The organism is Afifella sp. YEN Y35, assembly GCF_047553465.1.
GTDB lineage: Bacteria > Pseudomonadota > Alphaproteobacteria > Rhizobiales > Afifellaceae > Afifella > Afifella aestuarii.
Genome location: NZ_CP180203.1, coordinates 3,103,664 through 3,218,549, shown reverse-complemented (window position 1 = coordinate 3,218,549; position 114,886 = coordinate 3,103,664). Strand labels below are relative to the sequence as shown.

Annotated in this window: 101 protein-coding genes and 1 pseudogene (2 of these 102 cut by a window edge); 44 read left to right on the top strand and 58 right to left on the bottom strand. The window is 64.3% G+C overall.

What is annotated here, in order from left to right:
• Together ACK8CP_RS15290 and ACK8CP_RS15285 are read left to right on the top strand one after the other, a co-directional pair.
• Positions 1–429, top strand: the final stretch of a protein-coding gene (locus ACK8CP_RS15290; protein WP_414832390.1) for a carbohydrate ABC transporter permease. It extends 567 nt beyond the left edge of the window; 429 of the gene's 996 nt are visible here — the last part of the coding sequence; its start codon lies beyond the left edge, outside the window; the stop codon is at positions 427–429.
• A gap of 1 nt (position 430) precedes the next feature.
• The gene (locus tag ACK8CP_RS15285) at positions 431–1,258 is read left to right on the top strand and encodes a carbohydrate ABC transporter permease (RefSeq protein ID WP_414832389.1); all 828 of its coding nucleotides are present in this window, start codon (positions 431–433) and stop codon (positions 1,256–1,258) included.
• A 39-nt stretch (positions 1,259–1,297) separates the two neighbouring features.
• On the opposite strand, the gene ACK8CP_RS15280 is transcribed toward ACK8CP_RS15285, so the two are convergent.
• A complete protein-coding gene (locus ACK8CP_RS15280) occupies positions 1,298–1,699 on the bottom strand; it encodes an SH3 domain-containing protein (protein WP_234630018.1) in 402 nt (133 codons plus the stop codon).
• A 298-nt stretch (positions 1,700–1,997) separates the two neighbouring features.
• On the opposite strand from ACK8CP_RS15280, the gene ACK8CP_RS15275 reads away from it, so the two are divergent.
• Positions 1,998–2,996 carry a 2-hydroxyacid dehydrogenase gene (locus ACK8CP_RS15275; RefSeq protein WP_414832388.1) on the top strand — a complete coding sequence of 333 codons (999 nt, stop codon included), beginning with the start codon at positions 1,998–2,000 and terminating at the stop codon, positions 2,994–2,996.
• A gap of 36 nt (positions 2,997–3,032) precedes the next feature.
• Here the strand turns inward: ACK8CP_RS15275 and ACK8CP_RS15270 are convergent, their stop codons facing one another.
• The 11 genes from ACK8CP_RS15270 to hisB form a co-directional block, all read right to left on the bottom strand.
• Positions 3,033–3,815 carry a molybdopterin-synthase adenylyltransferase MoeB gene (locus ACK8CP_RS15270; protein WP_414832387.1) on the bottom strand — a complete coding sequence of 261 codons (783 nt, stop codon included), beginning with the start codon at positions 3,813–3,815 and terminating at the stop codon, positions 3,033–3,035.
• Positions 3,816–3,819: 4 nt separating this feature from the next.
• The gene (locus ACK8CP_RS15265; protein ID WP_128290448.1) at positions 3,820–4,131 is read right to left on the bottom strand and encodes a DUF1330 domain-containing protein; all 312 of its coding nucleotides are present in this window, start codon (positions 4,129–4,131) and stop codon (positions 3,820–3,822) included.
• Positions 4,132–4,142: 11 nt separating this feature from the next.
• Positions 4,143–4,880 carry an orotidine-5'-phosphate decarboxylase gene (gene pyrF / locus ACK8CP_RS15260; RefSeq protein WP_414832386.1) on the bottom strand — a complete coding sequence of 246 codons (738 nt, stop codon included), beginning with the start codon at positions 4,878–4,880 and terminating at the stop codon, positions 4,143–4,145.
• 2 nt (positions 4,881–4,882) lie between these two features.
• Positions 4,883–5,848 carry a type I pantothenate kinase gene (coaA, locus tag ACK8CP_RS15255; protein ID WP_234630380.1) on the bottom strand — a complete coding sequence of 322 codons (966 nt, stop codon included), beginning with the start codon at positions 5,846–5,848 and terminating at the stop codon, positions 4,883–4,885.
• Complete coding sequence (locus ACK8CP_RS15250; protein WP_414832385.1) at positions 5,836–6,174, bottom strand: phosphoribosyl-ATP diphosphatase; 339 nt, start codon at positions 6,172–6,174, stop codon at positions 5,836–5,838. Before ACK8CP_RS15250 ends, coaA begins: the two co-directional genes overlap by 13 nt.
• Complete coding sequence (hisF, locus tag ACK8CP_RS15245; protein WP_234630013.1) at positions 6,171–6,962, bottom strand: imidazole glycerol phosphate synthase subunit HisF; 792 nt, start codon at positions 6,960–6,962, stop codon at positions 6,171–6,173. The genes ACK8CP_RS15250 and hisF overlap by 4 nt, the downstream gene beginning before the upstream one ends.
• A 186-nt stretch (positions 6,963–7,148) precedes the next feature.
• Entirely contained in the window at positions 7,149–9,116 is a 1,968-nt protein-coding gene (locus tag ACK8CP_RS15240; protein WP_414832384.1) for a putative bifunctional diguanylate cyclase/phosphodiesterase, read from the bottom strand.
• Between the two features lie 97 nt (positions 9,117–9,213).
• Positions 9,214–9,948 (bottom strand): 1-(5-phosphoribosyl)-5-[(5-phosphoribosylamino)methylideneamino]imidazole-4-carboxamide isomerase, encoded by a 735-nt coding sequence (gene hisA, locus ACK8CP_RS15235; protein WP_234630011.1) that lies wholly within the window; start codon positions 9,946–9,948, stop codon positions 9,214–9,216.
• Positions 9,949–9,955: 7 nt separating this feature from the next.
• The gene (hisH, locus tag ACK8CP_RS15230; protein ID WP_414832383.1) at positions 9,956–10,597 is read right to left on the bottom strand and encodes an imidazole glycerol phosphate synthase subunit HisH; all 642 of its coding nucleotides are present in this window, start codon (positions 10,595–10,597) and stop codon (positions 9,956–9,958) included.
• Positions 10,594–11,118, bottom strand: a complete 525-nt coding sequence (locus ACK8CP_RS15225; RefSeq protein WP_414832382.1) for a DUF2628 domain-containing protein — start codon at positions 11,116–11,118, stop codon at positions 10,594–10,596. The genes hisH and ACK8CP_RS15225 overlap by 4 nt, the downstream gene beginning before the upstream one ends.
• Before the next feature lie 2 nt (positions 11,119–11,120).
• Positions 11,121–11,714 (bottom strand): imidazoleglycerol-phosphate dehydratase HisB, encoded by a 594-nt coding sequence (hisB, locus tag ACK8CP_RS15220; RefSeq protein ID WP_414832381.1) that lies wholly within the window; start codon positions 11,712–11,714, stop codon positions 11,121–11,123.
• A gap of 189 nt (positions 11,715–11,903) precedes the next feature.
• Here hisB and hslV point away from each other — a divergent pair, with 189 nt between their 5' ends.
• Both hslV and hslU read left to right on the top strand, forming a co-directional pair.
• Complete coding sequence (gene hslV, locus ACK8CP_RS15215) at positions 11,904–12,470, top strand: ATP-dependent protease subunit HslV (RefSeq protein ID WP_234630007.1); 567 nt, start codon at positions 11,904–11,906, stop codon at positions 12,468–12,470.
• The gene (hslU, locus tag ACK8CP_RS15210; protein WP_128290437.1) at positions 12,467–13,777 is read left to right on the top strand and encodes an ATP-dependent protease ATPase subunit HslU; all 1,311 of its coding nucleotides are present in this window, start codon (positions 12,467–12,469) and stop codon (positions 13,775–13,777) included. Before hslV ends, hslU begins: the two co-directional genes overlap by 4 nt.
• A gap of 155 nt (positions 13,778–13,932) precedes the next feature.
• On the opposite strand, the gene ACK8CP_RS15205 is transcribed toward hslU, so the two are convergent.
• Entirely contained in the window at positions 13,933–14,946 is a 1,014-nt protein-coding gene (locus ACK8CP_RS15205; RefSeq protein ID WP_414832380.1) for an adenosine kinase, read from the bottom strand.
• 48 nt (positions 14,947–14,994) lie between these two features.
• Here ACK8CP_RS15205 and ACK8CP_RS15200 point away from each other — a divergent pair, with 48 nt between their 5' ends.
• On the top strand, positions 14,995–15,741 hold the full coding sequence (locus ACK8CP_RS15200; protein WP_414832379.1) for a sulfate transporter family protein: 747 nt from the start codon (positions 14,995–14,997) through the stop codon (positions 15,739–15,741).
• Between the two features lie 3 nt (positions 15,742–15,744).
• Here ACK8CP_RS15200 and ACK8CP_RS15195 read toward each other — a convergent pair whose 3' ends face one another.
• A complete protein-coding gene (locus ACK8CP_RS15195; RefSeq protein WP_414832378.1) occupies positions 15,745–16,386 on the bottom strand; it encodes a hypothetical protein in 642 nt (213 codons plus the stop codon).
• Positions 16,387–16,647: 261 nt separating this feature from the next.
• Between ACK8CP_RS15195 and ACK8CP_RS15190 the strand changes: the two genes are divergently transcribed.
• Positions 16,648–16,968 (top strand): hypothetical protein, encoded by a 321-nt coding sequence (locus ACK8CP_RS15190; RefSeq protein WP_234630003.1) that lies wholly within the window; start codon positions 16,648–16,650, stop codon positions 16,966–16,968.
• Between the two features lie 179 nt (positions 16,969–17,147).
• On the opposite strand, the gene polA is transcribed toward ACK8CP_RS15190, so the two are convergent.
• From polA to ACK8CP_RS15175, 3 genes are all read right to left on the bottom strand, one after another.
• Positions 17,148–20,183 carry a DNA polymerase I gene (gene polA, locus ACK8CP_RS15185; RefSeq protein WP_414834277.1) on the bottom strand — a complete coding sequence of 1,012 codons (3,036 nt, stop codon included), beginning with the start codon at positions 20,181–20,183 and terminating at the stop codon, positions 17,148–17,150.
• A 117-nt stretch (positions 20,184–20,300) separates the two neighbouring features.
• Positions 20,301–21,371, bottom strand: a complete 1,071-nt coding sequence (locus tag ACK8CP_RS15180) for an acyltransferase family protein (RefSeq protein WP_414832377.1) — start codon at positions 21,369–21,371, stop codon at positions 20,301–20,303.
• 155 nt (positions 21,372–21,526) lie between these two features.
• Positions 21,527–22,699 carry a penicillin-binding protein activator gene (locus ACK8CP_RS15175; protein ID WP_414832376.1) on the bottom strand — a complete coding sequence of 391 codons (1,173 nt, stop codon included), beginning with the start codon at positions 22,697–22,699 and terminating at the stop codon, positions 21,527–21,529.
• Positions 22,700–22,849: 150 nt separating this feature from the next.
• Between ACK8CP_RS15175 and rsmI the strand changes: the two genes are divergently transcribed.
• From rsmI to gshB, 3 genes are all read left to right on the top strand, one after another.
• Positions 22,850–23,713, top strand: a complete 864-nt coding sequence (gene rsmI / locus ACK8CP_RS15170) for a 16S rRNA (cytidine(1402)-2'-O)-methyltransferase (protein ID WP_414832375.1) — start codon at positions 22,850–22,852, stop codon at positions 23,711–23,713.
• A 17-nt stretch (positions 23,714–23,730) separates the two neighbouring features.
• A complete protein-coding gene (locus ACK8CP_RS15165; protein ID WP_234629999.1) occupies positions 23,731–24,096 on the top strand; it encodes a YraN family protein in 366 nt (121 codons plus the stop codon).
• A gap of 90 nt (positions 24,097–24,186) precedes the next feature.
• On the top strand, positions 24,187–25,134 hold the full coding sequence (gene gshB, locus ACK8CP_RS15160; protein WP_234629998.1) for a glutathione synthase: 948 nt from the start codon (positions 24,187–24,189) through the stop codon (positions 25,132–25,134).
• Positions 25,135–25,168: 34 nt separating this feature from the next.
• Here gshB and ACK8CP_RS15155 read toward each other — a convergent pair whose 3' ends face one another.
• On the bottom strand, positions 25,169–25,864 hold the full coding sequence (locus tag ACK8CP_RS15155) for a YrbL family protein (protein ID WP_414832374.1): 696 nt from the start codon (positions 25,862–25,864) through the stop codon (positions 25,169–25,171).
• 334 nt (positions 25,865–26,198) lie between these two features.
• Here ACK8CP_RS15155 and ACK8CP_RS15150 point away from each other — a divergent pair, with 334 nt between their 5' ends.
• Positions 26,199–27,731, top strand: a complete 1,533-nt coding sequence (locus tag ACK8CP_RS15150) for a YifB family Mg chelatase-like AAA ATPase (protein ID WP_414832373.1) — start codon at positions 26,199–26,201, stop codon at positions 27,729–27,731.
• A gap of 160 nt (positions 27,732–27,891) precedes the next feature.
• On the opposite strand, the gene ACK8CP_RS15145 is transcribed toward ACK8CP_RS15150, so the two are convergent.
• Entirely contained in the window at positions 27,892–29,007 is a 1,116-nt protein-coding gene (locus tag ACK8CP_RS15145) for an ABC transporter ATP-binding protein (protein WP_414832372.1), read from the bottom strand.
• A gap of 168 nt (positions 29,008–29,175) precedes the next feature.
• A complete protein-coding gene (gene irrA, locus ACK8CP_RS15140) occupies positions 29,176–29,607 on the bottom strand; it encodes an iron response transcriptional regulator IrrA (protein WP_234629994.1) in 432 nt (143 codons plus the stop codon).
• A 196-nt stretch (positions 29,608–29,803) separates the two neighbouring features.
• Here irrA and fabA point away from each other — a divergent pair, with 196 nt between their 5' ends.
• The 4 genes from fabA to ACK8CP_RS15120 all read left to right on the top strand — a co-directional run bounded on the left by fabA (position 29,804) and on the right by ACK8CP_RS15120 (position 34,607).
• Complete coding sequence (gene fabA / locus ACK8CP_RS15135) at positions 29,804–30,331, top strand: 3-hydroxyacyl-[acyl-carrier-protein] dehydratase FabA (protein ID WP_128290424.1); 528 nt, start codon at positions 29,804–29,806, stop codon at positions 30,329–30,331.
• 36 nt (positions 30,332–30,367) lie between these two features.
• A complete protein-coding gene (gene fabB, locus ACK8CP_RS15130) occupies positions 30,368–31,594 on the top strand; it encodes a beta-ketoacyl-ACP synthase I (protein WP_128290423.1) in 1,227 nt (408 codons plus the stop codon).
• Between the two features lie 8 nt (positions 31,595–31,602).
• The gene (gene fabI, locus ACK8CP_RS15125) at positions 31,603–32,433 is read left to right on the top strand and encodes an enoyl-ACP reductase FabI (RefSeq protein ID WP_234630378.1); all 831 of its coding nucleotides are present in this window, start codon (positions 31,603–31,605) and stop codon (positions 32,431–32,433) included.
• 161 nt (positions 32,434–32,594) lie between these two features.
• Entirely contained in the window at positions 32,595–34,607 is a 2,013-nt protein-coding gene (locus tag ACK8CP_RS15120; RefSeq protein ID WP_414832371.1) for a putative bifunctional diguanylate cyclase/phosphodiesterase, read from the top strand.
• A gap of 116 nt (positions 34,608–34,723) precedes the next feature.
• Here the strand turns inward: ACK8CP_RS15120 and pnp are convergent, their stop codons facing one another.
• The 12 genes from pnp to sppA form a co-directional block, all read right to left on the bottom strand.
• The gene (pnp, locus tag ACK8CP_RS15115) at positions 34,724–36,844 is read right to left on the bottom strand and encodes a polyribonucleotide nucleotidyltransferase (protein WP_414832370.1); all 2,121 of its coding nucleotides are present in this window, start codon (positions 36,842–36,844) and stop codon (positions 34,724–34,726) included.
• Positions 36,845–37,014: 170 nt separating this feature from the next.
• Positions 37,015–37,284: a 30S ribosomal protein S15 gene (rpsO, locus tag ACK8CP_RS15110; protein WP_092812128.1), complete on the bottom strand. Its 270-nt coding sequence runs from the start codon at positions 37,282–37,284 to the stop codon at positions 37,015–37,017.
• Positions 37,285–37,448: 164 nt separating this feature from the next.
• Entirely contained in the window at positions 37,449–38,351 is a 903-nt protein-coding gene (gene truB, locus ACK8CP_RS15105; RefSeq protein ID WP_414832369.1) for a tRNA pseudouridine(55) synthase TruB, read from the bottom strand.
• A gap of 2 nt (positions 38,352–38,353) precedes the next feature.
• The gene (gene rbfA, locus ACK8CP_RS15100) at positions 38,354–38,773 is read right to left on the bottom strand and encodes a 30S ribosome-binding factor RbfA (protein ID WP_414832368.1); all 420 of its coding nucleotides are present in this window, start codon (positions 38,771–38,773) and stop codon (positions 38,354–38,356) included.
• Between the two features lie 154 nt (positions 38,774–38,927).
• On the bottom strand, positions 38,928–41,558 hold the full coding sequence (infB, locus tag ACK8CP_RS15095; RefSeq protein ID WP_414832367.1) for a translation initiation factor IF-2: 2,631 nt from the start codon (positions 41,556–41,558) through the stop codon (positions 38,928–38,930).
• Between the two features lie 12 nt (positions 41,559–41,570).
• Complete coding sequence (locus ACK8CP_RS15090) at positions 41,571–42,200, bottom strand: RNA-binding protein (RefSeq protein ID WP_234629987.1); 630 nt, start codon at positions 42,198–42,200, stop codon at positions 41,571–41,573.
• 59 nt (positions 42,201–42,259) lie between these two features.
• The gene (nusA, locus tag ACK8CP_RS15085) at positions 42,260–43,870 is read right to left on the bottom strand and encodes a transcription termination factor NusA (protein ID WP_234629986.1); all 1,611 of its coding nucleotides are present in this window, start codon (positions 43,868–43,870) and stop codon (positions 42,260–42,262) included.
• A gap of 95 nt (positions 43,871–43,965) precedes the next feature.
• Positions 43,966–44,520 carry a ribosome maturation factor RimP gene (rimP, locus tag ACK8CP_RS15080; protein WP_414832366.1) on the bottom strand — a complete coding sequence of 185 codons (555 nt, stop codon included), beginning with the start codon at positions 44,518–44,520 and terminating at the stop codon, positions 43,966–43,968.
• Positions 44,521–44,700: 180 nt separating this feature from the next.
• A complete protein-coding gene (locus ACK8CP_RS15075; RefSeq protein WP_414832365.1) occupies positions 44,701–45,660 on the bottom strand; it encodes an ornithine cyclodeaminase family protein in 960 nt (319 codons plus the stop codon).
• A 14-nt stretch (positions 45,661–45,674) separates the two neighbouring features.
• Positions 45,675–46,025: a lipopolysaccharide assembly protein LapA domain-containing protein gene (locus ACK8CP_RS15070; protein ID WP_234629983.1), complete on the bottom strand. Its 351-nt coding sequence runs from the start codon at positions 46,023–46,025 to the stop codon at positions 45,675–45,677.
• Between the two features lie 4 nt (positions 46,026–46,029).
• Positions 46,030–46,317, bottom strand: a complete 288-nt coding sequence (gene ihfB, locus ACK8CP_RS15065) for an integration host factor subunit beta (RefSeq protein WP_234629982.1) — start codon at positions 46,315–46,317, stop codon at positions 46,030–46,032.
• 10 nt (positions 46,318–46,327) lie between these two features.
• Positions 46,328–47,290 carry a signal peptide peptidase SppA gene (gene sppA, locus ACK8CP_RS15060; RefSeq protein WP_414832364.1) on the bottom strand — a complete coding sequence of 321 codons (963 nt, stop codon included), beginning with the start codon at positions 47,288–47,290 and terminating at the stop codon, positions 46,328–46,330.
• Positions 47,291–47,460: 170 nt separating this feature from the next.
• Here sppA and mutS point away from each other — a divergent pair, with 170 nt between their 5' ends.
• The 5 genes from mutS to ACK8CP_RS15035 all read left to right on the top strand — a co-directional run bounded on the left by mutS (position 47,461) and on the right by ACK8CP_RS15035 (position 56,335).
• A complete protein-coding gene (gene mutS, locus ACK8CP_RS15055) occupies positions 47,461–50,214 on the top strand; it encodes a DNA mismatch repair protein MutS (protein ID WP_414832363.1) in 2,754 nt (917 codons plus the stop codon).
• Positions 50,211–53,030: a [protein-PII] uridylyltransferase gene (locus tag ACK8CP_RS15050; RefSeq protein WP_414832362.1), complete on the top strand. Its 2,820-nt coding sequence runs from the start codon at positions 50,211–50,213 to the stop codon at positions 53,028–53,030. The genes mutS and ACK8CP_RS15050 overlap by 4 nt, the downstream gene beginning before the upstream one ends.
• A gap of 60 nt (positions 53,031–53,090) precedes the next feature.
• Positions 53,091–54,653 carry a murein biosynthesis integral membrane protein MurJ gene (gene murJ / locus ACK8CP_RS15045; protein WP_414832361.1) on the top strand — a complete coding sequence of 521 codons (1,563 nt, stop codon included), beginning with the start codon at positions 53,091–53,093 and terminating at the stop codon, positions 54,651–54,653.
• A 76-nt stretch (positions 54,654–54,729) separates the two neighbouring features.
• Positions 54,730–55,791, top strand: a complete 1,062-nt coding sequence (gene trpS / locus ACK8CP_RS15040; RefSeq protein WP_414832360.1) for a tryptophan--tRNA ligase — start codon at positions 54,730–54,732, stop codon at positions 55,789–55,791.
• A 49-nt stretch (positions 55,792–55,840) separates the two neighbouring features.
• Positions 55,841–56,335, top strand: a complete 495-nt coding sequence (locus tag ACK8CP_RS15035) for a universal stress protein (RefSeq protein WP_261215807.1) — start codon at positions 55,841–55,843, stop codon at positions 56,333–56,335.
• Positions 56,336–56,484: 149 nt separating this feature from the next.
• Here the strand turns inward: ACK8CP_RS15035 and pheT are convergent, their stop codons facing one another.
• From pheT to ACK8CP_RS15000, 7 genes and pseudogenes are all read right to left on the bottom strand, one after another.
• Complete coding sequence (gene pheT, locus ACK8CP_RS15030) at positions 56,485–58,890, bottom strand: phenylalanine--tRNA ligase subunit beta (protein ID WP_414832359.1); 2,406 nt, start codon at positions 58,888–58,890, stop codon at positions 56,485–56,487.
• Positions 58,891–59,212: 322 nt separating this feature from the next.
• Positions 59,213–60,547, bottom strand: a complete 1,335-nt coding sequence (locus ACK8CP_RS15025) for a protoglobin domain-containing protein (RefSeq protein WP_414832358.1) — start codon at positions 60,545–60,547, stop codon at positions 59,213–59,215.
• 274 nt (positions 60,548–60,821) lie between these two features.
• Complete coding sequence (gene pheS / locus ACK8CP_RS15020; protein ID WP_414832357.1) at positions 60,822–61,904, bottom strand: phenylalanine--tRNA ligase subunit alpha; 1,083 nt, start codon at positions 61,902–61,904, stop codon at positions 60,822–60,824.
• A gap of 141 nt (positions 61,905–62,045) precedes the next feature.
• Positions 62,046–62,447 (bottom strand): 50S ribosomal protein L20, encoded by a 402-nt coding sequence (gene rplT / locus ACK8CP_RS15015; protein WP_234629973.1) that lies wholly within the window; start codon positions 62,445–62,447, stop codon positions 62,046–62,048.
• Between the two features lie 12 nt (positions 62,448–62,459).
• Entirely contained in the window at positions 62,460–62,660 is a 201-nt protein-coding gene (gene rpmI / locus ACK8CP_RS15010; protein ID WP_234629972.1) for a 50S ribosomal protein L35, read from the bottom strand.
• A gap of 648 nt (positions 62,661–63,308) precedes the next feature.
• A pseudogene (infC, locus tag ACK8CP_RS15005) lies at positions 63,309–63,839 on the bottom strand (translation initiation factor IF-3); the annotation flags it as partial.
• 159 nt (positions 63,840–63,998) lie between these two features.
• Positions 63,999–65,162 carry a glycosyltransferase gene (locus ACK8CP_RS15000; protein ID WP_414832356.1) on the bottom strand — a complete coding sequence of 388 codons (1,164 nt, stop codon included), beginning with the start codon at positions 65,160–65,162 and terminating at the stop codon, positions 63,999–64,001.
• 96 nt (positions 65,163–65,258) lie between these two features.
• Here ACK8CP_RS15000 and ACK8CP_RS14995 point away from each other — a divergent pair, with 96 nt between their 5' ends.
• The 7 genes from ACK8CP_RS14995 to ACK8CP_RS14965 are packed head-to-tail and all read left to right on the top strand — an operon-like array spanning position 65,259 to position 71,527.
• A complete protein-coding gene (locus ACK8CP_RS14995) occupies positions 65,259–66,074 on the top strand; it encodes an alpha/beta hydrolase (protein ID WP_414832355.1) in 816 nt (271 codons plus the stop codon).
• A gap of 33 nt (positions 66,075–66,107) precedes the next feature.
• Entirely contained in the window at positions 66,108–66,854 is a 747-nt protein-coding gene (locus ACK8CP_RS14990) for a phosphoribosylanthranilate isomerase (RefSeq protein WP_414832354.1), read from the top strand.
• A 30-nt stretch (positions 66,855–66,884) separates the two neighbouring features.
• Positions 66,885–68,132: a tryptophan synthase subunit beta gene (gene trpB / locus ACK8CP_RS14985; protein ID WP_234629968.1), complete on the top strand. Its 1,248-nt coding sequence runs from the start codon at positions 66,885–66,887 to the stop codon at positions 68,130–68,132.
• A 10-nt stretch (positions 68,133–68,142) separates the two neighbouring features.
• Positions 68,143–68,388 carry a hypothetical protein gene (locus ACK8CP_RS14980; RefSeq protein ID WP_234629967.1) on the top strand — a complete coding sequence of 82 codons (246 nt, stop codon included), beginning with the start codon at positions 68,143–68,145 and terminating at the stop codon, positions 68,386–68,388.
• Positions 68,378–69,235: a tryptophan synthase subunit alpha gene (gene trpA, locus ACK8CP_RS14975; RefSeq protein ID WP_414832353.1), complete on the top strand. Its 858-nt coding sequence runs from the start codon at positions 68,378–68,380 to the stop codon at positions 69,233–69,235. Before ACK8CP_RS14980 ends, trpA begins: the two co-directional genes overlap by 11 nt.
• A gap of 9 nt (positions 69,236–69,244) precedes the next feature.
• The gene (accD, locus tag ACK8CP_RS14970) at positions 69,245–70,213 is read left to right on the top strand and encodes an acetyl-CoA carboxylase, carboxyltransferase subunit beta (RefSeq protein ID WP_234629965.1); all 969 of its coding nucleotides are present in this window, start codon (positions 69,245–69,247) and stop codon (positions 70,211–70,213) included.
• Between the two features lie 3 nt (positions 70,214–70,216).
• Positions 70,217–71,527, top strand: a complete 1,311-nt coding sequence (locus tag ACK8CP_RS14965; protein ID WP_414832352.1) for a bifunctional folylpolyglutamate synthase/dihydrofolate synthase — start codon at positions 70,217–70,219, stop codon at positions 71,525–71,527.
• 63 nt (positions 71,528–71,590) lie between these two features.
• Here the strand turns inward: ACK8CP_RS14965 and trxA are convergent, their stop codons facing one another.
• The 11 genes from trxA to dnaK all read right to left on the bottom strand — a co-directional run bounded on the left by trxA (position 71,591) and on the right by dnaK (position 89,841).
• On the bottom strand, positions 71,591–71,911 hold the full coding sequence (gene trxA / locus ACK8CP_RS14960; protein ID WP_128290393.1) for a thioredoxin: 321 nt from the start codon (positions 71,909–71,911) through the stop codon (positions 71,591–71,593).
• Positions 71,912–71,962: 51 nt separating this feature from the next.
• On the bottom strand, positions 71,963–75,502 hold the full coding sequence (gene addA, locus ACK8CP_RS14955) for a double-strand break repair helicase AddA (protein ID WP_414832351.1): 3,540 nt from the start codon (positions 75,500–75,502) through the stop codon (positions 71,963–71,965).
• Positions 75,499–78,612, bottom strand: coding sequence for a double-strand break repair protein AddB (addB, locus tag ACK8CP_RS14950; protein WP_414832350.1), 3,114 nt, complete (start codon positions 78,610–78,612; stop codon positions 75,499–75,501). The genes addA and addB overlap by 4 nt, the downstream gene beginning before the upstream one ends.
• A 4-nt stretch (positions 78,613–78,616) precedes the next feature.
• Positions 78,617–79,315: a nucleotidyltransferase family protein gene (locus ACK8CP_RS14945; RefSeq protein WP_205649846.1), complete on the bottom strand. Its 699-nt coding sequence runs from the start codon at positions 79,313–79,315 to the stop codon at positions 78,617–78,619.
• Between the two features lie 41 nt (positions 79,316–79,356).
• Positions 79,357–80,880, bottom strand: a complete 1,524-nt coding sequence (tsaE, locus tag ACK8CP_RS14940) for a tRNA (adenosine(37)-N6)-threonylcarbamoyltransferase complex ATPase subunit type 1 TsaE (RefSeq protein ID WP_414832349.1) — start codon at positions 80,878–80,880, stop codon at positions 79,357–79,359.
• Entirely contained in the window at positions 80,877–83,348 is a 2,472-nt protein-coding gene (locus ACK8CP_RS14935) for an ATP-binding protein (protein WP_414832348.1), read from the bottom strand. The genes tsaE and ACK8CP_RS14935 overlap by 4 nt, the downstream gene beginning before the upstream one ends.
• Before the next feature lie 168 nt (positions 83,349–83,516).
• Complete coding sequence (ahcY, locus tag ACK8CP_RS14930; protein ID WP_234629959.1) at positions 83,517–84,917, bottom strand: adenosylhomocysteinase; 1,401 nt, start codon at positions 84,915–84,917, stop codon at positions 83,517–83,519.
• 254 nt (positions 84,918–85,171) lie between these two features.
• Entirely contained in the window at positions 85,172–85,750 is a 579-nt protein-coding gene (locus ACK8CP_RS14925; RefSeq protein ID WP_414832347.1) for an NADPH-dependent FMN reductase, read from the bottom strand.
• On the bottom strand, positions 85,750–86,253 hold the full coding sequence (locus tag ACK8CP_RS14920; protein ID WP_234629957.1) for a class I SAM-dependent methyltransferase: 504 nt from the start codon (positions 86,251–86,253) through the stop codon (positions 85,750–85,752). The genes ACK8CP_RS14925 and ACK8CP_RS14920 overlap by 1 nt, the downstream gene beginning before the upstream one ends.
• A 172-nt stretch (positions 86,254–86,425) precedes the next feature.
• Entirely contained in the window at positions 86,426–87,565 is a 1,140-nt protein-coding gene (dnaJ, locus tag ACK8CP_RS14915) for a molecular chaperone DnaJ (RefSeq protein WP_234629956.1), read from the bottom strand.
• A 350-nt stretch (positions 87,566–87,915) separates the two neighbouring features.
• Positions 87,916–89,841, bottom strand: coding sequence for a molecular chaperone DnaK (gene dnaK / locus ACK8CP_RS14910; protein WP_414832346.1), 1,926 nt, complete (start codon positions 89,839–89,841; stop codon positions 87,916–87,918).
• 290 nt (positions 89,842–90,131) lie between these two features.
• Here dnaK and ACK8CP_RS14905 point away from each other — a divergent pair, with 290 nt between their 5' ends.
• A complete protein-coding gene (locus ACK8CP_RS14905) occupies positions 90,132–90,743 on the top strand; it encodes an alpha-ketoglutarate-dependent dioxygenase AlkB family protein (RefSeq protein WP_414832345.1) in 612 nt (203 codons plus the stop codon).
• A gap of 18 nt (positions 90,744–90,761) precedes the next feature.
• Here the strand turns inward: ACK8CP_RS14905 and pyrE are convergent, their stop codons facing one another.
• The 3 genes from pyrE to hrcA form a co-directional block, all read right to left on the bottom strand.
• Positions 90,762–91,325, bottom strand: a complete 564-nt coding sequence (gene pyrE / locus ACK8CP_RS14900) for an orotate phosphoribosyltransferase (protein ID WP_414832344.1) — start codon at positions 91,323–91,325, stop codon at positions 90,762–90,764.
• 189 nt (positions 91,326–91,514) lie between these two features.
• Positions 91,515–92,189 (bottom strand): nucleotide exchange factor GrpE, encoded by a 675-nt coding sequence (gene grpE, locus ACK8CP_RS14895; protein WP_234629952.1) that lies wholly within the window; start codon positions 92,187–92,189, stop codon positions 91,515–91,517.
• 107 nt (positions 92,190–92,296) lie between these two features.
• Entirely contained in the window at positions 92,297–93,358 is a 1,062-nt protein-coding gene (gene hrcA, locus ACK8CP_RS14890; RefSeq protein WP_234629951.1) for a heat-inducible transcriptional repressor HrcA, read from the bottom strand.
• A 131-nt stretch (positions 93,359–93,489) separates the two neighbouring features.
• Between hrcA and rph the strand changes: the two genes are divergently transcribed.
• From rph to trmB, 6 genes are all read left to right on the top strand, one after another.
• Positions 93,490–94,203, top strand: coding sequence for a ribonuclease PH (rph, locus tag ACK8CP_RS14885; RefSeq protein ID WP_234629950.1), 714 nt, complete (start codon positions 93,490–93,492; stop codon positions 94,201–94,203).
• Positions 94,203–94,853, top strand: a complete 651-nt coding sequence (rdgB, locus tag ACK8CP_RS14880; protein WP_414832343.1) for an RdgB/HAM1 family non-canonical purine NTP pyrophosphatase — start codon at positions 94,203–94,205, stop codon at positions 94,851–94,853. The genes rph and rdgB overlap by 1 nt, the downstream gene beginning before the upstream one ends.
• Positions 94,854–94,859: 6 nt before the next feature.
• Positions 94,860–96,017: a radical SAM family heme chaperone HemW gene (gene hemW / locus ACK8CP_RS14875; RefSeq protein WP_414832342.1), complete on the top strand. Its 1,158-nt coding sequence runs from the start codon at positions 94,860–94,862 to the stop codon at positions 96,015–96,017.
• Between the two features lie 86 nt (positions 96,018–96,103).
• Positions 96,104–98,260: a transglycosylase domain-containing protein gene (locus tag ACK8CP_RS14870; protein WP_414832341.1), complete on the top strand. Its 2,157-nt coding sequence runs from the start codon at positions 96,104–96,106 to the stop codon at positions 98,258–98,260.
• A 153-nt stretch (positions 98,261–98,413) separates the two neighbouring features.
• Positions 98,414–99,583, top strand: coding sequence for a methionine adenosyltransferase (metK, locus tag ACK8CP_RS14865; protein WP_414832340.1), 1,170 nt, complete (start codon positions 98,414–98,416; stop codon positions 99,581–99,583).
• Positions 99,584–99,671: 88 nt separating this feature from the next.
• Positions 99,672–100,283: a tRNA (guanine(46)-N(7))-methyltransferase TrmB gene (trmB, locus tag ACK8CP_RS14860; protein ID WP_414832339.1), complete on the top strand. Its 612-nt coding sequence runs from the start codon at positions 99,672–99,674 to the stop codon at positions 100,281–100,283.
• Positions 100,284–100,287: 4 nt separating this feature from the next.
• Here the strand turns inward: trmB and ACK8CP_RS14855 are convergent, their stop codons facing one another.
• Together ACK8CP_RS14855 and ACK8CP_RS14850 are read right to left on the bottom strand one after the other, a co-directional pair.
• Positions 100,288–101,760 carry a gamma-glutamyltransferase gene (locus ACK8CP_RS14855; RefSeq protein WP_414832338.1) on the bottom strand — a complete coding sequence of 491 codons (1,473 nt, stop codon included), beginning with the start codon at positions 101,758–101,760 and terminating at the stop codon, positions 100,288–100,290.
• Positions 101,761–101,900: 140 nt separating this feature from the next.
• A complete protein-coding gene (locus ACK8CP_RS14850; RefSeq protein WP_414834276.1) occupies positions 101,901–103,514 on the bottom strand; it encodes a phosphoenolpyruvate carboxykinase in 1,614 nt (537 codons plus the stop codon).
• A 293-nt stretch (positions 103,515–103,807) separates the two neighbouring features.
• Between ACK8CP_RS14850 and ACK8CP_RS14845 the strand changes: the two genes are divergently transcribed.
• From ACK8CP_RS14845 to ACK8CP_RS14820, 6 genes are all read left to right on the top strand, one after another.
• Positions 103,808–104,509 carry a response regulator transcription factor gene (locus ACK8CP_RS14845; RefSeq protein ID WP_414832337.1) on the top strand — a complete coding sequence of 234 codons (702 nt, stop codon included), beginning with the start codon at positions 103,808–103,810 and terminating at the stop codon, positions 104,507–104,509.
• Between the two features lie 14 nt (positions 104,510–104,523).
• Entirely contained in the window at positions 104,524–106,320 is a 1,797-nt protein-coding gene (locus tag ACK8CP_RS14840; RefSeq protein ID WP_414832336.1) for a stimulus-sensing domain-containing protein, read from the top strand.
• Between the two features lie 7 nt (positions 106,321–106,327).
• Entirely contained in the window at positions 106,328–106,774 is a 447-nt protein-coding gene (locus ACK8CP_RS14835; RefSeq protein WP_414832335.1) for an HPr kinase/phosphorylase, read from the top strand.
• Between the two features lie 54 nt (positions 106,775–106,828).
• Positions 106,829–107,230, top strand: coding sequence for a PTS sugar transporter subunit IIA (locus ACK8CP_RS14830; protein WP_092811793.1), 402 nt, complete (start codon positions 106,829–106,831; stop codon positions 107,228–107,230).
• On the top strand, positions 107,227–107,538 hold the full coding sequence (locus tag ACK8CP_RS14825; RefSeq protein WP_128290368.1) for an HPr family phosphocarrier protein: 312 nt from the start codon (positions 107,227–107,229) through the stop codon (positions 107,536–107,538). Before ACK8CP_RS14830 ends, ACK8CP_RS14825 begins: the two co-directional genes overlap by 4 nt.
• Before the next feature lie 116 nt (positions 107,539–107,654).
• Positions 107,655–108,410, top strand: coding sequence for an ABC transporter ATP-binding protein (locus ACK8CP_RS14820; protein ID WP_128290367.1), 756 nt, complete (start codon positions 107,655–107,657; stop codon positions 108,408–108,410).
• A 15-nt stretch (positions 108,411–108,425) separates the two neighbouring features.
• On the opposite strand, the gene ACK8CP_RS14815 is transcribed toward ACK8CP_RS14820, so the two are convergent.
• Positions 108,426–109,193, bottom strand: coding sequence for an NAD(P)-binding domain-containing protein (locus ACK8CP_RS14815; RefSeq protein ID WP_414832334.1), 768 nt, complete (start codon positions 109,191–109,193; stop codon positions 108,426–108,428).
• 237 nt (positions 109,194–109,430) lie between these two features.
• On the opposite strand from ACK8CP_RS14815, the gene ACK8CP_RS14810 reads away from it, so the two are divergent.
• From ACK8CP_RS14810 to ACK8CP_RS14795, 4 genes are all read left to right on the top strand, one after another.
• Positions 109,431–110,231 carry an ABC transporter permease gene (locus ACK8CP_RS14810; RefSeq protein WP_414832333.1) on the top strand — a complete coding sequence of 267 codons (801 nt, stop codon included), beginning with the start codon at positions 109,431–109,433 and terminating at the stop codon, positions 110,229–110,231.
• Positions 110,232–110,320: 89 nt separating this feature from the next.
• Positions 110,321–111,952, top strand: coding sequence for a polyhydroxyalkanoate depolymerase (phaZ, locus tag ACK8CP_RS14805; protein ID WP_414832332.1), 1,632 nt, complete (start codon positions 110,321–110,323; stop codon positions 111,950–111,952).
• A 173-nt stretch (positions 111,953–112,125) separates the two neighbouring features.
• A complete protein-coding gene (locus ACK8CP_RS14800) occupies positions 112,126–112,557 on the top strand; it encodes a DUF2852 domain-containing protein (protein ID WP_414832331.1) in 432 nt (143 codons plus the stop codon).
• Between the two features lie 165 nt (positions 112,558–112,722).
• Positions 112,723–113,469: a M48 family metallopeptidase gene (locus ACK8CP_RS14795; RefSeq protein ID WP_414832330.1), complete on the top strand. Its 747-nt coding sequence runs from the start codon at positions 112,723–112,725 to the stop codon at positions 113,467–113,469.
• 76 nt (positions 113,470–113,545) lie between these two features.
• Here ACK8CP_RS14795 and ACK8CP_RS14790 read toward each other — a convergent pair whose 3' ends face one another.
• Entirely contained in the window at positions 113,546–113,974 is a 429-nt protein-coding gene (locus ACK8CP_RS14790) for a helix-turn-helix domain-containing protein (RefSeq protein ID WP_234629938.1), read from the bottom strand.
• Between the two features lie 93 nt (positions 113,975–114,067).
• Positions 114,068–114,886, bottom strand: the 3' portion of a protein-coding gene (gene lnt / locus ACK8CP_RS14785) for an apolipoprotein N-acyltransferase (protein WP_414832329.1). The gene runs 804 nt beyond the window's last position; the window shows 819 of its 1,623 coding nt (coding positions 805–1,623); the start codon falls outside the window, past its right edge — the gene reads right to left on this strand; the stop codon is at positions 114,068–114,070.

Below are 114,886 nucleotides of genomic sequence, written 5' to 3'. Positions count from 1 at the left end.
GCCTCGCCGGAGACGGCGATGTGGGCCGTCATCATCGTCGATGTGTGGAAGACGACGCCTTTCATGGCGCTTCTCATCCTCGCCGGGCTGCAGATGGTGCCGTCCGATGTTTACGAAGCGGCGAAGATCGACGGCGTCCATCCGGTCAAGGTGTTCTTCAAGGTGACGCTGCCGCTTATTCGCCCGGCGATCCTGGTCGCCGTCATCTTCCGGGCGCTCGATGCCCTGCGCGTCTTCGACCTCATCTACGTGCTGACCCCCAACAACACCGAGACGAAGACGATGTCGGTCTTCGCGCAGGAAAACCTCTTCCAGTTCGATCAGTTCGCCTACGGTTCGGCCGCCTCGACGCTCCTCTTCCTGGTGATCGCGGCGATCACGCTCGTCTACATCAAGGCGGCGCGGCTCAATCTCGGGGGAGGGCGCTGAGATGTCGGTCCTCGTCAAGCGCGCGGCCTTCTATGCCCTCGTCGTCCTGATCGTGCTTCTCTCGGTCTTTCCGTTCTATTACGCCATTCTGACGAGCTTCAAATCGGGTACGGCGCTCTTTCGCGTCGACTATCTGCCGACGGATTTTTCGCTCGCCAATTATCGCGACGTGCTCGTCAACGGTGTCTTCCCGCTCAACATCTTGAATTCCGTCATCGTCGCCTTCGTGGTGGTGGCGATCTCGCTCTTTCTGGCGGTCACGGCGGCTTACGCTCTGTCGCGAATCGAGTTTTGTGGCCGCAGCATCCTGCTTTTGACGATTCTCGCCGTCTCGATGTTTCCCCAGATCGCGGTGCTCGCCGGGCTTTTCGAGCTGGTGCGCCTCTTCGGCCTCTACAATTCGCTCTTCTCACTGATCCTCGCCTATATGATCTTCACCCTGCCCTTCACGGTCTGGGTGCTGACGACTTTCATGCGGGATCTGCCGGTGGAGATCGAAGAGGCGGCGATCGTCGACGGCGCAAAGCCGATGACCATCGTCATGAAGGTGTTCCTGCCCCTGATGTGGCCGGCGCTGGTGACGACGGGGCTTCTCGCCTTCATTGCCGCCTGGAACGAATTTCTCTTCGCGCTCACCTTTGTCTCGAGCAACGACACGCGCACCGTACCTGTCGCGATCGCGCTTCTGTCGGGGGCGTCCGAGCAGGAGATTCCCTGGGGCACGATCATGGCGGCGTCCGTCGTCGTGACCGTGCCGCTCATCGTTCTCGTGCTGATTTTCCAGCGCAAGATCGTCTCGGGCCTGACGGCCGGAGGTGTGAAAGGGTGAATGGAAGCGTCCCCGCTGATGTCGCGGATGGCTGTGTGATCAGCCGTCGGAGACGTTTTCGTTGGGATAGACGCCCCAGAGCGAATTCTGCTCCACCCAGCCTTCGTAATTGTCGCCGCGCACGTCGCACCAGCCCTCGCGGCAGCGCACCACGTCGGTCACCACGCCCGATTCGAGAATCGCCGTCACCCGGGCCGTCTCGCTTGCGTCCGCATGGGCATTGAAGCGCTCACCCTTGGCCCAGGGGGCCACGATTGCCGTGCGCCGCCCGGACAGGAGGCTCTGGTGGATCCACCCTTCCGCGCCATCCGAATCACGCACCTTCCGCCAGGTTTCGAATTCCTGGATGATCTCGACCGGCAAACCGGCCCGGACGAAGCGCCAGGCAATGCCGTAGTTTTTGCCGGGCCCCTTGCGGACGTTGACGGCATTTGATTTCAAGCTGACGAAGCGTGGTAATGGATAGCCGCTCGGGCCCACTTTGGGGGCCTGCGCCCATCCAGGCTCGCCCGGGCACGCCACGGCGAGCAGGGCCAAGACAAGAAGAAGGCTGAGACGAGAACGAAGGAAGAGGAGAGGGCGCATCATCTGCGGTCGGAAAATCACACCGGGAGGTGTTAGCGCCATTCCGCCGCGAGGCCAAGCGCCGCTTCGTTCCTTGTTTTTGAGCAGCCCTTTGCTAGAGAGATGTTAAAGGCAGCCGGTCGCTCCCGCGGGGGCCGCCAAGGAGAGGTGGTGCATGACCAAGGCGAAACCGCACGTCATCGTAACGCGCAAACTCCCCGATCCGGTGGAGACGCGCATGCGAGAGCTGTTTCGCGCTGACCTCAATCTGGATGACCGACCGCTGTCGCAGGCGGAGCTGGTGGAGGCGTTGCGCACCGCGGACGTGCTCGTGCCGACGGTCACCGATCGGTTGGACGCCGCAGCGCTTTCCCAATCCGGACCGAACTTGAAGCTCATCGCCAATTTCGGCAACGGCATCGACAACATCGATATCGGGGCCGCCTATGAGCGCGGTATCACCGTCACCAACACGCCGAACGTTTTGACGGGCGACACGGCCGATATGACCATGGCGCTCATCCTCGCCGTTCCAAGGCGGCTGGCGGAGGGAGCCCAGATCCTGCCGAACGGCCTGCCCTGGCCCGGCTGGTCGCCGACCTGGATGCTCGGCCACCGCATCTGGGGAAAACGGCTCGGCATCGTCGGCATGGGGCGGATCGGCACGGCGGTCGCGCGCCGGGCCCAGGCCTTCGGCCTGTCGATCCACTATCACAACCGCCGGCCCGTCGATCCGAAGACCGAGGAAGAGCTGGAAGCGACCTATTGGGATTCGCTCGACCAGATGCTGGCGCGCATGGACATCATCTCCGTCAATTGCCCGCACACCCCGGCCACCTTCCACCTTCTTTCCCGCCGGCGTCTGAAGCTGATGCGCCCGGATGCCTATCTGGTGAACACCGCGCGCGGCGAGGTCATCGACGAGGCGGCGTTGATCGAATGCCTGGAGACGAACTCGCTTGCCGGCGCCGGCCTCGACGTTTTCGAAGGCGAGCCCGCAATCGATCCGAAGCTCATCAAGCTTGCCCAGGAAGGCAAGGCGGTGCTTCTGCCGCATATGGGCTCGGCCACGATCGAAGGCCGCATCGAGATGGGCGAGAAGGTGATCATCAACATCCGCACCTGGATGGATGGCCACAAGCCGCCGGACCGCGTTCTGCCGCTTTCGGTCTGATCTTCGCGGGCCGATGCCGCTCCGGCTCAATGAGGCTCAGCGCTTGCGGCGCTTGTAGGTGATCGTCTCGAAGCGCTGGGAAAGGGCGTCGTAGAGGAGAAGCCGCCCGATCAAAGGCTCGCCGAAGCCTGCCGCGAGTTTCATGACCTCGAGGGCCTGGATCGACCCGACGACGCCGGTGAGCGCACCCAGAATTCCCGCTTCCGCGCAGCTCGGTAAGAGCCCCTCAGGCGGGGGCTTCGGAAAGAGATCGCGGTAACGCGGATTGTCGTCCTTGAAGGGCAAAAGCGTCGTCACCGAGCCGTCGAAGCGGCCGACCGCGCCTGTCACCAGCGGTTTTTGGGCTGCCTCGCAGATGTCCGGAAGAAGGAAGCGCGTGGCGGAATTGTCGGAGCCATCGACGACGATGTCGTAGCCGGCGACGAGATCGGACGCGTTCTCCTGCGTCAGCCGTGTTCCGTGCGTGTCGACGGCGACATGCGGATTGATCCGGGAAAGCGCTCTTTGCGCGCTCTCCACCTTCGCCATGCCGAGATCGGCGCTCGCATGAATGATCTGCCGCTGCAGATTGGAGAGCGAGACGACGTCGTCATCGACGAGGCCGAGCCGGCCGATGCCGGCGGCCGCAAGATAAAGGGCGACGGGTGAGCCGAGGCCCCCGGCTCCGACGATGAGGACGCGCGTGCGCTTGAAGCGTTTCTGGCCGGGGCCTCCGACCTCGGGCAGGACGATATGGCGCGCGTAGCGCGCGATTTCCTCCGCACTCAGATCCGGTTCCGCCGATTGGGGCGCACCGTCGGGGAGGGGCGTCTCCGGCATCGGATCAGGACGCGCCGGGCTGCGGCCCCGAATAGCCTTCCACGATCACGAGCTCCGCATCCGCCACCGCCACGCGGTGCTCGCGCGCGGCCTGGTATTCGGGCGAATGGTAGCAGGCGAGCGCATCGTCGACGGAGGCAAATTCGATGACCACGTTGCGGGCGCGCGAATTTCCTTCCAGCGAATGCATCGGGCCGCCGCGGACGAGAAACTTGCCCTTGAAGCGGGCAAAGGCGGGGGCAGCGCCGGCGACATAATCCTTGTAGCGCTCGGGGTCGCGCACATCGACGCGGGCGATCCAATAGCCCTTCGGCATTCTTCCCTCCTTCAGCAATTCGCTTCGATTTCGTCCACAATCGCCTGGGCTGAGGCTTTCGGATCGGCGGCCTTGACCACCGGTCTGGCAACGACGAGGTAATCGGCGCCGGCTCGCAGGGCGTCGGCCGGCGTCATCACGCGTTTCTGGTCGTCGCTCGTTGCGGATGTCGGGCGCACGCCGGGGGTCACGATCAGCATGTCGGGACCGAGAAGCGCACGCATCGCCTCGGCCTCGAGTGGCGAACAGACGATGCCGTCGACGCCGCTGGCTCTGGCCTGTGCGGCGCGGCGGCGAACGAGCTCGGCGGCACTTTCCGCATAACCCGCCTCGCCGAGATCGGCGTCATCCATGGATGTGAGAACGGTGACGGCAAGAAGTCCGAGATTGGTGTCAGCGCGCGCCGCGGCGGCCGCGCGCATCGCTTTCGGATAGGCGTGAACGGTGGTGAGCGTCGCCCCGAGCCGGGCAAGATTGGCGATGCCTCCGGCGACGGTATTGTCGATATCGAGCAGCTTCATATCGAGAAAGACGCGCTTTCCCTCCGCCCGAAGCGGCTCGATCAGGCTGAGACCGCCCGCAAAGACCAGCTCCATGCCGATCTTGTAGAACGTCACCGTATCGCCGAGCGTCTCCACCATGGCGCGAGCGGTTGCAAGATCGGGAAGATCGAGACCGACGATCAGCCGATCGCGCGCGTTGCGCGGGCGAATATCGCGGCCTGCCGCAGAATTCTGGGTGTCGAGCATCGTCACAATTTCCTCAGCGCCACTTCATTCACCGAATGGTCGCCCGCCTTGCCGATGATGAGATCGGCCCGCGGTCGCGTCGGGCGGATGTTCTCGTCGAGATTGACGAGGTTGATGCGCTCCCAGAGACCCTCGGCGACGCGGCGCGCTTCGTCGTCTTCGATATTGGCGTAGCGGTGAAAATACGACCTCGGATCGGTAAACCGCGTTCCCTTGAGGCTCATGAAGCGGTCAATATACCAGCGCCGGATGACGTTATCGTCCGCGTCGATATAGATGGAAAAGTTGAAGAAGTCGGAGACGAAGGGGACTTCCTTTCCGTCCCGTGGCAGGTCCCGTGTCTGCAGCACGTTGAGGCCTTCGAGGATCAGAATGTCCGGCTGATCGACGGTCAAAGTCTCGCCCGGCACGATATCGTAGGTGAGATGGGAGTAGACCGGGGCTGTGACCTCGCGCTTGCCGGCCTTGATGTCGGAGAGAAAGCGCAGAAGCGTCGTGACGTCGTAGCTCTCGGGAAATCCCTTGCGCTCCATCATGCCCTGCTTCGCCAGAACCGCGTTCGGATAGAGAAAGCCGTCGGTCGTGACGAGGGAGACGCGCGGATGGCCCGGCCAGCGTGCCATCAGCTCCTTCAGGATGCGGGCGGTGGTCGATTTGCCGACGGCCACGGAGCCGGCGATGCCGATGATGAACGGCATCTTGCCTTCTTTTGCGCCGAGGAATTTCGAGCGCACGGCATAAAGCTTGTCCTTGGCTTCCACGTGGAAGGACAGAAGCCGCGACAAAGGAAGATAGATCGCCTCCGCCTCGCTGATGGAGATCGGGTCGTTCATCGACTTGAGCGCATGGACCTCTTCCGCCGACAAGGTCATCGGCGTGTCGGCGCGCAGTTTCGACCATTCCTCGACGCTGAAATACCGGTAGGGCGAGAGCGAGCGCGGCGACACTTGATCCATCAGCTCTTCCAGTCGGCGGTGGGGCCGCGCGAGCGCTTCTCATCGAGACCGCTCTGCCCGGTGCGGCTCTGAAGCTCGGCCTTGACCTCGTCGAAGGAGACACCGGCGGCGTGCAGGAGGACGAGGAGATGATAGAGAACGTCGGCCGCCTCTTTGGTGAGCGCCTGGTTGTCGCGCTCCACAGCCGCGATCGCGGCTTCGACGGCTTCTTCGCCGAGCTTCTGGGCGCATTTTGCGACGCCTTTGCCGAGAAGCCTTGCAGTATAGGAATTGTCGTCGCCCGAGGCGGCGCGCGCGCCGATCGTGGCGGCGAGCTCTTCCAGCGTGAAATCGGTCATGACATGCCCATCCGGGCTTTCTCCTGCGGAAGCGAGCGCACGGGAATGCCCGCGCGCGCCATATGGGCCTTGGCTTCAGCGACGCTAAAGGTGCCGAAATGGAAGATGGAGGCCGCGAGCACCGCCGTTGCATGGCCGTCGCGGATGCCTTCCACCAGATGATCGAGCGTCCCGACACCGCCGGAGGCGATGACCGGAACGCGGACCGCATCGGCGACCGCCCGCGTCAATGCGAGGTCGAAGCCCGTCTTCGTTCCATCGCGGTCCATGGAGGTGAGAAGGATCTCGCCTGCGCCCAGAGACACGACTTCGCGGGCAAATTCGATGGCGTCGATGCCGGTTGGCTTGCGGCCGCCATGGGTGAAGATCTCCCACCGGCCTGGAGTCACCGTCTTGGCGTCGATGGCGACGACGATGCATTGATCGCCGAACTTGTCGGCGGCCCGGCCGACGAAGCTCGGATCGTTGACGGCGGCGGTGTTGACGGAAACCTTGTCGGCGCCGGCAAGGAGAAGCTGGCGGACATCGTCAACGGTCCGCACGCCGCCGCCCACAGTGACCGGCATGAAGCATTGCTCCGCCGTTTTGGCGACAACGTCGAGGAGCGTGTCGCGCTCCTCGTGGCTGGCGGTGATGTCGAGGAAGCAAAGTTCGTCGGCGCCGGCCGCGTCGTAAGCCTTGGCGGCTTCCACCGGATCTCCGGCGTCGATGAGATCTACGAAATTGACGCCTTTGACGACACGGCCGTCCTTGACGTCGAGACACGGGATGACACGGGCTTTGAGCAAGGAGTGCTCCGAAGGCTTTTCAGCTTCAGCGCGGATGCGCAACGGCGGCCCTTATAGCGGCGGCATAAGGTGCGTTACAACAAGCCATCGCGCATGGATTTTTTGAAGAAGACGAAGAGTCGGGAGCTTGCGGGCTCATCGGTGGCTCGCGCGTCGCGCGGGTGCGAAACTGCGGCCGGGACGCGGTCAGGAAGCCACGGCGCCGTGCTCGCGGGCCCGCGCGGCATTTTGGCCGTCGCGCTCCTCCGCGGCTTTGCGGGCAAGGCTCGCAGCAGCTTCCGCCGATGCCGGCCGTCCAAGATGGTAGCCCTGCAGGAAATCGCAGCCGATCTCCTCGAGGAAATCGAGCTGTTCGGATGTTTCCACACCTTCCGCCGTCACGGCCAGTCCGAGCGAATGGCCGAGGACGACGATGGAGCGGATGATTGCCGCAGCTCCATCGTCTTGCGATTCCATCGCGCGCAGGAAGGATTGATCGATCTTCACCTTATCGACCGGGAGCTTCCAGAGATAAGCGAGGGAGGAGAAACCCGTGCCGAAATCGTCGAGCGCCAGTTTCACGCCGAGCTCGCGGAGTTGGCTCAGCTGCTGCACGGCGTCGAGAGAATCGATCAACAGAACGCCCTCGGTAATCTCGAGCTCGAGCCTTTCGTGTGGAAGTTCGCTCTTGGCGAGGGCCTGGCGCACGATTTCCACGATGTTGCGGGCATCGAATTGCACCGGTGAAAGATTGACTGCGACCTTGTATCCGTCGGGCCAGGTCTTCGCGGCCTCGCAGGCGCGGTTGAGCGCCAGGCGGCCGATACGGTGGATGAGGCCGAGCTGTTCGGCAAGCGGGATGAACCGTGCCGGCGAGACGAAACCGCCTTCCCCGTTCGGCATACGCAACAGGGCTTCGAAACCGGTGAGCGAGCGATCCTTTGCCGTGAAGATCGGCTGATAATAGAGCTCGAAACGCTCGTGCTCCACGGCGGCCCGCAGCACGGTTTCCAGGTCCCGTCCCGCTTCGAGTTCCGCGCCCATGCGCCGATCGAAGATCGTGAGACGGTCGCCGCCCTTCGCCCGTGAGCGGCACATGGCGACATTGGCGCGCGACAAGGGGCTGCCGGGGTGCTCGCCCTTCTCGGCGAGGGTGAGCCCGGCGCTTGCCGTGAGATTGATCACGTGGCCGTCGGCCACGAAGCCGCGCCGGATGAGCTTCAGGGCACGTTCGGCAAGGCGAGCGCCGTCCTTCAAATCGTTGACGTTCATGGCGAAGGCGAATTCCGTACCGCTGACGCGGCCGACGATCGCTTCGGGCTCGGCGAGGCTTTTCAATCTCTCCGCCGCTTCCAAGAGAATGTAGTCGCTTCGCTCCGGTCCGAAGGCGGTGTTGACGGCGCCGAAGCGATCGATCCCGAGCGAGACGACGACGACGGGCTTCGCCTTGGCAAGGAGCCCACGCTTGCGGGCGATGAAGCCGCTGCGATTGAGAAGGCCCGTCAGGCCGTCATGCTCAGCCGCGTACGCCGCCCGCGCATCGGCTCGTCGCTTCGCGTTGTAGCGCTGGACGAAGCCGAAGACCGGGACGCCTGAGGCGATCAGAATGATGATGGACAGAAGGATGGCGCTGCGGGCCACGGTCGCCTGAATGGCCTCGAATTCGTCCGTCTGGTCGACGTAGATCTCGGCGATGGCGATGGTTTTGCCATCCTTGCGCAGAGGCACGTAGGCTTCCGAATAATAGGCAGGGCGCTCGGGCGGTGTGCCATGCGCGACTTCGATCTGCATCGCGCCGCCTGCCGCCGCGACAGCGGCTTCAGGGTTGTGTTGCGCTAAAGATGCCTTGTCGACGTCCGAAAGCTCGTGGTCGTCGAGGATCATGCGGAGATTGCCGTTCGGCCCGAACAGCTTGACGCGAAAGACCTCGGCCGATTCTCGGATTTTGTTGAGGGTCGCCAGCGTTTCCGGAGACGGTTCTGCCCCCGCCGCGATCTCCTCCAGATCGGCGATGCTGGCAGTCATATACTTCGCCCAGGCCGAGGTGGTGTTGGCCGCGTTGAGCTGCAGGCCGCGTTCGATTGTGTCCGACCCGACCCAGATCGCCGCGGCAATCGCCACGACGGGCAGGATCAGGAGCACGAAACCAGGCAGGAAACCACGGCCAGATGACATTCTGGCAACCTTACATTGCGCAGACGAAAATGTCATACGCGCAGGGTGTATTTATCTCAAATTACCCGATCTGGCGTGGTGAATGAAAGACTACGTTTCAGAGCGCGTTGAGCAGTTGGAGCGCGGCGTCAGCATCGATGCGGCCATCGTAGAGCGCCCGCCCGGTGATCGCGCCTTCGAGGCTCGCAGCATCGGGCATGGTGAGGCGCACGATATCGGCCATCGAGGCGAGACCGCCGGAGGCGATGACCGGAATCGAGACGTGCTCCGCAAGGGCGATCGTCGCCTCCCAATTGATCCCGGCAAGAACGCCGTCGCGGTCGATGTCGGTATAGATGATGGCCGCGACCCCGGCGTCTTCGAAGCTCTTGGCGAGGTCCTGCGCCTCCATGTCGGAGGTTTCCGCCCAGCCTTCCACCGCGACCTTTCCGTCGCGCGCATCGATACCGACGGCGATGCGCCCTGGAAATTGCCCCGCCGCGTCCTTCACCAGGTCCGGATCGCGCAAGGCTGCCGTGCCCAGAATCACCCGCGTCACACCCTTTTCGAGCCAGGCCTCGATCTGCGCCATGGAACGGATGCCGCCGCCGAGCTCCACCTTGAGACGGTCGCCGGTGGCCGCCAGCACCGCTTCGACGGCTGCACCGTTGCGGCTTTCGCCGGCGAAGGCTCCATCGAGATCGACCATGTGCAGCCAGGTGAAACCCATATCGGCGAAGGCGCGCGCCTGCGCCGCAGGATCGGCGTTGTAGGTCGTCGCCTCGCCCATCTCGCCACGCTTCAGGCGCACGCATTCGCCGCTCTTCAGGTCGATCGCGGGAAACAGGATCATTGCGGCCTCACGGACGCCAGTTGAGGAAATTGGCGATCAGCGCCAGGCCGAGCGCCTGGCTCTTTTCGGGATGAAACTGCGTGCCGGCAATGTTGTCGCGACCGATCATCGCCGTGACCGGCCCACCGTAATCGGCCGTCGCGAGCACATGTTCGGGAACGGCCGCGACGACGTGATAGGAATGGACGAAATAGGCGTCGAGTGCCTCGTCGATGCCGGCGAGAAGCGGATGGGAATGGCGCCCGACGAGCTCGTTCCAGCCCATATGCGGGATCTTGAGTTCGGGATCTTTCGGGCTGATCTCGACCACGTCGCCCGGAATCCAGCCAAAGCCCGCCGTTGTTTCCTTCTCAAGCCCTCGTGTCGCCATCAGCTGGCAGCCGACGCAGATGCCGAGAAAAGGACGGCCGACCTTCATGACGGTCTCTTCGAGCGCCGCCACCATGCCAGGAACGCCGTCGAGCCCGCGGCGGCAATCGGCAAAGGCGCCGACGCCCGGCAGAACGATGTGGTCGGCGCGCCGCACGACCTCCGGGTCGGAGGTGACGGCGACCTCACCGGCATAGCCGCTTTCGCGCGCAGACCGCTGAAACGCCTTGGCGGCCGAGCGTAGATTGCCCGAGCCGTAATCGATAATCGCAACGCTCATCCGCCCCTCTCCGGAAAGAGCCCCATGACCTCCGGCGTGTCGCGATCGCCGGCGGGCGACCACGGACGCCCGCGCGGGCGGGCCGGCGCAACTTCGGGAACGACGGGCCGCGAGGCGATCGGCCTCGGCGCGGTGAATTCGTCTTCCCGACCGCCGAAGAAGCGGATCGCAGCCTCGTCCTCGGAGCGGCCGGAGGCCGCCCCGGCCTCGCGCCAGCCGCGGCGCGACAGGGACCAACGGCGGAGATTGTTGGCCTCGAGCGCGAAGAGGATCGCAAAGAGAAGGCCGCACCATTGCGCTGCGGCTTCCCCGAAGCGGAAGCCGAGTGCCGCAACCGCCCCGCTTGCCACGAGGTAGAACAGGAGCGGCAGCCACATGCGCCGGTAGAGAAGCCACAGGAACGGGATGACAAGTGCCGGCCAGTTCATCCCGTCCTTAACGAAAACGGCGCGCAGGGCCCCGTCGACGCCCTCTTTTTCGGGCGGCAGATGCACCGTGTAATGGGTCGTCCTGGAAAACATGCTCAAGCCGTCAGCGTGCCCTTGGTGGAGGGAATCTCGTCGGCAATCCGCGGATCGAGCGCAAGCGCCTGCCGCAGCACGCGTGCCACCGCCTTGAAGCAGGTCTCGGCGACGTGGTGGGCGTTCTCGCCGTAAAGGTTCTCGATATGGAGCGTGATGCGGGCGTTCTGGGCAAACGCCTGGAAGAATTCCTTGAACAGCTCCGTGTCGAAATCGCCCACTTTGTGGCGCGCAAAGCCGACGCGCCAGACGAGATAGGGCCGGCCCGACACGTCGACGGCCGCGCGCGTCAGCGTTTCGTCCATGGCGAGATCGAGCGAGGCATAGCGGGTGATGCCGCGGCGGTCGCCGAGCGCGCGGTCGAGCGCCTGGCCGAGTGCGATGCCGACGTCTTCGACCGTGTGGTGCTGGTCGATGTGGAGATCGCCATCGGCCTTCAGCTTCAGGTCGATCAGGGAGTGGCGCGAGAGCTGCTCCAGCATGTGATCGAAGAATCCGATGCCCGTCTCGACATCGTACCGCCCGCCGCCATCGACATTGATGGCGAGGCTGATCTTGGTTTCGCTGGTGTCGCGGCTCAGCTCGGCCTTGCGCATCACGGCTCTCCTTCGCCGCCCGTCTTACCAGCGGGCGGGACCATTGCAAATGCGCTGTACGCACCCGACATGCCGCAGCGCGTTTGCAGGCCGGCCGCGCATGCCTAAATAGGGGTCAACCTGCACAGAAAGAGGGGGTGCCGGCGAGGCCTCCACGGCTCACCCGCATCCGCTGACAAGGAGCAATCAGTGACAGAATTCGATCCCGCCGCCCCCTGGCACGGCACGACCATCGTGACCGTTCGCAAGGGCGGCAAAGTCGTGATCGCGGGCGACGGCCAGGTGACCATGGGACAGACCGTGATGAAGGCCAATGCCCGCAAGGTCCGCCCGCTCGCCAAAGGCGATGTGATCGCCGGCTTTGCCGGTGCGACCGCGGACGCCTTCACGCTTCTGGAGCGGCTTGAAGCCAAGCTTGAACAATATCCGGGCCAGCTCATGCGCGCCTGCGTGGAGCTCGCCAAGGACTGGCGCACCGACCGCTATTTGCGCCGCCTGGAGGCGATGATGATCGTCGCCGACAAGCAGACGACGCTGGTTCTGACCGGCACCGGCGACGTTCTGGAGCCGCAGGAAGGCGTGGCCGCCATCGGTTCCGGGGGCAATTACGCTCTCGCCGCCGCTCGGGCGCTCGGCGATTCCGATCTCGACGCGGAGGACATTGCCCGCCGCGCCATGCAGATCGCAGCCGAGATCTGCGTCTACACCAATCACAACATCATCGTCGAAAGCCTCACGGCGGAGTCCGCCTCATGACAACCTTTTCCCCCCGCGAGACCGTTTCGGAGCTCGATCGCTACATCATCGGCCAGAAAGAGGCGAAGCGTGCCGTCGCCATCGCCCTTCGCAATCGCTGGCGCCGCCAGCAGCTGGAAGGCCCGCTGCGCGAAGAGGTTCTGCCGAAGAACATCCTGATGATTGGCCCGACGGGTGTCGGCAAGACCGAGATTTCCCGCCGCCTCGCCAAGCTCGTCAATGCGCCTTTCATCAAGGTGGAAGCGACGAAATTCACCGAGGTCGGCTATGTCGGCCGCGACGTCGAACAGATCATCCGCGATCTCGTCGAGGCCGGTATCGCCATGGTGCGCGAGATGAAGCGCAAGGAAGTGCAGGCGAAGGCGCATCTGCAGGCGGAGGAGCGGGTTCTCGACGCGCTCGTCGGCCAGCATGCGAGCCCGACGACCCGGGACAGCTTCCGCCACAAGCTGCGCGAAGGTCTCCTCGACGACAAGGAGATCGAGATCGAGGTGCGCGACGTCTCCAACCCGATGGGCGCCTTCGAGGTGCCGGGCATGCCGGGTGCCTCCGTCGGCGTCATGAATGTCGGCGAGATGCTGGGCAAAGCCTTCGGCCAGGGCCGCACCAAGACGCGCAAGACGCTCGTCAAGGATTCCTACGATCTCTTGATCGCCGAGGAATCCGACAATCTCCTCGACGACGACCAGATCGTGCAGGAGGCCATCCGCGCGGTGGAAGACGACGGCATCGTCTTCCTCGATGAGATCGACAAGATCTGCGCTCGCGATGGGCGTGCCGGCGGCGATGTCTCCCGCGAGGGCGTGCAGCGCGATCTCCTGCCGCTCGTCGAAGGCACGACGGTTGCGACCAAGCACGGGCCGGTGAAGACGGACCACATCCTCTTCGTGGCCTCAGGCGCTTTCCATGTGTCGAAGCCGTCGGACCTTCTGCCGGAGCTGCAGGGCCGCCTGCCGATCCGCGTGGAGCTCAGGGCGCTGACGGAGGAAGATTTCCGCCGCATCCTGACGGAGACGGAAGCAAGCCTCGTGAAGCAGTACGTGGCGCTTCTTTCGACCGAAGGCGTGACGCTGGAATTCACCGACGATGCCATCGACGCGATCGCGCGGCTCGGTGTGGAGATCAATTCCAGCGTGGAGAATATCGGCGCAAGGCGGCTGCAGACCGTGATGGAGCGGATCCTCGACGAGATCTCGTTCACCGCGCCGGATCGGCATGGCGAGACGGTCACGATCGACGCCGCCTATGTGGAGGAACATGTCGGCGATCTGGCCCGAAACGCCGATCTCAGCCGCTTCATTCTCTAGGCTTTTGTCCTGAGCTTCGCACCGGGCGGCCGGACGAGGCTTCGGGTTGCAATACGAGCGGGGCACGACATCAGTTCGCGCCCCGCTTTTTTAGTCAGTCGATTGACTGGTATTCTAAATGTCTGAGCATAAGCGCGTTTATCGGCTTTGGAGGCTTAGGCTGCGAGCCCTGCCAACAAACGCTCTTGTTCCGCGAGGCTCCGAAGCGAGGCCTGCGGTCTCGCGCCGAGATGGGAAATGATCTCGCCCGCGGCGAGCGAGCCGAGCTCCGCGCAGCGGCCGAGCGGCGCGCTGCGGGCAAGGCCGAAGAGAAAGCCCGAAGCGTAAAGGTCGCCGGCGCCCGTCTTGTCGAGGATCGTCTCGACATCGGGTGCCGGAACGGTGATGCGTTCGGCTCCGCGCACCACGAGCGAGCCTTCCGCGCCGAGCGTGACGGCGGCGAGATCGACATCCGCCGCGAGCGATTCGATGCCGGTCGCGAGGTCGCTCGTCTCGTAGAGCGCCAGAACCTCATGGTTGTTGGCAAAGACGATGTCGACGACGCGGCTGCGCATCAGCTCCAGGAATTCCGCCCGGAAGCGATCGACGCAGAAGGAATCCGACAAGGTGAGTGCCACCTTGCGTCCGGCGCCATGGGCGATCTCGGAGGCCGCGCGGAACGCTTCCTTCGCTTTCGGCGGGTCCCAGAGATAGCCTTCGAGATAGGTGATTTCCGCGGCCTCCACCGTCGCCTTGTCGATGTCGGCTGGGGTGAGCTCCTGGCAGGCACCGAGATAGGTGTTCATGGTGCGCTCGGAATCCGGCGTGATCAGAATGAGGCAGCGCGCCGTCGGTGCTCCTTCCGCCAGCGGCTTCGCGGGGAAGGCGATACCGACCGATTGCATGTCGTGACGGTAGAAATGGCCGAGCTCGTCGTCCGCCACCTTGCCGATGAAGGCTGCCGCACCGCCCAGAGACGCCACACCCGCCGCCGTATTGCCGGCGCAGCCGCCGGAGATGAGCTGGCCCGGACCCATCGTGTCGTAAAGCGTCTCGGCGCGATCGGCCTCGATGAGATGCATGGAGCCTTTGACGAGTTTTTCGCTGACGAGAAAGGCATCGTCGGCCTGTGCCAGCACATCGACGATGGCATTGCCGATCGCCAGGACATCATATTTCCGTTCGGCCATTCGCTCCCCTCCAAAAGGTTTTTGCGCGGTAGCCGATCGGGCGGTGCTTTGCAAATCTCGGCGCTTGCCCGGTCGTCGCGCTTTTCCTATCTCTTCGCCGCCATGTTCGACGATGCCCAACGTTCTTTGGAAGAAATCCTCTCGCCGCCGTTCCGCAACGTGTTGTGGAAGTCGGTCGGCCTGACGCTCGGGCTCTTGCTCGTCTTGTGGCTGGTCCTCGAAGGGCTCGTCGTGCACTTTCTGGCGCTGCCCTATCCCTGGCTCGAAACCGGTCTGACGATCGTCTCCGGCATCGGTCTCGTCGTCGGGCTTGCCTTCCTGGCGGCGCCGGCAACCTCGCTTTTCGCCGGCATTTTCCTCGACGAGATCGCCGAGGTGGTGGAGAAGAACCATTACCCGAGCGAGCCGGTGGGAAGGGCGCTCCCCTTGATGGAGGGCATTCTCACCACGTTGCAGTTCACGCTCGTGGTCGTCGGCGTCAATCTCGTCGCCTTGCCTCTCGTCCTCTTCGTCGGCTTCGGTGTCGTCATCTTCTTTGTCGCCAACGGCTATCTTCTCGGCCGGGAATATTTCGATCTCGCGGCGCGGCGTTTTCACGATCGGCGCGTGGCGAAGATCCTCAGGCTCCGGCATTCCGGCCGCATCTTCCTGGCGGGCCTCGTGATCGCGGGCTTCACCGCCGTGCCTCTCGTCAATCTCCTGGCGCCGCTTTTCGCCACCGCCTTCATGGTGCATGTGCACAAGCGCATCCAAAAATCTGAGCGCAGACCCGGCGGGTTGCTCGCTCCCGCCTGACAATCAACCGGAGATGTCGCCGAGATCGCGCGCAAGGTCGGCGCGGACGAGCGCCGCGACAAGGCGCGGAAAATCCTTGTGGGACACCTGTTTCGCGAGCTCCTCGGCATCCTCGCCGAGACCGAGTTTTTTCGCCGCAGACAAAGCCTTCTTGTCGGCGAAGGGGAAAAGCTCGTCCCAGGCCGGCTGTACCTCGCGGAAGAAGATGTCGACGCCGACATCGCCAAGACCCTTGAACTCTTTCAGGAGCTTGCGTTCGCGGGCCGGCTCCTCGTCGGCCGCCTCGCGCAATTTCCTGAGATCGCCACGATATTTCTCGAGAAGCAGCTCCGAGGTCTCACCGAGCATCCGCGACGTGCTCTCGTCGTAGCGGGCATAGCCATGCGAGGTGAGGACGTCGACGCGGTCCTGCCAGCTCGCGGCAGCCATTTTATCGGGTGTCGTGTAGCCGGCGTCCGCCAAGGCTTTTGCCGCACGAAAGGCATTGTCGGCGTTGATGCGCGCGGAAAACAGGATCGAAGCGGTCAGCCAGCGAAACAGGGGGGAGGGCGTGTTTTTCGCGATCGGGATGCCAAGTTCGTCGCAATAAGTGGTCCCGTGACGCTCCAGGAGCGTCTTGATGCGCGCCGATTTCGATGCGGCCATCGTTATCTCCTCGGAATTGGCTCATGGACGAAACCCGAGCTTCCTCTCGCTGTTCCCCACAATGTGAAGCCTCCGGAACAACGTCAAACTGCAAAAATACACGAAATGGCTGCATAAAAACGCGCCGGGCGCGCTTTCCGCCCCTTGCGGAGCCAGGTGGGGCGCCTACCTGCGAGGAATGGCGCCGCCTATTCGCCCAACAGATGGACCCGCAGACGTTCGGTGGCGTCGGGTCCGAACCCCGAACTTTGGGGGCTATGCTTGAAACTCAGCGACAACCAGATTGCCGCGGTCCGTGAGACCGTGGGTGCCGAACCCATTCCGGAAGACAACCCGGCTATGGAGCCGCTGAAGCAGAACTTCGGCGACCATACGTTTTACGTCGACAACACCGGCCTTCTCGTCCTGGAACCGGTGAATGATCCGAGCCAGCCCGGCGAGCCGGCGGCCGTGATCCATATCGCCACGTGGACCGACGAGGAACGCAAGCAGCTGCAGCCGATCGAGCCGAAGGCGTCGGGCGCTGTTCTGGATCTGGCCCCGGCCGGTCCTGCGAACGGTGCGGGCGGCAGCGCCGCGTAACGGAAGCTTCGTTGTCGATTGCGGTCGACGCATGCCGGCCGCAGGATTGCATCGCGCCCGGTCTCGCCGGTGAGGAGAGGCCGGGCGCGCGCATGTCCGCCTGACGATTGTCCGCCTAACGCTGCGCCATGTCGGCGCTCGTCCGGTCTGCCATGACCGCGGGCAACTCGATCAGCTGCTTAATGCGCTGCTTCCCAATTGTCGGCAGCGCGCGCATCGACCTGCAGCGGGACCCGGAGCGCCACGGCCGGCTCCGCCGCCTTTTCCATCACCTCGCGGATGACGGGAAGGCTCGCCTCCACCTCTTCTTCCGGCACTTCGAAGATCAATTCGTCATGCACCTGCAGGAGCATGCGCGCGGAAAGCTGTGCCTTGGCGAGCGCATCTTCCATGCGGATCATGGCGCGACGGATGATATCGGCCGCCGATCCCTGGATCGGCGCGTTGATCGCTGCGCGTTCCGCCCCTGACCTGATCGAATGGTTGGAGTGCTTGATGTTCGGGAAATGCGCGCGGCGCCCGAAGAGCGTCTCGACATAGCCCTTGTCGCGCGCCTTCTCCTTCGTCTCCTCCATATAATCGCGGATGCCCGGGAAGCGCTTGAAATAGGTCTTGATGTAGTCGCCCGCTTCCTCGCGGCCGATGCCGAGCTGGGCGGCGAGCCCGAAGGCGGAAATGCCGTAGATGATGCCGAAATTGATCGCCTTGGCGCGGCGTCGGATCATCGGGTCCATGCCTTCGATCGGCGTTGCAAACATCTCAGAGGCCGTCATCGCGTGGATGTCGAGCCCGTCCTCGAAGGCGCGGCGAAGCGCCGGGATTTCCGCGATATGGGCGAGAATCCGGAGTTCGATCTGCGAATAATCGGCCGAGACGAGGCGGGTGCCTTCCTCCGCCACGAAGGCGGTGCGGATTTCGCGTCCCTCCTCGGTGCGGACAGGAATGTTCTGCAGGTTCGGCTCGGAAGAGGAGAGCCGGCCCGTCGTCGTGGAGGCGAGGGAATAAGACGTGTGCACGCGCCCGCGTGTGTCGAGATAGGAGGGGATGGCGTCGGTATAGGTGCCCTTGAGCTTGGTGAGCTGGCGCCAGGCGACGATCTTCATCGGCAGGGGATGGCCCTCGGCCGCGAGATCCTCCAGCACCTTGACGTCCGTCGACCATTGCCCGCCCTTGGTCTTGCGGCCGCCCGGCAGGCCGAGCTTGCCGAAGAGAACCTCCCCGAGCTGCTTTGGCGAGCCGATGTTGAAGCTCTCGCCCGCCATGTCGACGATCTCCGCTTCGAGCCCGGCCGCTTTCTGGGCAAAGCGTCCGGAAAGGCGCGAGAGGATGTCGCGATCGACCTTGATGCCGCGCTCTTCCATGCGGGCGAGCACCGGCAGAAGCGGCCGTTCCAGCCGCTCGTAGACATTGGTGAGCCCCTCGGCAGCAAGACGCGGCTTCAAGACCAGCCAAAGCCGCAGTGTGACGTCGGCGTCCTCGGCGGCATAAGAGGTGGCGCGGTCGATCGGCGCGAAGTCGAAGGTGACCTTGTCGCGACCCGTGCCGCAGACGTCCTTATAGGCGATCGGCTTGTGGCCGAGATGGCGCTCCGAGAGAATGTCCATGCCGTGCTGTTGACCGAAACCGGCATCGAGCGCGTAGGAAATCAGCATCGTGTCGTCGTAACTTGCGATCTCGATGCCGCGCGCTTTCAAAAGCAGCCAATCGTATTTGAGGTTTTGGCCGATCTTGAGGATCGTCGGATCTTCCAGGAGCGGCTTCAGGAGTTCGAGAGCCCTGGCTTCCCCGATCTGCGTATAGTCACTATCGCTTAAATCGGAAGAAGAGAGAGAGTCGGTACCGCCTTCCGCCCCGGCTTCACGGGCCTTTTCCGTCTCCGCACCCCCGCCAAACAGGTCGGAATGGGGGGCAGCATCGGGGCGGCGGTGCCCGAGAGGCACGTAACACGCCTCGCCCGGTGCCACGGCGAGCGAGACGCCGCACAGCGTCGCCTGCAAGGGATTGAGGCTCGTCGTCTCCGTATCGAAGGCGAGACGCCCCGCCGCATAGGCACGTTCGATCCAGGCCTCCAGCGCCTCGATCGTGCGCACGCATGCGTAAGAGCTCGGATCGATCTTCGGCTCAGTCGCCGTCTCGGCGCGCTGGCGCGCAAGATCGGCCGGGGCCGCCAGGAAGCCGCGTTCGTCGGCGAAGGCGCCATCGACAGGCGCTGCGACACTGCCCGTGCCGTCCCCCTTCGTCTCGGCAAGGTCCGGGCCGTGCGCGTCGGGGCCTGCGCCCCACCCCGCGATCTCGAGTGTCGGTGCTGAGATCGCCGCCGCATCGGCCTCCATCTTTTCGGCGATGCGGCGCGTCAGCGTGTTGAACTCCATCGCCTTGCAGAAACCGATCGCTTTCGCCGCGTCGAGGCTTTCTACGGCGAGATCGCCGAGCGGGACCTCGAGCGGCACGCTCGTGGAAAGTTCGACGAGCTTTTTGGAGATGCGCGCCTGCTCGGCGAACTCGATGAGGTTCTCGCGGCGCTTGTTCTGCTTGATCTCCGATGCGCGGGAGAGAAGCGTTTCGAGATCCCCGTACTCGCGCAGGAGCTGTGCGGCGGTCTTCGGCCCGATGCCCGGCACCCCCGGCACATTGTCGGTCGGATCGCCGGTCAGCGCCTGCAGATCGATCATCTTGTCGGGGAAGACGCCGAATTTCTGCATGACGAATTCGGCATCGATCAGCTGGTCGCGCATCGTGTCGAACATGATCACGGAGGGCCCGATCAGCTGCATCAGATCCTTGTCGGAGGAGATGATGGTCGTGCGCGCCCCGGCCTCACGGGCGAGCTTCGCATAGGTGGCGATGAGGTCGTCCGCCTCCCATCCCTGCTGTTCGACACAGGCGAGGTTGAAGGCGCGCGTGGCGTCGCGGATCAGGCTGAACTGCGGAACGAGATCCTCCGGCGGTTCGGGCCGATGCGCCTTGTACTCGGGGTAGATGTCGTTGCGGAACGTCTTCGCCGAATAATCGAAGATGACGGCAAAATGGGTGGGTTCGTCGCCCTTTTCCGGCGTCGGCCCCTCCTGCAGGAGCTTCCAGATCATGTTGCAGAAGCCGGAGACGGCGCCGACGGGCAGGCCGTCGGATTTGCGCGTCAAAGGCGGCAGCGCATGGAAGGCGCGGAAGATGAAGGCCGAGCCGTCGACGAGGACGAGATGATCGCCGGATGTCATGCCGGCGCCGGAGGCGGATTTTTCGGAGGAGCTCATGGCGCGGAGATTTGACTGCCGCGCCTCCGATTTCAAGCAGAACCGATCCGGCCCAGGCGGCATCCCCTGCGAAGAGGAGATTTACTCCGCCGGGGCGATCGCCGCCTTCTGCCCGGGTTTGCTACGCCAGGGCTGGTCGATCCGGGCCCAGGCGGGCCGCACGAAGAGGAAGGTGCCCCAGCCGGTGCGTCGGGTGAATTCATACAAGATCACCGGGCCGATGACGCCCGCCGCGGTGACGAGAAGCGAGATCGTGCCGATATCGGTGATGAGGCCGAGCTTCAAAAGGATGCTGCGGGTCACCACCATCGGCAGGAAGAAGGCGAGATAGACGACGATCGAATTGGCGCCGAGATAGGTGAGGGGACGCGAAACGAGCGTCTTCGCCAGCAAGACGGAGAAGGTGCAGACCGCGACCGCCCCCGCAAAACCAAGGCCGAGCGAAACGACGGGAAGCTTCGAGATGCCGCCGAAAACACAGGCCGCGTTGAGGACACCCCAGGCCGCGAGATACCCGACACCGAAAAGGAGATGTCGGTCGGCCCGATCCGCAAAACGGAAGATCGCATCCGCCAGGATGAAGCCCGTGTAGAAATAGACGAAGCGCGAGGCGAACTCGTCGATCAGCATCGAGCCGGTGTCGATATGCGCAATCTCGAGCCCGGCCGCCACCAGCCAGACGAGCCAGGCCGGCACGCGGCCATGAACGAGGCGCGTCACGGCAAAAAAGATCGCCAGATGGTAGATGAACCAGAGCGTGCCGAAAGGCTCTACGAAGCTCTTCAGGTAGAACAGCAAAGCGCCGTCCCAGCCATAATCTGAGGCGAATTCGGGCGCCTTCAGAACGAACTGGATGGTGAGCCAGAGCACGTAAAAATAGGCGAAATGCAGGATCTTGCGGTCGACATAGAGGCGCAGGGGCGCGGTGATGCGGGCGGACAGAAAAAGCCCTGCAATCATGAAGAAGTCGGGCATCCGGAAGGGGCGGGCGAATTCGACGACGTAATTCATCCAGCCGTTGGCGCCGACCGCCTTTTCCACCCCCAGCGTCGAATGCATCATCACCACCATGATGATGCAAAACCCCTTGGCGACGTCGACCCATGCGACGCGCGTTCGTGCTGAGGTGGTCGCTGTGCCGGCCGCATCCATGGCGCGATCCTTCTTTCGGAAGAAACCCCGTCTACTATGCGAAGCTTGCTCCGCGGCGTCGCGACATATTCTAAAAGACAGTTAAAATTGCAGGGATTGTTGCCGGAAGGCTGCTCCGCCGGATCGGGCGGGCCGCATGCCGCAATCTTCGGCTATCAGAAACCGCCGGCGCCGGAGAAGGAACGGGGGGCTTCGTCGATCAGACGGGCGCCCGAGCCGGTGACCTCGTAGACGGCGAGCTGGCGCTGATTGGTGCCGTCCGACTTGAGCCGGAAGACGCCATCGACACCGTTGAAGCCGTTCGTATTGGTGAGAAGGCTCGCGGCGAACGCGTCGTCGGGATTCTGCCGCACCAGACCGGCCGCCAGAACCGTGGCATCGTAGGCAAGCGTCGCGTTGCGCGGCGGCTCCGAGCCATAGGCCGCCCGGTAGCGTGCGGCAAATCCGTCGAAGGTGCGCCGCGTCGGTGCCGGAAACCAGCCGCCGGCGAGCGCGCCATTGTTGAGGACGGCCGGATCGTTCCACTGGCCGCTGCCGAGAAGCTTGATATTGCTGCCGGCGGAGCCGAGCGCCTGCGAGATGAGGGCTGGCGCCTGACCGGCGTCGGGAATGAAAAGCGCATCGATGCGCGAGGAAATGGCTGCAATATCGGCGGTCTTCGCCCGGATATCGGTGTCGTTGAGGTCGTAATGCTCGATCGCGACGACCCGTCCGCCCGCATTGGCGACCGCCTGGCGGAAGGCCGCGTCGACGACGGTGCCATAGGCGTTGTTGGGCAGGAGCGCTGCGAAGGATTCCCGCCCTTCGCTCGCCGCATAGGAGACGATGCGTTCAGCATCGGAGCCCGGCAGGAAGCTCAGGAGATAAACGCCCGGGCCGGCAACCGCGGTGTCGGACGAGAAGGCCACCATCGGTGCGTTGGCGCGGCGCGCCACGGGTGCTGCGGCGCTGACCGATGAGGCGAAAAGCGGTCCGAGAACGATCTTGGTTCCCTCTGAGACCGCCTTCTGGGCGGCCGCCTGCGCCCCGGCCGGGGTGCCGCCGGTGTCATAGACGATGAGCGAGATCGGCACGTTGGGAAAGTCACTCATCGCCATCTCGGCGGAATTGCGGAAGGCCCGCGCGGCGGTGCCGGCATTGCCCGTCGCCGTCAGCGGCAAGAGCATGGCGACCCGCGTGGTGCCGCTGCCGATGACCTCTCCGGTCGGCGCGGCAGGCCCCTGATTGACCGGCAGGTTGCCGCCGCCGTTCCCCGACATCGAGGTGCATCCCGCCAGAAACAGGAAAACGAGAGCTGTCGCGAACCAGCCGAAAAGGCCATTCGGCATCGAAAAATTTCGCCTGAACACGTCGTCTCTCCCGCCCGGAATGGTTGCCAGGCCCCCTTTTGGATCCTAGGCATTCGTCATAAGCGGCGCGTGGCGCCGTCTCAAGGGCAGCCGCAGAGAATGGCCGGAGACAGAGATAGAATTTTCGTCATGCGGGGCCACGAACTGACGGCGCCGCATCTCGAGCCGGGCCTCTATGTCACGGCAACGCCGATCGGTCATCTCGGCGACATCACCATTCGCGCGCTGGAGGTTCTGGCCGCGGCCGATGTGATCGCGGCGGAAGACACCCGGGTCACCCGCAAACTTCTGTCGCGCTACGGCATCACCAGCCGCCTCACCGCCTATCACGAACATTCCCATCCCGATGTCGACGACCGCCTCGTGAAGCTGATGGCGGAGGGCGAGGCCGTGGCGCTCGTCACGGATGCCGGCACGCCGGTCGTCTCCGATCCCGGCACGCGGCTCGTCGCGCGTGCGGTCGCCGAAGGTGTTGCCGTCCATCCGATCCCCGGCGCCTCGAGCCTCACCGCGGCCTTGAGCGTTGCCGGGATTTCGGCCGAGGCGACGCTCTTTCTGGGTTTTCTGCCGGCGAAGGAGAAAGCCCGGCGCGACGCGCTTCGGCGGCTCGCCGATCTTCCCTTCGCCCTCGTTCTTCTGGAAGCGCCGCATCGGCTCCAGGCTTTCGCCCGCGACGCGAAAGAGATCCTCGGAGATCGGCCCGTCTGTCTGTGCCGGGAGATGACGAAGCTGCACGAGACGTTCCTGCGTGGTTCGCTCGCCGATCTTGCCGACGCGGCGGGCGAACAGGACAAAGGCGAGATTGTCGTCGTGATCGGGCCCCCAGCCCCCAGGGAGGCGGGTGAAGGCTTCGATGAGGCCGATCTCGACCGCATGCTCGCCGAGCGTCTCGGCACGATGGGGGTCAAGGATGCCGCCCGCGAGGTTGCGGAGGAAACCGGCCTGCCGCGGCGCGCGCTCTATCAGCGTGCGCTGTCGCTCGGCAAGGAGTGAGAGACGGGGGGCACTGAATGAGCGAGAAGCGGCGCCGGGCCTACCGACAGGGCCATATGGCCGAGATGGCGGCGGCGCTCTTCCTCATGATGAAGGGGTATAGGATCCTCGCACGCCGCTACCGGACGCCACTTGGCGAGATCGATCTCATTGCCCGTCGCGGCCGCACCGTCGCCTTCGTCGAGGTGAAGCTTCGCGGTGAAAGAGCGGCGGCAGACTGGGCGCTCACCCCACGCAGCGAAAGGCGCATCGGCGCCGCCGCAAGCGTTTGGACCTCGCGGCATCCCGCCGCCATGCAATTCACGCAGCGCTTCGATCTCGTTCTCGTTTCGCCTTTTCGTTTGCCCCGGCATCTTGCGGACGCCTTTCGCCCTCCCAATTGATTGCCTCCGGCCACTCGATTGCACCGGGCCACTCGATTGCATCGGGAATGAAGCGCGGCTAACGCAGAAGCCAGAAGAACGGAGAGACCAATGGCCCTTTCAGTCGCAGTGCAGATGGATCCGATCGCTCAGATCGATATTCGCGGCGATACGACCTTCGCGCTGATGCTGGAGGCGCAAAAGCGCGGCCACAGCCTCTTCTATTACGAGCCGCGGCACCTTTCGATGGAAGCCGGCCGCGTCTTTGCCCGCATGCGGGCGGTGAGCGTTGCCGACGAGGTCGGCCGCCATTACGAGCTCGACGAGGCGGATCAGCAGCTCGGGCTCGAAGATTTCGATGTCGTCCTGATGCGCCAGGATCCGCCCTTCGACATGGCCTATATCTCGGCGACGCATCTCTTGGAGCGCGTTCACCCGAAGACCCTCGTCGTCAACGACCCGGCCCATGTGCGCAACGCGCCGGAAAAACTCTTCGTCACCGAATTTTCCGATCTGATGCCGGAGACGCTGATCTCCCGCGACATCGCAGCGATCCGCGCCTTCCGCGAAAAGCACCGCGACATCATCTTGAAGCCGCTCTACGGCAATGGTGGTGCCGCCGTTTTCCGGATCAGCGAGGGGGACGAAAACCTGTCCTCGCTGATCGAACTTTTCGAAACGACCTTCCGCGAGCCCTTCGTCGTGCAGCGCTATCTGCCGGAGATCCGCAAGGGCGACAAACGCATCATCATCGTCGACGGCGAGCCCGCCGGTGCGATCAACCGGATCCCGGCGGTGGGTGATGCGCGCTCCAACATGCATGTCGGCGGCAAGGCTGTCGCGGCCGATCTCACCGACCGCGACCGCGAAATCTGCGCCCGTATCGGCCCGGAACTCAAGGCGCGCGGCTTCATCCTCGTCGGCATCGACGTGATCGGCGACGTGATGACGGAGATCAACGTCACCTCGCCGACAGGCATCCGCGAGTTGCAGCGTTTTTCGGATATCGATGCGGCTGCGATGGTGTGGGACGCGATCGAACAGCGCTGCGTGGGCTGACGGGCGGGGCAGAACCCCCGCCCTCGAGCCTGGCTTAGTCGAGAAGCGAGACGGCCGACGGCATCACCTCGCCGGCGACGAAGCCGTGAATGCGGGCGACGAAATCGTCGACCTTGCGCAACACCTTGCGTTCTTGCGACGCGTCGGTGCGCAGGAAGAACGGGCAATAATTGGTCGTGCCGAAATCGTCGATGAGGACGAGCCGGCGGATTTGGCCGTCGATGTCTTCCTGGACGAGGACATTGCACAACATGATTTTTCGCGTCGGCACGCGATAGGTGACGAGATGGTCGCAAAACGTCTCAACCGCCGCCTGACATTCCGGCGAATAGCCGTGGATCGTCAGATAGCTTTCGAGGGTGCGTGAAATCTCGCCGTCGCCGTCGCGAATGAGCTCCACCGAGAGCCCCATCCCGAGGCTTGTCTGCAGGAAGCCGAACTGCCGCGCCACATGCGCGAAGGCTGCCTCGCCGCGGACCTGACCGAGGCGGCGCAGAATGTGCTCGTCCTGGCGGTTGTCGTCGAAGCGCACGAGCGGTCGCAGACGCTTCCACGCGGCCTTTGACCGGCGCTGGTCGGCGAGCGTGTAATCCGGTCGCCGCACCTTGATCCCGCGATCTTTACGCGAGGGATCGACAAAGCAGAGCCGTCGACCTCCGCGCGCAAACGGGATCGCCCGGCTGAGATTGACGATGCCCGCCCCGGACCGCCGGTCCGCTTGCGCGTGCATCGTTTCCGGTCCGGTGACGAACGCCCAAACCGGCGCAAAAAACGCCCTTAGGCGCGCCGAAGCGCGCCTCTTTTCAATCGAATCGCAGACCATGTGCCCCGGCCGCCTGTTCGCACCCGCAGCGTCGATCCGCCGCGAATGTTATGTATTTGTCATAAAGTCCGCGGGCGTGACGGTTTCAAGGACTGGGGGCCCGGAAACGCAAAAAAGTGACTGATGCGTTTCATGTTGTTTCTCTTGCGCAACAGGTGCGCCTCTCGGATCGTGTTCCTTTTTCGTTCTTGTCATCCTCCAAAAGCTGAGTCATTCTGCAATCAGAACGGGGGTGGTGACGATGGTGTCTCGCGTTACGACAGTGGCTTTTCGCGGGGTCGAGGCGATCCCCGTCGATGTCCAGGTGCTGATCGCGCCGGGGCGCACGCTCTTCAACATTGTCGGCCTGCCCGACAAGGCGGTGGCGGAAAGTCGAGAACGTGTGCAGGCGGCGATTCATGCGTCGGGTCTCGCGCTTCCGGCCAAGCGCATCACCGTCAATCTCGCCCCGGCAGACCTTCCGAAAGAAGGCAGCCATTATGATCTGCCGATCGCGCTTGCCCTGATGGCGGCGATGGGCGCCATTCCGGCCGATGCCGTCAGCGATCATGTGGTGCTTGGGGAACTCGGCCTCGACGGTCGCATCGAAGCGGTGGCGGGTGTGCTGCCGGCCGCCATCAGCGCCAATGCGCTGAAGAAGGGGCTCATCTGCCCCGCCAGCTGCGGCGGGGAGGCTGCGTGGGCCGGTGAAGAACTCGCCATTCTGGCGCCGAAGAGCCTGATTGCGCTCGCCAATCACATCGCCGGCAGTCAGGTCCTGTCCCAGCCCAAGCCCGCACTTCGCGCCGCGAGCGAGGCGCTTCCCGATCTCTCAGAGATCCGCGGTCAGGAGAGCGCCAAACGGGCGTTGGAGATTGCCGCAGCCGGTGGCCACAACATGCTGATGATCGGCCCTCCGGGGGCCGGCAAATCGATGCTGGCGAGCCGGCTGCCTTCGATCTTGCCGCCGCTTGCGCCGCGGGAACTCCTCGACGTGTCGATGATCTCCTCGATCGCCGGGACCCTCGCCGGCGGGCGGCTGTCGAGCCAGCGACCCTATCGGGCACCGCACCATTCGGCCTCCATGGCGGCGATGGTCGGCGGCGGCATCAATGCGCGTCCGGGCGAGGTGTCGCTTGCCCATCACGGCGTGCTCTTCCTCGATGAATTGCCGGAATTCACGCCGGCCGTGCTGGATTCGCTGCGCCAGCCGCTCGAAACCGGCGAAGCCGTCATCGCGCGCGCCAATCACCGGGTCACCTACCCGGCTGAGTTTCAATTGATTGCGGCGATGAACCCGTGTCGCTGCGGTATGGCGGGCGAGCCCGGGCACACCTGCCGGCGTGGCGCCCGCTGTGCGGCCGATTATCAGGCCCGGCTCTCAGGGCCTTTGATCGACCGCATCGATCTTCGCATCGAGGTGCCGGCACTCTCCGCCATCGATCTGATCGGCCCGGCCGAAGCGGAGCCGAGTGCGGCGGTGCGCGAGCGTGTGGCGGCGGCGCGTGCGATGCAGGCGGAGCGCTACCTGTCCCGCGGCCTGCCGGGCCTGCGCATCAATGCGCGCGCCGGCAGTCGCGTGGTGGAAGATGTCGCAGCTCCGGACGAGGCCGGTGCCCGTCTCATTCGCGATGCCGCGGAAGCGATGGGCTTATCGGCGCGCGGCTACCACCGCGTCCTCAAGGTCGCGCGCACGCTCGCCGACCTCGACCAGGAGGAAAAGGTGCGCCGCATCCATGTGGCGGAGGCCTTGAGCTACCGCCAGAGCGCGTCTCTGCTTGCCGCGGCCGCATGAGGCGCGCATCCGCGGTAAAGCCGCGGCAACCAAAGGCCGAGTGATGTCGCAAAGGGGCGCTCGAGCCTCTTCCCGCGATCATCCGCAGGGGGATGAGCGGCGCCATGCGTCCTCGCCCGAGCGGGATCGCCCGTGTGGCACGTCCGCGAAAAACGGCCGGTCAGGCGGCTTTCTGCAGTCGTTCGTGTCGAAGAGCCCGGCCATTTGCGTCGAAGAGCTGCAAATCTTCGGCATTGGCGGCAAGACGCACGCTTTCGCCGCGCTCGACCGCCACTTCGCCGGCAAGTTTCGCCACCACGGGATCGTCTTGGCGGCCGATATCGACGTAGACGAGCGTGACCTCGCCCAGAAGCTCCACCAGCGTCACCTCGCCTTCGATCAATGTGTCCTCGCCGGCTTCCGCGAGGCGGAGGCTTTCCGGTCGGACACCGAGATGACCAGGGCCTTGTGGGATGGCGATCCCCTCGGGGCGTGGGAGAGTGAGGTCTCTGCCGCCTTCGGGCGCGACCCGCAGCCCGTCCTGCGTGGTGCTGAAGGTGGCAGCTAGAATGTTCATCGCCGGCGAGCCGATGAACTTCGCCACGAACAAATTGTCTGGCCGGTGGTAGAGCTCCAACGGCGTGCCGACCTGCTCGACCCGGCCTTTGTTCAACACGACGATGCGGTCGGCGAGTGTCATCGCCTCCACCTGGTCGTGGGTCACGTAGATCATGGTCGTGTCGGGCATCTTCTCGTGCAAACGGGCGATCTCGATGCGCGTCTGCACGCGCAGCGCCGCATCGAGGTTCGATAAGGGCTCGTCGAAGAGAAAGACCGCCGGGTCCCGGGTGATCGCGCGGCCGATCGCCACGCGCTGACGCTGGCCGCCGGAAAGCTCCTTCGGCAGCCGGTCGAGATAGGGCTCGATCTGGAGAATGCGCGCCGCCTCGCGAACCCGCTTGTCCACCGCATCGCGCCCGGCCCCTTTGTCGAGGCGGAGCCCGAAGGCCATGTTGTCGTACACGCTCATATGCGGATAGAGCGCGTAGGATTGGAACACCATGGCGATGCCGCGCTCCTTCGGAGTGCGGTCGTTGACGGTCTCTCCGCCGATTTCGAGCGTGCCGCGCGTGATGTCTTCAAGCCCGGCGATCACGCGCAAAAGCGTGGATTTGCCGCAACCGGATGGGCCGACGAAGACGACGAACTCCCCATCCTCGATGTCGAGGTTGATGCCCTCGAGCACTTTGACCTTGCCGAAAGCCTTATCGACGCCGCTCAGCCTGACATTGGCCATCGAAGCTCCTCCCATTTGACGACCGATCGCCGTTCAGCGAAGGCGCCGCCGGCCCTTCGCTGCGGCAATTGTCTGGGAAACGCCCGATGGGGCGAGAGGCTGCAACTCCGTCCGGCGCAAAGCTCTCTTAGGCCGCTACGACTGAGGAACTGCCACCTGGCTTTCGTCTCAGGCGTCTGTCCGGCGACGCACCCGCACCACGACCTCGACGGCGGTGATTTCCATGCCTTCGGGGGGCTCGGGAACGTGCGTCAGGCTCACCGGACCATCGATATCGATAAGGGAATTGTCCCCTTCGACGAAGAAATGGTGGTGGTCGGACACGTTCGTGTCGAAATAGGTCCGCGCCCCATCGACTGCGACTTCTCGCAGCAGCCCGGCTTCGGTGAACTGATGCAGGGTGTTGTAGATCGTCGCAAGCGAGACCGGCACCCGCATCAGTTGCGCTTCCTCGTGCAGAAGCTCTGCGGAAATATGCCGATCACCCTTCTTGAACAGCAAGCCGGCCAGGGCCACACGCTGTCTCGTCGGCCGCAGACCCGCACGACGCAGCCAACGGGTCAGCTGCTCAGGCGAATTGTGGTTGTGTATAGCCGTCATGTCAGCTCGCTCTCGGCAGTCAAAGAGTTTATAGGACGCTGCCTTTAGCCCTATATGCGAATTTGTATCGTTCTGACAACTCTGACGCTGTGTCGCTGTTGCCGCGCGGCTCGGTTTCGCTACGCCGCGCGGTATGTTAGGTAGCGGGTTGTCGTTAAGGAACCCAAATGACCCGCCTCACAGAAAGACCAATGCAATGAATGAGCGGCGCAGCCATTTCGAGTATGAGGACCTTCTTGCCTGCGGGCGGGGAGAGCTTTTCGGGGAGGGCAATGCGCAATTGCCGCTGCCGCCGATGCTGATGTTCGACCGTATTTCGGAGATTGCTGACGAAGGTGGCGAATACGGCAAGGGGCGGATCCGTGCCGAGATGGAGGTCCGTCCCGACCTCTGGTTCTTTCCCTGCCATTTCCATGGCGATCCGGTGATGCCGGGCTGCCTGGGTCTCGATGCCCTGTGGCAGCTTCTTGGCTTCTTCCTCGGCTGGCTCGGTGCCCCGGGCAAGGGCCGCGCGCTCTCCGTCGGAGAAGTGAAATTCTCCGGTATGGTTCTTCCGACCGTCAAACGACTGGAGTACGGAATAGAGTTGAAGCGCATCCTGCGCTCCAAACTCACGCTCGGCATCGCCGATGGCTGGCTGAAGGCCGACGGAGAAGTCATTTACCGCGCAAAAGATCTGAAGGTCGGGCTGTTCACAGCGAATCAGGCTGTCGCCACCGCGTAAGGCGCGCCAGGACCGGACTATCAAAGGGAGAAGGTGATGCGACGGGTCGTCGTCACCGGTATGGGGATCGTATCCTCGATCGGCAACAATACGCAGGAGGTTCTCACCAGCCTGCGGGAAGCGCGCTCGGGGATCGTGTTCGCGCCGTCTTATGCCGAGCATGGCCTGCGCAGTCAGGTGCACGGCGCGCCGACGCTCGATGCCAGCACGGTCGTGGACCGACGCGCCATGCGTTTCCACGGCGGCGGCACGGCCTGGAACCACGTCGCGATGGAACAGGCGATCGCAGATTCGGGCCTCGAGAAGGACGACATCTCCAACGAGCGCACCGGCATCATCATGGGCTCTGGTGGGCCCTCGACCCGTGCCATCATCGAGGCGGCCGACAAGACCCGTGAGGCTGGTTCCTCGCGAAAGGTCGGCCCCTTCGCCGTGCCGAAAGCCATGTCGTCGACCGCGTCCGCGACGCTTGCGACCTGGTTCAAGATCAAGGGCGTCAATTATTCGATCTCCTCGGCCTGCGCCACGTCCAACCATTGCATCGGCAATGCCTGCGAGCAGATTCAGTACGGCAAGCAGGATGTGATGTTCGCCGGCGGCTGCGAGGAGCTCGATTGGACCCTGTCGGTGCTGTTTGACGGCATGGGCGCGCTGTCCACGAAGTACAACGATCGTCCAGCCATTGCCTCGCGGGCTTACGACAAAAACCGAGACGGGTTCGTCATCAGCGCCGGCGCGGGCGTCCTCGTGCTCGAGGAGCTGGAGCACGCCAAGGCGCGGGGCGCCAAGATCTATGCCGAGATCGTTGGCTATGGCGCCACCTCCGATGGTGTCGATATGGTCGCGCCGAGCGGCGAGGGGGCGATCCGCTGCATGCGCATGGCGCTTCAGAATGTCGGCGAGAAGATCGACTACATCAATCCGCACGCGACCTCGACGCCGGTCGGTGACCTCAAGGAGATCGAGGCGATCCGCGAGGTGTTCGGCTCCGGCGATGCATGCCCGCCGATTGCGGCGACGAAGTCGCTCACCGGCCATTCGCAAGGCGCCACGGGTGTTCAGGAATCGATCTACACGCTTCTCATGATGCAAAACGGTTTCATCTGCGAGAGCGCTCACATCGAGGAGATGGATCCCGCCTTCGCCGACATGCCGATTCTGCGCGAGCGGCGCGACGGCGTGGAGATCAACACAGCCTTGTCGAATTCCTTCGGCTTTGGCGGCACCAACGCCACTTTGGTGTTTCAACGGCTCGGTTCCTGATGTCTCAAATGAAAGGCCTGATGGAAGGCAAGCGCGGCCTCGTCATGGGTGTCGCCAATGATCATTCGATTGCCTGGGGCATCGCCAAGGCGGTCGCCGAACATGGCGGCGAGCTCGCTTTCACCTATCAGGGCGAACAGTTTGGCCGACGCGTGAAGCCGCTGGCCGAAAGTGTCGGCTCGACCCGCGTCTATCCTTGCGATGTCGAGGACGACGCCTCCATGGACGACGTATTCGCAAAGATCGCCGACGATTGGGGACAGCTCGACTTCCTCGTCCACGCCATTGCGTTCTCCAACCGGGCCGAGTTGAAGGGCCGTTTCGTCGATACCTCGCGCGAGAACTTCGTGCGCACGATGGTGATCTCGTGTTTCTCCTTCACCGACATCATGCGCCGCGCGGCGCCGTTGATGTCGCCGGGAGCGTCCGCGCTCACCCTGACCTATGCGGGCTCCACGCGCGTCATGCCGAATTACAATGTCATGGGCGTCGCCAAGGCCGGGCTCGAGGCCTCGGTGCGCTATCTGGCGAGCGATTTCGGCACGGCTGGCATTCGCGTGAACGCGATTTCGGCGGGTCCGGTGCGCACCCTCGCCGGTTCGGGCGTCTCCGATGCGCGGCTCATGTTCAACTATCAGCGGGCCAATTCGCCGCTGCGCCGGGCCGTGACGATCTCCGATGTGGGCGGTGCCGGCCTTTATCTGTTGAGCGATCTTTCGGCGGCGGTCACGGGCGAGATCCATTTCGTCGATTCCGGCTACAGCACCGTCTCGATGCCGCGGCTGGAGATGTTGAAGCGGGAAGAAGATATCATCGACGAGGAAGCGGCCTCGGAATAGGCCGTTTTCGGGCGTCGAGGCTTGGTCGGCTTGCCATTTCGCCGCGCCGATATCCCCGTTTCCCACAGCCTCTCGCAACCTCCATTTACGCTTCTCTAAGCGCGGTGACCTAGCTTCCCGACGATCGGATGGCATGGCCATCGCAGCGTTGGGGAGTAAGGATGCGTCTGATCGGCAAGAGGCTCGTCTCTCCGCTTCTTGCGGTCCTCATCGCCGTCAGTGTGGTCGTCGGCATTTTCCTTGTCGGCCATTACCAGATCCGCGCGGTTCTGAAGAACGAGGCCGCGCTCGTCGCCACGGCCTGGTACGAGAGTGCCCGCCACGGTCGAAGCGGCCTGGAGGGACTTCTCGACGGGCGTTCCGAAGCGCTCAACGCGCCGCTTCTGCGCTCCTTCGCCATCGATACCCTGGCCGTCGACGATCCGCAGACGGGCGTCGTGACGGTGGTCGGCGATGAAGGTCGGTCCGAAAAGGAGCTTCGGCCGATCCTGAAGACGGAGGGGAGCCAGCTCGGAAACCAGCAGCGTTCGGTCCACGCCGTCGACGAATCCCTGTTTCTTTCGCCGCATTTCGCGACCTGGGTCGTTTTCCCGATCACTCCCGAGGGACGCCAGGTCGCCGTCCGCTTCGACCAGACATTTGAGGCGTCGCAGCTCCTGACGACGTTCAACAGGCAACTCGTCTATCTGACGGGCATCGCGGTTGTGACGTTCTTCTCCTTCATGGCGGGCTACACCTATCGCACGCAGCAAATGCAGCGTGAGAAACGGGATCTAGTCTACATCGCGATGCACGACGAGCTGACAGGGCTCGGCAACCGGAAGAAGTTCGAACAAAGCCTCGGAGAGATGCTTGGAACGGCCTCCGAAAAGACCCACAAGATCGGTCTCCTGATCCTCGATCTCGACGGCTTCAAGAGCATCAACGATACACTTGGTCATCCGGTCGGCGACAATCTCTTGCGTGCGACGGCGGAGCGCTTGAAGAACTCCCTGCGCGACGAAGATCTGCTCTGCCGTCTCTCGGGTGACGAATTCGCGGTCATCGTCCCTGTCGTCCACGACAACCATGCTCTGCCCGCGCTTGCCGATCGCATGATCCGGCTGATCGAGCAGCCGTTTCGGATCGAAGGCCACGAGATCACCATCGGTTGCTCGATCGGCATCACCGTCGGGCCGGACAACGGCGACACCGCCAAGACACTGATTCGAAACGCCGATTTCGCCCTCTATCGGGCCAAGGCGGGGGGACGACAGACCTGGCGCTTCTTCGATCCGAAGATGGCAGAGGACCAGCGCTCGCGTGAAACTCTGGAAGACGGCCTGCGCTATGCCATCCAGAACGACCTCTTCACGCTCCTCTATCAGCCACAATACGATCTGAAGAGCGGTGAGGTCGTCTGCTATGAGGCGCTTCTGCGCTGGAAGCTCACCAATCAGAATCTCGTCCCGACATCGATGTTCCTGTCGGTTGCCGAGGAGACGGGCCTGATCATTCCGATGGGAGAATGGGTGATTCGCCAGGTCGCCCGCGATTGCCGTGCCCTGCCGGCCGGCGTTCGGGTGGCGGTCAATCTTTCGGCTGCGCAGCTGCAGCGCGACGGCACGGAGACCTACATCGCCGAAGCCTTGGCGAACTCCGACATTCCCCCCGACCGTATCGAAATCGAGGTCAACGAAAGCATTCTCGGACGCGGAGAAGAGGCGGCGTTTTCGCGGCTTGAACGGCTGCGCGAAGCCGGGGTCTCCCTCGTCCTCGACAATTTCGGTGTCGGAACCTCGAGCCTCGGTCTTCTGTCTCGCTATCCCTTTGACAAGATCAAGCTCGACCGAACGTTTCTGTCGCGCATCTCCGACCCGCAAAAGGCCCGCGCCGTCGTGTCAGCGGTATGCCGCCTCGGCCAGTCGCTCGGCATGGCGGTCGTCGGCGAGGGCGTGGAAAACGAGGCGCATCGCGATCTGCTGCGCGAAAGCGGCTGCAACCTCGCCCAGGGCTATTTCTATGGCGCGCCCGTCACCGTCGAAGAGGTCATCGGGCAAGAGGCGCTGGCGACCGCCGCGCGCAGCCGCGCCGCAAAAGCGACAGCGGCGGGTGAAGGCGATGGGGCGGCCACTCCCCCGCCTGGCCCGACACGTGGGGGCGGGCGCAACATTCGGCTCGTTGCGAACGGCTGAGGATATCGGACTTGCCGCGAGGAGGGTCCGGCAAACCCCCGCCTCAGAAAGTCAAAGACCCGAAAAAGAAAAGGGCGCCTCGTGGGCGCCCTTTCCTGTTTTGTCTGCCAGTTCGCTTACGCGGCTTCCGGCTCGATCGGCTCACCGGTCTCCTGGTCCACGACCTTCATGGAGAGGCGCACCTTGCCGCGCTCGTCGAAGCCCATGAGCTTCACATAGACCTCGTCGCCTTCCTTGACGACGTCGGTCACCTTGGCGGGGCGGCCGTTGTTGAGCTGGGAAATGTGCACCAGCCCGTCCTTGGAGCCGAAGAAGTTCACGAAGGCGCCGAAATCGACGGTCTTCACCACGGTGCCGCGATAGATCGCGCCCACTTCCGGATCGTCCGTGATGGAGCGGATCCACTTGATGGCCGCGCGGATCGATTCCCCGTTCGGCGAGGCCACCTTGACCGTTCCGTCGTCGGAAATGTCGACCTTGGCGCCCGTCTTCTCGACGATCTCGCGGATGACCTTTCCGCCGGAACCGATGACTTCGCGGATCTTGTCGACCGGGATCTTCAGGGTCTCGATGCGCGGCGCATACTCGCCGAGCTCCGGACGGGCCTGCGTCAGCGCCTTCGACATCTCGCCGAGGATGTGCATGCGGCCGTCTTTCGCCTGGTCGAGCGCGACCTGCATGATCTCTTCGGTGATGCCCTGGATCTTGATGTCCATCTGCAAGGACGTGACGCCGCTGGTCGTGCCGGCGACTTTGAAGTCCATGTCGCCGAGATGGTCCTCGTCACCGAGGATGTCGGTGAGGACGGCGAACTTCTCGTCTTCCTTGATGAGACCCATGGCGATGCCCGCGACCGGGTTCTTCAGGGGCACACCGGCGTCCATCAGAGCAAGCGACGTGCCGCAGACGGTCGCCATCGACGACGAGCCGTTCGATTCCGTGATCTCGGAGACGACGCGGAACGTGTACGGGAACTCGTGCGCCGGCGGCAGCATCGGGTGGATGGCGCGCCAGGCGAGCTTGCCGTGGCCGATCTCGCGGCGACCCGGCGAGCCGATACGGCCCGTCTCGCCGACGGAGAACGGCGGGAAGTTGTAGTGCAGCATGAAGGCTTCCTTGTAGGTGCCTTCGAGGCTGTCGATCATCTGCTCGTCTTCGCCGGTACCGAGGGTGGCGACCACGAGGGCCTGTGTCTCGCCGCGGGTGAAGAGGGCCGAGCCATGCGTGCGCGGCAGGATTCCGACTTCGGCCACGATCGGACGGACCGTCTTCAGGTCACGACCGTCGATGCGCGCACCTTCGTCGAGAATGCGGCCGCGGACGATCTCGCTTTCGAGCTTCTTGAAGATGTCGCCGACGACCTGCTTCGACGGGGCGTCCGGGTTGGTTTCGTCCGTCAGCGCCTCGACGGCCTTCGCCTTGGCGGCGTCGACCGCGCCCTTGCGCTCGGACTTGTCGGCGATGAGATAGGCGGCCTTCAGATCCTCCGCGACGATGTCGCGGACCTGGGCGAGAAGGGCGCTCCGGTCTTCGACCTCATGGGCGCGTGGCGCCTTGGCGGAACGCTCCGCAAGCTTGATGATGGCGTCGATGACGGGCTGGAAGCCCTTGTGACCGAACATCACCGCGCCGAGCATGACGTCTTCGGGAAGCTCGTCCGCCTCCGATTCCACCATCAGGACGGCATCGCCGGTGCCGGCGACGACGAGATCGAGGCGCGATTCCTTCACCTCGTCCACGGTCGGGTTGAGAACGTAGCTGCCGTTGATGTAGCCGACCCGGGCACCGCCGATCGGGCCCATGAAGGGAACGCCCGAAAGGGTGAGGGCCGCGGAAGCCGCGACCATGGCGACGATATCGGGATCGTTTTCAAGGTCGTGCGACAGGACGGTCGCAATCACCTGGGTGTCGTTCTTGTAGCCCGGTGCGAAAAGCGGACGGATCGGCCGGTCGATGAGGCGCGAGGTCAGCGTCTCTTTTTCGGTCGGACGTCCCTCACGCTTGAAGAAGCCGCCCGGAATCCGTCCTGCCGCGTAGTACTTTTCCTGGTAGTTGACGGTCAGCGGAAAGAAGTCGAAGCCGGGCTTCGGTTCCTTTTCGGAGACAACGGTGGCGAGGACGGTGGTCTCGCCGTAAGTGGCGACGACGGCGCCGTCCGCCTGACGGGCAACCTTGCCCGTCTCGAGCCGGAGCGGACGCCCGGCCCAGTCGATTTCAACTGTCTGGTGATCGAACATGGGTGTTCTGCCTTTCGTATGGAGGCGAGAAGGACCATGCGCAAGATGGCGGGAAGGTCTTCGCTCCGGTCCCGGCAGCGAGACCATCCAGCGATCCTGCCATGGCCGTTCCAGCCTTGAACATCAAAAGGCAGCGGCGGCCTTTGCCGTCCGCTGCCTGTATTAGGCGCCTAGCGGCGCAGCCCGAGACGGGAAATGAGCGCCTGATAACGCTCCGCGTCTTTGCGCTTCAGGTAATCAAGGAGCCGACGCCTCTGCGAGACGAGCTTCAAAAGGCCGCGCCGGGAATGGTTGTCCTTGGCGTGCGATTTGAAATGCTCCGTCAGGTTGGCGATGCGCTCAGAGAGGATCGCGACCTGCACTTCCGGCGAGCCGGTATCGCCCGATTTCGTGGCGTATTCGTTGATCAGTTCCTGCTTGCGATCGGGTGTGATCGACATCTCGTATCCTTTCGTGGTGATGCCATCAGCCGGGATGTCGTCCAGCCAAGGCCTTATAAGAAACGCCGCCCAGCGACCCGAAGGGCAGGCGGCGCCAGCGCTCATATAAGCGAGAATGCGGCATTTTTCCAGCTTTAAGCCGCTGCCGCGGGTACTCCGGCGCGTTAAAGCTTGAAAACGCGCCGGGGATTCATTTCGCCGCCGGCAATATCGACGAGCGCGACAAGGCGACCTTCCGAAACCGTGTAGGCGCTGCCGCCGATCGGGGCGTCGGCACCGCGCAGGAAAGCCGCCTGGCCGTTTCTGAGCCGCATCGCGGCCTGATTGTCGATCCGGATCGAGGGAAGATCGGTGAGCCCCGCTTCGACCGGTCGCAACAAGGCGCCCGGCGTCTCTGCGTTCGCCTCGAGCTCCGAATAGGGCACCATGTCGTCTTCACCGAATGGCCCGACGACGAGCCGGCGAAGGGCGGAGACATGCGCGACCGTGCCGAGCTCTTCGGCCATGTCGCGCGCCAATGCCCTGACATAGGTCCCCTTGCCGCATTCGGCGTGGAAGATTGCGTGATCGGCATCGGGACAATCGACGAGATCCAGCCGGTGCACGACGATCTCCCGCGGTTCGAGCTCGACCGTCTCCCCGTCGCGGGCGAGATCATAGGCGCGTTCACCCGCAATCTTGACGGCCGAGTAGCGCGGCGGCACTTGCGACAGCGTGCCGGTGAAATCGGGAATGAGGGCGCGGATGTCGTCTTCACTGGGTCGCACGTCCGAGCGCTCCACGACCGGGCCTTCGCGATCGTCGGTTTCCGTCTTCTCGCCCCAGCGCACGGTGAATTCGTAGACCTTGCGCCCATCCATGACGAAAGCGACGGTTTTCGTCGCCTCGCCGAGGGCGATCGGCAGGCAGCCGGAGGCCAGGGGATCGAGTGTCCCCGCATGGCCGGCCTTCTTTGCGTCGAAAGCCCGTTTCACTTTGGCGACGGCCTCCGTGGAGGTCATGCCGACGGGTTTGTCGAGGACGAGCCAGCCGTCAACGTCGCGGCCTTTGTTGCGCCGACGGGACATGTCTAGCGGCCTTCCTCTTCATCGTCGTCGTGGAGATCTTTCTGCACTTCCGGCGAGCGCAGCAATTCGTCGATGCGCGCATCGTCCTCGAAGCGCGTGTCGAGGAGGAATTTGAGATCCGGCATGGCGCGCATCTGGCGCAGCGCAGGCGTGATCCGCCCGCGCAGGAAACGTGCATTGCGGTTGAGCGCGGCAACGACGCCGTCGCCATCCTCGATGCCGAGGGGATGGACGAGCGCGGTCGCATGCTTGAGATCCGCCGACATTCTGACTTCGGCGATCGTCACGATGACGCCATCGAGCGCCGGATCGTTGCTTTCGCCGCGCTGCAGGACTTCGGCGAGCGCATGGCGGACGAGTTCGCCCACACGCAGCTGACGCTGCGACGGGCCGGCGGAATGGGAACTTTCAAAACGGGACATGGTCGTTCAAGGCAACGGCATTGATGAGTGAATGTCGGCCGCGGCAGGGTCGCGCATCCCGACAACGATAGAACCGGGGCCGAGCCACGTGAGCGTCAACGCCCCCGGCTATGCCGGAGGCGAAGCTCTGGAGAACCCGGCGAAGGGCCGACGCTTAAAGCGTCCGAGCCACTTCTTCGACGCGGTAGCACTCGATGATGTCGCCGACGCGCATATCCTCGTACTTCTCGAAGGCCATGCCGCATTCCTGGCCGCCCGGCACTTCGCGGACTTCGTCCTTGAAGCGTTTGAGCGTCGAAAGCCGGCCTTCGTGCACCACCACGTTGTCGCGGATGAGGCGCACACCCGCTCCGCGCTCCACCTTGCCTTCGGTGACGCGGCAACCGGCGACCTTGCCGACCTTGGTGATGTTGAACACCTCCAGGATCTCGGCATTGCCGATGAAGGTTTCGCGCCGTTCGGGCGAAAGCATGCCCGACATCGCCGCCTTCACGTCATCGGTGAGGTCGTAGATGATGTTGTAGTAGCGGATTTCGACGCCATCGCGGGCTGCCGCTTCGCGGGCCTGCTTGTTGGCACGCACGTTGAAGCCGAGGACCGCCGCATTGGAGGCCGCCGCCAGCGTGATGTCGGATTCGGTGATGCCACCGACGCCCGAATGCACGATGTCTGCCGCGACTTCGTCCGTGGAGATCTTGTCGAGAGCGCCGATGATGGCTTCGACCGAACCCTGCACGTCGCCCTTGATGACCAGCGGGAAGGTTTTGGTGCCTTCCACCTGCAGCTGGTTCATCATCTGCTCCAGCGATCCCCGCTGTCCCGTCTGACGGGCGACCGCCTTTTCGCGGCGCACGCGCTGACGATATTCGGAGATCTCGCGGGCACGGCCTTCGCTCTCGACGACCGCGACGCGGTCGCCGGCCTCAGGCGTTCCCTGGAAACCGAGCACCTCGACGGCCCGAGACGGCCCGGCCTCTTTCACCTGGGCTCCGGTGTCGTCGATGAGTGCGCGCACACGGCCCCATTCGGAACCGGCCACGATGATATCGCCCGAATGCAGCGTGCCGCGCTGCACGAGCACGGTCGCCACCGGACCGCGCCCACGATCGAGCTGCGCCTCGACGACGATGCCCTCCGCGCTGCGGTTCGGATTGGCCTTCAGGTCGAGAAGCTCCGACTGCAGCAGAATGGCTTCCAGAAGTCCGTCGAGATTCATCCGTTTGGTGGCCGAAACCTCGACCTCGAGCGTGTCGCCAGACATCGATTCCGTGACCACCGAATGCTGCAGAAGATCGGTCTTCACGCGCATCGGATCGGAATCGGGCTTATCGATCTTGTTGATCGCCACGATCATCGGCACGCCGGCGGCGCGCGCATGATTGATGGCTTCCACCGTCTGCGGCATGACGCCGTCATCGGCCGCCACCACCAGGACAACGATGTCCGTCGCCTGCGCACCGCGGGCACGCATTGCGGTAAAGGCGGCGTGGCCCGGCGTGTCGATGAAGGTGATCTTCTGACCGTTCTTCTCCACCTGATAGGCGCCGATATGCTGGGTGATGCCACCCGCTTCGCCGGCGACGACTTTGGTTTCGCGGATCGCGTCGAGAAGCGAGGTCTTGCCGTGGTCGACATGGCCCATGATGGTCACGACCGGCGGCCGCGGCAGCAGATCTTCTGGCACATCCGGCACGTCGAACAGACCTTCTTCCACGTCGGATGCGGCCACGCGGCGCACGTTGTGACCCATTTCCTCGGCCACGAGCTGTGCGGTGTCGGCATCGAGAATGTCGGTGATCTTCACCATCGTGCCGGACTTCATCAGAAGCCGGATCACGTCGACCGCGCGTTCGGCCATGCGGTTGGCGAGATCCTGCACGGAAATCGCCTCCGGGATGGTCACGTCGCGCGCGATCTTCTCGTTCGAGGGCGAGAAGCCGGATTGCTGACGCTTCTCCTTCTCGCGCTTGCGCCGGATCGAAGCGAGCGAACGTTCGCGGTCGCCATCTTCGAGGGCGTTCGTCACGGTGAGGCGTCCGCGGCGGCGATCACCGCCACCCGTCGTCTTCTTGGCGGGCTTGGCGACCTCGGGACGCTTCGGCCTCTGCACGGCACGGATTTCCTTGGGCGCCTCGTCGGCATTGCCCGCGGCTCCGCCGGCGGCAGCCGGAGCTGCCTTTGCGGCCTTGGCCGTTGCGGCAGGCGCAGATGTCGTGGCAGCCGGCGCTGCGGCCTGATCCCCGGCGGCCGGGGTCGCCTCGTGCTTGCCGGCGGCTTCTTCGCTGCGACGGCGCGCTTCCGTTTCCGCGGCGCGGCGCTTGTCTTCTTCAGCCTGACGGCGCGCGGCTTCTTCGCGCTCCTGGGCGAGGCGCTTTTCTTCCTCGGCCCGGCGCGCAGCCTCGATCTCCGCCTGGCGGCGTTCTTCCGCTTCGCGGACGCGGGCATCGGCCAGCGCCTGGGCGCGGGCGTCACGCTCGTCCTCGGTCAAGGATTTCAAGACGAGGCCGGTGCGGCCGCGCTGCTGCTGTTCGCGCACGGGTGGCGTGGGCGGTGGCGGCGGAGCCTTGGCGGCCTGCGTCGGTCGTGTCGTGGTCTGAATCGGCGTTTCGGGCGCATCGGGACGATCGCCGCCCCCGTGGCGGCGACGCTTCTTCTCCACCACGACTGCTTTCGATCGTCCGCCGGAGAAGCTTTGGCGCACCGTATCTGTGTCACGCCTCAAGGACAGCGTTTTACGGCCTCCTACGCGAAGCGTTTTGTCGCCTTTGCTTGTCGTCTCGCTCATGCCTATTCCCATTCATCGCCGGTCGGCGACGTCAATATCGTGTTCGCGCTCTGGCGGCTGCTGACAGATCTCGTTGTCGAAGCGGAGATTGCGCAGCGCCGCGTCATGAAAACTTCGTCCCGCCGCGCCATCCAGCACGGCAGCATGTATCACATGTGGCCGCCCCAATGCCAAACCCAATTCGGCGGTCGTCAAATGGGCGACGAGAAGGGGCTCGTCTGTGCCGGTCGAGGCCAGACCTTGCCGCGCGGCGCCCGCCAGCTTGTTGCGTCCGTCATCCGCCGCTTCGACAGCATGGACGAGGCAGATTGCCTCTCCGGAACGCAGGGCCGCTTCGACCTTGGCAAAGCCGCACACCACCTGCCGCGCTCTTGCCGCAAGTCCGAGGCGGCCGAGAAGCTGGCTCTTCAAAAGTGCGGCGACCTGATCACCGAGATCGTCAGCGACCTTTGCCTTGGTCTTCAAAGCACGGTCGAAAACATGCTTCCGGCGGGCTTCCTCGATGACGGGTCGCCGCCCTTCGAGCCACATGCCGCGCCCGGGGAGGCGTGCTTTGAGATCGGCGACGACGTCGCCTTCGGGAGATGTGACGAAGCGTATCAGCCTGTCCTCCGGCAGCACCTGCCGGGAGACGGCACACATTCGCCTCCTCCCTATTTTGGGGCCGGAGTGCTTTTCTGCAAGAGCTGGAGCCGCCTCGATCACGCTGATGCCGTCTCCTCCTCCTCGGCCTCGTCGCTCTCCTCTTCAGGCTGAGCGAGATCGGCTTCGGTGATGATGCCGGCATGAAGCCTGGCGCCCATGACCATTTCCTCCGCCTCTTCGCGCGACAGCGAGAAGTCGTCGAGGATGCCGGCGAAGCGTTTCGTCTCGCCGTCCTTGCGTTCGGTCCAGCCGACGAGATCGTCGACGGCGCAATAGGCGAGATCTTCGACGCTCTTCACGTCGTTCTTGCCGAAGGCGACGAGCATGGCCGTCGTCACGCCGGTGATTTCCTTGAGATCGTCGGCGACGCCGAGCTTCTTGCGCTCCTCGTCCTGTTCGGCTTCGAGAGCCTCCAGGTATTCGCGGGCGCGCATCTGCAGCTCTTCGGCCGTGTCCTCGTCGAAGCCCTCGATGGTGGCGAGTTCGTCGATTTCCACGAAGGCGATCTCTTCCACGTCGGCAAAGCCTTCCGAGGCGAGGAGCTGCGCGACCATCTCGTCGACGTCGAGGGCATTCTGGAAGAGCTCGGTACGCTCCTGGAATTCCTTCTGGCGGCGCTCGGATTCCTCGTCTTCCGTCAGGATATCGATATCCCAGCCGGTGAGCTGCGAGGCGAGCCGCACATTCTGGCCGCGGCGGCCGATGGCGAGCGACAGCTGGTCTTCCGGCACCACGACCTCAATGCGTTCAGCATCTTCGTCGAGCACCACCTTGGAGACTTCCGCCGGCTGCAAGGCATTGACGATGAAGGTCGCCGCATCCGGCGACCAGGGGATGATGTCGATGCGCTCGCCCTGCAATTCGCCGACCACGGCCTGCACGCGCGAACCGCGCATGCCGACGCAGGCGCCGACCGGATCGATGGATGAATCGTTGGAGATGACGGCGATCTTCGCCCGCGAGCCCGGATCGCGGGCAACGGACCGGATCTCGATGATGCCGTCGTAGATTTCCGGCACTTCCATGGTGAAGAGCTTCGCCATGAATTGCGGATGCGTGCGCGACAGGAAAATCTGCGGCCCGCGCTGCTCGCGCCGCACATCGTAGACATAGGCGCGGACGCGGTCGCCGTAACGGAAATTTTCGCGCGGGATCAGCTCGTCGCGGCGGATGATGGCCTCGCCGCGGCCGAGATCGACGACGACATTGCCGTATTCGACGCGCTTGACCGTGCCGTTGACGATTTCACCGATGCGGTCCTTGTAATCTTCGTACTGACGGTCGCGCTCGGCGTCACGCACCTTCTGCATGATGACCTGCTTGGCCGATTGCGCGGCGACGCGGCCGTAATCGAGCGGCGGCAGAGGTTCGGAGATGAAGTCGCCGACCTGCGCTGCGGGGTTGCGGCCGCGCGCGTCTTCAAGCGCAATCTGCGTTGCGAAATCTTCAGGCGTCTCGACCACTTCCAGGAGACGCTGCAGGCGGATGTCGCCGGTTTTCGGATCGATCTCGGCGCGCACATCCGTTTCCGCGCCATAGCGCGATTTCGCCGCCTTCTGGATCGCGTCTTCCATGGCGGAGATGACGATCTGGCGGTCGATGCTCTTCTCCCGCGCCACCGCGTCGGCGATCTGCAGAAGTTCGAGCCTGTTTGCACTCACTGCCATTGGACAGCTCCGTTTCCCGGCCCACCGGGCCTGTTATCCTTGCCCTTGCGGGCCTGAAGCGATCGGGACCGAAATCCCTGACCCTCGTTCGTCGTTCAGTCGCTCTGGCGGTCCGCCTGCGTCGCCGCGATCAGCTCATCGGTCAAGATGAGCTTGGCATCGGCGACCTCGGCAAGCGGCAGCCACACATCGTCGCTGCCGCCTTCGCTCGGCACCCGCATGCCCGTTGAGCCATCGCGCACACCGAGCAGGATGCCGCGGAAGCGCTTACGGCCGTTCTGCAAGGCCGCCATTTCGATCTTCGCTTCGTGGCCGGCCCACAATTCGAAGTCCTTCACCCGCGTCAGCGGGCGGTCGATGCCAGGAGAGGACACTTCAAGATTGTAAGGCCGTCCGACCGGATCGTCGACATCGAGCGCCGGCGACAGGTCGCGGCTGATGGCTTCGCAATCGTCGACGCCCATCGTCCCATCCGGACGCTCGGCCATGATCTGCACGGTCATGCCGTTCTGGCCCAGCACTCTGACGCGCACGAGTTCGTAGCCGAGACCCGATACGACGGGCTCGGCGATGTGCGCGATACGTGCTTCCAGTCCGGTCTCGCGGATCAATCGCTCGCTCGACGGAGTGTGCATGTCTGAGTCGGTCATCTTCCTCCCGAAGATGCGGAAACCCGCCTTGCAGCAACGGCTTGAGCCAAGTGGCGGCAATAAAAAAGAGCGGGACCCGGAGGACCCACTCTCGACGGTATTCGAGAATTGTTGGTGCCGATATACGATTTTACCGTCGACGTTTCAAGCGCCCCGAGAAGACTTCGCCGAGACGAGGGGTCAGGCGCGCGAAAACACCAGGACCGCAGCGGCCAGATCTTCGAGCGCCGTTCCGACCGATTTGAACAGCGTGATCTGATCGTAGAAGCGGCGGCCGGCCTTCTCGCCGCGTGTGAGCTCGAAGAGGTCCGCGGTGATATCGTCCGCCGTCAAGACGCCGCTTTCGAGCGGCTGCGCGATGTCGCCCGCTTCCTTCATCGCCCCCTCGCGCGTGTCGACGAAGACGCGGGCACGGCGGATGGCGTCGTCGTCGGTTTCGCGCATCTCCGGGCGGAAGCCGCCGACGAGGTCGAGATGGGCGCCGGGCTTGAGCCATTCGCCCTTGACGATCGGATGGTTCGACAAGGTCGCGCAGGAGACGATGTCGGCCCCCCGTACGGCGCCTTCCAGATCTTCGGTGAAATGCGGACGGTAGCGCCGTGGGCGCAGCCTTTCGGCAAGCCGCTCCGCCTTTTCAGGGCGTCGGTTCCAGATCAGCACTTCCTCGATCGGGCGCACGGCCGCATGCGCTTCGATGAGGTAGGGGGCAAGCGCTCCGGCTCCCACCATCAACAGGCGCTTGGCATCCGGCCTGGCGAGATAGGAGGCGGCGAGCGCGGAAGCTGCCGCCGTGCGCCAGACCGTCAGCGCAGAGCCGTCGATGACGGCGAGCGGTTCGCCGCTCTTGCCGGAAAAGAGAAGATAGACCCCGGCGACGGCCGCCTTGCCGCGGCTCGCATTGTCGGGAAAGACCGTGACGATCTTGACGCCGACATAGCCGCGCCCGGAATGGCCTTGCTGCTCGAAGTCGTTCCACGACGGCATGAGAAGCAGCGTCGCTTCCGCCTGATCGGGAAACTGGATCGAATGATGGTGGCGGACAGGTGTCACCACCCCTTGCCGAAAGGCGCTTCTCAGAGTTTCGATGAGCTCCGGGAAGGTCAGAACATCCGCGATATCCGCTGCGGGAATGACGCGCATTGCAAGATCTGCCCTCAGGCGCGCGGCGCCGGCCCCGCCAGAAGGCCGGCATTTTGATGCGCCTGCCGTTCTGCTTTGTCGGCGCGAGCCTGAAGCGCCGCCGCTTCATGCCGCTTTTCGCGGGCCTGGCGGCGATATTTGCGCTGCCCGTTCCACATGACGATACCGCCGCAGATGGCACCGAGGGCAAAGGCTGCGAACGCCACCTGATACAAGGCCAGCTCGACCCTGAGAACGGGATCGTCGGCGTCGAACGGATTGAGCCTGAGCGCCACCGTCTGATCGTTGGCGACGGCGAGAAGCGCGATCACCACCAGGATCGGAAGAAGGATGATCCACTTGATGAGCCAAGCGAGCTGTTGCATCGCCTTATTCGTCTCCGCCGTTGAGCCTGATCCGCATTTCCTTACCGGTCTTGAAGAATGGCACGTATTTCTCCGAGACGGAAACGGCTTCCCCCGTGCGGGGGTTGCGGCCGGTGCGAGCAGGCCGGTTCTTCACAGAAAATGCGCCGAAACCCCTGAGTTCGACACGGTCGCCGCGGCACAGAGCCCCGACGATTTCTTCCAGAATGGCGTTCACGATCGCTTCCACATCCCGTTGATAGAGATGCGGATTTTTGTCCGCGAGCTTCTGTACGAGTTCTGACTTGATCACCGCCGTCCCCCTAGCGACCTGATCTTATTGAAGAATTACCCTGCCAAACGGATACGAGCCCGTCAACAGCGAGACGCTGCGGCAGAGTCCCCAAAAGCGCCTGAAACTGGTCTTCGAGACCGAGCGCCTTCATCACCACCGCCGCCCCGGCGGAGGTGAGACCGGAGAAGGTCCCCTCATCCTTCTCCCAGTCGTTGAGTGGCAGGTCGGCAGAGACGTTGCGCTCCGCCGAAAGCCACGCTTTGGCTTCGTCTTCGCCCCCGACGGCATCGATCAGGCCGTTTTCGACCGCCTGGCGTCCGGTGAAGATGCTGCCGTCGGACAATCGGCGCGCTGCATCGGGCTGAAGGTTGCGACGCTCCGCCACGAGGCCGACGAACCAGTCATACGAGCTGTCGATGACCGACTGCACCATGGCGAGCGCTTCCGGGCTCGGCGCCTCGAACGGTGTCGGCTCGCCTTTGAGCGGGCTGCTCTTCACCTCGACGTAATTGACCCCGAGCTTGTCGAGAAGGTTTTCGACCGTCGCGAATTGCAGGATCACCCCGATCGAGCCTGTCAGAGCTGTCTCGCGCGCCACGATATGATCCGCGCCGATTGCCGTCATGTAAGCGGCAGAGGCTCCGAGGCCCTCGATCGTTGCGACCACCGGCTTCTTTTGAGCCGCATCGCGCACGGCCTTGTAGAGCGCCTCGCCTCCGGAGGCCGCGCCGCCGGGTGAATCGATGCGCAGGATAATGGCTTTCACGCTGTCTGTGTCGGCCGCCTGCTCCAGGAGATCCACCGCGTCGGGGCGCGTCGGGATGAAGCCCTCCACCGAGATGCGTGCGATCTGGTCGCCGGACCCGCCGACGACACCGGATTGCCGCACGAAAAACGCCACCGCGGCGATCGCCACGACGAAGGCGACGACCCGCCAGAAACTGGCGCGGCGCCGCAAACGGCGGCGCTCGATAAGATCCTCAGTGTTCATCCGGTACTCCTTCCGGGCGAGGTAGCAGCAGCCAGACACCGCCGCAAGCGCTCCCATGCATTTCTGCCCGCTACATATTCGTCAATCCGCAAGCGTCGCGGCTTCGGAATCTTGGGGCCTTCCGCCCGGTCGATGTGGCATCGGCGCGGCGCTGTCGTTAAGCTTCGCGCATGCCGACCGCTTCCGCTACAAAAACCGCTCCGGCGTCGTCCCCGGTGCCCCGTCCTGCCGAGCCTGCTTCCAAGGAGGCCGGTGCGCCCAAGCTGACGCCGATGATGGAGCAATATATCGAGATCAAGGCGGCCAATCCGGATTGCCTCCTGTTCTATCGCATGGGCGATTTCTACGAGCTCTTTTTCGACGACGCCGAGAAGGCGTCGCGCTGCCTCGGCATCGTGCTGACGAAGCGCGGCAAGCATCTCGGAGAGGATATTCCGATGGCCGGCGTGCCGGTGCACGCGGCCGACGATTATCTGCAGAAGCTGATCGCCTCTGGATTCCGTGTGGCCGTCTGCGAACAGACGGAAGATCCCGCGGAAGCCCGGCGCCGCGGCTCCAAATCCGTCGTTCGACGTGAGGTGACGCGTCTCGTCACGCCCGGCACGCTCACCGAAGAGACGTTGCTCGACGCCAGGCGCAACAACTTTCTGGCGGCCGTCAGCCGGATCCCGGCCTCCGACGGCGAGGCCCCGGCCCATGCGCTTGCCTGGATCGATATTTCGACCGGCGAGTTCTGCGTCACGACCGTGCCGGCGGGCGGGCTGGAGCGCTGTCTTGCGCGGCTCGAGCCGAGCGAAGTGCTCGTCGTCGACAGGCTGGCGAGCGATCAGGCGCTCTCCTCGGCCGTCGCTCTCGTCGGGGCCACGTTGTCGCCGCTGCCAGCCTCCTTTTTCGAGCCGGGGACGGCCGGCGCACGCATCACGACCTATTTCGGCGTCGCCTCGCTCGACGGCCTCGGCGATTTCTCGCGCGCCGAGACGGCGGCCGCCGCGGCCATTCTCGCCTATGTCGAAAAGACCCAGATCGCGGCACGTCCGCCGATCGCGCCGCTCCGCCGCGAGCATGACGGCGCGGCGATGCGCATCGATGCGGCTACCCGGGCCAATCTCGAGCTCTTCCGCACGCTGCATGGCGAGAAGAAAGGCTCGCTGATCGAGGCGATCGACCGCACGGTGACGCCCGCAGGCTCCCGTCTTCTCGCGCAGCGTCTGGCGAGCCCGTTGACGGATCCGGCCGCGGTCAATCTTCGTCTCGACAGCGTCGCGACGCTTTTGGACGAAGACGCGCTCAGAACCAGACTGCGGCGCGTTCTCAGTGAGGCACCTGATATTCTGCGCGCCCTCACGCGCCTGACCCTGGACCGAGGCGGTCCTCGCGATCTCTCTGCGCTCTCCTCCGGTTTGCGGGTCGCTCTGTCTTTGTCGGATCTCTTATCCAAGCTCGATTTGCCTTTAGAATCAGAGCTTAAGGAGATCGCCGGCCTTCTCTCTCAGGCGCCGCGCGAATTCAGTCAGTCGGTCGACTCAGCCCTTGCCGAGGAACTGCCGCTCCTCAAGCGGGACGGCGGTTTCGTGCGGGCAGGTTTCTCGTCCGACCTCGACGAACTGCGGCTTCTCCGCGACGAAAGCCGTCGCATCATTGCCTCGCTGCAGAAGGAATACAGCGACGCGACAGGCGTGCGCGGGCTCAAGATCCGCCACAACAACGTGCTCGGCTATTTCGTCGAGGCGAGCGCCGCCCAGGCCGCACCTCTGCAGAAGGAGGAATCGGGCTTCATCCACCGCCAGACGCTCGCCAATGCGATGCGCTTCACGACGCCGCGGCTCGGAGAGTTGGAGCGTGAGATCGCCTCCGCCGCCGACCGGGCGCTGGCGATCGAGTTGCAGGTTTTCGCCGATCTCGCGCAGGCGGCCGGAGCGCTTGCCGGTGATATCCGCCGGACGGCCGAGGCGCTGGCGGCCCTCGATGTCGCTGCAGGCTTCGCCGAGTTTGCGGCGGCGGAAAACTGCGTTCGCCCCCATATCGATGCAAGCCGCGCCTTCATCGTGGAGGAGGGGCGCCATCCCGTGGTGGAACAGGCGCTCCGCCGCTCGGGCGACAGCTTCGTCGGCAATTCCTGCCACCTGGGCAACGCCGACGACGAGACGGGCCGCATCTGGCTCGTCACCGGCCCGAATATGGCGGGCAAGTCGACCTTTCTTCGCCAGAATGCCCTCATTGCGATCCTCGCCCAGACTGGCGCCTATGTGCCGGCCAAGGCCGCGCATATCGGCGTCGTAGACGGGCTTTTTTCGCGCGTCGGGGCTGCCGACGATCTCGCCCGCGGTCGCTCCACCTTCATGGTGGAGATGATCGAGACGGCGGCGATCCTCAATCAGGCGGGCCCCGGAGCCCTCGTCATTCTCGACGAGATCGGGCGCGGCACGGCGACGTTCGACGGCCTGTCCATCGCCTGGGCGGCGGTTGAACATCTGCACGAGCAGAACCGCTGCCGGACGCTCTTTGCCACCCATTATCACGAGCTCACCGCGCTCTCCGGCAAGCTTCCCCGCCTCGACAACGCCACGATGCGGGTGAAGGAATGGAAGGGCGATGTGGTCTTCCTGCATGAGGTCGTCGCCGGCGCGGCCGATCGTTCCTATGGCATCCAGGTCGCAAAACTCGCCGGCCTGCCCTCGCCGGTCATCGCCCGGGCTCGTGTCATCCTCGACAGGCTCGAGGCGGCCGACCGCAAGTCCAGCCCGGCGGAGTTGTTGAACGACCTGCCGCTCTTCGCCGCAAGGCCGGCGCGCGTCGAGATCGATGAAGAAACCACGAAGTTGTTGGCTTATATTGACGGGCTCGACCCGGACGAGCTCAGCCCAAGGCAGGCTCTCGACCAATTGTTTGAACTGAAACGCCTGCGTCGATCGGCAAAGATATGAGCGTGACTGAGACCGAACTCCGTTCTGCGATAGATCTCGATTTTTCCCGCTACGCGGATTTGCCGATCGATCCCGAGCGATTGGCCGAGGTGTTTCGTGCGCCTCTTGCGGACGGCGATCCGGCGCGGACCGGAGCGCGGGCGCAGCTTCTTGCCGGGCTCAAAGCCGCCCTCGGCGAGGCGCGCGCCAAAGTGCGCGAGGATCTGGAGGCCGACGGCAAGGGGGTTAGGGCCGCACAGAGGCTTTCGACCTTCTTCGACGCCATGATCGTGGCTCTCGTCGATTTCGGCGGCCTCGTATATCCGGCGAGCAATCCTTCTTCCGCCGAGCGGCTCACGGTTGCCGCCGTCGGCGGCTACGGCCGCGGCACGCTTGCGCCCGGCTCCGACATCGATCTGCTGTTTTTGTTTCCTTATAAATCCACCGCCTGGTCGGAGAGCGTGACGGAATTCGTTCTCTACATGCTGTGGGATCTCGGCCTCAAAGTGGGGCACGGAACCCGCACGGTGACGGAATCGATCCGCATGGCCAGGCAGGACATGACTGTGCGCACGGCGCTTCTGGAGGCTCGCTTCCTCTGCGGCGAAGACAGCCTGTTCAAGGAGCTACAGGAGCGCTTCAACAAGGAAGTGGTGGCAGGCACGGCGCCGGAATTCATCGCTTCCAAGCTCGCAGAGCGCGATTCCCGGCATGCGCGCATCGGCACGTCACGCTATCTGGTCGAGCCGCATGTCAAAGAGGGCAAGGGCGGCCAGCGCGATCTGCAGACGCTCTATTGGATCGGCAAATACGTCTATCAGACGCATGCCGGTGGCGAGGCGCTCGTCGAGGCCGGGCTTCTGAGTCGGGCCGAAAACCGTCTCTTCCGCAAATGCGACGACTTCCTCTGGGCGGTGCGCTGTCATCTGCATTTCATCACCGGCCGGGCGGAGGAACGCCTCTCCTTCGATCTCCAGCCCGAGCTCGCCCGAAGGCTCGGCTACACCCGGCATCCCGGGCTCAAAGCCGTCGAACGCTTCATGAAGCATTATTTTCTCGTGGCGAAGGACGTGGGCGACCTGACGCGCATCGTCTGTGCGGCCCTCGAAGAGCGCCAGCAGAAGAAGGAGGCGCGCCTCAACCGTCTCCTGCGGACGTTCAAAGTGCGGCGGCAGGAGGCCGCTTTTCTCGGCGACTTCTACGTCGAGAACAACCGGCTGCGCGAGCGTGACGAAGCCGTCTTCACCCGCGATCCGGTCAATCTCATCCGCGTTTTTCATTATGCCGCGGAAGGCAGCCACGCCTTTCACCCCGATACGGTGCGCCTCATCACGAAGTCGCTGCGCCTGATCGGGCCGGATCTGCAGAACGATCCGGAAGCGAACCGCCTGTTCCTTTCGATCCTCTGTTCGGGAGAGAATACGGAGGTCATTCTGCGGCAGATGAACGAGACCGGGGTGCTCGGGAAGTTCCTGCCGGAGTTCGGCCGCATCGTCGCGATGATGCAGTTCAACATGTATCACCACTTCACGGTGGATGAGCATCTGATCCGCACGATCGGAACGCTCGCCGCTTTGGAAAGCGGTCGCCTCACCGAAGATTTGCCGCTGTGCATGGATTTTCTGCCGGAGATTGCAGACAAGACGGTGCTTTACGTGGCGCTGCTTCTGCACGACATCGCCAAGGGGCGGGTGGAAGATCATTCCATCGCCGGGGCCCGCATCGCCAGAAAGGTCGGCCCGCGGCTCGGTCTCACCGCCCACCAGACGGAAACCGTCGCCTGGCTCGTGGAGCAGCACCTCACGATGTCGATCACGGCGCAGTCGCGCGATCTTGCCGATCGGCGCACCATCATGGACTTCGCCAAGGTGGTGCAGACGACGGAGCGTTTGAAGCTGCTCCTGATCGTCACCGTCTGCGATATCCGGGCCGTCGGGCCCGGTGTCTGGAACGGCTGGAAAGGCCAGCTTCTGCGCACGCTCTACAACGAGACCGAGCTGATCCTGACCGGCGGTCATTCCAAGATCGCCCGCAACGAGCGCATCGCCCGCGCCCGCGCCGAGCTCTCCGCCAAGCTTTCCGACTGGCCACAGGAGGAGCGCGAACGCCTGCTCGAACTGCATTACCCGGCCTACTGGCTGCGCACGGCCCTGGAAGACCAGGTCCGGCACGCCGAGTTCATCCGCCGCACGGGCGACGGCAATCGGCCTTTCGCCCATGAGGTGACGGTGCGCGATTTCGAGGCCGTCACCGAGATTTCCATCCTGACGCCCGACCATCCGCGGCTTCTCGCTTTGATGGCCGGGGCGTGCTCGGCGACGGGGGCGAACATCGTCGACGCGCAAATCTTTACCACCACGGATGGTCGCGCTCTCGATACCATTGTCGTCTCCCGCGCTTTCGAGGCGGATGCGGATGAGAGGCGGCGCGCCGAGCGGGTCGCAGCCCTGATCGAACAAGCGCTGGCCGGCCATGTGCATCTTCCCGACATGCTCGCCAAGCGGCGTGAAGGTCCGGCCAAGCAGGATGCCTTCACCATCGAGCCGGACGTCAAGATCGACAATTCTCTCTCTGACCGGTTCACGGTGATCGAGATCGCCTGTCTCGATCGCATCGGGCTTCTCTACGATCTGACGCGAGTGATCGCCGATCTCAGTCTCGACATCGCCTCCGCCCACATCGCCACCTTCGGCGAACGCGCGGTCGATACGTTCTACGTGACCGATCTTCTCGGCCAGAAAATCACGGCGCAGGCGCGCCAGAAGCGCATCCGGCGCGAACTCGTTGCCATCATCGAAGGCGCTGCCGCGGATGCGGCGGCCTTGGCCGCCTCTTGAGAGCGGCCTCCTTGCTTCTCTTCTCCCCTCCGCGCTTTTTTACAGAATGAGCCGCCGCCCGTGAGCCTCGTCAAAAAATTCGTCTCCGTCGGCGGCGCCACGCTCGCCAGCCGGGTTCTCGGTTTCGTCCGGGAGATGTTGATCGCCGCGGCTCTCGGTGCTGGGCCGGTGGCCGATGCCTTTTACGCCGCCTTCCGGTTTCCGAACCTGTTTCGTAGGCTTTTTGCAGAAGGCGCCTTCAACGCGGCTTTCGTGCCGCTTTATTCGCGCACGCTCGAAGGCGACGGGGAGGATCGGGCCCGCCTGTTCGCCGAGGATGTGCTGGCGGCGCTCATGTTCGTGCTTCTCGCCCTCACCGCCCTCGTCATGGTGGCCACCCCGCTCATCGTCACCATTCTGGCGCCGGGCTTCCGTGAGGATCCCGCAAAGTTCACCCTGACGATCGAGCTCTTCAGGGTGATGTTTCCCTATCTCGTCTTGATGTCGCTGACGGCGATGGTGACGGGCGTCTTGAACGCCCACCGCACGTTTTTCATTCCCGCGCTCGCCCCCGTCCTTCTGAACGTCACCACGATCGCCGCCCTGGCCGTCACCTTCTTGCAGGACATGAGCGGACCCGAGGTCGGCCGGATCCTCTCCTGGTCGGTGCTGGTGGCGGGTGTGCTGCAGCTCCTCCTGGTCGCCTGGGCGGCGCGCCGCATCGGCTTCCATATGCGCCTGAAGCGGCCGAAGTGGACCCCCGGGGTGAAGCGGCTTCTCTGGCTTGCGGCACCTGCGGCCGCCGCCGGCGGCATCACGCAGATCAATCTCTTCATCGGCCAGATCATCGCCTCCACCAAGGCCGGTGCCATTTCGATCCTGCAATATGCCGACAGGCTCTATCAGCTGCCCCTCGGGGTGGTGGGGATCGCGATCGGTGTCGTCCTCCTGCCGGAACTGTCGCGCACCTTGAAGGCGGAGCATTTTCGCGAGGCGACGCATGTGCAGAACCGGGCGCTCGAATTCGCCTTCTTCCTGACGCTGCCGGCAGCCGCCGCGCTGATCGCCATCCCCGAAACGCTGGTGAGTGTGCTTTTCGAGCGCGGTGCCTTTTCCGTGGAGACGCGAGAGGCGACGGCCGCAGCCCTGCGCGTCTTCGGTTTCGGCCTGCCGGCCTTCGTTCTCGTCAAGGTGTTCACGCCCGGCTATTTCGCCCGCGAAGACACCAAGACGCCGATGATGTTTTCCGCCATCGCCGTTTCGATCAACGTGGCGCTCGCTCTCACGCTCTTTCCGATTTTTGCCGAGGCGGGGATCGCGACCGCCGAGGCGGTTTCCGGCTGGACCAACATCACGCTGCTCATCCTGACGTTGCGCCGTCGCGGCCATTGGACCGTCGACAGTGTCGTCCTGCGCCGGACGCCGCGCATTGTCGCAGCATCGGCGGTTCTGGGCGGCGTTCTCTACGTCGGCGCCCTCTGGCTCGCACCGCTGATGGCGCCGGGCGAACCCTTCCTCGTACGTTTTGGTCTGCTGCTCGGCTTATGCGGCGTTGCCGCCGCCGTTTACTTCGCCGTGGCGCATCTGATCGGGGCGGCGGATCTGCGTGCGCTCGCCGGTCTCATGCGGCGCAGGGCTGCGTGAAGCGGCCTTGCGTGGTGGTGATCGAGCGGCGATAACGGCATCCGAAATTCCCACCGTTTCCTTTCGGACAATCCCCATGACAAGCCATCCACACCGTGTCTTTTCCGGCATGCAACCGACCCATTCGCTGCATCTCGGCAATTATCTCGGAGCCATGGTGAACTGGGTGAAGATGCAGGAGACGCACGATTGCATCTATTGCGTCGTCGATCTCCACGCCATCACCCTGTGGCAGGATCCGAAGGAGCTGCGCTCCAACATTCGCGAATTGACCGCCGCCTATATCGCCGGCGGCGTCGATCCCGAGCGCTCGATCATCTTCAATCAATCGGCCGTGGCGGCTCACGCCGAGCTTGCCTGGGTGTTCAACTGCGTTGCCCGCATGGGCTGGCTCAACCGCATGACGCAGTTCAAGGAGAAGGCGGGCAAGGATCGTGAGAACGTCTCCACGGGCCTCTTCGTCTATCCCAACCTGATGGCCGCCGACATTCTCGTCTACCGGGCCACGCATGTGCCGGTCGGCGAGGATCAGAAGCAGCATCTGGAACTCGCCCGCAACATTGCGCAGAAGTTCAACAACGACTTCGCCGAATCGATCGCCGCTCACGGCTTCGCAGAAGAGTTTTTCCCACTGCCGGAGCCGTTCATCACGGGGCCCGCGACGCGCGTCATGAGCCTGCGCGATGGCACCAAGAAGATGTCGAAGTCGGACCCGTCCGATTATTCGCGCATCAACATGACCGACGACGCCGATGCGATCTCCCAGAAGGTGCGCAAGGCGCGCACCGATCCGGAGCCGCTTCCCTCTGAGATCGAGGGTCTCAAAGATCGCGCCGGCGCCGAAAACCTCGTTGGGATCTATGCCGCGCTCGCCGGCACCAGCAAGGAGGCCGTGCTCGCCGAATATGGCGGACAGGGCTTTGCCGCCTTCAAGCCGGCGCTCGCCGATCTTGCGGTTGCTCGCCTCGCGCCGATTGCCGACGAGATGCGGCGCCTGCTCGCCGATCCGGCCGAGATCGACGCGCTGCTCGCCCGTGGCGCCGACCGGGCGCGCGCCATTGCCGATCCGATCATGGATGAGGTGAAGGACGTGGTCGGGCTCTTGCGGCCGCAAGCCAAGAGCGGGTCTGCCGCATGACGGCGACGCCACGCTTGCTGACAGCTCCCGCCAATGGCAGCATGAGTGCATGATGCGGCCGAGACGCGCCCGGGCAGAGGGCCACAAGCGAAAATTCCTGGTGGTGATCGACGACACGCCGGAATGCGTGCGCGCGATGCGCTATGCCGCAAAGCGTGCGGAGCGCACCAACGGCGCCGTCACCATGCTCTTCGTCATCGAGCCTGGTGATTTCCAGCATTGGCTGGGCGTCGAAGAAGTGATGCGCGCTGAAGCCATGGAAGAGGCGGAGAATATTCTTGGGCGCTTCGCCTCGCGCATGGCCGACATGTCGCGGATCGAGCCCGAGCTCGTCATCCGCGAAGGCAAGCGCGCCGACGAGATCCGCAAGCTCATCGAAGAAGACGAGGATATCGCCATTCTCGTGCTCGCCGCCTCCGGCGGCTCGGAAGGGCCTGGCCCGCTCGTCTCCTCGATTGCGCAAAAAGGCGGTGCCGCATTCCCGATTCCGGTCACGATCGTTCCGGAAAACCTCTCAGACGAGGTTATGGACGAGATCGTTTGACGGTCTTGTTCCTGCTTTGATCTTCAACCTTCCCTCCGGGAAGGACAAAACAAAAACATCCGCCAACATCCTGAGATATCGGACGTTCTTCAGTACGAATCGTACGATTTCCACAGCTTTACCACAAGCTGTGGAAGATCTCGTTGGGTTCAACGCCGCAACTGACCGCCAGTTGCCTTCTCCACGGCCTGAACGACGCGGCTGGAGACTGCCTCGATCTCTGCTTCCGTCAATGTGCGGTCTTCGGGCGTCAGTGTCACTTCGATGGCGATCGACTTGTAGCCTTCGCCGATTGCCGCGCCTCTGAAGACGTCGAAGACGTTGACCTGGCTGATCAGGCTCTTTTCTGCGCCCTTGGCCGCCCGCACCAGCTTTTCTGCGGGAACATTGTCTTCGATGACGAAGGCGAAGTCACGCCGGACAGTCTGGTAGCCCGATATCTTCAATGCCGCGCGTGCCGCACGCTGCGATTTCGGCACCGGAATGGCGTCGATGTCGATCTCGAAGCCGACGAGCGGTCCCGAGACATCGAAAGCCTCCAGGATATGGGGGTGAAGTTCACCGAAGGTCGCGAGTTTGTTCTTCGGACCGAGAGTGACCGTGCCGACACGCCCCGGATGATACCAGTCGGGCCCTTCGGCCTGCACCTGCACCTTGTCGACCGCTGCGCCGAGAAGTTCGAGAACTGCGAGCACGTCCGCTTTGGCGTCGAAGAGATCGACGCCGCGCGGGGCCTGAAGCGCGCTGCGCGGCCCCGTCACACCGAGGCGGATGCCCGTGGCGTGGAGGCGTTCATCCTCCGGGCGGTCGCCCGGATAGACCTGCCCCACCTCGCAAAGCGCCTGCGTTTCCGTGCCGCGATCGGCGTTTTTGGAGGCGGCTGTGATCAATCCGGCAAGCAGGGACGGCCGCATGTCGGACAGTTCCGTCGAGATTGGATTGTCGAGGGCGAGGAGGTCTTCGCCGCCGCCGAAAAGACGCGCCTGATCGAAGGGCAGGAAGGACCAGGTCACGGCCTCGTTGAAGCCGCGCGAGGCAAGCGCGCGGGCGGCCTTGAACCGGCGCCGTTGCTGCACGGAGAGCTTCGGCTTCGTGACGGCATCGGTGCGTGGCAGCATGACATGAGCGATCTTCTCAAGCCCGTAGATGCGCACGATCTCTTCCACGAGATCCGCCTCGCCATTGACGTCCGGACGCCATGAGGGGATCGCTGCGACGATCTCCTCGTCGGTCCCGGCAATCGCGAAGCCGAGGCTTTCCAGAATATCGACCTGGGTCCGTGGTGCGATCTCGACGCCCGCGAGCGTCGTCACGCGGTTCATGCGCAGACGCGCATTGGCGTTTCGAAGCGGCGCTTCGCCGGCAATGACGATCTCGGAGGCTTCGCCCCCGCACATGTCGAGGATGAGGCGGGTGGCGATCTCCGCGCCCGGCTCGGTGAAGGCCGGGTCGATGCCGCGCTCGAAGCGATAACGGGCATCGGACAGAAGGTTGAGCTTGCGCCCGGTCGAGGCGGTGCGGATCGGATCGAAATAGGCCGATTCCAAAAACACGTCCGTCGTCGTCTCGCTGACGCCCGACACCTCGCCGCCCATGACGCCGGCGAGCCCTTCCGGCCCGGCATCGTCGGCAATCACCGTCATCGTCTCGTCGAGCGTATAGGTGCGCCCGTCGAGTGCCTCGATGGTCTCGCCGGGCTTTGCCAGGCGCGCATGGATGGTGCCTTTGACTTTGGCGGCATCGAAGACGTGCAGCGGCCGGCCATAGGCGATGGTCATGTAGTTGGTGACGTCGACAAGCGCCGAGATCGGCCGAAGCCCGATCGCCCGCAGCCGCTTCTGCATCCAGGCGGGGGAGGGGCCGTTCTTGACGCCGCGGATATAGCGGCCGACGAAATGCGGGCAGGGGCTCGTATCGCCGTCCTCGAACCGCAGTTCGACGCCGAGCGGGCTCTTGAAGGCTCCCTCGACCGGTGCCGCCTCGAGCGGCTTCAGCGTGCCCATCCCGGCTGCGGCGAGGTCTCGGGCAATGCCATAGACGCCGAGAGCGTCGGGCCGGTTCGGCGTGACGCCGATATCGATGACGGGGTCGTCCAGCCCCGCCCAGGTCGCATAGGGCGTGCCGACCGGCGCGTCGTCGGGAAGGTCGATGATGCCCTCATGATCGTCGGAGAGCATCAATTCACGCTCCGACACCAGCATGCCGTTCGAAGCCTGGCCGCGCAGATTGCCGGCCTTGAGCTCGATGCCGGTGCCCGGAACGTAAGAGCCGACAGGCGCGAAAACGCCGATCATTCCGGTGCGCGCATTGGGCGCCCCGCAGACCACTTGAATGGCCTCGCCCGTTCCCGGATCGACCTGACAGACGCGCAGCCTGTCGGCGTTCGGATGCTGCTTGGCTTCGAGCACCTTCGCGATGACGAAGGGCTTCAGCGCATCGGCCGGATTGGTGAGGCTTTCAAGCTCGAGACCGATCATGGTGAGCTTGTCGGCGATCTCCTCTGCCGAAGCGTCGGTGTCGAGGAAGGATTTGAGCCAGGAGAGAGTGAATTTCATGTTCGTCTTCGTCGCGATCGTTGCCGATCCCTAGACGCCTCTGCCGCACCAAGCAAGGTCGGCAGGCAGGCGAGGTGTCGCGACAGCAACGAAGAGCGACCGAGAAGCGCTTGTCGGCAGGGTTCGGGAACGACCGATCCGCGCCGGGGAGAGCCTCTCTGTCATCATGAAAACCGGCGTCGCATGGAGGCGGCGCCGGTTTTTCTCGTGCCGCGAGAGGAGCGCCCGTCCCGCAGTGCGCGCATACGTGTGGGTTTCGGCTCACCGCAGCAGCCCCCGGACCGCGATGGCGGCCGAACTCCGCCGCCCTGTGCGGCGAAGTTCAGGCGGCCTGTGCCGTCTCCAGAAACTTCGAGATGTCGCCCTGCAGCCGGCCGAGCTCTCTGTCGAGCGTGTCCTTTGCCGTCTTGACCTTATGGGCGACATCGGCGGCGTTCGTCGTGGAGGAATTGAGGATCTCCATGCTCTCCACCACCGAACGCGCATTGTCCGCGGTCTGATTCACGTTGTTGGCGATGTCAGCGGTGGCCGCGTTCTGCTCTTCGACCGCGGCCGAGATCGCCGTGGCGGTCTCGCTCACTTCCTCGATGATGCGGCTGATGTCGCCGATGGAATCTTCCGTCTCCTGCGTCGCGGACTGGATGGCCGTGACGAGCCCGACGATCTCCGTGGTCGCCTTGGCGGTCTGCCCGGCGAGCGCTTTCACCTCCTGGGCGACGACGGCAAAGCCTCTGCCGGCCTCGCCCGCACGGGCCGCCTCGATCGTGGCGTTCAACGCCAGGAGATTGGTTTGCGACGCAATCTGGTTGATGAGATCGACGACGGCACCGATCTGGCGCGCATGCCCGGCGAGCCCGGAGACCGATTGTCTCGTCGTCTTGGTGCCGACAACCGCACTTGAGACGATTTTCGCCGAGCGTCCGGCGTGTTCGGCGATTTCGCGGACGGAGGCGGCGAGCTGTTCCGCCGCAGCCGCGCCCGCCTGCATGTTCGAGGCCGTCTGTTCGGCCGCGGCCACCACCTGTGTCGCAAGCGCGCTCGCCGACCCTGTCGTACCGTCGAGGGTTTCCGCACTCGTCGACAGGTCGAGATTGGCCTGGCGCGACACCGAGAGGCTTTCTTCCACCGCCACCGAGAAGGCCGAGATCGCGTCTGCGAGCGCTGCCCCGCGGCGCTGGCGCTCCTCGATGAGGACCTCTTCATAGACGGAGATGGCGATGTCCATGTCGAGCATCACCGCCTTGTTCATCGTGGTCAGCCAGTGGTTGCGGGTGCGGCGACCGACCCGGCCCAGCGAGGTGATGTGGCGGACGAGCTCGTTGAGAACGAAGGCATAGCCTCCGATGTACCAGCGTGGCTCCAGGCCGATTTTGTGGTGGATGAGGCCGATGCGGCGAATGGAGGCGAAATACGCATCATCGAAAGCACCGGAGAAGAGGTGTCCCCAATGCCCGGCCTGCAGACCGACGAGCCGCTCCTGCTTGTTGCCCATCATCGCTTTGAGATGCGGGACCTTGCCGACATGGTCGTAGAACCGATGAATGATTCCCGGCAGGGCCGGTTCGATCAGCGGCCACATTGCGTGCAGCTGTTGGCGCTCTTCTTGTCCGATTCGGAGAAAGGACAGCCGCTCTCGCAGCGCCGATTCAGTTTCCATAACGTCATCCCCATCGCTCTCCGCCAATAGGCGGACTGCACGGGGAGGTTGTGCATGTTGGGGTTGTGCGAAGCTTGCAGAGCGACCAGAGGGGGAGTTTTCTTAGATCACTTCGAATAGACAGCGTCGACGCGAACGGCCGCGCCGGTGCGCACGGTCCAATCGCCCACCGTGACAGCGTCGTCGGACGCCGGGGTGGGCGCTGGCGCGTTCTGGCAGCCGGCAAGCCCAAGGATCAAAAACGCGAGAGGAAGGAGCCGCACTCCCTGGCGCATCAACTCAAGCCTTCGGCAACGCTCGGCATGTCGAGCGCGGCAAAGCCGTAATGCCGGAGCCATCTGAGATCCGCCTCGAAGAAGGCGCGCAGATCCGGAATGCCGTATTTCAGCATGGCGATGCGGTCGAGCCCCATGCCGAAGGCGAAACCCTGGTATTTTTCGGGGTCGAGACCGCTGGCGCGGATGACGTTCGGATGGACCATGCCGGAGCCCAGAATCTCCAGCCAGTCATCACCCTCGCCGATCTTCAGCTCCCCGCCCTCCCAATGGCAGCCGATATCGATCTCCATCGAAGGTTCGGTGAAGGGAAAATGCGACGGGCGGAAACGCATCTTGAAGTCGTCCACCTCGAAGAAGGCTTTGCAGAAGGCCTCCAGCGTGCCCTTCAGATGGCCCATATGCGTCGTCTCGTCGATGACGAGGCCCTCGATCTGATGGAACATCGGCGTGTGCGTGCGATCGGAATCGGAGCGGAAGGTGCGTCCCGGCGCAATGATGCGAATCGGCGGTGTCTCGTTTTCCATCGTGCGGATCTGCACGGGCGAGGTGTGCGTGCGCAGCACCATGCGCGAGCCGTCTTCCTTCGGCTTCAGATAGAACGTGTCCATCTCCTGCCGGGCGGGATGCTCCGGGGGAATGTTGAGCGCGCCGAAATTGTACCAGTCGCTCTCGATATGCGGACCCTCGGCGACCGAGAAACCCATATCGGCGAAGATGGCGATCACTTCCTGCCAGACCTGCGTGGTCGGGTGGATGGTGCCGCGCTGTTCGGGACGTGCCGGCAGCGTGACGTCGATCGTCTCGCTCTTCAGCCGCTCTGTCAGCACCTTCTCTTTGAGGACGCTGCGCCGCGCCTCGATCTTCTCGGTGATGCGCGCCTTGAGGCCGTTGAGGGCGGGGCCTGCGACCTGGCGCTCCTCCGGCGTCATCTTGCCGAGCCCCTTGAGGCGTTCCGAGACGACACCTTTCTTGCCGAGCGAGGCGATGCGCGCGTCTTCCAGCGCCGCCTCGTTCTCTGCGGTGTCGATGCGCTCGAGGATATCGCGCTCCAGCGCGACGAGATCATTGTCTTCGGTCATGGTGGGAACCGCTCTAGCGTCATCGCGCGCCGGAGAAAAGACCTCTCGCTTTTCTGACGCAAGCGTGTGCCGTTCGGAAATCGCTGCAACGAAAAAGGGCGGCCCGTGGCCGCCCTTGGATATCGGATGCTTCAACCGGCGTCAGCGGACGGCGGCCTCGAACTCGTTCGGCGTATGGTCCTTGAGATAAGCCAGCGCATCCTTCGCCTTGTTGGCGAGCGCCGTGAACGCTTCCGGCTCATGGATGGCGATATCGGACAGGACTTTGCGATCGACCTCGATGCCCGCCTTGGTGAGCCCGTCGATCAGGCGACCATAGGTGAGACCGTTGAGGCGCGCAGCGGCATTGATGCGCTGGATCCACAGAGCGCGGAAATTGCGCTTCTTCGCGCGCCGATCGCGATAGGCGTACTGATTGGCCTTTTCCACCGCCTGCTTGGCGGCGCGGAAGGTCGATTTGCGGCGGCCATAATAGCCCTTCGCCTGCTTGATGACCTTTTTGTGCCTGGCGTGAGCCGTCACGCCGCGTTTCACACGTGCCATGATCCGCTCTCCTTAACGCTGGTAGGGCATGTATTTTTTGACGATCTTCGTATCCTGGTCGCTGAGCACCATCGTGCCGCGCGCGCTGCGGATGAATTTCGTCGTGCGCTTGATCATGCCGTGGCGCTTGCCGGCCGCGGCCACTTTGATCTTGCCGGAGGCGGTAAATTTGAAGCGCTTTTTGGCGCCCGCTTTTGTTTTCATCTTGGGCATTTTGCTCTCCTTTCCATAAGGAAGAGGCCCCGCCGGATGCGGAGCCCATCCCTGATCGGCTCATGTACGAGCTTTCTGGATCGCCACGGCATGCCCAATCCGCCCGAAGGCAGATAGCCGGGCGATCCGGCAGGCGCGCTTATAGATAAGCGCAAAATTAAAGGCAAGGGCGCCGCCCCTGCCGATTGTCACGAGAGGATCACTGCCGCTCCGCCGTGCCCCTGGTCATCGCAGGAACTGGGCAGGAACTGGTCAGGAACTGGCCATTGCACGAAGACGATGCGGCGGCAGGCCCGGCAGCCAAAAACTGGCGAGACCAGGCCGGCCGCGGCAATCATTCCGCCTCTCAACAGAGAGGCCGCACCGAGGCCGATCGCAGGCGATGCCCGCCTCGCGATGCGTCGGGCTGAGCCCTTTCGCTTAGGCCTCGGCTCCCGCCTGAGCCGTCTGCCGATCGGTATCGTCTTCCGGCTCGTTCGCTGCATCGACGTCGACTTCGGTCTCTTCGACTTCGGTCTCTTCCGCCTCGTTCGCTTCGGCGTCATCCGATGCGTTGCCGTCCCGCTGCGCTGCGAGGCGTTCCTCGCGCTTGCGCGCCTTCTCGGCTTCCTTCTGCGCCTTCTGCAGAGCGGCGATCTTCCGCGGATCAGGGCCGAGGATCATGATCATCTGGCGGCCTTCCATCTTGGGGGCATGTTCCACCCTGGAAAGGTCTTCCAGCTCATCACGAACCTGGTTGAGGACTTGCAGCCCGAGTTCCTGGTGCGCCATTTCGCGCCCACGGAAGCGCATCGTCACCTTGACCTTGTCGCCGTCCTCGACGAAGCGGCGCGCATTGCGCATTTTCACTTCGTAATCGTGCGTGTCGATGTTCGGCCGCATCTTCACTTCTTTGACGTCGACGGTCTTCTGCTTCTTGCGCGCCTCAGAGGCTTTCTTCTGCGAGATGTATTTGAACTTGCCGTAGTCCAGAATCTTGCAGACGGGCGGTCGCTGATTGGGCGAGATCTCGACGAGATCAAGCCCCGCTTCCGCGGCGATGGCCTTGGCCTCGTCCGTGGAAATGACGCCGTGATTAGTGCCTTCATGATCGATCAACTGGATCTCGGGAAGCCGGATCTCGTCGTTGACGCGGGGCCCCTCCTTCACCGGAGGTGGCGCACGATGGGGTCTGCGAATGGTCAGCTCTCCTTATATAATTGCTGTCTTGCAGGCTTGGAGCGGGCTCGCAAGCCGCGCTGGGCGGGCACAATAGCATTTCGCGACGTAAATCGGAACGCAGGGCCGAGAAAAACCTCATCGAAACAAGGTCGCAGGGCCAACCCGCCGGGATCTGTCCTAGGTTTTTGCGCCTCGCGACAGAACTTCTTCGTAAAGCGCCAGCGTCTCCCGGGTCATCGCATCGAGGGAAAAACGCGACGCGTGGGATCTGGCGCGTCGTGCCAGATCGTCGATCTCCAGATGGGTAAGGGAAAGCGCGTGGTCAAGGGCGGCAGCAAGTGCCGCGGCATCGCCCGCCGGCACGCGCCAGCCGGTTCTCTCCGCCTCTCCGGCCTCCGGCGGGGCGAGCACCGTCTCCCGTGACGGACCGAGATCGGTGACGACGGCGGGGACGCCCATGGCCTGAGCCTCCACCGCGAAGCGCCCGAAGGCTTCCGCCTCGACGGAGGCGACGACCGCGACCGAGGCGAGCGCAAGCGCTGCCGGCACGTCGTCGCAATGACCGGGAATGCGCACGCGTTCGCTGAGCCCCGCCTCCGAAACCTGCCGGCGCAACCCTGCGAGATAGGCTTCTCGGCCTTGCGCGTCACCGGCCAGAACCAGCAGAAAATCCTTGCTTTTTGCAAGCCGCGCCGCCGCCTCGATCAGGGTCGGATGGCCCTTCCATTGCGTGATGCGCGCGACGTTGAGGATGACCGGCCGGTCCGCGGGCAAGTCCCAGGCCCGGCGCAACGCCGCGATGCGCGCCTCCGGCACGGCCGCCGGGTCGAAACGGGCAAGATCGGTGCCTCGGTAAATCGTGCGAATGCGCTCCCGCGGCGTGCCGTGGCGCTGCATGATGATGCGGGCGGTGAAATCGGAATTGGCGATGACCTCCGTCCCGCGCGCCATCACGGAATTGTAGAGGCCTTTGACGGCGCCGTTCTGATTGTAGATGCCATGATAGGTGGTGACGAACGGCACGCCGGTCATGCGGCAGGCGAGAAGCGCCGACCAGGCGGGGGCGCGGCTACGGGCATGGACGAGGTCGACCTTCTCCCTGCGGATCAGCGCGGCGAGGCGGCGGGCATTGGCGGCCATCACGAAAGGGTTCTTCGAGGCGACCGGCAGCCGCACCACTTCCCCGCCCTTCGCCTGCAGCTCTTCTTCCATGCGCCCGCCTTCGCTGGCGACGAGGGCTCGCCCGCCGCTCTCGACGACGGCCGCGGCCATGTCGACGGCGGTGCGCTCTGCGCCGCCGGTTTCGAGCTGGGGGATTACCTGCAGGATGGTTTTTGGCATGAACGAAAGAGGCTGTGGACGGGTTGACGCCGGCACGGGCTCGGCGCACCTCCTGCGCCATAGTCCACAGCCGAGCTGCGAGGAGCGAGACTTAGAATGACGGAGACCGACTTGCAAAGCCTCGCCGTCGGGGAGGGCGAAGAAAAGCGCCGGATCGCCGTTTTGCGGCGCAATGGCCGCAGTTCCGGCGCTCGCGCGCCCGGCGTCTTCTGGCTCGGCGGTTTCAGGTCCGACATGCGCGGCTCCAAGGCCGAGGCGCTCGACGCCTGGGCGGCGCAGCACGGCCACGCGGCCACCCGTTTCGATTATTCCGGGCACGGCGAATCGGGAGGCGCCTTTCGCGACGGCACCATCTCGCGCTGGCTCGAAGAGGCACTCGCCGTTTTCGAGGCCTTCACCGAAGGCCCGCAGATCGTCGTGGGCTCTTCCATGGGCGGTTGGATTGCCCTTCTTCTGGCGAAGGCGCTGGCCGAACGTGGCGAAAGGGACCGGCTTCACGGCATGGTGCTGATTGCCCCTGCCGTGGACATGACCAAGGCCTTGATGAGTGATCATTTCGGCGAGGCGGAGCGGGCGCAGATGGCCGAGAAGGGCTTCATCGAACAGCCTTCCGATTATGCCGACGAACCCTATATCTTGACGCGAGAGCTGATCGAGGATGGCGAAAAGCATCTGTTCGCCGCCGAGCCGATCGAGATCGGGTGTCCGGTGCACATCCTGCAGGGGATGCGCGATACGGATGTCCCCTGGCGTCATGCCGAGGCGCTCCTCGACCGCCTCTGCTATGACGATGCGATCCTGACGCTGGTGCGTGATGGCGACCACCGTCTGTCGCGGCCGCAGGATCTCGCGCGGCTCGTTGCCGCGGTGGAGGCGATGGCCGCCGAACAGGCCTCCGGCAAAGGGGGATGAGGGGTCCCGAACCCTGGCCTTCAAACCCTGCCGATGTTGGACAAGACTTGGGATTCGTGCGACTGGAAGGCGATGAAGACAGAGGTCAAAATCTGCGGTTTGACGAAGCCTGAAGACATCGACGCGGCGCTTGCTGCCGGCGCCGATTGGATCGGCTTCGTCTTCTTCGCGAAGAGCCCGCGATCGCTGTCGGTTGCGCGCGCGGCAGAGCTCGCTGCGCCCGCCCGAGGCCGTGTGGGTATCGTCGCGCTGACCGTTGATGCGCAAGACGATCTCATCGAAGAGATCGCGCGCGATCTGAAGCCCGATTTCATCCAGCTGCATGGTTCGGAAACGCCGGAGCGCGCGACGGAAATCCGCTCACGTTTCGGTCTGCGCGCGGTCAAGGCGCTCGGTGTCGGCGAGCGCGCGGATCTCGACAGGGCGTCCCTTTACGCCGGCCATGTCGAGCGCCTGCTCCTCGATGCGCGCCCGCCGAAAGGTGCGACGAGGCCGGGCGGCAACGGTGCCTCCTTCGACTGGCGGCTCCTGGAAGATTTTGCGCCCGGAATGCCGTGGTTTTTGTCGGGCGGCCTCAATGGCGACAACATTGGCGCCGCTTTGGCGGCGACGAGAGCGTCGGCCGTCGATGTGTCCTCCGGTGTCGAGCGGGCGCCGGGCGAGAAGGATCCGGCCGAAATCGTTCGTTTCGTCGCGGCCGTGCGCGCCCATGATGCGCGACGCGGAGATGCGAAAGACGCAAGGCCCGCGGCGAAAGCCGCCCCGGTCGCCGCGGCCTGAGCAACGTTTGACTGTGAAGGTATTGCCCTGATGGCTGAGCCAGCAATGAAGCCCAATTCCTACCGCACCGGCCCGGACGAGCGCGGTCATTTCGGCATTTTCGGCGGCCGGTTCGTCGCCGAAACCTTGATGCCGAATATCCTCGAGCTCGAAGAGGCCTATGAGAGCGCCAAGGCCGATCCGGAATTCAAGGCCGAGCTTGCGCATCTCGCCAAGCATTATTCCGGCCGACCGAGCCCGCTTTATTATGCCGAGCGGCTGACCGAACATCTGCGCGAACAAGCGGGCGCCGGCCGGGGCGCCAAGGTCTATTTCAAGCGCGAGGAGCTCAACCATACGGGCTCGCACAAGATCAACAATTGCCTCGGCCAGATCCTGCTTGCCCGCCGCATGGGGAAGACGCGCATCATCGCCGAAACCGGTGCCGGCCAGCATGGCGTCGCCTCTGCGACGGTGGCGGCGCGCTTCGGGCTTCCCTGCACGATCTATATGGGCAAGACCGATACGGAACGGCAGAAGCCGAACGTCTTCCGCATGCGCCTTCTCGGCGCCGAGGTGAAGCCCGTCACCGCTGGCGCGGGCACCCTGAAGGACGCCATGAACGAGGCGCTCCGCGACTGGGTCACCAATGTCGAGGACACCTATTACATCATCGGCACGGCCGCAGGCCCGCATCCCTATCCCGAACTCGTGCGGGATTTTCAGGCGGTGATCGGCAATGAGACGAAGGACCAGCTTCAGGACCTGGAAGGCCGGCTCCCGGATGCGCTCGTGGCCTGTCTCGGCGGCGGCTCGAACGCGATCGGGCTTTTCCATCCCTTCCTCGACGACCCGGCCGTTCAGATCTACGGCGTCGAAGCCGGCGGTCATGGGCTCGATGTGGAGAACGGGCATGCTGCCTCTCTGAACGGCGGCTGGCCCGGCGTTCTTCACGGCAATCGCACCTATCTTCTGCAGAACGAGGACGGCCAGATCCTCGAAGGCCACTCGATCTCCGCCGGCCTCGATTATCCGGGCATCGGGCCGGAGCATGCCTGGCTCAAGGAGACGGGGCGCGTCACCTATGTCTCGGCGACCGACCGCGAGGCCCTCGACGCCTTCCAGCTGTGCACGCGCCTTGAAGGCATCATCCCCGCGCTCGAACCGGCCCATGCCTTGGCGCATGTGCTGAAGCTTGCGCCGCAGATGGACCGCGACCAGATCATCGTCATGAATATGAGCGGGCGCGGCGACAAGGACATCTTCGCTGTGGCCGAGCATCTCGATATGGAGATCTGAAGGGGGGACGATGACCTATTTTGAGATCTACCGTTCGCTGCAAAACCGCGATCATTACGTCGCCGTGCGTGCCGGCGATCATCGCGAAGAGGCTGAAGGCATTCGCAACAGCGAGAATCTCGTCTTTCTCCGCAACATTCCCGACGACGAAAACCCGCGCATCGCCTTCGATGCGGAAGTCGCACGCGAGCATATCGACCGCGACGGCTTCTTCGCTTTCGCCGTGACCTTCGAAGTGAGAGACCATGTCAGCTGAGATGTCTTCCGGCGGCCGGATCGCGCGCCGCTTTGCGGCCGTCGCTCAGGAATTGCGGCCGGCGCTCGTCACCTTCGTGACCGCCGGCGATCCCGACCTTGAAACGAGCGCGCGCATTCTCGCCGCTTTGCCCAAGGCCGGTGCCGACATCATCGAGCTCGGCATGCCCTTTTCCGACCCGATGGCTGATGGTCCCGCGATCCAGGCGGCCGGTCTTCGCGCCCTCAACGCCGGGCAGACGCTGAAGAAAACGCTCGCCCTCGTGCGCGATTTTCGCGAAACCGATGCCGATACGCCGATCGTATTGATGGGTTATTTCAACCCGGTCTACCAATACGGGCCGGAAAAGTTCGTCGCCGATGCCTGCGCAGCCGGCGTCGACGGGCTCATCGTCGTCGATCTTCCGCCGGAAGAGGATGACGAATTGTGCATCCCGGCCCTGAAGGGCGGGCTCAATTTTATCCGGCTTGCGACGCCCACGACCGATGACAGACGCCTGCCGGCGGTTTTGCAAAACACCTCCGGCTTCGTCTATTACGTCTCGATCAACGGCATCACCGGTTCCTCCGCCCCCAAGACGAGCGACGTGGCGGCGGCGGTGGAGCGCATCAAGGCGCATACCGATCTGCCGGTCGCCGTTGGTTTCGGCGTCAGAACGCGCGAACAGGCAGCCGCCATCGGCCGCACAGCCGATGGGGTCGTCGTCGGCTCCGCGATCGTGCAGGCGGTCGCCGGAAGTCTGGATGAAGAAGGCCACGCGACCGACGGCACGGTTGCCGCCGTCGAGGCGCTGGTGCAGGAGCTGGCCGAAGGCGTGCGTTTCGCGCGCCAGATGGCCGCCGAATAGGAGACACCGTTGAACTGGATTTCCAACGTCGTCCGCCCGAAGATCCGCGGTCTTTGGACCAAACGCGAAGTGCCGGACAATCTCTGGGTCAAATGCCCGGAGACCGGCACCATGGTCTTCTACAAGGATCTGGAGGCGAACCAGTTCGTCTTTCCGGGCTCCGGCTATCATCAGCGCATCGATGCGCGCACCAGGCTGCGCCTGTTTCTCGACTTTGCACAGTGGCAGGAAATCGAGTTCCCTGAGCCTGTCACCGATCCCCTGCGCTTCCGTGACGAACGGCGCTATTCGGACCGGCTCAAGGCCGCGAAGGCGAAGACCGGCCTGAAAGACGCGATCCTCGTTGCCGAAGGCAAGGTGGAGGGCGTCTCGCTCATCGTCGCCGTGCAGGATTTCGAATTCATGGGCGGCTCGCTCGGCATGGCCGCGGCGGAGGCTCTGATTGCCGGCGCCGAAGCGGCATATGAACGTGGCGTGCCTTTCGTGCTCATCACGGCATCGGGCGGGGCCCGTATGCAGGAAGGCATCCTCTCGCTGATGCAATTGCCGCGCACGACGGTCGCGGTCGATCGGCTGAAGGAAGCGGGACTGCCCTACATCGTCATTCTCACCAATCCGACGACGGGCGGTGTGACCGCCTCCTACGGCATGCTGGGCGACATCCATATCGCCGAGCCCGGTGCCCTCATCGGTTTCGCGGGTCCGCGGGTCATCGAACAGACCATCCGCGAAAAGCTCCCCGATGGCTTCCAGCGCTCCGATTATCTTCTCGAGCACGGCATGATCGACATGGTCGTGCCGCGTCAGGATCTGCGACCGACGGTGGCGCGTCTCTGCCGCCTCCTGATGAAGCTGCCCGAACCTCCGCCCGAGCCGACGATCGACGAAGACACGCTTGCGGAAGAGGCGCAGTTGGCAGCGGTAGCCGAGAAGCCGGCGGAAGAGCCGGCTGCCGCATCCGGGCCGCAGCCGGCCTGATAGATGGCCTCACTCGAAGAGAGACTTGAAGCGCTTCTGGCGCTGCATCCGAAGCGTATCGATCTCTCGCTTGAGCGCATCGCCCGGCTGCTCGAGCGTCTCGGCAACCCGCAGGAGCGCCTGCCCCCGGTTATCCATGTCGCCGGCACCAACGGCAAAGGCTCCGTGGTCGCCTTTCTGCGCGCCATGCTGGAGGCATCCGGCAAGACGGCGCATGTGTACACCTCGCCGCATCTCGTGCGCTTCAACGAGCGCATCAGGCTGGGCGCGGCGGGGGGCGGCCACCTGGTCGACGACGCGACGCTCATCGATGCGATCGAGGCTGTGCGCGAGGCGAATGCCGGCGAGCCGATCACCTTCTTCGAGATCACCACGGCCATCGCCTTCAAGCTCTTTGCCGAACGTCCTGCCGATTTCGCCCTGATCGAGGTCGGGCTTGGAGGTCGCTTTGACGCGACCAATGTGATCGCCAGGCCGCTCGCCTCCGTCGTCACGTCGATCAGCCTCGACCATGCGGAGTTTTTGGGCACCGAAATCGCCGAGATCGCCATGGAGAAGGCGGGCATTCTCAAGGCTGGCGCCCCCGCCGTCATTGGCCGCCAGGACGAGCATGTGATGGCGCTTCTGGGGCTGGAGGCGGAAGCGGCGCATGCCGTTCCATTTCGGCACAATCAGGAATGGGCCGCCCACGGCGAAAACGCCCGCCTCGTCTATCAGGACGAAGACGGCCTGCTGGATCTGCCTTTGCCGCGGCTTCTCGGTCAGCATCAGATCGACAATGCGGGGACGGCGGTCGCAGCGCTCCGTGCCATCGGCGTCGACATCAGCGCCGAGGCGATCGGCCAGGGCCTGCGCGAGGCGCAATGGCCGGCGCGGCTTCAGCGCCTTTCCGAAGGCCCGCTGGTCGCTTCCTCTCCTCCCGGGAGCGAGGTCTGGCTCGACGGCGGGCACAATCCATCCGCCGGCTCGGTCGTGTCAGCGGAAATGGCCTCGCTCTTCGACCGTGCGCCGAAGCCGCTCTTCCTCATCACCGGCATGCTGACGACGAAGGACCCGCACGGCTTCTTCTCCGCCTTCGACAGCCTCACCCAATATGTCTTCACGGTCCCCATCGAGGGACATGCGGGCTTCGATCCGCGCGAGCTTGCCGTGCGTGCCAACGAGGTCGGGCTGCCGGCGCGCTCTGCGCCGGATGTGCGGACCGCTTTGCAGGCGATCGGCGACATGGCGACGGAACCGCCGCGCATTCTCATCTGCGGCTCGCTTTATCTCGCCGGCCAGGTGCTCAAAGAAAACGGCCCCCTGCCGGTTTAGGCAAAGGGCCGTGAAAATTTCGCGCCGCCGATCGGACGGAGACGCAGCAGAAAAGGCGGCGGCTCAGGCGGCGCCGGCAATCCACTTCTGCAGATCGCTCTTGGCGCTCGCGCCGACCTTCATGTCGACGGGTTCGCCGCCCTTGAACATGATCAGCGTCGGGATGGAGCGCACGCCGTACTTGATCGCGGTCTGCTGATTGTCGTCGACATTGAGCTTGGCGATCTTCACCTTGCCCTGCATTTCGCCCGCGATCTCTTCCAGATGCGGCGCGATCATTTTGCAGGGACCACACCATTCCGCCCAGAAATCGACGATGACGGGTGTCTCGGACTTGAGCACGTCGGCCTCGAATGTGCCGTCGCTCACGGTTTCGGTGGTCATAGAGATTCTCCTGAGATTTCACGAGGAACGTAGGGAGGGCCTCGGGGTCGGTCAAGCGAGCGGCGTGCCGGAAGATGGACCGCCATGCGCGATGTCGAGAGGTGCGAGCGCTTCGGCGAGACGCTCGGCGGACACCGGAAAAATGCGCGGACCGGCGGTGAAAACGAGGGCGGCCTGGACCTTCCGCCCGGGATAAAGCGGCCCGAGAAGACGCGCGTAAAGGGCAAGCTGGCGGACCATTCCTTCGTCGACAGCAGCAAGCGAGGCGGGAGGCGACAGGCTCGTCTTGTAATCGGCGAGAAGGACGGCGCTCTCCGTCACCGCCAGGCGGTCGACGCGCCCGCCGACGGCGAACGTCCCGCGTGAGGTCGCGATCTCGCCGACGAGGGAGACCTCCCCGCGGCTCCCCTCTGCGAAGAACCCGGCAAGGTCGGGATGCGCGAGGACGCCTGCAGCCTCCGACAGCGCGGCCGCAACATCTGCGGGCGCGGCCTCCGGCCAGTCCCGCGCGAGAAGCAGCTCCCCGCGCCGTTGCCTTTCATCGGCAGGCCAGTCGGGCATGAACTGCAGAAGCCGGTGGATCGCCCGCCCGCGGCCGGCTGCGGCGCGCATCGCCGCGCTTCGTCCGGCGATGACGGGTGCCGGCGCGCTGTCGGGCGGGTCTTCTTCAGCGAGGGCACTGGAGGGGCGAAGCGGCTGCGGCGGCCGCGGTGCCGGCGCGGCCGGGCGCTCTGCCCATTCCGGTAGGACGCGAGGAGTAACCGAAGGTGTCTCCACCCTCTCTTCGGGTGCGGGCGGCGGGCCGTCGCCCGGTTCCAGCCCAAAGAAGTGCAGGCGCTCGGCGAGCTCGTCGTCGGACGCGTCTTCGGCGTCCCCATCCTTCTCTGCCGCAAGCGCATTCCGGATCGCCGCGTACCAGCCATCCTTGGGTGTGCGATCGCCCCTGATACCCGTGACGTAGAGAACGTCGCGGGCCCGCGTCATCGCCACATAGAGGAGGCGGAAATATTCGTCGCGTGCGGCCTCCGCCTCCTTCGCCTCCACCTCGCGCTGCTGTGGCGTCGCGTCTTCTTTGCTTTGGCGCCAGATGAAGGCGGGATCGTCGTCGTCGCCGATGAAGGCAAGTGCGTCACGGTGCTGGGGTGCCGCAATCTGGCCGCCGGTATCGGCGAGGAAGACGATGTCGGCCTCGAGCCCTTTCGCCCCATGCACGGTCATCACGCGGACGGCATCGGTTGTCTCCGAAAGCTCGCGCTTGATGTCACCGCCGCCTTCACGAAGTGCGGCCGCCAGAGCCTGCAGGCCGGGCGGGGAGACGCGCTCCAGGCTGAGCGTGGCCGAGAGGAAAAGGTCGAGCACGTCGTCCGCCTCGCTCCCCATGCGCGCCCGGAAGGCCTTGCGCGCCCCCTCTGCCTCGACGAGGCGCGTATAGAAGGCGAAGGGCGGCATCTGGTCGGCCATCGCCATCCAATGCCGCAGGCGCTCCGCCGCCTGGCTGTAGCGGGGGTCCTCGCTCGCACGAAGCCGGGAGAACAGGCTCTCTCTGCCGCGGCCGATCGCAAGCGCCATCAGATCGTCGTCGTCGAAACCGAAGAGCGGCGATTTCAGAAGGGCCGCAAGCTGCAGATCATCTTCCGGCAGGAGAACGACATCGGCGAGCGCGAGAAGGTCCTGCACAATGATGTGGTCGGCGAGCGCGATCCGGTCGGCGCCGGCCGTCGGCAGGTTGCGGGCTTTGAGTGCCCGCACCATGGCGCGGGCGAAACTGCCGCGCTTGCGCGTCAGGATCATGATCTCGCCGGCGGAGATCGCCTTGCCGGAGGGAAGCCGCTTCTCTGGGTGAAGCAGGCGCGCGACCTCGTCGGCAATCTCTTCTGCGAGCTTTCGCTCAGATTCCGCAGGCGCGTCGAAGGGCTGCCACCAATCCTCCGGCATTTCGCCCTTCGGCCGGATGATGCGCGGCCAGATTTCGACGCGTCCGGGCACATTCTGCCGATAGGCCTGGTGCCGCTGATAGCCGAGGCGGGTCACCCGTTCGGAGAGCGGCCCGTCGAAGACGGTGTCGACCGCGTCGAGCACGGCCTGCGTGGAGCGGAAGGAGACGCCGAGCGAGACGGCGCGAAACTCCTGCGCGGCGGCCTCGGCGCGGGTTTTGAACTTGCGGCCGAGTTCGGCGAGAAGCCGCGGCTCGGCGCCCTGGAAACCGTAGATCGACTGCTTGTCGTCGCCGACGGCAAAAAGCGTCCGTGGCCGGCGTTCGGCGCTCTCGCCGGCGAAAAATTCCTCCGCCAGCCGCTCGACGATCGCCCAGGCGTCGGGGGAGGTGTCCTGCGCCTCGTCGACGAGAAGATGGCTGATGCCGGCATCGAGCTTGTATTGCACCCAGGCGGCCACGTCCGGTTTCTGCAGGAGGTTGCGCGTGCGCAGGATGAGGTCGGAGAAATCGAGGAAGCCACGCCGCTGCTTCAGGATACGGTAACGCTGCAGGATGGCGCCTCCGATGAGGAGAAGCGCTTCCGTCGCTTCCGCCGTGCGCGCCAGCGACAGACGTTCGCGCAACGGCTGAAGGCGGGCGGCTTCGGCCGAAAAGAGCTCGTCGAGGTCGTCCCGGTTGCGGCGGAAGGCGGCGGAGAAACGCCGGCTCTCGCTGCGGGTGGACCAGCCCTCCGGCTTTGCCGTCAGGAAGAAGGCGGCGCGGAAATCAGCCTCAAGCGGTCCGCCCTCATGGGCGAGGATCGCTTCGAGTGCGCCCCGTGCCCCCTCGTCGGTGCGGTTCGCCGCCTCTGCCGAAAGGGCGTCGCACAGGCTTCGACAATCTCCCGATGCCCACTCCGAGGCCCGGCAGATCTCTGCGCACAGCGCTTCCTCGCTCTCGTCCGCTTCAAGCCCCATCCGGCGCCGGAGATCGGCAATCGCATCGTCGATGTCCTCGGAGGAGGTGTGGGTTTTCCTTGCCGTCCACGCGATCCATCTCTCCAGCCGGTCGCGTTCGGCCACGAGCGCCGCAAGAGCCGCCTCGATGTCCTGATCGGATCGCAGTGTCGCAAGCCGGGTGAAGGCGGTGCCGAGGCGAGAACCGTCCGATTTGGCGGCACGCAGGACGGCCTGCCGGGCTTCGAGGAGCAGCCCCTCGGCGGCCGTTTCGTCCAGCACCTCGAAATGCCCCGGCACGTTCGCCTCGAAGGGGAATTGGTGCAGGATCCGTTCGCAAAAGGCGTGGATCGTCTGAATGTTGAGGCCGCCCGGTGTCTCCAGCGCCTGCGCAAAGAGCCGGCGTGCCCGCGTCAGCGTTTCGGGTCGCGGCGTCTCGCCCTGACTTCTGGCGATCGCTTCCGTCAGCTCTGCGTCCGGGAGCGTCGCCCATTCGCCGAGCATCTTGAAGACGCGGCCCGACATCTCCGCCGCCGCGGCCTTGGTGTAGGTGAGGCAGACGATGGCAGCGGGATCAGCCCCGGCAAGCAGCAGCCGCACGACGCGCTGGGTCAGGACATGCGTCTTGCCGGAACCGGCATTGGCCGCCACCCAGGCAGAGGCGGCGGGATCGGAGGCCTGCCATTGCTGGCGTTCGGTGGGGCTTGCCGGACGCTTCATTCCTCGCCCTCGCCGAGCGACCATTCACCGATGCGGGCAAGATGATCGTAATCGCTGCCGAACTCTCGTTCCGAGCGCGGCACGCGGTTGGAAAGGTAGGGCGTCTCGGCCTGCGCAAAATGCGCAATGAGCGCGATGAGTTTGTCTTCCGTCGCCCGCAGGCATTCCTCCAGGCTGATGCCCGGCTCGCTTTTCGTCGGCTTGCGGAAGCCGCGCGCGTGCACCTGCCCGCCTTCGCCACGGCCGGAGAGATGGTAATAGAGGAGTTCGGCGGTTTCGCCGGACGGCGTGTCTTTGAAGGCGCCGCGCCGCGCCATCAGCGCCTCCAGCGGCAATTGCGGGCTGATCGATAGGACCGCCTTGGCACTCGGCGGCGTGCCGGTCTTGTAATCGATGATGGCAAGCCGCCCGTCATTCAGAAGATCGATGCGGTCGGCCCGACCCGTCAGGCGGAATTCTGGACTGAGGGCCCAGTCGCCCGTCGCTTCCACATGACGTTTCTGGACCTCCGTGCGGCCGCGCTCCTGGGCGAGGAACCAGTCGGCGATGCGTTGAAAGCGCGGCCACCACAGTGCCGCCACTTCCGGCCAATCCTCGTAGGCCGCGAAAGCTTCACGGCCCACTTCTGCAAGGTGCGCCTTTGCCGCCTCGTCATAAGGGCCTGCCGGGCGCTCTTTGATGAAATTCTCCAAAATATCGTGGATCAGCATACCGCGCTCGGCCGCGCCGGCGGGCGAGGCGATCTCCTCGAAGGCGTCGAGGCCCAGCACATATTGTGCGTAGATCGCATAAGGATCGCGGATGAGCGTTTCGATGCGCGTGACGGAAAGCCGTTTCGGGCGGGCGGTGAGCAGCGGTCGCGGCTCTGGCGCGGCAAGGGAAATACTCGTCTCCGGCCGGTCGATAAGGCGGGTCATGCCCAGGATTTCGTCGCCACGTGTCCGCAATGCGTGTGTTGCGCTCTCGCCGGCGCGGGCGGTCAGCCGCTGCAGCCAGCGCGACGGCACCATCGGTTCCGCTCCCTGCCGCAATGCGCGGCTGAGATAGAGCTGCGGATGTCCGAGCGCCTGATAGAAATCATGAGCCGAGAGGCCGAGCCGGCGTTCGGGTGGATCGAGACCGATCGAGGCCGCCATCAGCCGCGACAGGAACGGGTCGCTTTGCGAGGGGCGCGGCCAGACACCTTCGTTGAGGCCGCCGAGAATGGCGACGTCGACATTCTGCAAACGGGCTTCGAGCGCACCCCAGATATGTACGCGCGGATCGTTGCCGCCGCGCCGGCGCACCCGAACATCGCCTATCAGCGCCTCGAACAGCGCTGGATAATCGCCGTAAAAAAGCTCCGGACCCTCGGGTGCGGCCTCTGTCAGCGCGTCGAGGCGCGCGGCCATGGCCTCGCCCGCCTCGTCCTGCCAGAGCTCGCCAGGGCCGCTCTCCTCGTCGCGTCCGATGGCTGTGAGCGCCGCCACATGCGCCCCAAGGAGAGTTGAGAGGGGAGCCTCTCGCGGCACCTCCAGCATGGGCTGAAGCGCAGTCAGAAGCTCGGCGAGCAGCGCCTCTGCTTCGTCCCAATCGCGCTCTTCGAGCCCGTTGAGGGCTGCGCTCCGTGCCTCCTTCGCCAGCCACTCGGCACGGCGTTTCTGGAAGGCGCGTTGAAGCGGCTCCAGCCCTTCGGCAAGGACGGGGCCGCGCAGCACGGCGCGTTCCAGGACACGGGCGGCGTGCCGCACGCGCCCTGCCGGCCAGCCGAAGCGGGCGAGCGGGTGTTTGAGGAGTGCGAGAAGCGGGATCGCGGCCGCACCGCGCCAGGCCACCTCCGCGACGAGCCGCGCCAGGATGCCGGGCGGGGTCAGCGACAGCGGCATGCCGCCGGAATCGTCGACGCGGATCTGCCAGCGTTCCAGCATGGCGGAGACGCGGCGGGCGAGCGCCCTGTCAGGCGTGATGAGGGCGGCGGCCTGCCCGTCTTCGACGGCCCGGCGCAGGACGAGCGCGGCGGCCAACGCTTCCTCGCGCTCTTCGGCGGCCTCGATCAGCGCGACGTTGTCGAGTGCGTCCGCGAGAGCCTCCGGTGCGGGCACCGTCTCCGCCCAGATATCCGTGGTGGCGGCCGGTCTGAGCGCGTCGGAGACAAAGCGCATGCGCCGGCCGAGGCCGGCGGGGGCGGATGCGAGCGGGATCACCGCGTCACGCGCGCAGCCGAGGCTTTCAAGCAGCTTCTTCAGCCCGAACTGCGGATGACCGGCATCGGCAGGGTCGCTGCGCGCATCGCCGATCGCCTCCCATCCAGCGACGTCGAGCTCCTGATCGAGACCCGGCAGCACCACCGCGCCGTTCGGCAGGCGGGCAATGACGGCCAGGAGCTCCGCCGTTGCCGGCACGGAGCCGGTGGAGCCGGCGGCAATCACCGGGCCTTTCGATCCCTGCTCGGCGAGACGGCGCGCCTCTGCCCGCAGAAGGAGGTCGCGCTGCGCACCCGGATCGGCGAGGCCGCGCTCGCTCAAGATCGAAGGCCAGGCGTCTGAGACGATCGTCAGGAATTCCTGGGTGATCTGCCAGTAGCGGGCGAGGTCGTCCGGCGCGAGCTGGCCGAGTGCCTGCCAGCGCTCCGGCGCAAGGCCGACATCGTCGAGAAGGGTTGCGAGTGAGGCGGCGAGGCGCGCGGCATCGGCGGGCGATGCCGGGATGAGCGACGGCTCGTCGCCAAGACCCGCCTTCTGCCGCGCGATCGCGCCCGACCAGCCGAGCACGAGCCGCGTCAAAATCAATTGCCGCGAAAGCGGCGCCATCACCGGGCGGGACAGATCCTCCGCATCAAGCCCGTCGAGCGCGCTGAGCGGTTCGTCTTCGTCGAGATCGCCGAGCGTGCGGATCTTCGGCAGGATGATGCCGGCACGGCTGCGGGCGAGGAAGCTGCCGCGGATGGCGCGGGCGGCGCGTCGCGTCGGCAGATAAAGCGTGAGGTCGGCGAGTGCCAGTGGGTCGTCGAAGCCCCCCACGCCCGGAAGACGCCCGTCATAGAGCGCCTCCACCAGCTCATCGAGAAAGGCGACACCGGCAGGCAGTGTGAAAACGTTGGGATGGTCCTGCGTGCCGGTGCTCGTCGTCATCGCTTCAGGCGGCGCTCTCCAGAATGGCCATTTCGGCGGCTTTGACGGCGTCCGGGTTTTCCACGTTGATCCACAGACCGTCGAGCTGCACCCCGAAAAGCCGACCTTCTTCGAGGGCGCGATCGAAAAGCGCGTTGAGAGAGAAAACCTCTCCCGGCGGGTCGCGGAAGAGACGGGGCGACAGGATCGCAGCACCTGCATAGGCGAACGGCGCCACGGTGCGCTCGGCCCGCCGCGTCAGGCGACCGTCCTTGCCGAGCATGAAATCGCCGGTGCCCGAATAGCCGGCCGAGGCGACGGTCGAAGCGAGAAGGAGAAGCCCGTCCATCTCATCGTCGTTCCAGCCGCTGATCAGCCAATCGAGATTGGGCCGCACGCCTTCGAGCCAGAAGGAATCGCAATTGCGCAGGAGAAATGGGCCCTCGCCCAGAAGCGGCAGCGCCTTGAGGCAGCCGCCGCCCGTATCGAGGAGCTTCGCGCGCTCGTCGGAGACGATGGTCTTGGGCGCGCGCCGGCGTCCGAGATGCGCCTCAACGAGGTCCGCCATGTAATGGACGTTGACGACGGCCTTCTCGATGCCGGCAGCCGCGAGGCCGTCAAGGCAATGGTCGATGAGAGCCTTGCCCGCGACCTCGATCAGAGGTTTGGGCGTGGTGGTGGAAAGCGGGCGCATACGCCGGCCATAGCCAGCGGACAACACCATGGCGGTGGAGAGAACGGCCAAGTGCGGCAACTCCGAAACGATCAGAGATAGGGGTCATAGCATCGGCGAAGCTCCGACAGAACCGGCCTCTCGAGGCTGCGACGGAGCCGCGCGCGGATGCGCGGGATATGGCTGCGATAGGCCGGCTTGCCCTCGTGTGCAAGCCGCGCGAAGGCCCCGAGCACTTTCGTAGCACGTTGTGCGCCGAGAATGGCGCAGGCATCGCGGAAGGGCGCCTCGTCGAAGGCGGGATCGGCGGCACGGCGGCCTCTGATATAGCGCGCGACGAGGGCTTCTTCCTCCGCCTCGTCGATGTCGACGCGCACATCCTGTGCGAGTGATGCGACATCATAGGCGGGATCGCCAAAAAGCGCGTCCTGGAAATCGATGACACCGACCTGGTCGGTTCCCTCAGCCCCTTCGCGCCAGATGATGTTCGGCGAATGATAATCGCGCAGCACGATCACCCGTTCACGGCCGGCAAGCCTGTCGAAAAGCGCGCGCCAGAGCGCCAGAAACTCATCGCGCGCCGCGTCGCTCATCTCCGGTCCCGCCTCGCGCCCGGCGAAATGCTCGGCGAAGAGGGCCGTCTCGATGAGAAGCGCCTCGGTGTCGTAGGGCGGCAAATCGGGTGCGCGGATGCCGCGAGATGCCGAGGAGTCCGCAGAGACCTCGCAAAGATGCAGGCGCAGGAGAAGATCGACCGCAGCTTCGTAGCGTTCGATGATCGGCCGGCGGTCGGCCGTGATGATCGGCTCGCTGCCGAAATCTTCCACCAGAAGCAGCCCGTCGCTCACATCCTGCGCCAGGACCTGCGGCACCCGCACGCCGCGCTCGGCAAGGAGCGAGCCGACATTGAGGAAGGCCGAGAGGTCGCGCGCGCGATGCGCCACCGCGTCGTAACTCTTGCCCTGCCAGACCGCCGGTCCCTCGGGCCGGGCGGGGGCATTCATCAAGATCGCCTCGGCACCGTCGACGATGCGCTCGTAGCTGCGCCCGGAGGCATCGCCGAGGATTGGAGTGCGCGTGGCGCCGGCCCGTCCCGAGCGATCGAGAAATCGGCGGATCGCGAAGCTGCGTGTGAGCCGTTCGCCCCAGTCGCCACCGGCGACGACCACAACGTCGCGCCCTTCGGCCGCGAGCTCAAACGTGAGATTGGCGGCCTCCGGCCAGGCGAGGTCGCCGAGCTCCGGCCATTCGGCGAGAAGCACGGTGTCGTCTGCAAGGTCAAAAAGCCCGATCTCCTCCGCCTCGTCGGGGTCACCCAGCCGGTAAAGATCGGCATGCACGACCGGAAAGCGTGCGAAGGGATAATCGATGCGCAGCGGGAAGGTGGGGCTCGGCACTTCGAAGGTGGGATCGCCCGCGAGGCTGCGAATGAAGGCGCGCGCGAAACTCGTCTTGCCGCTGCCGAGATCGCCCGACAGGAGGATGCGATCGCCAGGTCTTGCGGCGGCCGCAAAATCTTCCGCCAGCCGGTTCGTCGCCTCCTCGTCGGCAAGGTGCAGCCTGAAGCTCGGCGCCGTTTCCGCCTCTTTCAGCTCGATCGCGCCCCCGTCGGTCATTCGGCGGCTTCTTGAGCCTTGCTGATATCGGCAGGGAGCCGCACCCAGCTCGTGGTGCCTTCACCGGGTTCGGAATCGATGGCGATGTCGCCTTGATGCAGCTCGACGAGCCGCTTGACGATCGACAGGCCGAGGCCGGCGCCGCGCCGGCCGCCTTCAGGTGCCGTGCCTTCGAAGGGTTCGAAAACGTCGTCGCGGATTTCCGGCGGGATGCCCGGGCCCTGGTCGCGCACCACGAAGACGACCGAACCGTCCTGACGCTGTGCGCGGATTTCCACCCGGCTTCCCGGCGGCGAGAAATTGATGGCGTTGGAGAGGAGGTTGTAGAGGATCTGGCGCACGCGCGACGCGTCGGCGCGAAAATGCCCAAGCGTCTCGTCGGCCTGGATGAACAGGTCGATGTCCTTCTCCTCGATGCGGTCGCGCACGCCGACGACGGCGCCGTGCACGACTTCGCTGATGTCCACCTCGTCGATCTCGAGCTCCATGATGCCGGCATCGACGGTGGCGAGATCGAGGATGTTGTTGATGAGGACGAGGAGCGAATCTGAGGATTGCGCGATGTGGTCCATATATTCGCGCTGCTGGGCGTTGAGTTCGCCCGCCGCGCCGGCGGCCAGGATCTGCGCAAAGCCGATGATGGAGGTGAGGGGTGAACGCAGCTCGTAGGAGACGTGCTGGATGAAATCGGATTTGAGCCGGTCCGTTTCCTCAAGCAGCCGGTTGCGCTCTTCCAGGAAGCGATGCGCCTCGGCCTTCTCCGTCACGTCGGCGAAGGTGAGGAGCGTCATACCCTGCGGCAGCGGCACGGTGGAATATTCGATGATGGAGCCGTTGCGCCGCTCCATCCGCCCCGCGAGGCTCTCGGCCGCCTCCATCCGCGTGATGGCATTGGAGATCTTGGTCCAGGCGCCCTGTTCGGGAAAGAACAGCATCCAATGCCCGATGAGGGTCGAGATATGCGGCTCTTCCTTGAGGAAATCGGGCGACAGCTGCCACATCTCGGCAAGCACCGGATTGTAGAGCCTCAACCTTCCGTCCGATCCGAAGACGCCCACCGCTTCCGAAAGGTGGTCGAGCGTCTCCCCCTGCATGCGCGACAGGGCGTTGACCCGGCTTTCCAGGGACAGGCGCTCGGTGACGTTCTCGTAGATATAGGTGAAGCCGCCCTGCTGGTTGGGCGTGGCGATCATGCGGAAGGAGCGCCGGTCCGGCAGGTGCCACATCTCTTCGCGCGGCTGCGGATCGGCGTAATGTTCAAGATGCTGGCGCCGCCATTCGCGGTAATTCGCCTGTTCCGGCAGGCGCCGTTCGGCCCGAATCTGGTCGAGAAGGACGCCCTCTTCGGTGCCGGTCGCGAGAAAGCGCGCCGGCAGGTCCCACAGAGCCCGGAAGGCGGCATTGGCGAATTGCAGCCGCGCCTCGCCGTCGAAGACGGCAATCGCCGTCGAAAGCTGGTCGAGGAGGCGGGAGTTGACCTCGATGTTCTGCTTGAGCTCCTGGCGCGCGGTCTCGACTTCCGTCACGTCGATGGCAAGGCCGATCGTGCCGTTCTCGACCTTGATGTCGAAGATCTCCATCTGCTTTTCGGCACCGGCAATCTCGACCGGGGCCACCGCATGGTAATGGGCCCCGTCGCGATGCGCCTCGCGCACGGCGCCGCGCGTTGCCGGCTCCAGCAATTCCGTGCCGCGTGTCGTCACCATGGTGAGATCGGGTGCGCCCACGGCCTGAACGTAGGCGGAATTCGCCCAGCTGAGCCGCCCGTGCTGATTGCGGCGCCACAGCGGGAAGGGCAGCGCCTCGGCGAGGCTGCGCAGCGCCGTCATCTCGGCGATGACGACGCCGGCCTGTTCTTTCAATTCGGCGAACGAGCGGCGCTCGCCGGTCAGCTCGCGCAGGCGCAAAATGACGCGGGGGCCGCTGGTACGCCCGTTCGCCTCCAGGAAGCAGTCGGTCTGCGTGCGCAGCGAGAGATGGAAGGCTTCTCCCGTCTCCCAGAGCTGATCGAGAGCCCATTGCAGCTCTTCGGCACTGCGCGGTTCGAGCCAGGAGAAGAAATCGAGAAAGAGCTCGCCGGAGGTCGGCGCGCCGACATGGCTCGGCAACGTCCCATGTACGTCCGCGGCGGCGTCGGGACGGCTCCAGCACAGGGTCTTCTGGTCGTCACTGGCAAGGAGCGCTTCGGAGCGATCGAGCGCCTGCTTGAGCCGGGCGATCTGCTGTTGTGCGGCGGCGAGGCCGTTGTCGCGGTCGCGCCGCAACAAGAGCGACAACGCAATCGTGGCCGCGCCGGCGAAGCCCGCGGTAATGGCGAGCCAGAGGATCTGGGAAAAACCCGTCCCTTCCCCGAAAAGCGGATGGGCGAACGCACTGTCGGCGGAAAAGGCGAAGAGGGCGGCGGTCGCGACGCCGGGGATGAGCCTGCCCGAAGCTCGAATCGCTCTGTGCCGGGCCTGCCGGTTCAATATCGTCTCCGCCACGTCTGCTTGATACCGGGTGACCGCCCCGGCATTCACACCCGAATCGTACCTTACCCGCTTCGCCGAAAGTCGGAAAGGTTACCGCGAGTTAATAAACATTCGGGCCGGCCGCTGGGGAGCGGCCGGCCCGATGAAGCGCTTCGCTGAAACGAATCAGTAGCGGTAATGGTCGGCCTTGAACGGCCCTTCCGGCGAGACGCCGATATAGTCCGCCTGGTCCGGCCGCAGTTTGGTCAGCGTGATGTTGAGCTTCTTGAGGTGCAGAGACGCAACCTTTTCGTCCAGATGCTTGGGCAGCACGTAGACCTGGTTCTCGTACTTTTCCGACTTCGTCCACAGCTCGATTTGCGCCAGCACCTGGTTGGTGAACGAGGCGGACATGACGAAGCTCGGATGGCCGGTGGCGTTGCCGAGATTGAGGAGGCGCCCCTGCGACAAGAGGATCATCCGCTTGCCGTCCGGGAACTGAACCATGTCGACCTGCGGCTTGATATTGGTCCATGTCAGGTTGCGCAGTGCGCTGACCTGAATTTCGTTGTCGAAGTGACCGATATTGCCGACGATCGCCATGTCCTTCATGGCGCGCATGTGGTCGAGCGTGATGACGTCCTTGTTGCCCGTGGCGGTGACGAAGATGTCGGCCTCCGGGGCCGCCTCTTCGAGCGTGACGACCTCAAAGCCGTCCATCGCCGCCTGCAGGGCGCAGATCGGGTCGACTTCCGTGACCTTCACCCGGGCGCCGGCGCCCCTGAGCGACTGCGCCGAGCCCTTGCCGACATCGCCGTAACCGCAGACGAGAGCGACCTTGCCGGCCATCATCACGTCGGTGGCGCGACGGATGCCGTCGACGAGCGATTCGCGGCAGCCGTATTTGTTGTCGAATTTCGACTTCGTGACGCTGTCGTTGACGTTGAAGGCCGGGAACGGAAGAAGGCCCTTCCGCTGCAGGTCGTAGAGGCGCATGACGCCCGTCGTGGTCTCTTCCGAGACGCCGCGGATGGCGCTCCGCACCTTCACGAACCACTCGGGGTCCTTCTCCAGCCGGCGCTTGATCACCGCATAGAGCGCCTCTTCCTCTTCGTTCTGAGGGTCGGAGATGAGGGACGGGTCGTTCTTGGCGCGCGCGCCGAGGAGGATGAGAAGCGTCGCGTCGCCGCCGTCGTCGAGGATCATGTTGGCGGTTTCGCCGTTCGGCCACTCGAAGATGCGGTCGGCGTAATCCCAGTATTCGGGAAGCGTCTCGCCCTTGATCGCATAGACCGGGATGCCGGCAGCGGCGATGGCGGCGGCCGCATGGTCCTGGGTCGAATAGATGTTGCACGAGGCCCAGCGCACTTCCGCGCCGAGAGCGACCAGCGTCTCGATGAGGACGGCCGTCTGGATCGTCATATGCAGCGAGCCGGCGATGCGCGCGCCCTTGAGGGGCTTCGATTCGCCGAACTCCTCCCGCAGCGCCATGAGGCCCGGCATTTCGGTCTCGGCGATTTCGATTTCCTTGCGGCCCCAATCGGCCAGCGAAAGATCTTTGACGATGAAATCTTCGTTCTGGGACATGCGGTTCTCGGCTTGTGGAAGATCAGTTGCTTGGCGCGCGGTTACCATGGTGGGCAGAGGCCAGCAAGTCGCGGCCGCGGCCTCTGTCGAGCGCCAGTTGACGATAGGGAACCTGCGCGGAGCTGTCTCGTAAAAGCTGGCGGAGCCGGTACCGATACGAAAACGGCAGGAAGTCCGGGGCTTTTGTCGCGCGGTTTCAATGTGCGCGCCGGTCCGGTGAAACGCGGCGAGCGTTGCATCGGGCGAAGCCCAGTTCAGCTTTCACGCGCGAGCTTGAGCGCAGCCGCACGCTGCATCAATGCCTGAAGCACACCGTCGAGGCGTCGCGATGCCGCGCGGTCCTTCAGCTCCTCACGCTCGTCGAAGGCGTTTTCGGCCTCCGGCAAAAGAAAATGCTCGGGGATCACGAGAGCGCCAAGTGCGCTCGCCTCGAGCACCTGCCGCAGAGCGAGGAGCCCGCAAAGACCGCCGAACGGGTCGCCCGACGCCGATGCGAGTGCGAAGACGCGGTCGCGGAAGGGCCTCACGTCCTCCCGCCCCATCCAATCGATGGCATTTTTCAAGACGGCCGGGATGCCGGCATTGTCTTCCGGGCTTACGATCAGGACGGCATCGTGAGCCCGGAATTGCCGGGCGAGGGCGCGGGCTTTCTCCGGGACACCGCCCCGCAAGTCCACATCGCCCTCGTAGAACGGCAAAGGGTAATCGCCGAGCGACACCCGCGTCACCTCCGCACCCCTAAGGGCGAGCGTCTTGGTGGCGACGGCGGCAAGCCGGGTGTTGAGCGAACCGGAGCTCAGCGAGCCCGGCAGCACCAGCACCCGAATGGCCATCAGGCAGCCTCTTTTTCGAAGATCCAGACCCGCCCGGGAGGCAGGTTGAAGGCCACCCACGGCGACTTCTCCACCGTGAAGGAGCCGGGAACGGACTTCTGCGGCGATGTGAAGGAATAAGAAAGCTGGGTCAGATTTCCGCCAGGGCGCACGCGCGACAGGCAGTCTTCGATGAACCGGCGCCGCTTCTCCTCGGGAATGAGGAGCACGGGCACGCCGGACAGGACGGCGGAAAACTTGGTGTCGGCGAACTCGCCGAGCGTGTTCTGAAGGTCGAAAGCGTCGCCGCGGATGAGATTGACCCTCGGAAAGCGCTTCTTCAGCAGGTCATAGAAATGCTGCTCGAACTCCACGCAGACGAGGCGTTCCTGCGGAATGCCGGAGCGGATGAGCTCCTCGGTGATGACGCCGGTGCCGGGCCCGAGTTCCAATGTCCAGCCTTCCGGATCGGGCCGGCCGTGCTTGATCATCATGCGGGCGAAGGCGCGACTGGACGGCGACACCGCCCCCATTTTTAAAGGGCGTTGGGCCCAAGTCTTGAAGAAGCGGAATTCGTCTTCGATCCGTTCCGCTAAAGGCGTCCCCGTTTGGACCATTTTTCGACCTTTCATGCTCTTGTCACGGCACTCATAAAGTAATGCGCCGCTTCCCCCGTTTCAGGCATTTCCATGAAACTTATGTGTCGCCGAGGGATTCCAGAAAATCCTTCACCCGGGCGAAGAAACCCGTAGATTCGGGATTGTTGTCCTCCGACTGCGCCTTTTCGAATTCCTCGAGGATTTCGCGTTGCCGCCGCGACAGGTTCTGTGGCGTTTCGACGACGATCTGCACATACATGTCGCCGAAATTGCGCGAGCGCAGGATCGGCATGCCCTTGCCTTTGAGGCGGAACTGCTTGCCGGTCTGGGTTCCCTCCGGCACCCGGACGCGCGTGCGCCCGCCTTCGACCGTCGGCACTTCGAACTGACCGCCGAGCGCCGCCGTGGTGAAGGAGACCGGCACGCGGCAGAAAATGTCGGCTCCGTCGCGCTGGAAGAATTCATGCGGCTTGATCGACAGGAAAATATAGAGGTCGCCGGCCGGTCCGCCTCTGAGGCCCGCCTCGCCCTCGCCGGCCAGGCGGATGCGGGTGCCGTCTTCGATGCCGGCTGGAATGTTGACGGACAGAGTCCGCCGTTCCGAAAGCCGCCCGGAGCCCGAGCATTTGCTGCACGGGTCGGAAATGACGGTGCCGCGGCCATGGCAGGTCGGGCAGGTCTGCTGAATCTGGAAGAAACCCTGCGTGGCGCGGATGCGTCCGGCGCCGCGGCAGGTCGGGCAGGTGGTCGGCGAAGAGCCGGGCTTCGCGCCGGAACCCGAGCAGATGTCACAGGTGACGGAGGTCGGAACTTCGATCTCCACCGTCTTGCCGTTGAACGCCTCTTCGAGCGTGACTTCGAGATTGTATCGGAGATCCGACCCGCGCTCGCGTCCGCCGGAGCGGCGCCCGCCGGCCATGAACTCCCCGAAAATATCGTCGAAAATGTCGGAGAAGGAGCCGAAGCCCGCAGCCCCGGCACCGGCGCCGCCACCGCGCCCGAAGCCCCCATTCTCGAAGGCCTGATGGCCGAAGCGGTCGTAGGCGGCGCGCTTTTGCGGGTCGCGCAGCACCTCGTAGGCTTCGCCGATTTCTTTGAAGCGGTGCTCGGCCTCTTCATCACCCGGATTGCGATCCGGATGGTATTGCATGGCCATTTTGCGAAAGGCTGATTTGAGAGCCTTCTCGTCGGCCTCTCGGCCCACGCCCAGAACTTCGTAATAGTCGCGCTTGGCCACGGCTCAGGCGCTCCTCTTGATTGATGCGAAAGGCACAACCCCCACCGGCCGCAAAGCGAGTTTGCCGCGGCTGCGCTTTCCCTGCGTGTAGCGGGCGCGCCGGACGGCTGCAATGCGAGACGGGCGCAGGTTGCGCCGATTGCCTTTATTTACCACTGCAAATCGTGCAGCCCGGCAAGCCGACGGAAAGCTAAGACGCTCTCGATGCCGCGTTCCCGCGCGATTGTCCCCTTCATCCGCACAAGAGGTGCAGCGGAAGGGAAAAGTCGCGGCGAGGATTGCAGCAATGGCCATGGACCGGGCGGAAATGACGAGCCCGAGGCGATGCCTCGGGCTCTCGATCATTGGCGTTACGCGGACTTTTTCTGGTCGTCGTCCTGGATTTCCTCGAAATCCGCGTCGACCACATCCTCGTCCTTGTTGCCGCTGGCCTCGCCGGCGGCTTCCGCACCGCCTTCGGCACCGGATTCTTCCTGCGCCTTGTAGACGGCCTCGCCGAGTTTCATGGAGGCCATCGCCAGGGCCTGCGACTTCGCCTCGATGTCGGCCTTGTCGTCGCCCTTGGCGGCTTCCCTCAACTCGGCAAGCGCGGTTTCGATCGCCTGCTTGGTTTCGCCGTCGACCTTGTCGCCATGCTCAGACAGCGACTTCTCGGTGCCGTGGATGAGGGCTTCGGCCTGGTTCTTGGCTTCCACCACCTCACGCCGCTTCTTGTCGGCGTCGGCATTGGCTTCGGCTTCCTTCACCATCTTGTCGATGTCCTCGTCGGAAAGACCGCCCGAGGCCTGGATGGTGATTTTCTGCTCTTTGCCGGTGCCCTTGTCGTGCGCCGAGACATTGACGATGCCGTTGGCGTCGATGTCGAAGGTCACTTCGATCTGCGGCATGCCGCGCGGTGCGGGCGGAATGCCCTCGAGATTGAACTGGCCGAGGATCTTGTTGTCGGCAGCCATCTCGCGCTCGCCCTGGAAGACGCGGATCGTCACGGCGTTCTGGTTGTCTTCGGCCGTGGAGAAGACCTGGCTCTTCTTGGTCGGGATCGTCGTGTTGCGGTCGATGAGGCGCGTGAACACGCCGCCGAGCGTCTCGATGCCGAGCGACAGAGGCGTCACGTCGAGAAGCAGAACGTCCTTCACCTCGCCCTGCAGCACGCCGGCCTGAATGGCCGCACCCATGGCGACGACCTCGTCCGGATTGACGCCCTTGTGCGGCTCCTTGCCGAAGAGGTTCTTCACCACTTCCTGGACTTTCGGCATGCGCGTCATGCCACCGACGAGAACCACCTCATCGATGTCGCCGGCCGCGATGCCGGCATCCTTGAGCGCCGCCTTCACCGGGTCGACCGTGCGCTGCACGAGGTCATCCACCAGGCTCTCGAACTTGGCGCGCGAGAGTTTCATGGTGAGATGCTTCGGGCCCGACGAATCGGCGGTGATGTAGGGCAGGTTCACCTCGGTCTGCTGCGAAGAAGAAAGCTCGATCTTCGCCTTCTCCGCGGCTTCCTTGAGGCGCTGCAGTGCGAGCGGGTCGTTCCTGAGGTCGATGCCCTGCTCTTTCTTGAACTCGTCGGCGAGATAATCGACGAGGCGCATGTCGAAATCCTCGCCGCCGAGGAAGGTGTCGCCGTTCGTCGACTTCACTTCGAACACGCCGTCGCCGATTTCCAGCACCGAGATATCGAAGGTGCCGCCGCCGAGGTCATAGACGGCGATGGTCTTGCCGTCGTTCTTGTCGAGGCCGTAGGCGAGGGCGGCCGCCGTCGGCTCGTTGATGATGCGCAGAACTTCCAGACCCGCAATCTTGCCGGCGTCCTTGGTCGCCTGGCGCTGCGCGTCGTTGAAGTAGGCCGGAACGGTGATGACGGCCTTCTCGACCTTCTCGCCGAGATAGCTTTCCGCCGTTTCGCGCATCTTCTGCAGGATCATGGCCGAGATCTGCGACGGCGAATATTTCTCGCTGTTCGCTTCGACCCATGCATCGCCATTGTCGGCGCGCACGATCTTGTAGGGAACGAGCTTCTGATCCTTGGCAACGGTCGGATCGTCGAAGCGCCGGCCGATCAGGCGCTTGACGGCGAAGACGGTGCGCTGCGGGTTGGTGACGGCCTGGCGCTTTGCCGGCTGGCCGACGAGGCGCTCGTCGTCCTCGGTGAAAGCCACCATGGACGGCGTGGTGCGCGCGCCCTCGGAATTCTCAATGACTTTAGGATTCTTGCCGTCCATGACGGCGATGCACGAATTCGTCGTGCCGAGGTCAATGCCGATGACTTTCGCCATGTTCAATCACTCCTTTGTCGGCAGGCCGGCCGGACCCCTTCTGGCATCCGCACGAGGCAAAACGCCTTCACCAGCCCCCATGGTCTGACGTTCGAAAACCTTTCGCGCTGGCTCTCCGCCGCGCGTTGACGGTCATATAAGAAGGGGGTTTCGGAGCCGCAAGTAAGAAGGGCCCTGAGGTTGCACAAGCCGTGCGGCCGACCGAGATATTGATGAGACCGCTGTCGCAGCGTCTCGTGCTTGCTGGCAAGCGTTTGAAAACGCAGAAGGTCTGGATTGAAAGATTCGGCATGACAGCTCTTGAGGGTTTCAAATTGGCGCCAGGCTTCCTCGACCGGGGCGCGCAGGAGCAGCTCGTCGAAGATCTGCGTGCGCTCCTGAAAGAGGCACCCTTCTACACGCCCGTCATGCCGCGTTCCGGCAAGCCCTTCTCGGTGCGCATGACGAATTGCGGGACGCTCGGCTGGGTGTCCGACCGCGCTGGCTATCGCTACCAGCCGACGCATCCCGAGACGGGTCGGCCATGGCCCGCGATCCCACAGGCTCTTCTGGATGCCTGGGCGGAACTCGGCGGCTATTCGAGGCCGCCGGAAGCCTGCCTCGTCAATTTCTATGCGTCGGGAACGCGCATGGGGCTGCACCAGGACCGCGACGAAGAGGATCTCGCAGCACCCGTCGTGTCGCTGTCGCTCGGTGACGAGGCCGTGTTCCGCATTGGCGGACACAGCCGCAAGGATCCGACCCGTTCGCTGCGCCTGAAATCCGGTGACGCGCTGGTTCTGGGCGGGGAGGCGCGTCTCGCCTTCCACGGTGTCGACCGGATCATCGCCGGCACCTCGACGCTTTTGCCGAAAGGCGGGCGGATCAATCTGACGCTGCGGCGGGTGACGAAGGGCGAATAGGTTCGCCCTCGTAGGCGCCTATGCCAGATCCTTGCCGAAATCGCTCTTGCGGAAGAGAGCGTGGAGCGTGATGCCGGCCTGACGGAAGGTGTCTTCCGCACCTTCCTGCCGATCGACGAGCGTCAACACGTGCTCCACCTGGGCGCCGGCCTCGCGCAGGATCGAAATCGCCTGTATGGCCGATCCACCGGTGGTGGTGACGTCTTCGACGACGAGAAGGGACTGACCTGTGAGGCTCTCGCCTTCCGCGAGCCCTTCGATCTGGCTCTGTGTGCCATGGCCCTTCGCTTCCTTGCGCACGAAGATCGCCTTCACCGGCGTGCCGGCAACCGCGCTCATCGCCGCCGTCGCCGAGACGAGCGGCACGGCACCCATGGCGAGCCCGCCGACATAGACGAGCTTCAATTCGTGCGCTTTCGCCGCGACGGCCGCACCGATGAGGCGTGCGCCTTCCGGATCGAGCATCGTCGGTTTCAGGTTGAAGTAGATCGTGCTCTTGCGCCCCGAGACGAGCGTGAACTCGCCGCCCTGGCGGAAGGAACGTTCCTTGATGATGGAAAAAAGTGCTGCTTGATCGTCCATGTCGCCTCCGCCTCCCGAAAGGCAGGAAAGCCGGCGGCGGGTCAAGCCTTCAGCGTGCCGGGCAAGGATTTGTGCAGGCCTTTCGGCCGGCAACACTGCCGAGCGTGGGTCGCGCCACCTGACGCTGCACAAAGAAAAACGCCCCCTCTTGCGAGGAGGCGCATTGGTCAAATCCGGTGGGAATGGCGCTTACTGCGCCTCGGGCTTCGGCGCCTGATTGGCGGCCTTGTCTGGGGTCGGTCCGCCTTTGGCGACGCCGACGAGGGCCGCACGCAGAACCCGGTCGCCGATCATGTAGCCGTCCTGGGCGACCTGCACGATGGTGCCGGCCGGCACGCTCGGGTCCGGGACCTCGAACATCGCCTGATGGCGATGCGGATCGAACCGTTCGCCCATCGCCGGGATCATCACGACCTCATGGCGCTCCAGAATGCGGTCGAGCTCGCGCGCCGTCATCTGCACGCCTTCGAGCAGCGCCTTCAGCTCCGGATCTTCCGTGCCCCAGGCCTTTTCGTCGACGGCACCCAGCGCACGGCGCAGATTGTCGCCGACCTGCAGCATGTCGGTCGCGAATTTGGTCATGGCATAGCGACGCGCGTCCTGCACGTCGCGGGCGGCGCGCCGGCGAAGATTCTCCGCCTCGGCGGCAGCCCGCAAAAGCCGGTCCGTGAGGTCGGATTTCTCCGCCTCCAGCCGGGCGATCAGCTCTTCCACACTCTCCTGTGCGGCGGCGTCCTCGGCGGCCTGCGCGGCGGCGTCTGCCTCTGCGGCGTCCATAGCAAATTCGGCGCCAGCGCCAAGCGGCGGCTCGTTGTCCTGTCTCGGCGCTTCGTTGGTTTCGGTGTTACGCTTTTCGGTATCCATCGCGAAGCTTCGATCTCTCGTAGGTGATCTCAAGTCGAGCGGCATATCAGGGCTCACACGGGGAAAATCAACCCGCAGGCCCGCAACCTATGTCTAATCACGCATTCTCAGCGGCGAATGAGCTGCGTCATCAGCTGCGCCGTGTAATCGACCACGGGAATGACGCGAGCATAGTTCAGTCGGGTCGGGCCGATCACGCCGAGCACCCCCACGACGCGTTCTCCGCTGTCTCGGAAAGGCGCCACGACGAGGGATGAGCCGGAGAGCGAAAACAATTTGTTCTCCGAGCCGATGAAAATGCGCACTCCTTCGCCTTCTTCCGTCAGGTTGAGGAGCTGGATGATGTCCGTCTTGGTCTCAAGGTCGTCGAAGAGGATCCGGATGCGCTCCAGGTCCTCGATCGCCCTGAGATCCGTCAAAAGCTTGGATCGGCCGCGCACGATGAGGGTCGCCGGCTCCTGTGCCGGGCCCGACCATTGCGCCAGCCCCTCCGAAATAATCGTCTCCGACAGGGCGTCGATGGCCTGCCGGCGCTCTTCGCGCTTGCGCTCGAGCTCGGCGCGCGCTTCCGCCAGCGTGCGCCCGCGGATATGGGCGTTGAGATAGTTGGAGGCTTCCGTCAGGGCCGAGGTCGGCAGGCCGCGCGGCACCGTGACGACGCGGTTTTCCACCGTGCCGTCATCGGCGACGAGAACGACGAGCGCCCGATCCTGTTCGATGCGCACGAATTCGATGTGTTTGAGCCGCAGATCCTGTTTGGCGGCAACGACCACGCCGGCGCCTTCCGACAGGCCCGACAAGGTCTGGCTCGCCTCCGTCAGCAGCGATTCGACGCTCTTTTCGCCATCGCCGGTGCGCACCTGCTTCTCGATCGCCTGCCGCTCGCTGTCGCTGAGGCCGCCGACCTCCAGAAACGAATCGATGAAGAACCTGAGGCCCATCTCCGTGGGCATGCGTCCGGCGCTCGTATGCGGCGCAAAGACGAGACCCATGGATTCCAGGTCCGACATGACATTGCGCACGGACGCCGGCGACAAGGCTGTCGACAGAAGGCGGCTGATGTTGCGCGAGCCGACCGGCTCGCCGCGTTCCAGGTAGCTCTCGACGATGCGCCGAAAGATCTCCCGCGAACGGTCGTCCAAAGCTGTCAGCATTTCCGATTTCATCATGGGACATTCCCCGGTGCCGGGGGCACCTTTGATGCCTCATATTGCTTCGTCGAGGGCATCACGCAAGGCACTCGCCTTGCCGTCGGCGGATGGAATGCGTAACAGGGCCCACATTCTTGAAGGAGGATTTCATGCGCCCATCGCGACGGGCCGCCGAGGAGATGCGCGCCGTCTCGCTTGAGCGCCGGGTTTCGAAATATGCGGAAGGATCGTGCCTCGTTCGCTTCGGCGACACGCAGGTGATGTGTCTGGCAAGTGTCGCCGAGCAGGTGCCGCCGTGGCTGCGCGGCGGTGGCCGCGGCTGGGTGACGGCCGAATATGGTATGCTGCCGCGCTCGACCGGCGATCGCATGCGCCGCGAGGCGAGCCAGGGCAAGCAGGGCGGCCGCACCATGGAAATCCAGCGCCTGATCGGCCGCTCATTGCGCGCGGTCGTCGATCTGAAGGCTCTCGGCGAGCGCCAGATCACCGTCGATTGCGACGTCATCCAGGCCGATGGCGGAACGCGCACCGCGGCGATCACCGGTGCCTGGGTGGCGCTGCACGACGCGCTCGAATGGATGCGCGCCCGCGACATCGTCAAGGCTCCGGTCCTCACCGACCATGTGGCGGCGATCTCTTGCGGCATCTATCGCGGCGAGCCGGTGCTCGATCTCGATTATGCGGAAGATTCCGACGCGGAAACGGATGCGAACTTCGTCATCACCGGCAGCGGCAATCTCGTCGAAGTGCAGGCGACGGCGGAGGGCAAGCCCTTCAGCGAGGAAGAGCTTATCGCCCTCATGGGCCTGGCGCGCAAAGGTATCGGCCGTCTCGTCGATTTGCAGAAGATGGCGGTCGAGTGATGTTGAAACTGGCCTTGGAGCCCGGACCTCTCGTCGTTGCGAGCCACAATCCCGGCAAGGTGGCCGAGATCCGGGCGCTCCTCGACCCGTTCGGCTTCACGGTTCATTCCGCGGCCGATCTCGGTCTGATCGAGCCGGAGGAAACCGGCTCGACCTTCGCCGAGAACGCGATTTTGAAGGCACGCACCGCCTGCGACGCCGCGGGCCTTCCCGCACTTGCCGATGATTCCGGCCTCACGGTCGATGCGCTGAACGGCGATCCCGGCATCTATTCCGCCCGCTGGGCAGGGCCGGACAAGGACTTTGCCCAGGCGATGCGCAACATCGAGGAGAAGCTTCAGATGCAGGGGGCGGTGATGCCCGAGGCCCGCGGCGGAGCCTTCGTCTGCGTCCTGGCGCTCGCTTTGCCCGATGGGGTGGTGGAGAGCTTTGAAGGAAAAGTGGAGGGCACGCTGGTGTGGCCGCCGCGCGGCGAACATGGCTTCGGTTACGATCCGATGTTTCAGCCGGAGGGCCATGAGCGCACCTTCGGCGAGATGAGTGCGGAAGAAAAACACGGCTGGAAGCCCGGTGAACGCAATCCGCTTTCGCATCGGGCGCGTGCGTTCGAAGCGTTCGCCGTTGCCTGTCTCGGTCTCAACGGAGGCTGATGCTGCATGATCCCGGCCGCGGAGACGGAATTCGGCATCTATCTGCATTGGCCCTTCTGCGCGGCCAAATGCCCGTATTGCGACTTCAACTCGCATGTGCGGCACCAGAAGGTGGACCAGGCGGCCTTCGTTTCGGCTTTCCGTCGCGAGCTCGGCTTTTTTGCCGAACGCACGCGCGGGCGGCGGGTGACGAGCATCTTCTTCGGTGGCGGCACACCGTCCTTGATGGAGCCGGCGACGGTCGCAGCGCTTCTCGAGGCGATCGCCGCGAACTGGACGGTTGCGGAAAATGCTGAAATTACCCTCGAGGCCAATCCTTCGAGTGTCGAGGCGGAACGCTTCCGCGGCTATCGCAAAGAGGGGGTGAACCGGGTCTCGCTCGGCGTGCAGGCCCTCGACGACGCATCGCTGAAGGCGCTCGGCCGGCTGCACAACCGCGCCGAGGCGCTCGCAGCTGTCGAACTCGCCCGCGAGATCTTTCCACGCCTCTCCTTCGACCTCATTTATGCGCGCTCGAACCAGTCGCTTGAGGATTGGCGGCGCGAGCTCGGCGAGGCCATCGGCTTTGCGGCCGATCATCTGTCTCTTTATCAGCTGACGATCGAGCCGGGCACGCCGTTTGCGGCCCTCCATCAGGCCGGCAAGCTCACGTTGCCCGATCCCGACGCTTCGGCCGATTTCTACGAGCTGACGCAGGAGATGATGATTGCCGCCGGCCTGCCGGCCTACGAAATCTCCAACCATGCGCGGCCGGGGGCGGAAAGCCGTCACAACCTCACCTACTGGCGCTATGGCGAATGGGTTGGCGTCGGTCCCGGCGCCCATGGCCGCGTGCGCGGCGAGGGTGGGCGTTTTGCGACCGTGGTGGAGGCGCATCCGGAGACATGGCGCAGCCGGGTCGAAGAAGCGGGCAACGGCCTGATCGAAGATCGCCTTCTGAGCCTGGAGGAGGAGGCGGACGAGCTCCTCGTTATGGGGCTGCGTCTCGTCGAGGGCATCGATCTTGCGCGTTATCAGGCGCTTGCCGGCCGCCCGCTGCAGGAAAGCCGGATCCACGACCTCGTGGAGCACGGCATGATGCAGCTGGAGCCGGACGGCCGTCTGCGCGCGACGCCTGCCGGTCTCGTCGTCCTCGATGCCGTCGTGGCCGATCTTGCTGCGTGATGAGAGCCTTAAGGTGGTGGTTAACCCGGCCTTAAATTGCCGCTTTTAGCGTTACACCGGATCCTTATGGCAGTGCAGGACATCTGATGGCGGGGCGGAAGGCAAAGCAGCGCGTCGAGCCGCGGCTCCGCGAGAGCGGTGGCATCCGCGTGGAGGCGCGCGACCGGCCGGCCGGCGGGACGTCGCAGCGCAAACCGAAAGCCAAGACGGCAAAAAGCCGTTCCTCCGCGCCCCGCAGAAGAAAGGCGCGCGGATCGGGCGGCGGATTTCTGAGGCGGACGGTCTACTGGGGGTCGGTTCTGGCCGTGTGGGGCTTGATCGCCGTCGTCGGCATCATTGCCTGGTATGGCGTCCAGATGCCGCCGACGTCGGAATGGCGGGTGCCGGAGCGGCCGCCCAATGTGCGCATTCTCGCTGTCGATGGCGCCCTCATCGGCAATCGGGGTGACACCGGCGGCCAGGCGGTCAGGCTCGCCGAACTTCCCGATTATGTGCCCGAGGCGGTCATCGCGATCGAGGATCATCGCTTCCGCCAGCATTTCGGCGTCGATCCGATCGGTCTTTCCCGCGCGGTCGTGCGCAATCTCGTCTCCGGCGGTGTCGTGCAGGGCGGCTCGACGCTCACCCAGCAGCTTGCCAAGAACATGTTCCTGACGCCCGAACGCTCGATCCGGCGAAAGATTCAGGAAATGCTTCTGGCGCTCTGGCTGGAGCACAAATACTCCAAGGGCGAAATCCTGGAGATGTATCTGAACCGGGTCTATTTCGGCGGGGGCGCCTATGGCGTCGATGCGGCGGCCCATCGCTTCTTCGCCAAGGATTCGAGCAATCTCAACCTGGCGGAAGCCGCGATGCTGGCGGGTCTCGTCAAGGCACCGTCGCATTACCAGCCGGACCGCAATTTCGACGCGGCCGAGGCGCGGGCCCGCCTCGTCCTCGATGCGATGGCGCGCGAAGGCTTCGTCACCGCCGCGCAGGCGAAGCACGCCAAGGAGAACCCGCCCCGCATCGCCTCGCGCCATCGCGTTCATGCGGAAAACTACGTTGCCGATTTCGTCATGGATCGGCTCCCCTCCTATGTCGGTGCGATCGACGAGGACGTCACGGTCTACACCACCATCGATCTCTCGCTGGAGCGCGAGGCGGAGTCGGCGCTTGTCGAAGGCCTGAAGGCGAACGGCGACAAATACGGCGTGCATCAGGGGGCTCTGGTGGCGCTCGACGGAACCGGGGCGATCCGTGCCATGGTCGGCGGGCGTTCCTACGACAAGAGTCAGTTCAACCGCGCGGTTCAGGCGAAGCGCCAGCCCGGCTCCTCCTTCAAACCCTTCGTCTACCTGACAGCGCTCGAACAGGGTCTCAGGCCGGAGACGGTGCGCGTCGACAAGCCGGTGCGGATCGGCAATTGGGAGCCGCACAATTATTCCAACAAATACGAAGGGCCGGTGACGCTGAAGACGGCGCTCGCCCGCTCGCTGAATACGGTCGCCGCGCAGCTTGCGGCCGAAGTCGGACCGCAGAACGTCGTCGCGACGGCCCACCGGATGGGCATCAGCTCCGACCTCAAGGCCAATGCCACGATCGCTCTCGGAACGTCGGAAGTGAGCCTGTTGGAACTGACGGGTGCTTATGCGCCGCTCGCCAATGGCGGTTTCGCCGTCCTCCCGCACGCGATCGAACGTGTCGTCACCGATGACGGAAAAACGCTCTTCCAGCGCTCCAGCCCGGGGCTCGGACGTGTCGTGGATCTGCACACCGTCGCGATGATGAACGAGATGATGAAGGCGACGCTGGAGATCGGGACCGGGCGCAAGGCCCAGATCCCCGGCTGGCCCGCCGGCGGCAAAACCGGCACCAGCCAGGATTGGCGCGATGCCTGGTTCGTCGGTTACACGGCCAATCTGACGGCGGGTGTCTGGGTTGGCAATGATGACAATTCGCCGACCAAGAAGGCTTCGGGCGGCAATCTGCCGTCGATGATCTGGGCGGATTTCATGAATGCGGCGCATCGCGGCGTTGCGGTGGAGGCCTTGCCGGGCGAGGGGCTCTACAGCCCTGCGATCGCGCAAAACCCTGGGGCGGGACAGCCTTCGGCCGCGGGACCCGGGGGCGATGCGCAATATCGCGACTGGATTCTCAACCGCGACGGCGACCGCACGCAGACCGGTCCATCACGGCCGCATCGCGGCAATGGCGGCCAGGGAGGCATTGGCGGATTCTTCGGCCGTATCTTCGGCAATTAGAAGGATTTATGTCATCGCGACAACAGGCCCGCCTTGCGCATGCAAAGCGACCTTGACGGCGACGTCCCTCCCGGGCAAGACCCACCGAACGACCTTCCTGCCCGTGCGGATCAGCCTTCGGGTAGCTCTCCCATATTCAAAGGAGGCGTGTGCGTGCCCCGAGAACATTTCCTGTTTACCAGCGAGTCGGTGTCTGAGGGCCATCCCGACAAGGTGTGCGACCGTATTTCGGACTGCGTGGTCGATGCCCATCTGGCAAAGTTTCCCGAAGCTCGCGTGGCCTGCGAGACGCTGGCGACGACCAACCGTGTCCTGATCGCCGGTGAAGTGCGTGGCTCGCCCGAGGTCGATGCGGCTGTTGTCGAGCAATGTGCCCGCGAGGCGATCCGCGACATCGGCTATCAGCAGGAAGGGTTCCACTGGCAGACTTGCCAGGTCGATGTGCTCCTTCATGAACAATCTCCCGACATCGCCCAGGGCGTCGATGCGGGCGAGGCGAAGGAAGAAGGCGCTGGCGACCAGGGCATCATGTTCGGCTTCGCCTGCCGCGAGACGCCGGAGCTCATGCCGGCGCCGATCCTTTATGCGCACAAGATCCTCCACCTGATGGCGGAAGCGCGTCACGCCGGCCGTGCGCCGGAGCTGATGCCGGATTCCAAATCGCAGGTGACGGTGCGCTATGAAAACGGTGTGCCGGTCGGCGTGCATTCGATCGTGGTGTCGACGCAGCATGCCAAAGGCCTGACCTCCGCGGACGTGCGCAAGATCGTCGAGCCCTTCGTCTATAAGGCGCTGCCGGAAGGCTGGATCAACGACGAGACCACCTGGCACGTCAATCCGACCGGCAAGTTCGAAGTGGGCGGCCCGGACGGCGATTGCGGCCTGACCGGACGCAAGATCATCGTCGACACCTATGGCGGTGCGGCTCCCCATGGCGGCGGTGCCTTCTCCGGCAAGGATCCGACCAAGGTCGATCGCTCGGCCGCTTATGCGGCCCGTTACCTCGCCAAGAACATCGTTGCGGCCGATCTCGCGGAACGCTGCACCATCCAGCTCTCCTATGCGATCGGCGTCGCCAAGCCCTTGTCGATCTATGTCGATACGCACGAGACGGCGAAGAACGTGCGTGCCTCCGACATCGAACGTGCGATCAACAAGGTGATGGATCTCTCGCCACGCGGCATCCGCCAGCACCTGCAGCTCAACCGCCCCATCTATGCCCGCACGGCTGCCTATGGTCATTTCGGCCGGCCGCCGGAGGCCGATGGCGGCTTCTCTTGGGAAAAGACCGATCTCGCCGACAGCATCCGCGACGCGCTCTGAGAATGGGTCGGCCGCGGACCGGCCGACCACAAGCTCGCTTCACGGCCGCCGCAAGGGCAAGAAGCTCACCGCCCATCGCGAGGCGCTCATGGAGCGCCTCCTGCCGCAGCTTGCGCTCGATCTGAGCGAGCCGGCGCCCGATACTCTGTCGGGGCTTTTTGCGGCTGACGTCGAGGATCTGCGTCTGGAGATCGGCTTCGGCGGGGGCGAGCATCTGATCCACGAAGCGCAGAAAGCGCCGTCCTCCGGCTTTTTCGGTGTCGAGCCTTTCGTGAACGGCATGGCGAAGGCCGTCGCCGCGATCGAAGGCGAAGAGCTGGCGAACATCCGCCTTTATGACGGCGATGCGGCCAACCTCCTCGATTGGCTGCCGCCGACGAGCCTGTCGCGCGTCGATCTTTTCTATCCCGACCCCTGGCCGAAGCGACGGCATTGGAAGCGCCGCTTCGTCAATGCCGAAAACCTTGCGCGCATTCATCGTGTGCTGTGTCCGGGCGGGATTTTTCGCTTTGCAAGCGACATCCCTTCTTACGTCGATTGGACGATGATCCGCGTCCTGCGCCATGGCGGCTTCGCATGGCCGGCGGAGACGGTGGCGGACTGGCGCGAGCCCTATCCCGGCTGGCCCGGCACGCGCTACGAGGCAAAGGCGTTGCGAGAAGGGCGCCGGCCCGCCTATTTGACCTTCCGAAAAATCTAGCGCCTCAGGCGCAAGCGAAGACGCCGCCGCGACGTGCGTCGCCGGCACCGGAAAAGCGGCCTTTTCCGTCGTTTTCGGCGACATGCACGCCGCCGAAATAAAGCGAGCGCTCGCGCCAGGCCCTGAGCTCCGGCTCGATGTCTCTGAGCCGTGCGAGATCGGCGCGCTCGCCGGCCGCCTCCACGTCGAGCTGCCCGTTCTCGAAATGCAGGCGCGGCGCCGACACGGCCGTGTCCGCATCCGCATGTTCCAGAAAGAGGTTGGCCGCGACGTTGAAGATTGCCGTGCGGATGCGCGAGGATCCTCCCGTGCCGAAGGCGGTGATCTCGCCATCCGGGCCGAGCGCCAGCGTCGGCGCCATCATGGAGGAAAGGCGCATTCCCGCCTCGCAGGCGTGGAAGCCCTTCGGATTGAGATCCTCCTCGCCCAGCATGTTGTTGAGCATGAAGCCCATTCCCGGCACCATCCGGCCGTTGCCCTCGCCGTTGGAGACGGTCGCGGCGGCCGCCATGCCGGCGCGGTCGACGACGCTGACATGCGTCGTGCCGCGGCTGACGACGCGGCTTGCCGGACCATCGTCGTCCCGGTCGGCAAGGAGGGCGTCGAAATTTCCGGAAAGACGCGCTTTCTCCATCTCCCTGAGAGCTGTCAGCCTGGCGGGCGCGTCGCTTCGGGCCTGCCGGACAAGCGCCTGGAGCGCGATCGCCGAAAGACTGCCTCCGAGCGACGGGGGTGGATTGAGGAAGAGCGTCGTTTCGCCGAGCGAAAGGGCAAGCGGATCGCGCTCCTGCACCTGGTAGCGGCGGAAATCCGCGGTTTCGAGCAGGCCTCCATGCGTGGTGCACTGCTCGATCATCGCCGCCTCGAGCGTGGCAAGGCGCCCGGCTCCGACTTCCTGGAAGGCCTCGCCGAGCGCCTCGTTGCGGAAGACGTCGCCGGTCCGCAAAAGGCGCCCCGAGGGGGCAAAAAGCCGGCGCACGTCTTTATCCGCCGTGATGATCGGTTCGACGATCTCGAACATGCGCGCCTGCAACGGCTCGATCGTCACGCCTTTGCGGGCGACCGCGATCGCCGGCTCCACGAGATCGCTGAGCGGCAGGCGGCCGAGCTTTTCCGAGGCGGCCGCGATCCCGGCAAGAAAACCGGGCGTTGCCGCCGCGCCCGCACCGATATGGAAGGATTGGGTGGTTTCTCCGAAATCGGCATGGATCTCGAAAAAATCGATGTCTCCGTCGGGCGGCAAAGCGAGGGGCGCGTCGCAGAAGAAGTCGAAGAGATGTGGCTGCGCGCCGTCATAGGCCATGAGGAAGCCGCCCCCACCCGGCGCGGCAAGGATCGGTTCGGTGACGCAGGCGGTCAGCAGCGCCCCGATGCAGGCATCCACGGCATTGCCGCCCTCGCACAGAATGGCGACAGCGGCGGCCGCCGTCTCACGATGGCCGCAGGCGACGGCGCCCTTTGGCTGCTCTTTGCCCATGAAGCCTCGCTAAGTCGCAGGTGAGACCGAAACGATGAACCGGCACCCGGAATCAGTTGGACGGGTCCCGAAGCCGGATACAAAACGGCCGGCGCACCTTTGCGATACGCCGGCCGTGACAACAAAAATGACGGCGTCGCCTATTCGGCGGCGGCTTTCAGACGCGGAGCGGCCGCCAGAACCTCCGCATCGACGTCGTCGGCGAACTGCTTGAAGTTCTCAGAGAACATCTCCAGGAGCTTTTCGGCCTGACGGTCGTAGGCGGCCTTGTCGCTCCAGGTCTCTCGCGGATGCAGAACCTTGCCATCGACGCCTTCGAGCTCGGTCGGGATCTCGAGGCCGAAGACCGGCTCCTTCTCCATCGGCGCCTTCTCCAGCGTGCCCTCGAGCGCGGCTTCCAGCAGCCGCCGCGTCAGCTTCAGCGGCATGCGCTTGCCGACGCCGTAGGGGCCACCGCTCCAGCCGGTGTTGACCAGCCAGCAGGTGACGGCGTGCTTGTTGATGTGCTCGCGCAGAAGATCGCCATAGACGGCGGGAAGGCGCGGCATGAACGGCGCGCCGAAGCACGTCGAAAAGGTCGCCTCCGGCTCCGTCACGCCCCGCTCGGTGCCCGCCACCTTGGCGGTATAGCCCGACAGGAAATGCACCATCGCCTGCTCGGCCGAGAGCTTGGAGATCGGCGGCAGAACGCCGAACGCGTCGCAGGTCAGCATGACGATGTGGTTGGGCTGGCCACCCATGCCCGTCTCGCTTGCATTGGCGATATAGTCGAGCGGATAGGCGGAGCGGGTGTTTTCCGTCAGCGACCCGTCGTCGAAGTCTGGTTTGCGCGTGTCCTCGTCGAGGACGACGTTTTCCAGAACCGTGCCGAAGCGGGTGGACGCGGCGTAGATCTCCGGTTCCTGCTCCGCGGAAAGCCGGATCGTCTTGGCGTAGCAGCCGCCCTCGAAATTGAAGACGCCGTTCTCGCTCCAGCCATGCTCGTCGTCGCCGATGAGCGTGCGCTCAGGATCGGCCGACAGGGTTGTCTTGCCGGTGCCCGACAGGCCGAAGAAGATGGCGACGTCGCCATTGTCCGCCTCGTTGGCCGAGCAATGCATCGGCATCACGCCCTTCTCCGGCAGGAGATAGTTGAGAAGCGTGAAGACCGACTTCTTGATCTCGCCGGCATAGGCGGACCCGCCGATGAGGATGAGTTTCTTCGAGAAGTTGACCGCGATCACGGTTTCGGTGCGGCAGCCATGCCGCTCGGGATCCGCCTTGAAGCTCGGCAGATCGATGACCGTGAACTCCGGCAGGAAGGAGGCGCGGGCCTCTGCGTCCGGTACGCGCAAAAGGTTGTGAATGAACAGCGAATGCCAGGCGAGCTCGGTGTAGACGCGAACATTGAGGCGATGAACCGGATCGGCCCCACCGCACATGTCCTGCGCATAGAGCGTCATGCCGTCGGCATGGGCGAGAAAGTCCTCGCGAAGACGCTCGAAAGCCTCCGGCTCCATGGCGCCATTGCCGCCCCACCAGATGGTGTTTTCCGTCTTTTCGTCGCGGACGATGAACTTGTCTTTCGGCGACCGACCGGTGTGCTTGCCGGTCGTGGCGACGACCGCGCCGTCTGAAGAAAAGCGGGCTTCGCCCCGCCGGATGGCGTGCTCGGCAAGCTCCGCCTGCGGAAGATTCCAGAAAACCCTTTTGACCCTATCAAGCCCAACAGCTTCGACCCCGCATGCGGGGTTGCGCTTGCCACTCTCCTCCACCATTCACTCCTATATGTTTTTGAGCCGGACATCCCCCCGGAGCCGGCTACCCCTGTTTCTGCATAGACGGGTGCTATGCGCAGTCGCAAGAGCGACATTTGCAACTCTGATCCCTAATTCGCAGTTGTGTCCCTGCGACGGCAGGCATCTTTTAAGTTACGGAACCTTACAGATTTCTCATGTTCCGCAACGGCATTTTTTGTGCAACCTGCCACAATTCGTTCGCATTCTGTCACAAGAGCGGCGCAGGCGCAGTCTTTGGCGCCGCAAACCACCGGTAGGAGCATCACCCCATGGCGACCATCGCACTCGTGGATGACGATCGCAACATCCTGACTTCCGTGGCGATGACGCTGGAATCGGAAGGCTATCGCGTCACCACATTCAACGACGGCGCCTCCGCGCTGGACGGGCTGACGCAGGCTCCGCCGGACCTTGCCATCCTCGATATCAAGATGCCGCGCATGGACGGCATGGAGCTCCTGCGCAAACTGCGACAGAAGACCGACCTCCCGGTGATCTTTCTGACCTCGAAGGACGAAGAGATCGACGAGCTCTTCGGCCTCAAGATGGGGGCCGACGATTTCATCAAGAAACCGTTCTCGCAGCGTCTTCTGGTTGAACGGGTGCGCGCCGTCCTGCGCCGGGTCCAGCCGAAGGAAATGGGCCCTACACGCACCGGCGACAGCTCGAAGACATTGGAGCGCGGCGCCCTTGTCATGGATCAGGAACGCCACACCTGCACGTGGAATAACGAGAATGTGACCCTGACCGTCACCGAATTCCTGATTCTTTTTGCGCTGGCCCAGCGCCCGGGCGTGGTCAAAAGCCGCAATGCGCTGATGGATGCGGCCTATGACGATCAGGTCTATGTGGATGACCGCACCATCGACAGCCACATCAAGCGGCTCCGCAAGAAGTTCAAGGCCGTCGATGACGAGTTCAACATGATCGAGACCCTCTACGGTGTCGGATATCGCTTCCGCGAGACATGAGAGCGCTTTAGCCCATGGTGGCTGAGACGCATCCAGGCGAGACGCACAGGCGCGAAGAGAACCCGCGGCAAAATGAAGCGCTGCGGGCGCGTCGGCGTTGGCGACGGCTCCTGGTCTTGCCGTTCGCCAGAGGCCTGTCGATTCTTGCCCAGGCGAGCTTTTCGAGCGTCAGCCGCCGCATCGTCACCCTCAACCTCGCCGGCCTCATCGCGCTCGTCCTTGCGGTTCTCTACCTCAACCAGTTTCGCGCCGGCCTGATCGATGCCCGCGTCGAAAGCCTGAGAACGCAGGGGGAGATCATTGCCGCGGCGATCGCCGCGCAGGCGACCGTCGAAACCGACGCGATCACCATCGATCCCGACAAGCTCCTGGAATTGCAGGCGGGCGAAAGCGTCTCATCTTTCGATGTCGGCGAGACCTCGGCCGATTTTCCGATCAACCCGGAACGCGTCGCTCCCCTGTTGAAGCGGCTGATGACGCCGACGCGCATTCGCGGCCGTCTCTACGATCAGGAGGGCAACCTGATCGTCGATTCCAAGGGGCTTTACACGCGCGGTCAGATCCTGCGCTTCGATCTGCCGGCACCGGAAGAAACCCGATCGTGGTGGGAAAAGTCCTGGGACAAGCTCCGACTCTGGCTGCGGCGCGGCGATCTGCCGAAGTATCACGAGGTCGGTGCCGGCGACGGCCGGGCCTATCCCGAAGTGGTCAACGCCCTTTCAGGCCAGGCGGGGTCTGTCGTGCGCGTCGGAGAAGACGGCGGCCTGATCGTTTCGGTCGCGGTGCCCGTGCAGCGCTTCCGGGCCGTCCTCGGCGCGCTGCTTTTGTCGACCGAATCGGGCGACATCGATGCGATCGTCCATGCCGAACGCATGGGCATCTTCCGCGTCTTCCTGGTCGCTGCGAGTTCGACCGTCCTGTTGTCGATCCTGCTGGCGAGCACGATCGCGGGCCCCATCAGCCGCCTCTCTCAGGCCGCGGAACGGGTCGGCCGTGGCGTGCGCTCGCGCATGCAGATCCCCGATTTCGGCGAGCGCAAGGACGAGATCGGCCATCTGGCGCGTTCATTGCGCGACATGACCAACGCGCTCTACAGCCGTATGGACGCGATCGAACGCTTTGCTGCCGATGTCGCGCATGAACTGAAGAACCCGCTGACTTCGCTCCGAAGTGCCGTCGAGACCCTCCCCATCGCGCGAAGCGAGGAGAACCGCGAGCGGCTTCTCGATGTCATCAAGCACGATGTGCGCCGCCTCGATCGCCTGATCAGCGACATCTCCGATGCCTCCCGCCTCGATGCCGAACTGGCGCGCGAGGACACGGAGCCGGTCGATATCGCCCGCCTTCTCGAGGCGGTGGTGAGTGTCGCGCGCGAGGTGCGCACGACCGATCCGAGCCAGCTCACCCTCAGCCTCAAGTCCGGAAAGTTCGGCAAGGACGCCTTCTACGTCCTCGGCCATGACAGCCGCCTTGGTCAGGTGTTCAACAATCTGATCGACAACGCGCTGTCCTTCTCCCCCGACGACGGCGTGGTGCGGGTTGTGGCCGAGCGCTTGCCCGGGCGGATCGTGGTCGTGGTCGATGATGACGGCCGCGGCATCCCGGAAGACAATTTCGAGCGCATTTTTGAACGCTTTTACACCGACCGCCCCGAGAAGGAGGCTTTCGGCAACAATTCTGGTCTCGGTCTCGCGATTTCGCGGCAGATCGTGGTCGCGCACCGCGGCACGATCACTGCGGAAAACAGGCGCAACCGGGACGGCTCCGTTGCGGGTGCGCGCTTCACGGTCGTCCTGCCGGCAGCCGATTGAGGGGGCCATGTCGCTGCGGCTGCACGCAAGCTGTGTTCTCTGGCAAGGGGCCGGCATTCTCATTCGCGGCGCGTCGGGAAGCGGCAAATCCATGCTCGCCTGGTCGATCCTTGCGGAGGATGGCCGCCTCGTTGCCGATGATTACTGCGATCTGACGGCCTGCCATGGCCGCCTCGTCGCCACCCCGCCCGCAGCGACCGAGGGGTTGATAGAGCTGCGGGGCCGCGGGCTCGTGCACCTGCCTCATGAACAGGCAGCGGTGATTCGCCTTGTCATCGATCTCATCCCCGAGGCGGCTCTCGAACGCCTGCCGGATGCCGAGGATCTCACGACGGAGATCGCCGGGATACGCCTGCCACGCCAACCGGCTCCGGCACGGAGCCCTGCGACGCTGCTGCTCGTGCGAACAGCGCTTGCCGCAGCCCTTCGGCCGCGCGAGGGACTTGCAAGGTGACGCATTTTTGTGGCCAAGATGACAACCCTTGCACAATGGATCGGCAAACCCCGTATGATCGGATTAGTCCTCGTCACCCACGGCCAGCTCGCTTCTGAATTTCGCGCTGCTTTGGAACATGTGGTGGGGCCTCAGCAGGGCTGCGCGACGATCTCCATCGGTCCCGACGACGATATGGAGGATCGGCGCCAGGACATCGTTCAGGCAGTGCAGGAGGTCGACGCCGGCGATGGCGTGATCCTGTTGACCGATATGTTCGGTGGCACCCCTTCGAACCTTGCGATCTCGGTGATGGAGCCTGGCCGCATCGAGGTCGTGGCCGGCGTCAACCTGCCGATGCTGATCAAGCTCGCGAGCATCCGCGGCGATGCGGAGCTCGACGAGGCGACGGTCGCGGCGCAAGATGCCGGGAGGAAATACATCAACGTTGCCAGCCGGATCTTGTCCGCCAAATGACCACGATCGCTCTGGAGAGCCTGCCTTTGCGACGCCTCACCATCTGCAACAAGCGGGGCCTTCACGCACGCGCTTCGGCGAAGTTCGTGAAGCTCGCAAGCTGTTTCGATGCAGAGGTGGTGGTGATCAAGGACGGCCAAAGCGTCGGCGGCACCTCCATCATGGGTTTGATGACGCTCGCCGCAGCCCCCGGCTGTTTCATCGATATCGCCGCCGTCGGGCCGGATGCGGATGCCGCGCTTGAGGCGCTTGCTGCCCTCGTCGAAGGCGGGTTCGGCGAAGATGTGACCCGCGAGCCGCGCGACTGAGGCTGGAAGTACCGGCCGTCCCTCCGTAATCTCAGGAGACGTTTTCAAAGCCGTTCGACCGGGGGCCGCAAGATCTGCGCCCGGCGTCGGCGAAGCACTGCGTGAGGACCACGAGGATGCAACAGCTGGGTGTCAGTCCGATTGCGGTGACGCGCCTTGCCAAGCGCTACGGCCCGGTCAGCGCCGTCGACGGCATCAGCTTCTCGGTGCCCGCCGCCTCCGTCACCGGCCTTCTCGGCGGCAACGGCGCCGGCAAGACGACGACGATCGCCATGCTGATGGGATTGATCACGCCGAGCTCGGGGGAAGCCCGCATCCTGGGTGCCGACATGGCGCACCAGCGCTACCAGGTTCTCCACCGGATCAATTTCGAAAGTCCCTATGTGGAAATGCCGATGCGGCTCACCGTGCGGCAGAACCTCAAGGTCTTCGGGCGGCTCTACGGTGTCGCTGACCTCAAGGAGCGCATCGACGAGCTCGCCGGCGAGCTGGCGCTTCGGGATTTTCTCGACCGCCCGTCGGGTAAGCTTTCCGCCGGACAGAAAACCCGCGTGGCGCTCGCAAAATCCCTGATCAATCGGCCCGAGGTCCTCCTCCTCGACGAGCCGACCGCTTCGCTCGATCCCGACACCGCCGATTGGGTGCGCACCCATCTGGAGCGTTATCGCCGCGAACGCGGCGCCACCATTCTCCTCGCCTCGCACAACATGCCCGAGGTGGAGCGTCTCTGCGATGACGTCGTCATGATGAAGGGGGGCGTGATCGTCGATCAGGGGGCCCCGTCCGAGCTTATCTCGCGCTATGGCCGCGAGACCATGGAAGACGTCTTCCTCGATGTCGCCCGCGGCCGCAGGCAGGGCGAGGCGGCCTGAAGCGGTCTGAAACCTCTAGGAAAGCGAAGTCTTTGCGGCGAGCGTCTCGAGCCCGTCCCTCACCTTGTCGAAGACCCCGGCCGAGGTAAGGGCGGTGAGAAACGCTTCGTTGATGCCCCCAGGCGTCGCGTGATCCTTGGCGAGGCGCTCAAAATCCGGCTTGTCCTCGTGGAGCGAGCCCGCCACACCGGCGAAGACCGCCGCCATATACTGCGATGCGGCCTCCTGCGGCACGTTCTGAGCAGTGAGCCATCCGGCGATGGTGTCGAGATAGGCAAAATGCGCCGCGACCGTCGCAGAAGCCGTCGCGAAAGCCTCAAAGCTTTCCTCGCTCGGCAGCTCGACGGCGCTGCCGAGCCTATCGAAGAAGGTTTTGGCTTCCCCGCCGGCCGGGAAGACGGGCGTGATGCCTGAGCGTGTGCGCACGGGCGGCAGCGGGATGGCTCTCGCAATCTCTGTGGCCGGCGCGACGAGCGAAGAAAGCTGCGCAAGCGGTGTGCGGGCCAACAGGCTGATGACCGGGCGCTCTTTGGGAAAGACGAGATCCTTGAGTGCCGCCGCCGCATCCTGCGGCCTGACGGCAAGGATCACGACCAAGCAGCGGTCGATGACGGCCTGATTGTCCTCCGCAACCGTGACGCTTGCGTATCTCTGTTCGAGATCGGCGGCAATCTCGGCATTGCGCGGTGACAGCACGATTGCGGGTGCGCCCACGTCGACGCTGCACAAGCCTTCCACGATCGCCTGGGCGATCGCTCCGACGCCGATGATGCCATAGACCATGAGGCTTCCTCTTCACTGAATTCGGTAGCGAGGACCTTAGGCAATGATGGTCGCCGACGGGAGGGGGTGGCGCGAGGAAAGGGGCGACGCGATGGGTCGGGACCCGGTCAGCGGCGTTTTTCTCCGGTTTATTGCCGGCTTTTCGCGCTGCGGCGGCGGGTCTACGATTGCCGGGCGGCCGCTTCGCCCAGCCTCTTTGCGAGCCTCTTCGCCGCCGGAACGCTCAAGGACGACACGATGCTCTCTGCCTCCCTCAACCGCATCTTCGCGCTCGTTCTGCGCTATTGGTATCTTCTCAGAGGCTCCTGGCCCCGCTTCGTCGACCTCGTCTACTGGCCGACCGTTCAGATGCTGATGTGGGGCTTCTTGCAGACTTATCTGGCCGAGAAGACCTCTGTTGCCGCGCTCGCTGGCGGGGCCTTCATTGGCTCCGTCCTTTTGTGGGACATCCTGTTTCGCGGCCAGATCGGCTTTTCGGTCTCCTTCCTGGAGGAGATGTGGTCGCGCAACCTCGGCAATCTGATGATGACGCCGCTCAGGATGTACGAGCTTCTGGCCGCCCTCGGCGTGATGAGCATCATCAGGCTCCTGATCGGGCTGGTGCCGGTCACGGTGATGGCGATCGTCTTCTTCGGCTTCAATCTGTGGGGGCTGGGTCTGGCGCTCGCCGCCTTCTTCGCCAATCTCATCATGACAAGTTGGACGATCGGGCTTCTCGCCTGCGGCATCGTTCTGCGCAACGGGCTCGGTGCGGAGAGTTTCGCTTGGAGCGTCTCGTTCCTCCTGCTTCCGCTCGCCTGTGTGTACTACCCCGTGACGGTTCTGCCCGTCTGGCTGCAGCCGATTTCGCTCGCGCTTCCGCCGACGCATGTTTTCGAGGGCATGCGGGCTCTCATTTTGGAGAATCGCTTCGATGTGGGCGAGATGTTGTGGGCCGGCGGCCTCAATCTTGTTTATTTGGCCGCCGCATCCATTGCTTTTGCTGCGTTTCTGCGCTCGGCTCGCCGGTCGGGCGCCCTGCTTCAGCTTGGCGAATAACAGGTCCGCGCAAGCATCGCGCCTGAAGACTTTTGGCGTGCCGCAGTTGCCTTTGAAACTAAACGGCCTATTCTGCGATGCAGAAGACTATGCTGCGACGCCGCAATGCCCCCGACACCGGCGTCAAGGTGAAAGAAAGGGCGGGAAACGTGGGCATCTATCAGTTCTACGAGCTCAATCACGCCGTGCTTGCGCCGTGGCGGGCCATGGCCGATGTGACGCGGCTCGCCTTCCAGAATCCATTCAATCCGTTCGCGGAGACGCCGTTCGGCCGGTCGGTCGCGGCCGCGGCGGAGTTGTTCGAGCGCACGACGCGGCGCTACGGCAAGCCGGAGTTCGGCCTGAAAGATGTCGAGGTCGACGGCAAGACCGTTGCCATCGAAGAGCGCGTGGTGTGGTCGAAGCCCTTCTGCGATCTCCTTCATTTCAAGCGCGACCTGCCGTCTGACCGCCCGCGCGATCCGAAACTTCTGATCGTCGCGCCGATGTCCGGTCACTACGCCACTTTGCTGCGCGGAACGGTGGAAGCGATGCTGCCCTTCCATGAGGTCTTCATCACCGATTGGACCGATGCGCGCATGGTGCCCTTGTCCAAGGGGCATTTCGATCTCGACGATTTCGTCGATTACATCGTCGAGATGCTGCATCATCTGGGCTCCGGAACACATGTCATGGCGGTTTGCCAGCCGTCCGTGCCGGTCCTCGCCGCAGCCGCTGTGATGGCGGAAGACGACGACCCCTGTCAGGCCGCCTCCATGACGCTGATGGGCGGGCCGATCGACACGCGGCGCAATCCGACCGCCGTCAACATGTTTGCCGACGGCAAGAGCGTCGACTGGTTCCGGCGCCACGTCATCATGAACGTGCCTTTCCCGCATCCGGGCTTCATGCGGGCCGTCTATCCGGGCTTCCTGCAGCTCTCGGGTTTCATGAGCATGAATCTCGACCGGCATGTGAGCGCCCATCACGAGTTCTTTCAGCACCTCGTCGACGGCGACGGCGACAGCGCCGAGAAGCACCGCGACTTCTATGACGAATATCTCGCCGTGATGGATCTGACGGCGGAGTTTTATCTGCAGACGGTGGAAACCGTCTTCATCCGCCACGATCTCCCGCGCGGAGAGATGCGCCATCGCGGGCGCCTCGTTCGCCCGGAGCTCATCAAAAAGACGGCGCTTTTGACGGTGGAAGGTGAGCGCGACGACATTTCGGGAGTCGGCCAGACGGAAGCGGCGCAGTCCCTGTGCTCCAGCCTGCCCGAGGAGATGAAGAAGCATCATCTGCAGCCGAAGGTCGGCCATTACGGCGTCTTCAACGGCAGCCGGTTCCGCAAGGAGATCGTGCCCGTCATCGCAGATTTCATCCGCCGCTTCGCGCGGGAGGACGCCAAGCCCTTGAACGGGGCGGCGGAGGCCGTGCGCAGCAATCCGCGCGAGGATTATCACGCGCGTTTTGCCGATGCGATGGGCTTCTCGGCGCTCGCCGTCGACAACCTCCCGGCGGTCGCGACGGATCTGAACGAGATCGTCGGTCTCGGACCGGCCGCAGCCGACAGCCTCAACGAGTTCGGCATCTTCCAGGTGAGCCAGCTCGCCGAGATGACGAGCGAGGCGATCGAGGCCTTGCAAGGGGAGATGTCGCCTCATGCGGGCGAGGCGCTCGAGAGCTGGGTCGCACAGGCGCGGCGCATGATGGGCATGACCGTCGAGACGCGGCACTGATCGGACGTTTTCCGTTGGCCGGACCCCCGCCGTCGATGCACTGACCGGTCGAAGTGCCGCGATCGCCGTCGCGAGAGGTCGAGAGCTCTTTGGGGCGAAGGGCTTCCGGTTTTTCTTGAATCCCGATTTTGCGCTCCCCATCTCCAGTTCATCCACTGCTTGAGGGGAGTTCGATGAACCAAACTGTTACTGCCAATCGGGCCTGTTCGACTCGGGGCCGCTGGTCACCGCTGAACATTCTTCTGATGGTGATCGGTTTTGCTCTGTTCTGGCCGCTCGGCCTTGCCATGCTGGCCTGGATGATCTGGGGCCAGGAATTGGTCCGGTTCGGACAGGACATGCGCAATCAATTCCGCAGCCAGTTCGGCGGCATCACGCGCCAGGCCGGATTCAGTGTCGGCGACACCGGCAATATCGCTTTCGACGAGTACCGCGCCCGTGAGTTGGAGCGGATCGAGGAAGAGCGCCGTAAGGTCGAAGGCATGCGCGCCGAGTTCGAGACCTTCGTGAAGGAACTGCGGCGGGCGAAGGACAAGGAAGAGTTCGATCGCTTCATGGCCGAGTACCGCCGGCGCACGGACGAGGGAACGCAGGGCGCGTTCTAAAGTTCAGGAACGGATTGCGAATACAGCGGGGCCCGCAGGGCCCCGTTTGTCGTTTTGGGCGGTCGAAGATGATCTTGAACGCTGAGACCGCCGCCTTGGCCGAGATGCGCGGGCGAAACGAGCAACGCCTTTGGCGACGGCCGTAGACGAGGCATAGTGCGCGCTATGCGATTCTCCCGCCGCAAAACCCCCGAAACCTGCCGTCTTGCCTTTCAGGAGAGCGAGCTTGCCGTGAAGGTGCGCCGCTCCAGCCGGGCCCGGCGTATGATCCTGCGGCTCGACGCTGCGACAGGCGAACCACTTCTGACGCTGCCGGCCTTTGTCCCGCTCTCGGCGGGCGAACGCTTTCTGGCCGGTCACCGCGACTGGCTCGCCGAACGGATGCAGGCCCATGAGGGCGGAACTCCGTTTGCGCCGGGAGCGTACTTTTCGCTGCGGGGAGAACAATGCCTCATCGAGACGGGCCCATCTCGCGGGCTCGTGCGGGTGGCGGACACGGACGAAGGACGCGTCGTCATCGTTCCGGGTGACCCGCGCCACCTGGAGAGGCGACTTTCCGATTGGCTGAAACGCCAGGCGCGCCACGATCTCGACGCGGCTGTCGCCCGCTATTGCACGACGCTCGGCGTGCGGCACCGGCGCATCGCCGTGCGCGACACGAGGAGCCGCTGGGGCTCCTGTTCATCGACCGGAACGCTGTCGTTTTCCTGGCGCCTTGTTCTGGCGCCGCCGCGCGTGCTGCAATATGTCGCAGCCCACGAAGTCGCTCATCTGCGGGAAATGAACCATTCGCCGCGTTTCTGGCGCCTCGTGGACGAAGCCTATCCCGGCTACGAAGAGGCCCGCGGATGGCTGCGCCGTCACGGTGCCGAGCTTCATCGCATCGGCCGGGCGGCCGCTCAGACGTTGTGAGCGACCTCCACGCGGCTTTTGATGAGAAAAATCGGTGAAAGAGCCACAGATCGCCGGTTGCGGCGTTCTCTGAAAGCTATTCCTGGCCCGCGTCGTTGTTTTGGTCGCGCGCGATCTCAGAAACCAGCTCGATCAGGCGACGGCGAACCTTGCTGCTTTTGATGTGCGTGAAAGAACGGTTCAGTTCTACGCCTTCGGCCGTTGAGACGAAGTCCATCACGAAAGCAGTCTGACGCTCCGCGAAACCTTCCTCGCTGCCATTTCCTGAGTTGTCGGGCAGGAAATAAGACAGAGGACTGCCGAGAACCTCTGCGATCTGGAAGAGTCGGCTCGCAGCGATGCGGTTTGCACCTTTTTCGTATTTCTGTATTTGCTGGAACGTGACGCCGAGCTGTTCGCCAAGCTTCTCTTGAGACAGGCCGGCCATCTTGCGGCGCATCCGGACCTGCCTGCCGATATGAGCGTCGATTTCGTCCGGCGACTTCGGCTTCCGCTTATCGTTCATGTTTTTCCTTACACGCTACGGCCAATTTTTCTTGGGCTGATCATGCCCGCGATTGGGTCGGTTCGTGGCGTCCGATCACTTGGTAACCTAGGGTCACCGTTTCTGCCGGGAGGCCGTCTGAGTCAATGGTACGGGTGCGTTTTCTCGGCTGAGAGCCAAAAATCCGGCTGAAAAACAGATTAACAAGTGAATTAACGTAAATATGCCACCCCAGCGTGCAGCCAGGGGAATTTCAGCAGCTTCAGGAAGGCCGCCGGTGATGAACGTCTTGGCACCGAGCGCTGCGCTCACCCGGACGCGGCCATACGCGTCGATGATCGCCGAAATGCCGGTATTGGCGGCTCTCACGACCGGTATGCCCTCTTCCACGGCGCGAACGCGAGCCTGATGGAGATGCTGATAGGGCCCCGGAGTGTGCCCGAACCAGGCGTCGTTGGTGACGTTCAAAAAGAAACCTGGGCGATCGCCGTCGTCGGCGAGAATCTCACCAGGAAAGATAATTTCGTAACAAATCAGCGGAACGAAGGGCGGCGTCGACGGCAGAGTGAGAGTTCGCCGGCGTGTCCCGGACGAGAAGCCGCCGCCAAGCAGAGACAGCTGCCGAAGCCCGATGCGATCGAGCAAATCCTGCAGCGGAAGGTACTCCCCAAACGGTACTAGATGCACCTTGTCGTACGATCCAACGATCGTTCCGTCGCTGTCGACGAGGTAGATCGAGTTGAAAACCCGGCGACTGCCGTCCGCTTCGTTTTCAAGCCGCGCGGCGCCGGTGGCGAGATGGGCGCCCTGCGGCAGCAGCCTGCCGATGGCGGCAAGGGCCGCGGGCTCGTCCGTCAGGATGAAGGGCAGGGCCGTTTCCGGCCAGACCACCAGCGTCTGCCCGTCGAGGGGATGGCTGCCCGGCTCGGCGCT

Coding starts and splice junctions, on each gene's coding strand:
- ACK8CP_RS15285 (WP_414832389.1), top strand. CDS start 431: ATGTCGGTCCTCGTCAAGCGCGCGGCCTTCTATGCCCTCGTCGTCCTG.
- ACK8CP_RS15275 (WP_414832388.1), top strand. CDS start 1,998: ATGACCAAGGCGAAACCGCACGTCATCGTAACGCGCAAACTCCCCGAT.
- ACK8CP_RS15270 (WP_414832387.1), bottom strand. CDS start 3,815: ATGCCGGAGACGCCCCTCCCCGACGGTGCGCCCCAATCGGCGGAACCG.
- ACK8CP_RS15265 (WP_128290448.1), bottom strand. CDS start 4,131: ATGCCGAAGGGCTATTGGATCGCCCGCGTCGATGTGCGCGACCCCGAG.
- pyrF (WP_414832386.1), bottom strand. CDS start 4,880: ATGCTCGACACCCAGAATTCTGCGGCAGGCCGCGATATTCGCCCGCGC.
- ACK8CP_RS15250 (WP_414832385.1), bottom strand. CDS start 6,174: ATGACCGATTTCACGCTGGAAGAGCTCGCCGCCACGATCGGCGCGCGC.
- ACK8CP_RS15240 (WP_414832384.1), bottom strand. CDS start 9,116: ATGTCATCTGGCCGTGGTTTCCTGCCTGGTTTCGTGCTCCTGATCCTG.
- hisA (WP_234630011.1), bottom strand. CDS start 9,948: ATGATCCTGTTTCCCGCGATCGACCTGAAGAGCGGCGAATGCGTGCGC.
- hisH (WP_414832383.1), bottom strand. CDS start 10,597: ATGAGCGTTGCGATTATCGATTACGGCTCGGGCAATCTACGCTCGGCC.
- ACK8CP_RS15225 (WP_414832382.1), bottom strand. CDS start 11,118: ATGTTTTCCAGGACGACCCATTACACGGTGCATCTGCCGCCCGAAAAA.
- hisB (WP_414832381.1), bottom strand. CDS start 11,714: ATGCGCAAGGCCGAGCTGAGCCGCGACACCAGCGAAACCAAGATCAGC.
- hslU (WP_128290437.1), top strand. CDS start 12,467: ATGACAACCTTTTCCCCCCGCGAGACCGTTTCGGAGCTCGATCGCTAC.
- ACK8CP_RS15205 (WP_414832380.1), bottom strand. CDS start 14,946: ATGGCCGAACGGAAATATGATGTCCTGGCGATCGGCAATGCCATCGTC.
- ACK8CP_RS15195 (WP_414832378.1), bottom strand. CDS start 16,386: ATGGCCGCATCGAAATCGGCGCGCATCAAGACGCTCCTGGAGCGTCAC.
- polA (WP_414834277.1), bottom strand. CDS start 20,183: ATGACATCCGGCGATCATCTCGTCCTCGTCGACGGCTCGGCCTTCATC.
- ACK8CP_RS15180 (WP_414832377.1), bottom strand. CDS start 21,371: ATGGATGCGGCCGGCACAGCGACCACCTCAGCACGAACGCGCGTCGCA.
- ACK8CP_RS15175 (WP_414832376.1), bottom strand. CDS start 22,699: ATGCCGAATGGCCTTTTCGGCTGGTTCGCGACAGCTCTCGTTTTCCTG.
- rsmI (WP_414832375.1), top strand. CDS start 22,850: ATGCGGGGCCACGAACTGACGGCGCCGCATCTCGAGCCGGGCCTCTAT.
- ACK8CP_RS15165 (WP_234629999.1), top strand. CDS start 23,731: ATGAGCGAGAAGCGGCGCCGGGCCTACCGACAGGGCCATATGGCCGAG.
- gshB (WP_234629998.1), top strand. CDS start 24,187: ATGGCCCTTTCAGTCGCAGTGCAGATGGATCCGATCGCTCAGATCGAT.
- ACK8CP_RS15155 (WP_414832374.1), bottom strand. CDS start 25,864: ATGCACGCGCAAGCGGACCGGCGGTCCGGGGCGGGCATCGTCAATCTC.
- ACK8CP_RS15150 (WP_414832373.1), top strand. CDS start 26,199: ATGGTGTCTCGCGTTACGACAGTGGCTTTTCGCGGGGTCGAGGCGATC.
- ACK8CP_RS15145 (WP_414832372.1), bottom strand. CDS start 29,007: ATGGCCAATGTCAGGCTGAGCGGCGTCGATAAGGCTTTCGGCAAGGTC.
- irrA (WP_234629994.1), bottom strand. CDS start 29,607: ATGACGGCTATACACAACCACAATTCGCCTGAGCAGCTGACCCGTTGG.
- fabA (WP_128290424.1), top strand. CDS start 29,804: ATGAATGAGCGGCGCAGCCATTTCGAGTATGAGGACCTTCTTGCCTGC.
- fabB (WP_128290423.1), top strand. CDS start 30,368: ATGCGACGGGTCGTCGTCACCGGTATGGGGATCGTATCCTCGATCGGC.
- fabI (WP_234630378.1), top strand. CDS start 31,603: ATGAAAGGCCTGATGGAAGGCAAGCGCGGCCTCGTCATGGGTGTCGCC.
- ACK8CP_RS15120 (WP_414832371.1), top strand. CDS start 32,595: ATGCGTCTGATCGGCAAGAGGCTCGTCTCTCCGCTTCTTGCGGTCCTC.
- pnp (WP_414832370.1), bottom strand. CDS start 36,844: ATGTTCGATCACCAGACAGTTGAAATCGACTGGGCCGGGCGTCCGCTC.
- rpsO (WP_092812128.1), bottom strand. CDS start 37,284: ATGTCGATCACACCCGATCGCAAGCAGGAACTGATCAACGAATACGCC.
- truB (WP_414832369.1), bottom strand. CDS start 38,351: ATGTCCCGTCGGCGCAACAAAGGCCGCGACGTTGACGGCTGGCTCGTC.
- rbfA (WP_414832368.1), bottom strand. CDS start 38,773: ATGTCCCGTTTTGAAAGTTCCCATTCCGCCGGCCCGTCGCAGCGTCAG.
- infB (WP_414832367.1), bottom strand. CDS start 41,558: ATGAGCGAGACGACAAGCAAAGGCGACAAAACGCTTCGCGTAGGAGGC.
- ACK8CP_RS15090 (WP_234629987.1), bottom strand. CDS start 42,200: ATGTGTGCCGTCTCCCGGCAGGTGCTGCCGGAGGACAGGCTGATACGC.
- nusA (WP_234629986.1), bottom strand. CDS start 43,870: ATGGCAGTGAGTGCAAACAGGCTCGAACTTCTGCAGATCGCCGACGCG.
- rimP (WP_414832366.1), bottom strand. CDS start 44,520: ATGACCGACTCAGACATGCACACTCCGTCGAGCGAGCGATTGATCCGC.
- ACK8CP_RS15075 (WP_414832365.1), bottom strand. CDS start 45,660: ATGCGCGTCATTCCCGCAGCGGATATCGCGGATGTTCTGACCTTCCCG.
- ACK8CP_RS15070 (WP_234629983.1), bottom strand. CDS start 46,025: ATGCAACAGCTCGCTTGGCTCATCAAGTGGATCATCCTTCTTCCGATC.
- sppA (WP_414832364.1), bottom strand. CDS start 47,290: ATGAACACTGAGGATCTTATCGAGCGCCGCCGTTTGCGGCGCCGCGCC.
- mutS (WP_414832363.1), top strand. CDS start 47,461: ATGCCGACCGCTTCCGCTACAAAAACCGCTCCGGCGTCGTCCCCGGTG.
- ACK8CP_RS15050 (WP_414832362.1), top strand. CDS start 50,211: ATGAGCGTGACTGAGACCGAACTCCGTTCTGCGATAGATCTCGATTTT.
- trpS (WP_414832360.1), top strand. CDS start 54,730: ATGACAAGCCATCCACACCGTGTCTTTTCCGGCATGCAACCGACCCAT.
- ACK8CP_RS15035 (WP_261215807.1), top strand. CDS start 55,841: ATGATGCGGCCGAGACGCGCCCGGGCAGAGGGCCACAAGCGAAAATTC.
- pheT (WP_414832359.1), bottom strand. CDS start 58,890: ATGAAATTCACTCTCTCCTGGCTCAAATCCTTCCTCGACACCGACGCT.
- ACK8CP_RS15025 (WP_414832358.1), bottom strand. CDS start 60,547: ATGGAAACTGAATCGGCGCTGCGAGAGCGGCTGTCCTTTCTCCGAATC.
- pheS (WP_414832357.1), bottom strand. CDS start 61,904: ATGACCGAAGACAATGATCTCGTCGCGCTGGAGCGCGATATCCTCGAG.
- rplT (WP_234629973.1), bottom strand. CDS start 62,447: ATGGCACGTGTGAAACGCGGCGTGACGGCTCACGCCAGGCACAAAAAG.
- rpmI (WP_234629972.1), bottom strand. CDS start 62,660: ATGCCCAAGATGAAAACAAAAGCGGGCGCCAAAAAGCGCTTCAAATTT.
- ACK8CP_RS15000 (WP_414832356.1), bottom strand. CDS start 65,162: ATGCCAAAAACCATCCTGCAGGTAATCCCCCAGCTCGAAACCGGCGGC.
- ACK8CP_RS14995 (WP_414832355.1), top strand. CDS start 65,259: ATGACGGAGACCGACTTGCAAAGCCTCGCCGTCGGGGAGGGCGAAGAA.
- ACK8CP_RS14990 (WP_414832354.1), top strand. CDS start 66,108: ATGTTGGACAAGACTTGGGATTCGTGCGACTGGAAGGCGATGAAGACA.
- trpB (WP_234629968.1), top strand. CDS start 66,885: ATGGCTGAGCCAGCAATGAAGCCCAATTCCTACCGCACCGGCCCGGAC.
- ACK8CP_RS14980 (WP_234629967.1), top strand. CDS start 68,143: ATGACCTATTTTGAGATCTACCGTTCGCTGCAAAACCGCGATCATTAC.
- trpA (WP_414832353.1), top strand. CDS start 68,378: ATGTCAGCTGAGATGTCTTCCGGCGGCCGGATCGCGCGCCGCTTTGCG.
- ACK8CP_RS14965 (WP_414832352.1), top strand. CDS start 70,217: ATGGCCTCACTCGAAGAGAGACTTGAAGCGCTTCTGGCGCTGCATCCG.
- trxA (WP_128290393.1), bottom strand. CDS start 71,911: ATGACCACCGAAACCGTGAGCGACGGCACATTCGAGGCCGACGTGCTC.
- addA (WP_414832351.1), bottom strand. CDS start 75,502: ATGAAGCGTCCGGCAAGCCCCACCGAACGCCAGCAATGGCAGGCCTCC.
- addB (WP_414832350.1), bottom strand. CDS start 78,612: ATGACGACGAGCACCGGCACGCAGGACCATCCCAACGTTTTCACACTG.
- ACK8CP_RS14945 (WP_205649846.1), bottom strand. CDS start 79,315: ATGGTGTTGTCCGCTGGCTATGGCCGGCGTATGCGCCCGCTTTCCACC.
- tsaE (WP_414832349.1), bottom strand. CDS start 80,880: ATGACCGACGGGGGCGCGATCGAGCTGAAAGAGGCGGAAACGGCGCCG.
- ahcY (WP_234629959.1), bottom strand. CDS start 84,917: ATGTCCCAGAACGAAGATTTCATCGTCAAAGATCTTTCGCTGGCCGAT.
- ACK8CP_RS14925 (WP_414832347.1), bottom strand. CDS start 85,750: ATGGCCATTCGGGTGCTGGTGCTGCCGGGCTCGCTGAGCTCCGGTTCG.
- dnaK (WP_414832346.1), bottom strand. CDS start 89,841: ATGGCGAAAGTCATCGGCATTGACCTCGGCACGACGAATTCGTGCATC.
- ACK8CP_RS14905 (WP_414832345.1), top strand. CDS start 90,132: ATGACAGCTCTTGAGGGTTTCAAATTGGCGCCAGGCTTCCTCGACCGG.
- pyrE (WP_414832344.1), bottom strand. CDS start 91,325: ATGGACGATCAAGCAGCACTTTTTTCCATCATCAAGGAACGTTCCTTC.
- grpE (WP_234629952.1), bottom strand. CDS start 92,189: ATGGATACCGAAAAGCGTAACACCGAAACCAACGAAGCGCCGAGACAG.
- hrcA (WP_234629951.1), bottom strand. CDS start 93,358: ATGATGAAATCGGAAATGCTGACAGCTTTGGACGACCGTTCGCGGGAG.
- rph (WP_234629950.1), top strand. CDS start 93,490: ATGCGCCCATCGCGACGGGCCGCCGAGGAGATGCGCGCCGTCTCGCTT.
- rdgB (WP_414832343.1), top strand. CDS start 94,203: ATGTTGAAACTGGCCTTGGAGCCCGGACCTCTCGTCGTTGCGAGCCAC.
- hemW (WP_414832342.1), top strand. CDS start 94,860: ATGATCCCGGCCGCGGAGACGGAATTCGGCATCTATCTGCATTGGCCC.
- ACK8CP_RS14870 (WP_414832341.1), top strand. CDS start 96,104: ATGGCGGGGCGGAAGGCAAAGCAGCGCGTCGAGCCGCGGCTCCGCGAG.
- trmB (WP_414832339.1), top strand. CDS start 99,672: ATGGAGCGCCTCCTGCCGCAGCTTGCGCTCGATCTGAGCGAGCCGGCG.
- ACK8CP_RS14855 (WP_414832338.1), bottom strand. CDS start 101,760: ATGGGCAAAGAGCAGCCAAAGGGCGCCGTCGCCTGCGGCCATCGTGAG.
- ACK8CP_RS14845 (WP_414832337.1), top strand. CDS start 103,808: ATGGCGACCATCGCACTCGTGGATGACGATCGCAACATCCTGACTTCC.
- ACK8CP_RS14840 (WP_414832336.1), top strand. CDS start 104,524: ATGGTGGCTGAGACGCATCCAGGCGAGACGCACAGGCGCGAAGAGAAC.
- ACK8CP_RS14835 (WP_414832335.1), top strand. CDS start 106,328: ATGTCGCTGCGGCTGCACGCAAGCTGTGTTCTCTGGCAAGGGGCCGGC.
- ACK8CP_RS14830 (WP_092811793.1), top strand. CDS start 106,829: ATGATCGGATTAGTCCTCGTCACCCACGGCCAGCTCGCTTCTGAATTT.
- ACK8CP_RS14825 (WP_128290368.1), top strand. CDS start 107,227: ATGACCACGATCGCTCTGGAGAGCCTGCCTTTGCGACGCCTCACCATC.
- ACK8CP_RS14820 (WP_128290367.1), top strand. CDS start 107,655: ATGCAACAGCTGGGTGTCAGTCCGATTGCGGTGACGCGCCTTGCCAAG.
- ACK8CP_RS14815 (WP_414832334.1), bottom strand. CDS start 109,193: ATGGTCTATGGCATCATCGGCGTCGGAGCGATCGCCCAGGCGATCGTG.
- ACK8CP_RS14810 (WP_414832333.1), top strand. CDS start 109,431: ATGCTCTCTGCCTCCCTCAACCGCATCTTCGCGCTCGTTCTGCGCTAT.
- phaZ (WP_414832332.1), top strand. CDS start 110,321: ATGCTGCGACGCCGCAATGCCCCCGACACCGGCGTCAAGGTGAAAGAA.
- ACK8CP_RS14800 (WP_414832331.1), top strand. CDS start 112,126: ATGAACCAAACTGTTACTGCCAATCGGGCCTGTTCGACTCGGGGCCGC.
- ACK8CP_RS14795 (WP_414832330.1), top strand. CDS start 112,723: ATGCGATTCTCCCGCCGCAAAACCCCCGAAACCTGCCGTCTTGCCTTT.
- ACK8CP_RS14790 (WP_234629938.1), bottom strand. CDS start 113,974: ATGAACGATAAGCGGAAGCCGAAGTCGCCGGACGAAATCGACGCTCAT.